This is a genomic window from Cognaticolwellia aestuarii, from assembly GCF_002000025.1.
GTDB classification, from domain to species: Bacteria; Pseudomonadota; Gammaproteobacteria; order Enterobacterales; family Alteromonadaceae; genus Cognaticolwellia; species Cognaticolwellia aestuarii.
Map to the genome: position 1 here is coordinate 1 of NZ_MUZV01000002.1, position 115343 is coordinate 115343.

Annotated in this window: 94 protein-coding genes, 1 other RNA gene and 1 pseudogene (1 of these 96 running past the window's edge); 51 read left to right on the top strand and 45 right to left on the bottom strand. The window is 38.7% G+C overall.

Annotated elements, in window-relative coordinates:
- Nucleotides 1-312: 312 nt before the first annotated feature.
- Both ssrS and B0169_RS03295 read right to left on the bottom strand, forming a co-directional pair.
- Nucleotides 313-493, bottom strand: a non-coding RNA gene (gene ssrS, locus B0169_RS03290) — 6S RNA.
- Between the two features lie 140 nt (nt 494-633).
- Nucleotides 634-939 carry a cell division protein ZapA gene (locus tag B0169_RS03295; protein WP_077284551.1) on the bottom strand — a complete coding sequence of 102 codons (306 nt, stop codon included), beginning with the start codon at nt 937-939 and terminating at the stop codon, nt 634-636.
- A gap of 235 nt (nt 940-1174) precedes the next feature.
- On the opposite strand from B0169_RS03295, the gene B0169_RS03300 reads away from it, so the two are divergent.
- From B0169_RS03300 to gcvP, 7 genes are all read left to right on the top strand, one after another.
- Nucleotides 1175-1744 carry a UPF0149 family protein gene (locus B0169_RS03300; protein ID WP_077284552.1) on the top strand — a complete coding sequence of 190 codons (570 nt, stop codon included), beginning with the start codon at nt 1175-1177 and terminating at the stop codon, nt 1742-1744.
- A 75-nt stretch (nt 1745-1819) separates the two neighbouring features.
- Entirely contained in the window at nt 1820-3160 is a 1341-nt protein-coding gene (gene pepP / locus B0169_RS03305) for a Xaa-Pro aminopeptidase (protein WP_077284553.1), read from the top strand.
- 158 nt (nt 3161-3318) lie between these two features.
- Entirely contained in the window at nt 3319-4575 is a 1257-nt protein-coding gene (gene ubiH, locus B0169_RS03310) for a 2-octaprenyl-6-methoxyphenyl hydroxylase (protein ID WP_077284554.1), read from the top strand.
- A 91-nt stretch (nt 4576-4666) separates the two neighbouring features.
- Nucleotides 4667-5974 carry a UbiH/UbiF/VisC/COQ6 family ubiquinone biosynthesis hydroxylase gene (locus B0169_RS03315; protein ID WP_077284555.1) on the top strand — a complete coding sequence of 436 codons (1308 nt, stop codon included), beginning with the start codon at nt 4667-4669 and terminating at the stop codon, nt 5972-5974.
- Nucleotides 5975-6368: 394 nt separating this feature from the next.
- Nucleotides 6369-7457: a glycine cleavage system aminomethyltransferase GcvT gene (gene gcvT, locus B0169_RS03320; protein ID WP_077284556.1), complete on the top strand. Its 1089-nt coding sequence runs from the start codon at nt 6369-6371 to the stop codon at nt 7455-7457.
- 154 nt (nt 7458-7611) lie between these two features.
- Nucleotides 7612-8001: a glycine cleavage system protein GcvH gene (gcvH, locus tag B0169_RS03325; RefSeq protein WP_077284557.1), complete on the top strand. Its 390-nt coding sequence runs from the start codon at nt 7612-7614 to the stop codon at nt 7999-8001.
- 372 nt (nt 8002-8373) lie between these two features.
- Nucleotides 8374-11280: an aminomethyl-transferring glycine dehydrogenase gene (gene gcvP, locus B0169_RS03330; RefSeq protein WP_077284558.1), complete on the top strand. Its 2907-nt coding sequence runs from the start codon at nt 8374-8376 to the stop codon at nt 11278-11280.
- A gap of 186 nt (nt 11281-11466) precedes the next feature.
- Here gcvP and B0169_RS03335 read toward each other — a convergent pair whose 3' ends face one another.
- The 7 genes from B0169_RS03335 to B0169_RS03365 all read right to left on the bottom strand — a co-directional run bounded on the left by B0169_RS03335 (nt 11467) and on the right by B0169_RS03365 (nt 21559).
- On the bottom strand, nt 11467-12291 hold the full coding sequence (locus B0169_RS03335; RefSeq protein WP_202971803.1) for a hypothetical protein: 825 nt from the start codon (nt 12289-12291) through the stop codon (nt 11467-11469).
- 121 nt (nt 12292-12412) lie between these two features.
- Entirely contained in the window at nt 12413-16087 is a 3675-nt protein-coding gene (locus B0169_RS03340) for a type I restriction endonuclease subunit R (protein WP_077284559.1), read from the bottom strand.
- A 9-nt stretch (nt 16088-16096) separates the two neighbouring features.
- Entirely contained in the window at nt 16097-16696 is a 600-nt protein-coding gene (locus tag B0169_RS03345; RefSeq protein ID WP_077284560.1) for a hypothetical protein, read from the bottom strand.
- A gap of 4 nt (nt 16697-16700) precedes the next feature.
- On the bottom strand, nt 16701-18083 hold the full coding sequence (locus B0169_RS03350; protein WP_077284561.1) for a restriction endonuclease subunit S: 1383 nt from the start codon (nt 18081-18083) through the stop codon (nt 16701-16703).
- Nucleotides 18083-20431 (bottom strand): type I restriction-modification system subunit M, encoded by a 2349-nt coding sequence (locus B0169_RS03355; RefSeq protein WP_077284562.1) that lies wholly within the window; start codon nt 20429-20431, stop codon nt 18083-18085. The genes B0169_RS03350 and B0169_RS03355 overlap by 1 nt, the downstream gene beginning before the upstream one ends.
- Nucleotides 20432-20468: 37 nt before the next feature.
- Nucleotides 20469-21386: a restriction endonuclease gene (locus B0169_RS03360; protein WP_077284563.1), complete on the bottom strand. Its 918-nt coding sequence runs from the start codon at nt 21384-21386 to the stop codon at nt 20469-20471.
- Nucleotides 21383-21559, bottom strand: a complete 177-nt coding sequence (locus tag B0169_RS03365) for a helix-turn-helix domain-containing protein (protein WP_077284564.1) — start codon at nt 21557-21559, stop codon at nt 21383-21385. Before B0169_RS03365 ends, B0169_RS03360 begins: the two co-directional genes overlap by 4 nt.
- Before the next feature lie 274 nt (nt 21560-21833).
- On the opposite strand from B0169_RS03365, the gene B0169_RS03370 reads away from it, so the two are divergent.
- The 3 genes from B0169_RS03370 (at nt 21834) to B0169_RS03380 (ending at nt 24551) form a co-directional block, all read left to right on the top strand.
- Nucleotides 21834-22349 carry a PDDEXK family nuclease gene (locus B0169_RS03370; RefSeq protein ID WP_077284565.1) on the top strand — a complete coding sequence of 172 codons (516 nt, stop codon included), beginning with the start codon at nt 21834-21836 and terminating at the stop codon, nt 22347-22349.
- Nucleotides 22350-22434: 85 nt separating this feature from the next.
- Nucleotides 22435-23493, top strand: a complete 1059-nt coding sequence (locus B0169_RS03375) for a flavin reductase family protein (protein ID WP_077284871.1) — start codon at nt 22435-22437, stop codon at nt 23491-23493.
- Nucleotides 23490-24551 carry a fatty acid desaturase family protein gene (locus tag B0169_RS03380; RefSeq protein WP_077284566.1) on the top strand — a complete coding sequence of 354 codons (1062 nt, stop codon included), beginning with the start codon at nt 23490-23492 and terminating at the stop codon, nt 24549-24551. Before B0169_RS03375 ends, B0169_RS03380 begins: the two co-directional genes overlap by 4 nt.
- A 437-nt stretch (nt 24552-24988) precedes the next feature.
- On the opposite strand, the pseudogene B0169_RS19495 reads toward B0169_RS03380, so the two are convergent.
- Nucleotides 24989-25201: pseudogene (locus B0169_RS19495) on the bottom strand (type II toxin-antitoxin system Phd/YefM family antitoxin); the annotation flags it as partial.
- Nucleotides 25202-25422: 221 nt separating this feature from the next.
- On the opposite strand from B0169_RS19495, the gene B0169_RS03395 reads away from it, so the two are divergent.
- Together B0169_RS03395 and B0169_RS03400 are read left to right on the top strand one after the other, a co-directional pair.
- Nucleotides 25423-25914, top strand: a complete 492-nt coding sequence (locus B0169_RS03395) for a hypothetical protein (RefSeq protein ID WP_077284567.1) — start codon at nt 25423-25425, stop codon at nt 25912-25914.
- A gap of 385 nt (nt 25915-26299) precedes the next feature.
- Entirely contained in the window at nt 26300-26986 is a 687-nt protein-coding gene (locus B0169_RS03400) for a phosphoglycolate phosphatase (protein ID WP_077284568.1), read from the top strand.
- A 3-nt stretch (nt 26987-26989) separates the two neighbouring features.
- On the opposite strand, the gene B0169_RS03405 is transcribed toward B0169_RS03400, so the two are convergent.
- Complete coding sequence (locus tag B0169_RS03405) at nt 26990-28465, bottom strand: FAD-dependent oxidoreductase (RefSeq protein ID WP_077284569.1); 1476 nt, start codon at nt 28463-28465, stop codon at nt 26990-26992.
- Between the two features lie 320 nt (nt 28466-28785).
- On the opposite strand from B0169_RS03405, the gene B0169_RS03410 reads away from it, so the two are divergent.
- Entirely contained in the window at nt 28786-29103 is a 318-nt protein-coding gene (locus tag B0169_RS03410; RefSeq protein ID WP_077284570.1) for a VF530 family protein, read from the top strand.
- A gap of 89 nt (nt 29104-29192) precedes the next feature.
- Here B0169_RS03410 and B0169_RS03415 read toward each other — a convergent pair whose 3' ends face one another.
- The 5 genes from B0169_RS03415 to B0169_RS03435 form a co-directional block, all read right to left on the bottom strand.
- Nucleotides 29193-30257: a tetratricopeptide repeat protein gene (locus B0169_RS03415; RefSeq protein WP_077284571.1), complete on the bottom strand. Its 1065-nt coding sequence runs from the start codon at nt 30255-30257 to the stop codon at nt 29193-29195.
- A gap of 222 nt (nt 30258-30479) precedes the next feature.
- Entirely contained in the window at nt 30480-32108 is a 1629-nt protein-coding gene (locus tag B0169_RS03420) for a diguanylate cyclase domain-containing protein (protein WP_077284572.1), read from the bottom strand.
- On the bottom strand, nt 32098-32550 hold the full coding sequence (locus tag B0169_RS03425; RefSeq protein ID WP_077284573.1) for a type 2 periplasmic-binding domain-containing protein: 453 nt from the start codon (nt 32548-32550) through the stop codon (nt 32098-32100). The genes B0169_RS03420 and B0169_RS03425 overlap by 11 nt, the downstream gene beginning before the upstream one ends.
- A gap of 3 nt (nt 32551-32553) precedes the next feature.
- Nucleotides 32554-33870: a hypothetical protein gene (locus B0169_RS03430; RefSeq protein WP_235838452.1), complete on the bottom strand. Its 1317-nt coding sequence runs from the start codon at nt 33868-33870 to the stop codon at nt 32554-32556.
- A gap of 361 nt (nt 33871-34231) precedes the next feature.
- Nucleotides 34232-35461: a type III PLP-dependent enzyme gene (locus B0169_RS03435; RefSeq protein WP_077284575.1), complete on the bottom strand. Its 1230-nt coding sequence runs from the start codon at nt 35459-35461 to the stop codon at nt 34232-34234.
- Nucleotides 35462-36022: 561 nt separating this feature from the next.
- Here B0169_RS03435 and B0169_RS03440 point away from each other — a divergent pair.
- The 3 genes from B0169_RS03440 (at nt 36023) to B0169_RS03450 (ending at nt 39677) form a co-directional block, all read left to right on the top strand.
- Entirely contained in the window at nt 36023-37162 is a 1140-nt protein-coding gene (locus B0169_RS03440; RefSeq protein ID WP_158077041.1) for an LPP20 family lipoprotein, read from the top strand.
- Nucleotides 37163-37348: 186 nt separating this feature from the next.
- Nucleotides 37349-38491 (top strand): PQQ-dependent sugar dehydrogenase, encoded by a 1143-nt coding sequence (locus B0169_RS03445; RefSeq protein WP_077284872.1) that lies wholly within the window; start codon nt 37349-37351, stop codon nt 38489-38491.
- 370 nt (nt 38492-38861) lie between these two features.
- Nucleotides 38862-39677 (top strand): mechanosensitive ion channel family protein, encoded by an 816-nt coding sequence (locus B0169_RS03450; protein ID WP_077284577.1) that lies wholly within the window; start codon nt 38862-38864, stop codon nt 39675-39677.
- Nucleotides 39678-40029: 352 nt separating this feature from the next.
- Here the strand turns inward: B0169_RS03450 and B0169_RS03455 are convergent, their stop codons facing one another.
- Nucleotides 40030-40938, bottom strand: a complete 909-nt coding sequence (locus B0169_RS03455; protein WP_235838453.1) for a 1-acyl-sn-glycerol-3-phosphate acyltransferase — start codon at nt 40936-40938, stop codon at nt 40030-40032.
- A gap of 152 nt (nt 40939-41090) precedes the next feature.
- A complete protein-coding gene (locus tag B0169_RS03460; protein WP_077284579.1) occupies nt 41091-41879 on the bottom strand; it encodes a tRNA (adenine(22)-N(1))-methyltransferase in 789 nt (262 codons plus the stop codon).
- 223 nt (nt 41880-42102) lie between these two features.
- On the opposite strand from B0169_RS03460, the gene B0169_RS03465 reads away from it, so the two are divergent.
- The gene (locus B0169_RS03465) at nt 42103-42789 is read left to right on the top strand and encodes a flagellar brake protein (RefSeq protein ID WP_077284580.1); all 687 of its coding nucleotides are present in this window, start codon (nt 42103-42105) and stop codon (nt 42787-42789) included.
- 292 nt (nt 42790-43081) lie between these two features.
- Entirely contained in the window at nt 43082-44161 is a 1080-nt protein-coding gene (locus B0169_RS03470) for a hypothetical protein (protein WP_077284581.1), read from the top strand.
- Nucleotides 44162-44393: 232 nt separating this feature from the next.
- Here B0169_RS03470 and B0169_RS03475 read toward each other — a convergent pair whose 3' ends face one another.
- Both B0169_RS03475 and B0169_RS03480 read right to left on the bottom strand, forming a co-directional pair.
- The gene (locus tag B0169_RS03475) at nt 44394-45167 is read right to left on the bottom strand and encodes a sulfite exporter TauE/SafE family protein (RefSeq protein ID WP_077284582.1); all 774 of its coding nucleotides are present in this window, start codon (nt 45165-45167) and stop codon (nt 44394-44396) included.
- A gap of 7 nt (nt 45168-45174) precedes the next feature.
- The gene (locus tag B0169_RS03480; protein WP_077284583.1) at nt 45175-46458 is read right to left on the bottom strand and encodes a lytic murein transglycosylase; all 1284 of its coding nucleotides are present in this window, start codon (nt 46456-46458) and stop codon (nt 45175-45177) included.
- Between the two features lie 449 nt (nt 46459-46907).
- Between B0169_RS03480 and B0169_RS03485 the strand changes: the two genes are divergently transcribed.
- Nucleotides 46908-48443, top strand: a complete 1536-nt coding sequence (locus B0169_RS03485; protein ID WP_077284584.1) for a DEAD/DEAH box helicase — start codon at nt 46908-46910, stop codon at nt 48441-48443.
- 58 nt (nt 48444-48501) lie between these two features.
- Here the strand turns inward: B0169_RS03485 and B0169_RS03490 are convergent, their stop codons facing one another.
- The 3 genes from B0169_RS03490 to B0169_RS03500 form a co-directional block, all read right to left on the bottom strand.
- Nucleotides 48502-49266, bottom strand: a complete 765-nt coding sequence (locus tag B0169_RS03490; protein WP_077284585.1) for a DUF3307 domain-containing protein — start codon at nt 49264-49266, stop codon at nt 48502-48504.
- Nucleotides 49267-49295: 29 nt separating this feature from the next.
- Nucleotides 49296-49943, bottom strand: a complete 648-nt coding sequence (locus B0169_RS03495) for a hypothetical protein (RefSeq protein ID WP_077284586.1) — start codon at nt 49941-49943, stop codon at nt 49296-49298.
- Between the two features lie 136 nt (nt 49944-50079).
- Nucleotides 50080-51171, bottom strand: coding sequence for an endonuclease/exonuclease/phosphatase family protein (locus tag B0169_RS03500; RefSeq protein WP_077284587.1), 1092 nt, complete (start codon nt 51169-51171; stop codon nt 50080-50082).
- A 187-nt stretch (nt 51172-51358) separates the two neighbouring features.
- Here B0169_RS03500 and B0169_RS03505 point away from each other — a divergent pair, with 187 nt between their 5' ends.
- From B0169_RS03505 to B0169_RS03520, 4 genes are all read left to right on the top strand, one after another.
- Complete coding sequence (locus B0169_RS03505; RefSeq protein WP_077284588.1) at nt 51359-51907, top strand: TrmH family RNA methyltransferase; 549 nt, start codon at nt 51359-51361, stop codon at nt 51905-51907.
- Nucleotides 51908-52191: 284 nt separating this feature from the next.
- Nucleotides 52192-52614, top strand: a complete 423-nt coding sequence (locus B0169_RS03510; protein ID WP_077284589.1) for a hypothetical protein — start codon at nt 52192-52194, stop codon at nt 52612-52614.
- A 223-nt stretch (nt 52615-52837) separates the two neighbouring features.
- Entirely contained in the window at nt 52838-53761 is a 924-nt protein-coding gene (locus B0169_RS03515; protein ID WP_077284590.1) for a glycosyltransferase family 2 protein, read from the top strand.
- 362 nt (nt 53762-54123) lie between these two features.
- On the top strand, nt 54124-54903 hold the full coding sequence (locus B0169_RS03520; RefSeq protein WP_077284591.1) for a hypothetical protein: 780 nt from the start codon (nt 54124-54126) through the stop codon (nt 54901-54903).
- A gap of 239 nt (nt 54904-55142) precedes the next feature.
- Here the strand turns inward: B0169_RS03520 and B0169_RS03525 are convergent, their stop codons facing one another.
- Nucleotides 55143-55589 carry a zf-TFIIB domain-containing protein gene (locus tag B0169_RS03525; RefSeq protein ID WP_077284592.1) on the bottom strand — a complete coding sequence of 149 codons (447 nt, stop codon included), beginning with the start codon at nt 55587-55589 and terminating at the stop codon, nt 55143-55145.
- Between the two features lie 254 nt (nt 55590-55843).
- Complete coding sequence (gene hflX / locus B0169_RS03530; RefSeq protein ID WP_077284873.1) at nt 55844-57211, bottom strand: GTPase HflX; 1368 nt, start codon at nt 57209-57211, stop codon at nt 55844-55846.
- A gap of 489 nt (nt 57212-57700) precedes the next feature.
- Between hflX and B0169_RS03535 the strand changes: the two genes are divergently transcribed.
- Nucleotides 57701-58570, top strand: a complete 870-nt coding sequence (locus B0169_RS03535; protein ID WP_077284593.1) for an MYG1 family protein — start codon at nt 57701-57703, stop codon at nt 58568-58570.
- Nucleotides 58571-58703: 133 nt separating this feature from the next.
- On the opposite strand, the gene B0169_RS03540 is transcribed toward B0169_RS03535, so the two are convergent.
- From B0169_RS03540 to dnaK, 7 genes are all read right to left on the bottom strand, one after another.
- Nucleotides 58704-60029 (bottom strand): aspartate aminotransferase family protein, encoded by a 1326-nt coding sequence (locus B0169_RS03540; RefSeq protein WP_077284594.1) that lies wholly within the window; start codon nt 60027-60029, stop codon nt 58704-58706.
- A gap of 249 nt (nt 60030-60278) precedes the next feature.
- On the bottom strand, nt 60279-60983 hold the full coding sequence (locus B0169_RS03545) for a TorF family putative porin (protein ID WP_077284874.1): 705 nt from the start codon (nt 60981-60983) through the stop codon (nt 60279-60281).
- A gap of 19 nt (nt 60984-61002) precedes the next feature.
- Entirely contained in the window at nt 61003-62220 is a 1218-nt protein-coding gene (locus tag B0169_RS03550) for a BCCT family transporter (RefSeq protein ID WP_077284595.1), read from the bottom strand.
- Between the two features lie 275 nt (nt 62221-62495).
- Nucleotides 62496-64181: a choline dehydrogenase gene (gene betA, locus B0169_RS03555; RefSeq protein WP_077284596.1), complete on the bottom strand. Its 1686-nt coding sequence runs from the start codon at nt 64179-64181 to the stop codon at nt 62496-62498.
- 70 nt (nt 64182-64251) lie between these two features.
- Nucleotides 64252-65715, bottom strand: a complete 1464-nt coding sequence (betB, locus tag B0169_RS03560; protein WP_077284597.1) for a betaine-aldehyde dehydrogenase — start codon at nt 65713-65715, stop codon at nt 64252-64254.
- 18 nt (nt 65716-65733) lie between these two features.
- On the bottom strand, nt 65734-66324 hold the full coding sequence (betI, locus tag B0169_RS03565; RefSeq protein ID WP_077284598.1) for a transcriptional regulator BetI: 591 nt from the start codon (nt 66322-66324) through the stop codon (nt 65734-65736).
- A 1047-nt stretch (nt 66325-67371) separates the two neighbouring features.
- Nucleotides 67372-69255, bottom strand: coding sequence for a molecular chaperone DnaK (gene dnaK / locus B0169_RS03570; protein ID WP_077284599.1), 1884 nt, complete (start codon nt 69253-69255; stop codon nt 67372-67374).
- A gap of 346 nt (nt 69256-69601) precedes the next feature.
- Here dnaK and B0169_RS03575 point away from each other — a divergent pair, with 346 nt between their 5' ends.
- The gene (locus B0169_RS03575) at nt 69602-70375 is read left to right on the top strand and encodes a Crp/Fnr family transcriptional regulator (protein WP_077284875.1); all 774 of its coding nucleotides are present in this window, start codon (nt 69602-69604) and stop codon (nt 70373-70375) included.
- A 128-nt stretch (nt 70376-70503) separates the two neighbouring features.
- Here B0169_RS03575 and B0169_RS03580 read toward each other — a convergent pair whose 3' ends face one another.
- Nucleotides 70504-71451, bottom strand: coding sequence for a DnaJ C-terminal domain-containing protein (locus tag B0169_RS03580; protein ID WP_077284600.1), 948 nt, complete (start codon nt 71449-71451; stop codon nt 70504-70506).
- Nucleotides 71452-71810: 359 nt separating this feature from the next.
- On the opposite strand from B0169_RS03580, the gene B0169_RS03585 reads away from it, so the two are divergent.
- Complete coding sequence (locus B0169_RS03585; protein WP_077284601.1) at nt 71811-72086, top strand: GNAT family N-acetyltransferase; 276 nt, start codon at nt 71811-71813, stop codon at nt 72084-72086.
- Nucleotides 72087-72213: 127 nt separating this feature from the next.
- Here B0169_RS03585 and B0169_RS03590 read toward each other — a convergent pair whose 3' ends face one another.
- Nucleotides 72214-73383 carry an MFS transporter gene (locus B0169_RS03590; RefSeq protein WP_077284602.1) on the bottom strand — a complete coding sequence of 390 codons (1170 nt, stop codon included), beginning with the start codon at nt 73381-73383 and terminating at the stop codon, nt 72214-72216.
- 138 nt (nt 73384-73521) lie between these two features.
- On the opposite strand from B0169_RS03590, the gene B0169_RS03595 reads away from it, so the two are divergent.
- Complete coding sequence (locus B0169_RS03595; protein WP_077284603.1) at nt 73522-74418, top strand: LysR family transcriptional regulator; 897 nt, start codon at nt 73522-73524, stop codon at nt 74416-74418.
- Between the two features lie 29 nt (nt 74419-74447).
- Here the strand turns inward: B0169_RS03595 and B0169_RS03600 are convergent, their stop codons facing one another.
- The 3 genes from B0169_RS03600 to B0169_RS03610 all read right to left on the bottom strand — a co-directional run bounded on the left by B0169_RS03600 (nt 74448) and on the right by B0169_RS03610 (nt 77405).
- Nucleotides 74448-75116, bottom strand: a complete 669-nt coding sequence (locus tag B0169_RS03600; RefSeq protein WP_077284604.1) for a substrate-binding periplasmic protein — start codon at nt 75114-75116, stop codon at nt 74448-74450.
- Nucleotides 75117-75750: 634 nt separating this feature from the next.
- A complete protein-coding gene (locus tag B0169_RS03605; protein WP_077284605.1) occupies nt 75751-76200 on the bottom strand; it encodes a hypothetical protein in 450 nt (149 codons plus the stop codon).
- Complete coding sequence (locus B0169_RS03610) at nt 76200-77405, bottom strand: PepSY-associated TM helix domain-containing protein (RefSeq protein ID WP_077284606.1); 1206 nt, start codon at nt 77403-77405, stop codon at nt 76200-76202. Before B0169_RS03610 ends, B0169_RS03605 begins: the two co-directional genes overlap by 1 nt.
- 187 nt (nt 77406-77592) lie before the next feature.
- Between B0169_RS03610 and B0169_RS03615 the strand changes: the two genes are divergently transcribed.
- Nucleotides 77593-79686, top strand: a complete 2094-nt coding sequence (locus B0169_RS03615) for a TonB-dependent siderophore receptor (RefSeq protein ID WP_077284607.1) — start codon at nt 77593-77595, stop codon at nt 79684-79686.
- Nucleotides 79687-80305: 619 nt separating this feature from the next.
- Here B0169_RS03615 and B0169_RS03625 read toward each other — a convergent pair.
- Nucleotides 80306-80974 carry a PEP-CTERM sorting domain-containing protein gene (locus B0169_RS03625; RefSeq protein WP_077284609.1) on the bottom strand — a complete coding sequence of 223 codons (669 nt, stop codon included), beginning with the start codon at nt 80972-80974 and terminating at the stop codon, nt 80306-80308.
- Nucleotides 80975-81482: 508 nt separating this feature from the next.
- On the opposite strand from B0169_RS03625, the gene B0169_RS03630 reads away from it, so the two are divergent.
- The 6 genes from B0169_RS03630 to B0169_RS03655 all read left to right on the top strand — a co-directional run bounded on the left by B0169_RS03630 (nt 81483) and on the right by B0169_RS03655 (nt 87476).
- Nucleotides 81483-83087: an ABC-F family ATPase gene (locus tag B0169_RS03630; RefSeq protein ID WP_077284610.1), complete on the top strand. Its 1605-nt coding sequence runs from the start codon at nt 81483-81485 to the stop codon at nt 83085-83087.
- A 422-nt stretch (nt 83088-83509) separates the two neighbouring features.
- Entirely contained in the window at nt 83510-84343 is an 834-nt protein-coding gene (locus tag B0169_RS03635; protein WP_077284611.1) for a PEP-CTERM sorting domain-containing protein, read from the top strand.
- A gap of 22 nt (nt 84344-84365) precedes the next feature.
- Entirely contained in the window at nt 84366-85073 is a 708-nt protein-coding gene (locus tag B0169_RS03640; protein ID WP_235838454.1) for a phage tail protein, read from the top strand.
- Nucleotides 85074-85098: 25 nt separating this feature from the next.
- Complete coding sequence (locus B0169_RS03645; protein ID WP_077284612.1) at nt 85099-86079, top strand: tetratricopeptide repeat protein; 981 nt, start codon at nt 85099-85101, stop codon at nt 86077-86079.
- 102 nt (nt 86080-86181) lie between these two features.
- On the top strand, nt 86182-86949 hold the full coding sequence (locus tag B0169_RS03650; RefSeq protein WP_077284877.1) for a 2OG-Fe(II) oxygenase: 768 nt from the start codon (nt 86182-86184) through the stop codon (nt 86947-86949).
- 44 nt (nt 86950-86993) lie between these two features.
- Nucleotides 86994-87476, top strand: coding sequence for a hypothetical protein (locus B0169_RS03655; protein WP_235838455.1), 483 nt, complete (start codon nt 86994-86996; stop codon nt 87474-87476).
- Between the two features lie 227 nt (nt 87477-87703).
- On the opposite strand, the gene acuI is transcribed toward B0169_RS03655, so the two are convergent.
- Nucleotides 87704-88690 carry an acrylyl-CoA reductase (NADPH) gene (acuI, locus tag B0169_RS03660; RefSeq protein WP_077284613.1) on the bottom strand — a complete coding sequence of 329 codons (987 nt, stop codon included), beginning with the start codon at nt 88688-88690 and terminating at the stop codon, nt 87704-87706.
- Nucleotides 88691-88736: 46 nt separating this feature from the next.
- Nucleotides 88737-89369 (bottom strand): acrylate utilization transcriptional regulator AcuR, encoded by a 633-nt coding sequence (gene acuR / locus B0169_RS03665; protein WP_077284614.1) that lies wholly within the window; start codon nt 89367-89369, stop codon nt 88737-88739.
- A gap of 311 nt (nt 89370-89680) precedes the next feature.
- Here acuR and B0169_RS03670 point away from each other — a divergent pair, with 311 nt between their 5' ends.
- Nucleotides 89681-91867 carry an OsmC domain/YcaO domain-containing protein gene (locus tag B0169_RS03670; protein ID WP_077284615.1) on the top strand — a complete coding sequence of 729 codons (2187 nt, stop codon included), beginning with the start codon at nt 89681-89683 and terminating at the stop codon, nt 91865-91867.
- Between the two features lie 402 nt (nt 91868-92269).
- Complete coding sequence (locus tag B0169_RS03675; RefSeq protein WP_077284616.1) at nt 92270-93091, top strand: M90 family metallopeptidase; 822 nt, start codon at nt 92270-92272, stop codon at nt 93089-93091.
- A 79-nt stretch (nt 93092-93170) separates the two neighbouring features.
- On the opposite strand, the gene katG is transcribed toward B0169_RS03675, so the two are convergent.
- Nucleotides 93171-95393: a catalase/peroxidase HPI gene (gene katG / locus B0169_RS03680; RefSeq protein ID WP_077284617.1), complete on the bottom strand. Its 2223-nt coding sequence runs from the start codon at nt 95391-95393 to the stop codon at nt 93171-93173.
- A gap of 313 nt (nt 95394-95706) precedes the next feature.
- On the opposite strand from katG, the gene B0169_RS03685 reads away from it, so the two are divergent.
- A complete protein-coding gene (locus tag B0169_RS03685) occupies nt 95707-96609 on the top strand; it encodes a hydrogen peroxide-inducible genes activator (RefSeq protein ID WP_077284618.1) in 903 nt (300 codons plus the stop codon).
- Between the two features lie 134 nt (nt 96610-96743).
- Nucleotides 96744-96917, top strand: a complete 174-nt coding sequence (locus B0169_RS19205; RefSeq protein ID WP_158077042.1) for a hypothetical protein — start codon at nt 96744-96746, stop codon at nt 96915-96917.
- Nucleotides 96918-97186: 269 nt separating this feature from the next.
- On the opposite strand, the gene B0169_RS03695 is transcribed toward B0169_RS19205, so the two are convergent.
- Nucleotides 97187-97519 (bottom strand): GIY-YIG nuclease family protein, encoded by a 333-nt coding sequence (locus tag B0169_RS03695; protein WP_077284620.1) that lies wholly within the window; start codon nt 97517-97519, stop codon nt 97187-97189.
- Nucleotides 97520-97840: 321 nt separating this feature from the next.
- On the opposite strand from B0169_RS03695, the gene B0169_RS03700 reads away from it, so the two are divergent.
- The 4 genes from B0169_RS03700 (at nt 97841) to B0169_RS19210 (ending at nt 100298) form a co-directional block, all read left to right on the top strand.
- Nucleotides 97841-99028, top strand: a complete 1188-nt coding sequence (locus tag B0169_RS03700) for a DEAD/DEAH box helicase (RefSeq protein WP_077284621.1) — start codon at nt 97841-97843, stop codon at nt 99026-99028.
- A 116-nt stretch (nt 99029-99144) separates the two neighbouring features.
- Nucleotides 99145-99396, top strand: coding sequence for a DUF2999 family protein (locus tag B0169_RS03705; RefSeq protein WP_077284622.1), 252 nt, complete (start codon nt 99145-99147; stop codon nt 99394-99396).
- 270 nt (nt 99397-99666) lie between these two features.
- On the top strand, nt 99667-99918 hold the full coding sequence (locus tag B0169_RS03710) for a TIGR03643 family protein (protein WP_077284879.1): 252 nt from the start codon (nt 99667-99669) through the stop codon (nt 99916-99918).
- A 203-nt stretch (nt 99919-100121) separates the two neighbouring features.
- Nucleotides 100122-100298, top strand: a complete 177-nt coding sequence (locus B0169_RS19210) for a hypothetical protein (protein ID WP_158077043.1) — start codon at nt 100122-100124, stop codon at nt 100296-100298.
- Nucleotides 100299-100478: 180 nt separating this feature from the next.
- Here B0169_RS19210 and B0169_RS03715 read toward each other — a convergent pair whose 3' ends face one another.
- Nucleotides 100479-101141: a peptidylprolyl isomerase gene (locus tag B0169_RS03715; protein ID WP_077284623.1), complete on the bottom strand. Its 663-nt coding sequence runs from the start codon at nt 101139-101141 to the stop codon at nt 100479-100481.
- Between the two features lie 515 nt (nt 101142-101656).
- Entirely contained in the window at nt 101657-102733 is a 1077-nt protein-coding gene (locus B0169_RS03720; protein ID WP_085328657.1) for a M61 family metallopeptidase, read from the bottom strand.
- 339 nt (nt 102734-103072) lie between these two features.
- Between B0169_RS03720 and B0169_RS03725 the strand changes: the two genes are divergently transcribed.
- Both B0169_RS03725 and B0169_RS19340 read left to right on the top strand, forming a co-directional pair.
- On the top strand, nt 103073-103900 hold the full coding sequence (locus B0169_RS03725) for an SDR family oxidoreductase (RefSeq protein WP_077284625.1): 828 nt from the start codon (nt 103073-103075) through the stop codon (nt 103898-103900).
- A gap of 137 nt (nt 103901-104037) precedes the next feature.
- Nucleotides 104038-104214, top strand: coding sequence for a hypothetical protein (locus B0169_RS19340; protein ID WP_164474793.1), 177 nt, complete (start codon nt 104038-104040; stop codon nt 104212-104214).
- 54 nt (nt 104215-104268) lie between these two features.
- Here the strand turns inward: B0169_RS19340 and B0169_RS03730 are convergent, their stop codons facing one another.
- Nucleotides 104269-105351, bottom strand: a complete 1083-nt coding sequence (locus B0169_RS03730) for an AraC family transcriptional regulator (RefSeq protein WP_077284626.1) — start codon at nt 105349-105351, stop codon at nt 104269-104271.
- A 188-nt stretch (nt 105352-105539) separates the two neighbouring features.
- On the opposite strand from B0169_RS03730, the gene B0169_RS03735 reads away from it, so the two are divergent.
- From B0169_RS03735 to B0169_RS03765, 7 genes are all read left to right on the top strand, one after another.
- Nucleotides 105540-107132 (top strand): FAD-binding oxidoreductase, encoded by a 1593-nt coding sequence (locus B0169_RS03735; protein ID WP_077284627.1) that lies wholly within the window; start codon nt 105540-105542, stop codon nt 107130-107132.
- A gap of 30 nt (nt 107133-107162) precedes the next feature.
- Entirely contained in the window at nt 107163-108962 is a 1800-nt protein-coding gene (locus tag B0169_RS03740) for a glycerol-3-phosphate dehydrogenase/oxidase (RefSeq protein WP_077284628.1), read from the top strand.
- A complete protein-coding gene (locus B0169_RS03745) occupies nt 108959-110590 on the top strand; it encodes an FGGY-family carbohydrate kinase (protein ID WP_077284629.1) in 1632 nt (543 codons plus the stop codon). Before B0169_RS03740 ends, B0169_RS03745 begins: the two co-directional genes overlap by 4 nt.
- Before the next feature lie 128 nt (nt 110591-110718).
- The gene (locus B0169_RS03750; RefSeq protein ID WP_158077044.1) at nt 110719-113067 is read left to right on the top strand and encodes an alkaline phosphatase D family protein; all 2349 of its coding nucleotides are present in this window, start codon (nt 110719-110721) and stop codon (nt 113065-113067) included.
- Nucleotides 113068-113472: 405 nt separating this feature from the next.
- Entirely contained in the window at nt 113473-114063 is a 591-nt protein-coding gene (locus B0169_RS03755; RefSeq protein ID WP_077284631.1) for a PEP-CTERM sorting domain-containing protein, read from the top strand.
- A gap of 259 nt (nt 114064-114322) precedes the next feature.
- Nucleotides 114323-114796 (top strand): hypothetical protein, encoded by a 474-nt coding sequence (locus B0169_RS03760; RefSeq protein WP_077284632.1) that lies wholly within the window; start codon nt 114323-114325, stop codon nt 114794-114796.
- A gap of 215 nt (nt 114797-115011) precedes the next feature.
- Nucleotides 115012-115343: the 5' portion of an isochorismatase family protein gene (locus B0169_RS03765; RefSeq protein WP_077284633.1), read on the top strand. The gene runs 208 nt beyond the window's last position; only the first 332 of its 540 coding nucleotides appear in the window; the start codon lies at nt 115012-115014; its stop codon lies beyond the right edge, outside the window.

A 115343-nucleotide genomic window follows, 5' to 3' on the forward strand; every position in this document is an offset into this window, starting at 1 on the left:
TTGATATATTTAACGTGGTATTTGAAGTTGAATAATTTGAAGGGGGGGAATTTAAGTGCCTTCCAAGGTGCCGTAGCTCACATAGTCCTGAACACTGGGGGGGGGTTCTAGTGCTGCGCGGAAATATCGTTGATATATTTAACGTGGTATTTGAAGTTGAATAATTTGAAGGGGGGGAATTTAAGTGCCTTCCAAGGTGCCGTAGCTCACATAGTCCTGAACACCGGGGGGGGTTCTAGTGCTGCGCGGAAATATCGTTGATATATTTAATGTGGTATTTGAAGTTGAATAATTTGAAGGGGGGGAATTTAAGTGCCTTCCAAGGTGCCGTAGCTCACATAGTCCTGAACACCGGGTGTTCAGGGCGGAAATATCATGCTAACCGTAGGCTTCCCGATACGAGCCGGGCTTGCACAATAGTTACTAATCAACTTCCTTAGGTAAAACTTATCGGCTCAGGGACATAGTTCACAAACGAACACCCCAGAAGACGAAGGTATTATAGCGAATAATGTCAGCTGAATTAAGTCTTTTATTACTTGTAAGACCTGAATGCTTAATGCTTGAACAAATTGAAGTTTCTTTAAACAAAAAGTTGTTTTTTAGGAAATTGAATAATAGTGAGTTGGGGAGTTATGCGCTTTTGGGCGAGTTTACAGCCAGTTCAATTGTCGCTTGTAGTAGCTCAATTTTACTTTGCATTTTTTCACGTTCTTGCTCTAATTCAGCACGTGCTTTAACCAAGTCATTAGCTAAGTTTAACGACATCATAACTAAGGCTTGTTCAGGCGTTTTTGCAGCAGAGCTTTTTTTAACGTCGAGATCTAAGCGTTTGTTGATTTCATCCGCCGCTTGCAACAAAGCAGATTCATGGCCAGCAGGACAAGCGATTTTTAATCGTTTGTTGGCAACATTTATCGTCACTGTGTGTTGGCTCATGGCGTTGTTATTCTCAATACATTAATTTAGTATTTTCAAGCAATAGTTCAAAATACTACGCTACAGACTGTAATACCAAGAAAAGTAATAATAACCAAAACTTAGTACCCAATAAGGGGGAACTATAACGGTGAGTGTTACACTATGCAAGTGATCTCTATGGTTTTTTTCTGGAATCAATGCTATGCCAATGTTAAGATAGCCAGCAATATACCCTGATTGAATTGATATTTTTATGGCTGATAGCACCACTTTAGATTTTCCCTCTGTACAAGCAATTTTAACTAGCGAAGGAATTGAAGCACACGCTGCTGAAATTCATGGTGTGCTAACCGGCTTAATTGCTGCGGGTTTTGAGTTCGAAAGTAATGATTATGTCGCTATGGTTAATGACATGCTCAATAATGCGGAAGGCTTACCTAGCAAGGTTAAGAGCGTAGTTAAAGACATTTACAGTGACATTTGGCAAAAAATTCTTGATGACTCTTACAGCTTTCAATTAATGCTACCTGATGACGATGACTCAATTGTTGAGCGTGGTCATGCCTTAGGCAAATGGGTACAAGGTTTCAACTTAGGCTTTGGCTTACAACAAAATAAAAGTGCCACATTGTCTGAAGACGTTAAAGAAGTGCTGACTGATTTTGGTGAAATTGCCAATTTATCAGATGAGGTTGAAGAAAACGAAGACACTGAGCAAGCGTATTTTGAAATTGCCGAATATGTCAGAATTTCTGCCTTACTTTGTTTTACTGAATTAGGCTCAGCACCTGAAGCAAAAGATAAATCGGCAACGCTACATTAGTATTCCAACTAAAACATTTTTAGTTATTTACCTTTAAGCTACCCACCAACGATAAAAAACAGTGAGCTGGTAACTATGATCAAAAACACGCTACTACCTGTTGCTGAGTTTTGTCAGCGCAGAAGCAATTTTATAGCGCAAATGCCGGCCAACAGCATAGCGCTTATTTCAGCGGGTAAAGAAATTACCCGCAGCAATGACACCGAATATCCATTTTGCCAAAATAAGCATTTCTACTACTTAACAGGTTTTAATGAACCTGATGCTATTTTGGTATTAGTCAAAACTGAGCAAGCAACGTCTGCACAAAGTATTCTATTTTCTCGAGAGAAAGATCTGCTGCAAGAAATTTGGCATGGACGACGAGTGGGTCAAAAACAAGCCGTGATTGATTATCAAGTGGATAGGTGTTTTAGCTTGGCGGAAGTCGATGAACAACTGTTGCCGTTAATCGCGGGGAAAAACGCAGTATTAACCTGCCAACCTGAACTCGTTGAGTTTCAACAACAAGTGCTAGCTTGGTTGAATCAAGTGCGAAAGTCGGCACGAAGCGGCGTAAAAGCACCCAAGTCATTAATTGACTGTAGCGAGCTGATTGATGAAATGCGTTTGCATAAATCACCAGCAGAGCTTGATATTATGCGACAAGTAAACGTGATCAGTGGTGCTGCTCATCAACGCGCGATGTTACAAACGCAAGCCGGTAAATTTGAATATCAAATTGAAGCTGAATTACTGCATGAGTTTGCGACTAACGGTGCACGCTATCCTGCGTATGGTTCTATTGTTGCCGGCGGTGACAATGCTAATATTTTACATTATACCAATAATGACGATGTACTAAATAATGGCGACTTACTGCTTATTGATGCCGGCGGAGAATTAGCGGGCTATGCCGCGGATATTACGCGAACTTTTCCAGTTAATGGCAAATTTACTGAGCCACAAGCGCTAATTTATCAACTTGTACTCGACAGTCAACAAATTGCCATTAACGCAATAAAACCACAGCAAACTTTTGCTGAATTAAACCGTCTAGTTTGTGACTTTTTAACCCAAGGCTTATACGATTTAGGTATTTTAACCGGTGACTTAACGCAATTGTTGGCACAAAAAGCCTGTAAAAAGTACTTTATTCATGGGTTAGGGCACTGGTTAGGACTCGACGTGCATGATGTGGGCGACTATCACTCAAACCAGCAACGCGAGCAACATCGACCTTTTGCTACAGGCATGGTAATGACCATTGAACCGGGTATTTATATCCCATTAACCGATAAAAGTGTTGACGAAAAGTGGCGTGGCATTGGTGTACGTATTGAAGACAATATTGCGGTAACAGCAACGGGTTTTGAAAACCTGACCGTTAATGCACCGAAAACCATTGTGGAAATAGAAGCACTGATGTCGAAATAACTAGGTGTTACTGTAAACAAATCAGTTGATTAAAAACAAAGTGATAAACCTGATAAAAAGATAAGCTTAGGGTTGATTATGTCTGTTGTTAGTAAAGCTTGTTAATAAGGCTAAAGTAACAAAAAACGCTAAAGCAGTATAAAAATTAAAGGTTAACGATGAACACAAGCGTAAATAAAGACAAGGTTACTGCTAATACGGCGAAGCACTTTGATGTGGTTATTTCGGGCGGCGGTTTATCAGGCGCACTTATGGCGCTGAGCTTGTCCACTTTAGTTACTTCGCAGCAAAAGGCCCTGAAAATAGCGATTATTGAAGCGAACCCGATCTTAACTGATCCATCACGTAGCTTTGATGATCGAGTATTAGCTTTATCACATGGTAGTGCTGCCTATTTGGCTAATGTCGGTGCATGGCCGTATTTGTATCAATACGCTGAGCCAATTAAAAATATTCATATTTCAGACCGCGGCCATTATGGTAAAGCCCGATTATATGCAAAACATCAACAAGTTGATGCGCTAGGCTATGTTGCTGAAATGTCGGTTATTGGTGCGGCTTTATTAAAAGCACTGGCAACAAAAAAACACATTACTTGGTTTACTCCTGACAGCATTGAAGATGTGCAATGGCAAAGCGAGCAAGTCAACATTGCGCTAAGTTCAGGTGCTCAGCTAACCACAGCGCTGTTGTTAGGTTGCGATGGCGTACACTCTCCTTGTCGTAAGTTTGCGAATATTGCGACCACTAGCCGTGACTATCAACAATCGGCATTAATTGCCAATGTTGCTACCGCTCATCAGCATAATAATATTGCTTATGAGCGTTTCACCGAAACTGGTCCAATTGCCATGCTACCGCTATCACCAGCGCCAAATGCCAACCAACAGCATCAAGGACGTTGTTCACTGGTATGGACCTTAACGCCAGCGTTAGCCCAGAAAATGATAAATTTGTCAGATGATGAATTTGCTGAGCAGCTAGGGCAATCTTTTGGTCATTGGTTGGGTAAGATAACGCATGTCGGTAAACGTGTGGTTTATCCGTTAAAATTAGTACAAGCAAGCGAGCAGGTTTATCATCGCATGGCATTAATTGGTAACGCTTCACACACCATACACCCTATTGCCGGACAAGGATTTAACTTAGGTTTACGTGATGTCAGTGACATGACTCAAGTGCTCAAAAATGCGTTAGCACAACAACAAGATATTGGCGCTTTTGCGAATTTAATGCAATATGCCAAGGCTCGACAGCAAGACCAACAACAAGTGATCAACTTAACCGACTCGTTAGTCACTTTGTTTTCCAACCAATTACCGCCATTAGTTGCAGGGCGTAATGTTGGCTTAAAAGTATTGAATTATGTGCCGATGTTGAAAAACGCCTTGGTGAAGAAAACCATGGGTTATTAGCAGCCCGCTTTTAGCAGCGAGTTATCAGCTAAGTGCGACAACTAAAAAGCCCGTCGGGCTATTAGAATTAAACAAATAAATGTGAAATATAATGCAAAAATTTGATCTGTTAATTGTTGGTGGCGGTATGGTGGGCTTAACGCTTGCTTTAGCTGTCCGTCAGCAAAGTGAGCTAAGTGTTGCGATTGTTGACAACTCGCCGGTAACTGAACTCAATGACGAGCCCGAAGTAAGGGTGAGTGCTATTAATGCCGCCAGTGTAGAACTTTTTAATAACCTCGATGTTTGGCAAGATATCATTGCTCAACGCGCTCAGCCTTATCAAAACATGCATATTTGGGACAAAGCCGGTTATGGTCAATTAGACTTTGCTTTAAAAGATGTTAGCCAGAAAACCGTAGGGCATGGCCCCGAACAATTAGGCTTTATTGTTGAAAATAAAGCTATTCGCAATGCGCTATGGCACAAAGCCACACAAGACAGTGGCATTGAGTTTTTTACTGAGCATAAACTACAGCAATTAAACCTGAGTGATAACGAAGTATTCGCCACCTTTGAAGCTAATCGCGAAACTGGCCAGCAAGCAATGCCGCTAGTGGCAAAATTAGTGGTTGGTGCTGACGGAGCAAATTCTTGGGTGCGCCAACAAATGAACGTACCGTTAACCTTTCGTGATTATGATCATCATGCCATTGTGGCTACGGTTAAATGTCAGCAAGGTCATCAGAACACCGCTTGGCAAGTATTTTTAGCTACGGGTCCCTTAGCACTATTACCCTTATATCAAGATGACTTATGCTCTATTGTTTGGTCAACAAGCCCAGAAGAAGCAACAAGGTTAAGTGGGCTATCAGCACAAGACTTTGCCAAAGAGATCACCGCTGCCAGTGATGGTAAGTTGGGGGCGATATCGTTAGTTAGTGAGCGTTACACTTACCCGTTAACCATGCGTTTTGCCCAAGAGTTTGTGAAAAGTCGTATGGTACTGGTTGGCGATGCCGCACATACAATACACCCGTTAGCAGGCCAAGGAGTGAACTTAGGCTTACTTGATGCTGCCGCGTTGGCACAAACCCTTGTTGAACAAGTTAAACTTAAAAGTACGCAAAGCCCAAGTAATGGAAATGATCACGGTTGGTATAGTGATAAATCGCTGCAGCAGTTTGCCCGTTGGCGTAAAAGCGAAGCGGCAGAAATGATTGCCGCTATGGAAGCGATTAAACAAGCTTTTAGTCCGCAACAAAGTGCGGTTAAATTAATTCGTGGTCTTGGTATGTCGTTACTTAATAAAATTAAACCGGCTAAAGCTTTAATGATAAATCAAGCGTTGGGTTTTAAGGGGCAACTACCTGAATTGGCCAAAAAACAGCAACAAGACGCCGTGCGAAAAAAAATATAATAAACCTACCTTTACCTTGTTTTTATTGACCATTAGGTCAAGAAAAAGCAAGGTTTTCTCAATCTGTTGATGCCAAATTGGCAGTTTGAGAACCTCATTTTTAACGTAAATTTCCTGCAAGATAAAATTTTAATTTGCCAATAGCTGCCTTTATCGACAGTTAAGGAATTAAATTTTCAAAAGCTATATTTTAAAAAATTTAATTTGGAATAGTTTCTTTAGTTGGGTTTAAATTTTAAAATAGCCATCTTATCTGTTGAATCAACAGCTGCTGAGGGATATAATCTTGCTCACTTTTTGTAAATCTACCGTCTTTATCCTAGGTTTAGTCAACGTGCTTAGTTTGAGCGCTGAAAAAATTTAGGTAAAACAATTAACGTGAGTGAAACGTACGATGACAAATAAAACAGTATTACACGCTAAGCACATAGAGGCTGGCGCTAAAATGGTTGATTTCCACGGCTGGGAAATGCCAATCAACTACGGTTCTCAAATTGAAGAACATCACGCGGTGCGTAAAGATGCCGGTATGTTCGATGTTTCACACATGACCATCGTTGATGTTAAAGGTACTGATGCACAAGCATTTTTACGCCGTTTAGTGATCAACGATGTTGCCAAGCTAGACGTTGCAGGTAAAGCATTATATACCGGCATGTGTAATCATGAAGGCGGCGTTATCGATGACCTAATCGTTTATTTTTTCACTGATACAGATTACCGTTTAGTGGTAAATTCAGCGACACGTGAAAAAGATCTCGCTTGGATTGCTGAGCAATCAGCTGCTTTTGATGTCACCGTTACTGAACGTCCTGAGTTTGCCATGATCGCTGTGCAAGGCCCACAAGCCAAAGCAAAAGTAGCGACATTGTTAAGTGCACAACAAATTGCCGCTGTTGAAGGAATGAAACCATTTTTCTCAGCACAAGCTGGCGACTTATTTATTGCTACCACAGGTTACACCGGTGAAAACGGCTACGAAATCGCTTTACCTGCTGAGCAAGCCGCTGATTTATGGCAGAAACTGCTTGATGCAGGTGTTAAACCTTGTGGTTTAGGAGCTCGTGATACGCTACGTTTAGAAGCCGGTATGAACCTTTATGGTTTAGACATGGACGAAAGCGTTTCGCCATTAGCCGCTAACATGGCGTGGACCATTAGTTGGGAGCCAGAAGATCGTAACTTTAACGGTCGTGAAGTACTAGCAGCACAACGTGCGGCAGGCGACCAACCTAAGCTAGTTGGTTTAGTACTGGAAGAAAAAGGCGTATTACGCACGGGTCTTAAAGTTGTAACTGAAGAGGGCGAAGGCATTATTACCTCAGGCACCTTCTCTCCAACGCTTGGACACAGTATTGCAATGGCACGTGTACCACGTAGCGTTAAATTAGGCACTACTGTAGAAGTTGAAATGCGTAAAAAATTAGTTAAAGTGCAAGTGATTAAACCAAGCTTTGTACGTAATGGTGAAAAAGTTTTTTAAGCAATGAGTAACAAAATCGCTACAATTAATTGCCAATAAAACACGCTTAAAAATGCTAAAAATTTAAGCTATAGTATGAAGTTATTAGCGTAGGCATAGCTTTATACTATAGTAATTTAAACAAATTTTAAAAATAAAGACTAGGAACAAAACAATGAGCAACATTCCTTCAGAACTAAGATATGCAACATCACACGAATGGGTACGCAACGAAGGTAACGGTATCGTTACTGTTGGTATTACTGAACACGCACAAGATCTTTTAGGTGACATGGTATTTGTTGAATTACCTGAAGTTGGCGACAGTGTAAGTACTGGTGACGACGTTGCCGTAGCAGAATCAGTAAAAGCAGCATCAGACATCTACGCACCCGTAACAGGTGAAGTTGTTGAAGTGAATGAAGACCTAGAAGACTCACCTGAGTTAGTCAACTCAGACGCGTTTGGTGACGGTTGGTTATTCAAGCTAAAAATTGAAGATGAAGGTGAGCTAGACAGCTTACTTGATGCTGAAGGTTATGCAAACTCGATCGACGAAGACTAATTTAGCCTCGTCAATTAAGTTTAGTTCGCATTGTCGGCGTTACTCACCTTGTCACTTATCTCAGTAAGTGACAACGGTTTTTAACTTGACGGCTTTGCCTAAAACATAATTGATATTGCTAATTTTTCGAGCACATTTTGTTTTTATATAATGTTGCTTTTGTTATTCGCCTCAATTGCTTAGTCAACTAAGTTCACAAGACTAATAACTTTAGCGCCTTACTTACATGAATGTAGGTAATAGGTTAAGTCAAAACAATTAACCTGTGTATAAATAACAAACGGTTTACGAAAAAATTTTAAGCCTCGAAGATTCATCCGAATACCGGGGCTTTCTTTTATATTACGTTTAAATACTAAGTGAAGCTGTTTTATGACTACTCAATATAATGACTCTTTATCTTTAGCTGAATTAGAGCAAAGACAAGATTTTATTCGTCGTCACATTGGTCCAAATGACGAGCAAACTCAAGCCATGTTGCACGATATCGGTGCTGAATCTGTTGATGCCCTGATTGATGAAATCGTGCCAAGCGATATTCGTTTAGCAGACTTACTGGCGATTGAAGAAAGCAAAACCGAAGTACAAGCGTTAACCGACTTAAAAGCGGTTGCTAGCTTAAACAAAGTCAACGAGACTTATATTGGTTTAGGTTACTACGGCACACTTACCCCTAATGTTATTTTACGTAACGTTTTAGAAAATCCAGGCTGGTACACGGCTTATACGCCATATCAACCAGAAATTGCTCAAGGTCGTTTAGAGTCATTATTAAACTACCAACAAATGTGTTTAGACCTGACCGGTTTAGACCTAGCATCAGCGTCATTGCTTGATGAAGGTACAGCAGCCGCTGAAGCCATGGCATTAGCAAAACGCGTATCTAAAAACAAAAAATCAAATATCTTTTTCGTTGCAAGTGATGTTTACCCACAAACTATCGACGTAATTAAGCAACGTGCTGACATGTTTGGCTTTGACATTGTTGTAGCGCCATCGGTTGACGTAGTTGAGCACGACGTATTTGGTGCATTATTGCAATACCCAAGTGCTACTGGTGAAGTTACAGATATCAGTGAATTAATTGCTAAAGTTCATGAGAAAAAAGGTATTGTTGCCGTTGCAGCCGATATTATGAGCTTAGTGCTATTAAAATCACCGGGCGAATTAGGTGCTGATGCCGTTATCGGTTCAAGCCAACGTTTTGGTGTGCCTATGGGGTACGGTGGACCACACGCTGCATTCTTCACAACGTCTGATAAGTACAAGCGCTCATTACCGGGTCGTATTATTGGGGTATCAAAAGATACTCGCGGTAACCCAGCACTGCGTATGGCTATGCAAACACGCGAGCAACATATTCGTCGCGAAAAAGCCAACTCAAACATTTGTACAGCACAAGTATTATTGGCGAACATGGCAGCATTTTATGCAGTTTACCATGGTCCTAAAGGCTTAAAAGTTATTGCTGAACGTATTCATCGTTTTGCTGATATTTTAGCGCATGCTGCTAATCTTAAAGGTTTAACGCCTTTACACGGACAGTTTTTTGATACCGTAACCTTTAACTTATCAAGCGAGAAAAAAGCTGAAATCGTAGCGCGAGCACTAGACAAAGGTGTTAACTTGCGTACTGACGTTGAAAACCAAATCAGCATTTCATTTGATGAAACCACTAACCGCGTTAAGTTCTCAGCAATATTAGCTATTTTATTCGGTGACGATCATGACCTTAACATCGAATTACTTGACGCTGAGTTGCGTGTATTAGGCAGTGACTCAATTCCTGCGGCATTAAAACGTGAAACAGCGATTCTAACCCATCCAGTATTTAACTCGTATCACAGTGAAACTGAGATGCTACGTTACATCAAAAAGTTAGAAAACAAAGATTTAGCATTGAATCACTCAATGATTTCATTGGGCTCTTGTACCATGAAACTAAATGCGACAGCGCAAATGATCCCAGTATCATGGCCTGAATTTGCTAACATGCACCCATTTGCACCTGTTGACCAAGCACAAGGTTACAAGCAAATGATTGACGAGTTAGGCGACGCATTAATTGAGCTAACAGGCTACGACAACATTTCAATGCAACCAAACTCTGGTGCACAAGGTGAATATGCCGGCCTTATCGCGATTCATAAATACCATGCAAGCCGTGGTGATGATCACCGTAACATTTGTTTAATTCCTGCTTCTGCACATGGTACTAACCCAGCGTCAGCGCAAATGGTTGGCATGAAAGTGGTTGTGGTTGATTGTGACAAGGAAGGTAACGTTGACATGGACGACTTGCGTAGCAAAGCTAGCGAGTTAGCCGAGAACTTGTCATGTATCATGATCACGTACCCGTCAACACATGGTGTATACGAAACGACAATTGCTGAAATTTGTAGTATTATTCATCAGCATGGTGGCCAAGTTTATCTTGATGGCGCAAACATGAACGCGCAAGTTGGCGTAACATCACCAGGCTTTATCGGTGCTGACGTTTCTCACTTAAACTTACACAAAACTTTTGCTATTCCACACGGCGGCGGTGGTCCAGGTATGGGTCCTATCGGCGTTAAAGCGCATTTAGCCCCGTTTTTACCAGACCATGCGTTAATTAACGTGAGCGAAAGCACTAAAGGCAATGGCGCCGTTTCAGCAGCTCCATACGGTAGTGCCGGTATCTTATGTATATCTTACCTATACATTGCTTTATTAGGCCGTAAAGGTGTTACAGATGCCACTAAATACGCGATTACCAACGCTAACTACTTAGCAACTAAACTTAGCCAACATTACCCAATTTTATATGCAGGGAAAAATGGCCGAGTTGCTCACGAATGTATTATCGACTTACGTCCACTTAAAGCAGAATCAGGTGTGACTGAAGTTGATATGGCAAAACGTTTAATGGATTACGGTTTCCATGCGCCAACCATGTCGTTCCCAGTAGCGGGTACGTTTATGATTGAGCCGACAGAATCGGAATCAAAAGTTGAATTAGATCGTTTCATTGAAGCGATGGTTTGTATTCGTGATGAAGTGCGTAAAGTAGCGTCAGGTGAATGGTCAAGTGAAGACAACCCATTACACAATGCACCGCATACATTAGCAGATATTACTGATACGTGGGATCGTGGTTACACGATTGCTGAAGCGGTATTCCCTGTGCCTGCGGCAGCAGCGAATAAATTCTGGCCAACGGTTAACCGTATTGATGATGTGTACGGGGATCGTAATTTGATTTGTTCATGTCCACCAGTTTCTACTTATCAAGACTAACTGGTTTTGTGCCTGAATATTTAAAATTCAGACAATGTATTAAAAAATAGACAAACTTCGGTTTGTCTATTTTTTTTTGGGGGGGTTATAAGGCTTATGCAACTTAAATATTTACAGAGCTTCACGGAATAGATGGTTAAGATAATTAACTAGAGATATTTTCAATACTTTCTCAAACTTTAAGTATCATTCTTTAATAGAGTTAAGTGTTATTTGATTACCTTCAATTGTTTTAATTACAACTGGAAGACCAATTTCGTATGTTGTGTCGTTTCTTACTGATTGACCTACATATTCAGTAATGTCCTCTTGAAGAGTATTTCCAGTGTTTAATGCGTTTTGAGCTACATGCTTCGCCTTAGGACCATAGGTATTAACCATTCCTAAGACGCCAATATCGTTTGCTTGCACTAAATTCTTTTGGCAATAAGCTACTACTCCACCTCCCGGAATGTTTCTTGTTTGAAATGAATACTTGTAAAGGTGGTCAACCCTACCTATTGGGCAAGTAAGGCCTAGCAAAATTTCCGTACGCATAGCGTCCAAAGACACCTGATCTATTACATGTTGCATCTTTGATTCAAGTGCTTTGTTAATAGCATGCTCAACAACATCAGAAACAAAGTCGGCTGATAAAAGGTTTTGAAAATCCTTTTCTGGAATAAAAGTACCCTTATCGTATATGCTCGATCTACCGTTTTTTATTAGGTTATTTCGATCACAGCTTTTTCTGACGATACATCTAAACTTCTCACCTGACTCATAATCAATTCTTAGCTTTCCTAAATGACCTGTAATACAGTTAATTATGTGTTGAGCCGTTAGAGTGCTGCCCGCAAATGCTATTAAACATTTGTGAGAGTTGAATATTTTTATATAGTCGTGGAAGTTTTCACCAATAAAGTGGGGCTCCCATACATGGATTGGAACTTCTACAATCTTTCGAAATTCAGAAACTAATGGTTTTCTGCCCGTTGAAGTAACTGTGCTAATTATGCTGTCAGCAACCATGAAAATACCTGAACGCCTGTCAGGAACATAAATACTTGGTGTTCCCCACGAAAATTTATTTTGTTTCTATCCGGCTACTACTAATGTCATTGCAATCCCTTGAATAAAAAAATTTACTTAATTATTTATCTCGATTCCTGATTACATCTTGAAAGTTAAACTCAGTAATAATAACTGATGATTTAGATTCTTTATTCTCATCACTTTCATCAATTTCAACTTCAGAATCAAGCATCTTACGACTTAACTTCTCTTTGATAGTTTTATAAGGCTTTTGCAATAACGCTGCTGCTCCGGCTACTGTAAGTCCTGTCTCTGCTACGGATATCGCTCCTGAACCAAGTTCAATAGCTGCTTTACCAAGCTCAATTGCAGGCTGATAATAACTAACTGCAATTTCAAAGATTGAACTTCCTTCACTGACCGATGTTAATGACAATATTAAGCAGCTTTCATCTTCTTCGGCTTCACTGAGCTCTTTTATACCTGACTCACTAAGACATGGTAGAAACTCATTTACTAACTCAAAGTAAGCTTCAAGGTGTTTAGGGGTTGATACACCAATCTCTTTTAGCTCCTGAAAGTTACCTAATACACTTAAGCCTATTACATCATCAACGTAAGGAATATCTGTAGTAATAGTAAGAGAAGCAACTTGAGTTACATTTTGAAGCTCTTCAACTTGTGAAGACCGATACAAGGTTTTATCGCCAAAGATTAAAGGAATAGGTTTAAGCGCTTTAGCTGTATTTGTTTTCAATGAATTATAAACTTTATGCAATAAGTGCTCAGATGCTAGTCCTCTGAAATCTGAATCGCCCATAAGTTTATTAAAGATTTCTTCATTGCCGTCCATTCTATCAATAACAAGACCACTAAATGCTTTATTAAAAACATAACGGAAGTCATCAATATTATTGGCTTGAGCAGCCATTTGTAGCTTTTCGCTTTCTACAGCCTCTTGCTGAATTTGATCAAAGAATAATTGATCGGCTTGAGTGAAATCAGTACCGAAACGATCATTTAGTAAATCTACAAGCTCAGATAAACGAATCATATCTTCACCTTGCTGACCAGTCCCTACATCAGAAGGACCTTTAAGAGGCTTAGCTTCGCCTGTATTAAGGTTTATCTGGCCTTCACTAATCTTTTGAAGTCGGTAATACTGGAGCTCTACATCATCTTCAACATGGTAATCAGGGCCACTCGCTTTTCGAGGAAGCTTGGTTAGCAGGAAGCGGGTATATGTATATAGTTGTTCTAGATCAGAGTCTTGATAAGGGATAACTTGCGACATAAAAGCGTACATGTTTCTAAAATCAACAAGTAAGCCTTTAAATTCAGATTGTTCCTCTTCTTCTAATTCTTTAAAGCGACTGATTGCTTTATCAAGGATACTATTAAACTTCGCATGGTCTGTTTTAGTTTCCTGCCTTTTGGGTTGAAAATAAACATCGCAAAATTGTGCTACTTCATCTTGGAAGATAATACCTTGTTCATTGATTTGATCTTGCAAACGATATAAATGCTGAGGATCAGTCAGTTCATCGGCCTTTACTTCTTCATAAAAGTCTTTGAAAGCTCTAAAAATATCATCTCGTTTGTTCTGGAAATCAAGAACAAAAGTATCTTCTTTACCTGCGCACATTCTATTTAAACGTGATAGCGTTTGAACAGCCTGTATGCCTGAAAGTTTTTTATCAACATACATTGTGTGTAACAACGGTTGGTCAAATCCTGTTTGATATTTCTCTGCTACTAACAAAAGTTGGTATTCATCAGTGTCAAACTGTTCAGGCAATTCACTTTCTTTAATGCCTTCATTTAATCCAACTTCAGTGTATTCCTTTCCTGGTACTTTAGGATCTTCAACAGAGCCAGAAAAAGCCACTAGCGATTTAACATCGGTATAGCCTTTCTCTTGAATATATTGATCAAACATCTTTTTGTATTCAACGGCTTGTAGGCGAGATCCTGTAACAACCATTGCTTTGGCTCTACCACCAATTTTATGTCGAACATGTTGTCTAAAATGCTCAACCATAACTTCGGTTTTTTGATATAAGTTTGTTGGATGGCTATTAAGATTTCGAGCAAGCGTTTTTGCTGCTTTCTTTCGCTCTACATGTGGATCATCTTCAGACGATTTAGCAATACCAAAATATGCGGTATATGTTGTATAGTTTTTCAATACATCGAGAATAAACTTTTCTTCAATCGCTTGGCGCATTGAGTACTTATGAAAAGGTACTTCACCACTTACAGGGCTAGGCTCGTTGAACACATGTTTGGTTTTGTATTTTGGTGTTGCAGTAAAAGCAAAAAAACTAATGTTAGACTGTTTACCACGCTTCATCATTTCGCGGCAAACTTCCTCAAAATTATCAATGTCTTCGTCTTCTATGTCATTTTCAACTACGTATTTAGCTGCTTCTTGCTTAATGCCATCTTTATTTAAAACACCTTTCAACTCCATCGCTGTTTCGCCAGATTGCGAGCTATGGGCTTCATCTACAATTACAGCAAAGTTTTTACCGGCAGTGCTAAATTGCATTGCACCATCAAGTTGATTTTCATCATTTAATTTGTCTATGGTTTCGGTAACAAACGGGAATTTTTGAAGTGTAGTGATAATAATCGGCGTGCTGTTAACTAATGCATTAACCAATTGACGTGTATCTTCATCAATTTTTTCTACAACACCTTGTTTGTGTTCAAATTGATAAATAGTATTTTGTAACTGCTGATCTAAAACGCGTCTATCTGTAACAACAATGACAGAGTCAAAAATGCGATCTTCGCTCTCATTATGTAAGCTACTTAAACGATGTGCTAACCAAGCTATAGAATTTGATTTTCCTGATCCCGCAGAGTGCTCTACAAGATAATTGTGACCTGGACCAGAGTGATAAGCATGGTTAACTAAGCCTCGAACGGCATCAAGTTGATGAAAACGAGGAAAGATCATCGTTTCTTTTGTTACTTTCTTAATGCCTTTATCGGTAAGTACTCGTTTCTCTTCAACTTGTAAGTGCATGAACTTACCTAGTATGTCGAGCATGCTGTCACGGCTAAATGTTTTTTGCCATAAATAAGCTGTTTTGTAATCATATTCATGGTTTTCTGGATTACCAGCACCATGGTTACAGCCCTTATTAAATGGTAAGAAGAAGGTTTTTGTTCCGTTGAGGCGGGTTGCCATAAATACAAGCTGTGTATCTACAGCAAAATGCACTAAAGTACGCTTTTTAAATTCAAAAATGAGTTCTTTGTGATCACGGTCATTTTGATATTGACGTTTAGCATGTTCAACATCTTGACCTGACAGCTCATTTTTAAGCTCCATAGTGACCACAGGAATACCGTTAATAAATAGAACGACATCAAGTGAGTTTCTATGTTGACCAGAGTAATATAACTGGCGGGTAACACTTAATATATTTTTATTATAGAGCTCCCAGGTATCATCATTTTTATGGTTGTTTGGCGCAAAAAATGCCATTTTTACTTTTTTGCCATAGCATTTAAAACCATGACGAAGTACTTTTAATGTTCCTCGGGTATTGAGCTCTTTATGAAGTGTTTCAACTACTAAGTCTTCTGTACCTTCACCATGGATTGCTTTAAGTGCTTTCCACGTTTTTGGTTGAGTACTTTCAACAAACTGAATTACTCGTTTTGGCTCTAATGCTCTTTCGGTATCAAAGTCTTTGCTATTGCCTTGTTGATATTTATGTTGTTCTAATAAACATGCTTCAATAGCATCTTCAAACCTTGCTTCCGTATGTTTTTTCATAATACTCCCTTACCCAACAAGCACAGGGCATTGATTGTCTAATTCTTCTAATTTCATACCGTTAATGTCATCATAATGGTAATGACGAATAGAGTGATCTCTAATGATATAACCTTCTTCATCAACAAAGCGGCTAGGGTCAACCATGGTGGAAAATACAAATTTCTTTAAATGAAGTCGTTTTTTCTCATTGGTATATAAGTTTATAATGGCTTGAATTGCTTTACACCAAGACTCTGTAGAAGAAAGCTGGTCAACTAAGCTTTCAGGCAAAGAGGCTGATTTAAACTCGATGCAATAAACAGAGAGCTTATTACGGTAGAGTTGAAAAATAACAAAGTCACACCGCTTTGACCAAGGCCTAGCATCATCTTCTAAAAAATGAAAAAGCGGGTCTGTACTGCCACGTTGATTTTTTAAATCTAGCTTTAATGCAATGACTTCACCGCTAAAAGCTAATCTCACTTTTTGCTTTCGCTCAGCCCCACCCGCTAGAAATATTTTCTCTTCTAGTACAATTCGACCATTGTCTCGCTTAGTTATTTCATAAGCATTAGTATTTAAGTAAGCTTTCAAACCTCTGAAGTATTTATTTGCATCCACTGCCATTTCTTTAGCCTTCCTCAGGAGTTTCTATATCGCGAAGATCTATTTTTCCTGTTACGGCATCATCTATTAGAGACTTCCTAAGCTCCATCAGCTTCTCTATTGCTTGATTATTCTTGTCTAACGCGTTTTTTATATAATCTGTTTTTTTATCTAAATAAGAAACAATTTCTAATTGTTCTTCTAATGAGGGGTACCAAGCATAACAAGACTTTAAAATTCCTTGAGTGATACTAAACACTTTGACCCCTGAAACACTTTTTCTAATTTGCCATTTGAACATTTCTGAATCGAGTAAATATGCGAAATATCGAGGTAAGTCTTGAGTTCTCAACCTAGCAACTACAGTATGATAACCTGCAAATGTAGGTTTTTTACTGTTCAAGTACGTAAAACTACCCGAGCCGTCAAGGTCCTCAGAAGTGTCGGCGAAAACAAAATCTCCAAAGTCTAATAATGCATTCTTCCCTGTATCGTAATAAGTTTCGTCGACACATTTAAGTAAATCTCGCTCAGGGTCGACTTCAAAACCGTATTTTGAGTGTATTTCACCGTAGTTAATACATGGAATGCCAGAGTCTTTTAAATCAGCTCGTGTAATTCCTAACCCTCTAGAGAAGTTGAAGATAAACTTAAGTCTTCTAATTTTCCAAGTTTTTGGAATTTTTCCTAACCAAGCTATATTTGATTCTTCTAATTCATTGTCTTCTTTAATTCCTAAAGTTACTGCTGAATTAATTAAAGACAAGCGCTTCAATGATAATTTTTTATTAGTTAATTTCTTTTTGTTAATTAGGTCGTCAATCTTGCTTAATCGAAAATCGAGAAGCTCAACAATTTTAGATTGTTCATCAATTGTAGGCAGCCAAACATATGTAGATTTTAATATTGCTTGGGTAATACTAAAAACTTTTACGCCTGTTACACTTTTCCTAACTTGTGTCCTAAACCTTCCAGAATCGAATAAATACGCAATATATCTAGGGTTATCATCAGATTGAAGTCTTGCAACAACTGTGTGGTATCCTGCAAAAGTCGTTTCATCACTATTTAAATAGGTAAAATTACCAGACCCTTCTAAATCTTCTGAAGTATCAGCAAAAACAAAGTCTCCATTTTGAAGCAAGGATTTTTTGCCCGTTTCAAGGTAATCTTCATCTACACATTTCAGAGTGTCTCTCTCGGGTATAACTTCAAAGCCAAATTTTGAATGAATTTCACCGTAATTAACACATGGTATGCCTTCGTCTTTTAAATTTGCTTTAGTAATGCCTAAGCCTCTATCGAAGCTAAATAAATGCCGAAATCTAATTTTTCGCCAATGTGCAGGCAGATCTAGTCCGTTTATAATTTCACTAGTGATCAAGTTATCGTAGCTATTTAACTTCATTAAATGACCTCCGCTAGCATTTTCATAATGTCTGTTTCTAGCGTTTTTATTTCACCTTCGATTTTTGCTAACGGGCGTGGTTCTTGGTAATCATAAAAGTGTCGATTAAACGAAATTTCATAACCCACTTTGATTTTTGTATAGTCAATCCAAGCATCGGTATGATATGGCAGTACTTCTTTAGTTAAGAATTGCTGACAATGGTCTTTCGCTAAAGCTAACAGTTCTTCGGTATCAACTTTCCCTTTAGTTTTCTTTGTTTCGTAATCAAGCGGTAACGGCAGGTCGATAAGTTCATTTTCTTCATCACGTTTACCGTTAATTAATATACCTCCTGGGAAAGGGATATTTTCATAATCTCTCAGGTCTGAATCTGGCTCAGGTTGACTCTTAGCGTTCAAACATGGTTCTGCTGTTGGGTCTTTTTCACCAAATGCCCCGTGTGAGAGCAACGATTTTTTCATTGCAGCATCAAACTTAAGCTCTGATGTTGCAAATAACTTTTTAAATTGCCCTTCAATAACTTTTCTGTCTTTAATTAATTCATTGTCTGCGTAGAGTTTCTTCGCTTCTGAAAATATGCGTAGCAGTTCGTCTTGGTCTGCTTTACCTGCTGCAATTTCATCAGCTATAGCTTCTTTGTTTTTACGCTTTGCAGAGGTTGCCAAATTTTTGAAAAAATCAGAGTTTTTAATACGTTCGATACGCTCATCATTAACAATAAAGTTCAAGCGTAGAGGCCTTTCGACAGTAACTTTAAAGTAACCAAAATCCTGATTGTTAAATATTTTTGAAACAAAGATATCTCTGTCTTTATCACGTTTTTTATCTTTAGGGCTATCTAGGTTAGTCCCAATTTTATTTAAAGTGCTGGTGATATCATTTTCATAATTAGCATAAAGACGGGTAATTTCAGTAATATGATCTGGCTCTTTGGCGTCACCATTTACGGGGCCTTCACCAATTTTTTTACGTTTATCTCCTAAGCTTTTTTTCATTTTCCAGGCAAAGTCAGTGGCATTGATTAATTGAACCTTTCCTTTACGTCTAGCTTCTTTTCGGTTGGTAACAATCCAGATATACGTGTAGATACCTGTGTTGTAGAACATTTGATCAGGTAGACCAACAATGGCCTCTAGCATATCGTTTTCTAAAATGTACCTACGGATATTGCTTTCACCACCTCCAGCATCGCCAGTAAACATTGGAGAACCATTAAAAACCACCGCTATTCGTGAACCTCTACCACCCTCAACACCACCTGGTGCTGGTAATTTGTAGGTTTGTGGTGGTCGTTCCATTTTAGACATCATGTGCATTAAAAATAGTAATGCACCATCACTAATACGTGGCAAGCCTGGGCCAAATCGGCCATTGAAGCCAAATTGGTCATGTTCTTTGGTTACGTTATCTTTTTCTGGTTTCCACTCAACACCAAATGGTGGGTTAGCTGCCATGTAGTGAAACTTTTCAGTTGGGTGGCCATCACCATCAGCGAAGCCCTCTTTAAACTTTCCCGTACCTAAGGTATTGCCGTAAACAACGTTATTTACATCTTCACCTTTAATCATTAAGTCGGAACCACAAATGGCGTATGATTCGGCATTATATTCTTGGCCAAACAGCTCAATATTTGCATCACTATTGAGATCATCCATAATGGTGCGTTCTGCCTCAGATAAAATACCACCGGTTCCACAGGCAGGGTCGTAAATTTTAATTACTTTACCCGCTTTATGAATTTGTTCTTCACCTGTAAATAGGAGATTCACCATCAGCTTAACTACCTCTCTCGGCGTGTAGTGATCTCCTGCCTCTTCATTAGCTTGCTCATTAAATCGGCGAACAAGATCTTCAAAAACATTACCCATTTTATCATTGGGTACTCTATTTGGATGAAGGTCTACTTCAGCCATAGCTTTAACAACTTCAAACAAACGGTTTGCGTCGTCAAGTTTTTCAATTTCTTCAGAAAAGCTAAACTTTTCGATAATATCGCGTGCTCGTTCAGAGAAGCCGGCAATGAATTTGTTTAAGTTTGCTGCTAATTTATCGGGGTCATCGAGTAAAGTTTTAAAGGTGAAATTTGATGTGTTAAAAAACTTTAAATCAAACTTTTGAAGAATTATTTCCTCAATGGTGTCTTCATCTTGATTTGCTTTAACTAGTTTTTCGTATTGTTCTAATACTTGCTGTTTACTTTCAATCAAAACAGAATCTAAACGTTTTAATACCGTTAGGGGAATCATGACTCTACGGTATTGAGGTGGTCTGTATGGTCCACGAAGTAAGTTTGCTATTTCCCATACCTTATTACTGTGTTCTTTAAATTTTCCAAGTTCTATCATTTTTTATTTATCCATTGATTCTGTTGTAGGTAAGGGCCTAGTTTTCAAAAAATTCTTCGTCGATTTTCTTCAGGTGTAATACCTGTTCGTCTCTACTGCCAATGTTATAACGCAGCATGAGTTTTGCTAATTCTGTTCCATTGATAAGTACGATGCGTGTACCTAAATCTTGTGCCGTTTTTTTTGCTGATGCGGTGAATTCAGATGTGGTAATGAAGATACCTTTTTGCGCTTTCTTAAGGTTTAAAGCACCAAAGAAATCACGAATATCGCTAGCACCAACATTGTTGCCCTCAGCGTAACGTTTAGCTTGTATGTATATCTGATCTACGCCTAACGGGTCTTGATCTATAACACCATCAATGCCGTTATCTCCTGTTTTACCCAGAGCATGTGCCGCACCTTCACCAGTACCGCCATAACCCATAGCAACGAGGAGCTCGATTAATAAACCCTCAAAGAATGCTGGTGTGACTTTGCGAGTGCGTTCTAGAATATCTTGAGCTAATGAGTTGTTAATGGTTTTATATGCTGCTCGTAGAGCTTCATCAGGAGTAATTTCTTCGGTATCTATAGATGTTGCTTCTATAACATCAGAGCCTTCGTTTTTTTGCTCTGTGAATGCAATAAACTCATCAAATTGCTTTAAATACTTTTTATCAATAACAGCTTGATTGTCTTTGAGTGCATTAATACCGCGGTCGGTAATTTTAAAGTGAGCACGCCTCGTTACTTCAAGTAAACCAGCTTTAGAAAGGTAGGTACGCGCCCAACCAACTCTGTTATCGAGAATGCTTTGCTTGCCGCTCGGTAATGTTTCTTCACGCTCGTCTTCAGTAAGATTAAACTTATCAGCAAGCTCATTGATAACATCACGAAGTTTTACTTCTTTGTCATTAGCAGCCTGAGCTATCTCAAGAAAAGGGCGCATAAATGCTTGATAGTTAGGGATCATTTATTTTCCTTTTGTTCTTCAATCCATTGTTCAATATCTACACGCTTAAAGCGCCAGCTACCGCCGACTTTAAAGCCGGGAAGTTTACCTTCGCTAGCGAGTCTATAAGCCGTTTTTTCATTGAGTTTTAAATAGATCGCTAACTCTTGAATCGTGAGTATATCGTCAGCCATTCACAATGCCCCCTAACTTAGATTAATCCTATCATATGAGAAAATTGAGGAATTTGAAAGGCAATCAAATTAATAGATCAAAATTATTTTTAAACAATTAATTTAGCCTGGTTTTTTACGTTATTTATATTTAGCTAGTTGATTTATATAAAGTTCAATTTATCGACATTCACATTAATTATTGGTATTGTAACTAATTGATATTTATGGGGTATTTGATCTTTTTTTGTTAGTTCATCTAACATCGTTTTTATATGATTGATTTGGTGTGATGATGAAAAAAAGAAAAGGCATAACGAGAAAAATCAGAGACGGCTGGATTGAGCTATGGGAATTAGACAATAGTCAAAGCCCACTGTATTTTTCGTTTATTAAAACTCAAGATATTAAATCTTATGGCTCTAAGGCTCGTGTTCCTGATTTTTGTGATGATTCACAAGATAGAAACCTATTATCTACAAATGAGCGTTTATTCTTTTATCGTCTGCGCTTTTCAAAGCGTTTTGTGTGGATTAAAGAGCAATATCCTCTGTTGCCGCTAGCCCGAGCTATGGCTGTAGCAAAAGAATTAAAACTTAAGTACCCGACATATCCTTATACCTCCAATATTGAAGTGGTAATGACAAGTGATTTCTACTGCCAAGACTTTACTGGTCAGCAATATGTTTATTCAATTAAAGATGAAAAGCAGTTTGCAAAAGCAATTGGTGCCTTAGTTACGAGTGAGAGAGTCACGAGTGAGTGTCCTGTTAACCTATCTGTTAGCTTATTTTTATATTCAGTTAATTAGGTCTGCTTTAATAACATTTGATTTATTATAATTTGAGCGTACAATTGTGCGCTCAAACTTTAGCGTACAAGTGTACACTCAAATTATGTTATTTACGACTTTAAACAAACTAAGTATATGGTTTTCACACCATAGTGCTTTTTCTGGTTATTTTGAACCAGTAATACAGCGAGTAAAACCTGCATGGCGTCAGGGTTTATATCGCGCTCAAGTGCTTAATGTTACTAAAGCTATTGGTGACTTTGTTCATATTACATTGCAACCTCAGCACCAGTGGAAAGCTCATAAAGCGGGTCAACATATTGAATTGACTGTTGAATTAAATGGCCGTTTGCTGACTCGAATTTTTACAATTGCCTCTAGTCCGCAGCAATATGTTAAAGATAAAACAATTACTTTAGTGATTAAAACTAATGAATTAGGCCGTTTTACACCACAGTTAGCCGATGAACTTATCATTAATAGTTGGGTAAATATTTCAGCAGCACAAGGTGATTTTGTATTTCAGCAGGTAAATAAACCGTTAGAAACTCCGACTGTTATGATTGCAGGTGGTTCCGGTATAACTCCAATGATGTCAATGTTGTCAGAGCATTTATCTACAGCTAACAACCCAGTGTATTTACGTTATATTGCGCCATTAAATGAGCATCAATTTGTAGAGAATTTAGCGTTACTAGCGAAAGAACACCCGTATTTCACATTTGATCTTATGACCCGTAGTGAGCATGAATCACAACCATTAACCTTACTGGCTAAGTCAGATGTTTATTGCTGTGGGCCTCAAGGTTTAATGTTTGACATTGAAGCGTTAAGTAAAGATACGGGGGCTAATTTCTATCAAGAGTATTTCTCATTAGCTCCCACTTTTAATGATGATTCAGCGGCTAAAATAGACATCACCGTTACGTTAAATGGCAAGGTATTCACTGCATCTAATCAACAAAATCTGTTAATACAATTAGAAAGCCAAAATGCGCCAGTTATACGTGGTTGCGGCATTGGTGTGTGTCACCAATGTCACTTTACTAAAAAGAGTGGGCTCGTAAAAAACTTGCTTACTGGCGATGTGTCAGACAGTGGTGAACAAATTATACAGCTGTGTATTTCAAAGCCATTAAGCGACTTGGAGATGTCAATATGACTCAAATGAATTACGAACAATTTGCTCAAGAGCTTGATGCTATAAAGCAAAATACTATGGCAAAAGTAGGTAAAAAAGACGCCGACTATATTCGCCGCGTTATTCGCTGGCAACGTTACTGTGGTTGGACCGGCCGTTTAATGTTATTAACGGGATTAATTCATCCTGCACTATGGGTTGTAGGTATTTTATTACTAGCGACATCAAAAATTTTAGACAATATGGAAATTGGTCATAATGTTATGCATGGTCAATATGATTGGATGAATGATAAACACATTAACTCGCAAAGTTATGAATGGGATATTGCCTGTGATGGTAAAAGCTGGAACCGAGTTCATAACTTTGAACATCACACATACACCAATGTCATAGGTAAAGACCGTGATTTTGGTTACGGACTTTTACGTTTATCAAGTGACTTTAAATGGAGAGTTAAAAACCTTTGGCAGTTTATAACTTACATTAATTTAAGTTTGTTATTTCAGTGGGGCATTGCTTACCACGAACTAGCTGCTGAACGTGTTTTTTTTGGTAAGAAAAAAGACGGGCGAGACCAGCGTGTTCCTCACTCTGAATTAAAGCATCGCTTTTTTAGTAAGGCCTCACGCCAAATAATTAAAGATTATGTGTTTTTCCCATTGATTGCTGGTCCATTATTTTTGTGGGTGTTAGTCGGTAATTTAATTGCCAACTTGTTACGTAATTTATGGACGTCAACCATCATATTTTGTGGTCACTTTACAGAACACGTGCATACCTTTACAGAAGCGTCTATTGAAAATGAGACTCGTGGACAATGGTATTACCGTCAAGCGCTGGGGTCTTCAAATATTCAGGGCGGTAAAGGTTTCCATTTAATGACAGGACATTTGAGCTTTCAAATAGAGCATCATTTATATCCTGACTTACCATCTTCTCGTTACCAAGAAGTTGCACCACAGGTACAGGCTGTCTTTAAAAAATATCAACTGCAGTATAATACGGGGAGTTTTTTGACGCAGTACTCGGGCGTATTAAAACGTATATTTAAATACTCTTTACCAAACGCCGCTTAGTCAAAGTTAAGACTATTTATAGCTGGATAAGCTAAATACTTAAAAGCCGATTAGCGTTAAGTTAATCGGTTTTATTGTTTCTGTGGGGGCGGCCTAGAATAGGTCGCTCTACCACAATTATTTTTCTAATGGTTGGCGTAATGTCCACCAATAGCGAATATATAAAAATACTCTGCATTGAACTTGTAAATGAGTCTGTCTTTTTGGGAAATTCGCTTTGACCATAAACCATAAACCATAAACCATAAACCATAAACCATAAACCATAAACCATAAACCATAAACCATAAACCATAAAGGTTATGTTTTAGTGGCTCGGGTTTCCCTGATCCACTACTGGGATCTGAGCGAAGCACTTCTTTTAATATTTTACATAGCACTTTATTTGATTTTTATCTTTTTCTCTTAACTGCTCATAAGTGAGCCACGTTTTACCTTCAAAGATTAATGATCTCATCTAATTGCTCTTGTGCTGGTTTGTGGCTTTTATTGCTCTTATGCGTACTCATTGATTCAGCTATTTGTTGCATCAAGCTATTACTTTGTAATACGTGTAATGTTTCTTGTTCTCTTTCCCAATCATCTGCACTCATTACAATAAAAGCATCACCAGCACGCCTAGTTACTTTAATAGGTTTATACTCGCTAACTGTTTGTTCAACTTATGTTTTTAGGTTGTCTCTAAACTGATTTACACTTATGCTATCCATAGAAAACTCCAATTTATGTACGGTATTGTCGTACGTTTTAGTCTAAAAAATATAATAAGTCACATAAAAGGACAAAAAACAGTTGGCTTTTTGCTCCTTCGTCGCTAAGTTTAGCTAACCATTTTTTTCCTCTTAGTGAGACGTTTTTTACACATTAAGTCATGATTATCGTACAAAAAATAGAAACACATTGGACTAAAGCCTCAAGAGGGATGCCAAACTCAAAACTAAGAAACTCTGTCCCAAGGGGGCTAGAGTTACCTCATATTGAAAATGATGCAGCCATTTTTGTTCATGAGGTCAAAGCAACCGAAGATAATGGTTTTAACTTGGAAAGTGAAACTTTGGCTATTCCAAACCAAAAGAAATACTGGTCGTTTGAGTTTACAGAGTCCGATAATAGGTTAAATGTATTCTTTAGCTATAGTTACCACGAACATGGTGCGCCAAATAGGGGAGGTTTTCGCCGTAATCTTATAAACCTATCTGAAGGTGAAACCGCTAGCTTTCATATAAATGGTCGTTTTACTTATTATAGTGGTCAGTGGTATCGGCAGTATTTTGTAAATATTGGGTACGGGGTTAGCGAAACTGACGTTTTCCTGTCAAAGCCGTTTAATCGTCATGTTAATAAAATGGTCAATTTATTCTAAAAAACGTATCACAAAGCATTCTAGCTGAAATTCAAAGCTCCGCTCAATTACGGCATGTCGCTGCGCTGGGTAAAGACTCAAAAAATTAGGTGAGTTTCGAACCAATAAAAAGGTTGCTAACATAATGATGTTGTTAGTATTTATATAAAAACACGCCCTGAGATGGACGGCAAGTCCTAAAACTTACTTTTCACTGCATATTTCAACAAGGGAGCCTCTAAAATATAAAGGACACCTATTCTAATATCTAATTGAGTGAACCTCTCGTTAAACTCAGTAGCTTACTGCATCTACTTTTATTTTTTATCAAAAATGCATGAACAACTGCACTAATGCATTGAGTTCAGGTAACATTCCTCACATAACTTAAGGAGCAGAGAACACAGTGGAATTAAAAGATAAAAACGTATTGTTATTTGACTTAGATGGCACCTTAGTCGATAGCGCTCCAGATCTCGCCTTAGCGGTAAATCGCATGTTAGCGGATTTAAACCGAGCTGAATTTGACGAAGACACAATTCGTAGTTGGGTAGGTAATGGTGCTAAAGTACTAACAGAGCGGGCTCTGTCAGGCTCAGCAGAAATTGATGAAACACTTGATAATGCTTATGCTGCAGACGCGCTAACTAAGTTTTTAGCTCATTATAAAGAATGTGTTTGTGTCAACTCTGTTTTGTATGACGGCGTGCGTGATGGCTTAGTTACTTTAAAGCAAGCGGGCTATCGACTAGCTATTATTACCAATAAACCCGAGCAATTTATTCAACCTATTTTAACTGGTTTAGCGCTAGATGATCTATTTGAACTGTTGATCGGCGGTGATACCTATCCAGTACGCAAACCACACCCAGAGCCTTTATTTGGTGCTATGAAAAAGTTAGCGGTGACGGTTGAGCAATGTGTCATGATTGGTGATTCTAAAAACGATATTTTAGCGGCTCAGGCGGCAGATATGGCAAGCGTAGGACTAACCTATGGCTACAACTATGGTGAAGATATCAACCAATATCAACCCAACTGGTGCTTTGATAACTTCAGCCAGTTTGTTGCAGCCTTTAAACTTAAAGCTTGAAACTTAGAAGTTTAGTGCCAGGGCGCTTGGGTATTCACGTTGTTCGGCAAGCGCTATCGCCCGTTTTGTGACGTCGGTGTCGCTGCTTTGCTGACTGACCGGAAAGTAGTGATGCTTATAAGGCGCAGTCAGTGCCGACTTTTCAATCAGCCCACAACAAACAAGGTCGGCTAAAATTGCATCGGCCGCTTCTAATGCTGAAGAGGCTTTGACTATTTCAGCGCGGGCATAGTGTTTACTGTCGAATGACACGTCTGCGGCGCGCAGGTCTGGATCTTGTCCCGGAATTTGTTGTGCGCCAAACAAGGGCTTGGCAGCAACTGTTGCACTGCTAAAGCTTGGCATATATTGCGCTATGTGGCCAATAGAGCCTAAAGTTCGATGATTTACTAACTGAGCCGGCCATTGCTTGTCAATTTTTTCGATAAACTTAGCGGGCAATTTAGGTTGGGCACTATTGGCTGAGCTACTCACTAAACCTTGTTCGAACAAGGTAATATCTTGTGTCATACCGTGTAGTTGGAAATAACCGTTAGGGTAAGGCGTTAATTGTGCCATGCCTTGTGGCGTTCCACGTTCGCCATGAAATACGATTTCGGGCCATGCACCTTGGTATTTTGGCCAGTGCGCAACATAGGCCGCTTTAAACTCGACCATACGTTTGCGCTTGGTGTTGAGCATGTCATCAATTTCACCGCTTTTAAAACCACAGGCATTAACCACATAGTCAAATTCTTGCTGATTTTGTTTGCCGCTATTGTTATCTTTAGTGGTTATCTGCCAGCCTAAATGGTCAGTTTGTGCTGATATGGCAACCACCTTACTATTTGTTTGCAAATGACAATTGTTAAGACGTTCAATGGCTAAGGTTGCTATTGCGGCTAAACGAAAAGCAGACATGCCATATTCTTGTACTAGCACAATAGGGAATTTTATGGCGTCTAAATTAGTATGATTAGCAAAAGCTATTAGCCAGTCGGTTGGGCATTGTGCTTTTTTAGGAATAGGCTTACCAATGAGCGGTTCGATGTCAGCTCGAGTAAAACATTGAAAGTAGTCTGCCGGCTCGCCAATCACTTTATTCGCTGGGTCATTGCTTATTAATCTTTCGTATTCTGCCCGCAGTTTTTCTAACCTAGGTAATAAGTCTTCAGGTTGGCCTTTGTCTGTTTTAGGCAATGCAATGATCGTCGGTCTTACGTTAATACAAGAAGGATAAACTTTAACGGTATCAATCGATTGTTTGAGCAAAATAAGACATTGTTGGTCAGAAATTTCTCGATATAAATTACCACCGGCATGTAAATGACACATTGGCGGACCATTGACCAAACTTGGGCCTTTTTCAATTAAAGTGGTATCAAGACCAAGTTCAGCAAAGCGCAACGCAATGGTAGACCCAGCAACACCACCACCAATAACTGCAATTTTGGCCGGGTTTGATAAGAGAGGTTGATAAGGCATTGGTTTTTTATTCATCAAAATTTTATCGCGCGATTAGATTAGGAGCTTAAAGCTGCAAACGTTGCATGATATACGTTTGAATATCGTATTGCGATCGCTAAACGTGTATTTAATGTGTCATTGATTAATCGTTAACCAATACCGCTTTAAATTAAAAGTAAATTAAAAAATATAAAGGATATTCAAATAGCTAAAAATAAGTACTTAGTTTATCTACTCGTCAATCTAGCGACGGTTAAAGCCCAATTAAAAAATAGTGATGAGTGTGATAAAGCATAAGTCTGTTAATCGTTAGAAAACTTGGTACAATGCCATTTTTTGATTTTAGGTGGCTAATGAATAAAGGTAATGACCCGCTACACGGCGTGAAACTTGAACAAATTCTAATTGAACTTGAGAAAGAAGTTGGTTGGGATAAGATGGGTGAGTTACTGAATATTCGTTGTTTTCTTAATAAACCGCGCCTTAAATCAAGTTTGAAATTTCTTCGTACAACCCCTTGGGCACGTAGTCGAGTTGAAATTTTATACCTGAAAACCTTTTGTAGTAAAAATAAAGGCACAGGTAGCGCAATCAGGGGCATACTTGCTCAAAAAACATCAGTAGCAGAAAAAACCTCTAACAAGCCTACGCCGTTTGTTTGGCCAACGTAGCAAGATAAACAAATACAATAAATAAACGTGCTCCTAGCACTGACGTGATGCAATAATTTGCTGTCAGTGCCATTGATTTAATTGCATGGCTAATTAATTTGATAGCTTGTGCCAGCTTCATTTAATGCTCGATAAAAGTCTTCAATTTCGCATGTTTCTTCTAATTGACAGATCACCCGATATTTTTCTATGGCTGGCTGGTAACCTTGCAAAGCGGCCTGAAATAACCAATGAGCAGCATTTTCAATATCGCGACTGCCTTCAATTCCAGTTAAGTAGAGCTCAGCTAAATTGGTTTGGCCTGGCGCATAGCCTAATTCAGCAGATTGCTGCAATAATACGAAAGCTTGTTCAAATCTATCAGCAATATAATTTGCTTTAAGATAGGCCATTCCTTGCGTGTTTTGTCGTTTTCCGGGGATATAACGCCACGCTTTTTTCGCTTCTGTTGTGCTACTCACCGGGTTACCATCAATCATATAAACGGCTTTATTTCTGCCGATCATATTAAAATCTGGACGTACTACTCGATAAATAAAACCTTGTTGAAATAATTTATCTAATTCAGCGTAAGAAAAATGCTGGCGTTTTTTTTCGAAATAATCAAAATTTGTACTATGGCCAAAACGCAGGCCATTGTTTAAAGCGTTTTTCATCGGATAAAAGTAATTACCATAAGTCAACGAAACTGTACCACCGGTAATATCGACAATTTTAGCTATTCGATAGTTGTTTTGTGGGTGTTTATCTCCTGTTACTTTTCGATAGTCTAAATAATAAAAGTCGTTAACTTTGGGGGCGTCAATATACGCTTGGCTCTGACGATTTTTTTGTTGTTCATCAGAAAAGTAATAGCTCAGCAATATGATGATAAGAACGCTACCAGTAAAGGTGCTAAGCAAGCGTAGCTTGTTGAAAAACGCTAAGCTAAGATCAGAAAAAATGAGCTTTCGATCTGATGCGCTATTTGCAGGGTGTTGACATTGCAAACACTGAACTCTTGTTTCACGCTTTACCGGAAAAATAGGCAAGTATTCAAAAAAATAAAAAGCATAAGTGATCACCGACTTGACACTATGCTGCTGGCTACCGCAACAAGGGCAAAGTAACTTGTCTGTTATGCCTAAATTCATTGTCGACTCGCGATAATCCATTATCTAAACCTTTTATTAAGTAATACTTTTTCAAAACTGTTGTTTTTATAGCACTCGTTTATAAAACAGACAAGCACTTTGTACTAATGGTTTCGTAGTTTGAGAGGGACGGCTAAAGCTGCTTGCTAAATAGTTCTAATAAAACGTTGTAAAAAGTTAGCATCTACTACAAGCCTACAGCTGTTATGAGGTTATTCGTAGTACTAAAACTGAAAATATAATCTATTTATTAGCTTTAAACTCATCATAAAAGGCAATTTTTCCTCGGCCCGTTTCTTTAACATGGTATAACATTTTATCAACATTAAGCATTAATTCGATGAGTTCATCGCCATCGTTAGGCCCAACAGCAATGCCAATACTGGCACCAACGGCACATTTTATATCTTCCGAAATATAAATATCTTGCTTGATTTCATTAAGCATAGCGAGTGCTTGACCATTAGATGTTGCTTTATCGTAGGTTTTAATTTGCTGAGCGACGATAAATTCATCGCCACCTAGGCGAATGCATATGTCGGTTTCTTGATTGAAGTGCTTCTTCAGACGCTGTGCAGTTGTCGTTAGTACTTTATCACCGGCTTCATGGCCATAGGTGTCATTGATTGGTTTAAATTTATCTAAATCAATCATCATAAGCACTAGGTAATGCCGGTGCTTGATACAATCTCGTAAGGCTTTTTTCAAACGCTTTTCGCCGGCACGACGGTTGAGTAAATCAGTGAGAGGGTCATGATCTGCTTCAAAACGTGTCTGAAATTCTCGTTCGGCGCGCTCAGTTACATCATGTAAAATAACTTCAATTAAATGCTCATGAGCATCTCGCTGTATTTTACGTTGATCCGCTAACCTTACGAATAAACAATGCAACCAGATGGTTCGATGGCCCACTTTACACTCTATATCTAATGTGGCTTGTGGTGGGTTTTTCTCTGAACGAATATCAATTAGCAAAGCTTGTAATTCTTCTACGTTATTTAATAGTGAGGGAAAGTGTAAGCTTGATAATTCTTCTTCACCGGGCATAGTGAAGTAATGTTTAAAAGCTGGGTTAAAAGTGGTGATGTTGTTTTTTTCATCCAATAAGCATATACCAGCACTAGCTTGTTCGAAAATAAGCCTAAATTTAGCTTCTAATTCTTGTGTTTTTTTGCGCAGCTCTTGTTCATTGCTAATGGTTAGCTGTAATTCATGCATTAAGGCGTTTATGCCTTGCGTTAATCGGCTTATTTCATCTCGCTTACCTTGCTTAAAAGCAAGCATTTTCATGGTTTCTGGCGCTGTGGGATCAATTGCAGCGAAACTGTCTGTTAAGCTTTGAATCGGTTGTGTTAGCCATTTGCGCACGACCAGTGAAACAAAAAAGGCGATGATGATTGAATGGATCAGCATTAAAAGGAATTCTTTTTCAAGTGAAGACTGCGCTTGCTGTTGAATAAAGTTATCGTCTGGATATATTGATAAAATACCGATAATTGTCTCTTCAATGAAAGGATGAATCAATTTAATTGAAACGGCTTCTTTTTGCTTGTTAATAGAGCCACTCGCGATGAATAGATCGGTTTCACCTTGCGGGTTTACTTCTCCTTCTATGCTTGCACCTTGCACTAAGTCATTACGTAGCAAGCCATTAATAATTTCTTGGCTTAGTTCGTGGTCATTTAAATATGCCGCGATTGCTGCTGTTTTTTCCATGGTTTGTGCTAACTGTTGAACCAGTAAGTGATTAGTGTTTTTCTTCTCTTTAAGAGATGAATAATAGGAAAGAATCGAAAAAAATATAGATACAACGACCGCAACAATCGCTATTGATAGGGCAACACGTATGTATAATTTTTGGCTAATTTTCATCAAACTGATATACCACTTTTACAGCGTCTGTAATCTGCGATTTTGGGATATAGCCAATGGCAAATTTCGATGCTTTTACCTTATTTAGTGCGTCTTCAACTGAGGTTGCTTGTGAAGGGGGCTTTGCACGTCCTGAAAATAATAACCGCGCCCAATAAGCATTAATTTTTTGTTCACTCTTGTTGACCAGTTGTTGGTAGAAGTCATTCTTCAATGTTGATTGAGCAGGTAGATCTAATGGCTGCGACATTTCCCCATCAGGGAAGGTTAAATAGCGTCCCATGTAGATATCAATGACTTCACGTTTCGATAAGGCATTAATGGAATTGCTCTTATTTACCACTACAACAAACTCCGTAGTCGATGCACTAACACTGAATATGAGCATACTCAAAGGTAGATACAGTGACAAATAGCGACGTAAGTTGAGATAGCTCATCATTGCTTAAAATACCATGCTAGCATTTAAGCTAATCATATGGATTTTATGTCCTGTGTCGACATCAGCGGGGTTACTAAGGGCCCATAAACCAGCGCCAACGGGTTGAATATCAAAGCGATCAAGTTGGGCTTTTAGCGCTAGTCGCTCCGAAAATTGCCACTTTACTCCTAAATTAATTGAATGTTGATGAACAATAGGCTGTTTAACCGCAGCTTTTGTTGCAAGTGCAAGCTGTTGTAGTGGCTGAGAAACTTGTTCAGGAGTGCCTAATGGAAATTGAGGATCGGTTACTTGAGTAACATCGTGACGGTTTTTGGCTGATGAAAAACTAGTGTAAAAAATTGCACTGTCGACTCGGTAGCCAATGCTAATGTATGTGTTAAGTACCGATGGCGCTACTAACCAATCAGATTCTGAAATGCCTATTTCAGATTGAATTAGCCAATTGTCATTATCATAAGTAAGCCCAAAAGCGGCATATTCTATAGTATGACCTTCAGTGTTGAATTTGTTAGATAATGCTTTTGCTTGTGGCCATATATTTTGCGGCACAGCATCAAGTAAGCCTAAAAATTCGTCCAACATGGCTAGCTTATAATCGCCAAGATCCGTTTTTGACAGCGAAAATCGCATGGTCCAAGCATCTAGTGAGTAGGTTGCGCTGAAAGTAGCTAAGTTATCAAAATCAATAAAGAAGTCTTGGCTATTTACTTTTAGCTTTGCTGTTGAACTACCCCAAGCTAACTTTAAGCGTAAAAAGCCTTGATCAAGGGCGTTACTGTATTCAACATCAACGCCGTCATAATGCCCTGCGGTGCTAGCAAAAGAGTAGTATTCATGCGGAGGGCGAACCCATAAGTAGGCGTATCCTACATTGGGGTATTCTGAGAGTAGGTAAAGATCACTGTTTAGCCTGCCGGCACGAATAGCCCAATGGCGAGAGGGGCGATAACGAGCAAAAGCCAACTCAATAAAATTATTCAACTCTTTGTGGGCATGATCTTGCAAAACAACTTGAAGGACAGAGTCCCAATTTTTTGCGAGCGTGATATTAGCCTGCCCACCTAAAATTGAATCACGAGTCGCAGAAAAACCCGTATCATTTTCATTTAAATAATTTGAAGCAAAGCCTATATCTGCATCATCAGTGTAGCTAAGGGTTAGCGATGCAAAGCCACTGAATTGCACGTCTAAGTCGTTGGCATAGCTATTACTAATAGCAGAGGTTACCAATATGATTATGGCAATAATACCTCGATACAGCATGTTAACTCTTATTTTGTTGATATAGATAATAACAAGATAGCACATTTTGTTCATTTGCCCACTCAATCAATAATAAGCTTCGGTAAAGGTAGTAGAATGATAAACTTACAAAATTTAATTTATTCTTGGTGAAATATTAGTTGTTAATTCATGCGGTCATGCGGCTTATCATTTGATAGTGCAGAGCTGTTTTAATCGTTAAATTAATTTGATTAAATTGTTTACTGACTCGTGACCTGAGAAGATAAATTTATTGCTCAGTTGATTTTTAATATCCAAAGTTACAACAAACACTCGGAGCAATAGGCCTTTGCTCAGTGGTTAAGTACTCATTATTATAAAAACGCAGTAGTAAACTGCGTTTTTAAATGGATACAAGTCTGACTCTTTAGAAGAGGAAGTTTTGGTTAAGTTTTTAGCCCGTCAATTCTTGGCCATGTACTTGCTCATTTAATACGACAACTTCTGCGCGTTTGAAAAAGTTAAAGTCGGTAGCTGTCGCTAGCGTATAAGCGCCCATCATACGGCTAATAATTAAATCGCCATTGTTCAGCTTCGGTAGCATGATCGATTCGCTTACTACATCAATACTGTCGCATGTTGGGCCTGCAAGTACAGACTCAAAACGCGTGAAGCCTTGCTTAGTGCTATCGATTGGATATACCGCTTCATCAAACACTAATCCGCTGAATGAGCCGTAAATACCGTCATCTAAGTAGTACCATGTTTTACCTTCACGTACGGCTTGCCCCATGATAGATGCTACACTGGTTACACAACTTGCCACAATAAAGCGGCCAGGCTCGGCCAGTATTTGCATGGTTTCTGGTAATTGAGCAAGGGCAACGTTAATTGGCGCGCAAAATACATCAATGGCTAATACTTCAGCACTGTAAGGTACCGGAAAACCGCCACCTATATCTAATGTGCTCAATGCCGGCAGCCCTAGTTCATTTACCTGTAAAATAATTTTAGCGCAGGCATTTATTGCCTCTACATATTTAGTAGGATTTGGCGATTGCGAGCCAACATGAAACGATAAGCCTTTAATTCTAATGCCTAGCTGTTGTGCGTAGCTAATGATTTCGATAGCCGTTTCAGGGCTACAGCCAAACTTTTTAGATAAATCAGCAAATGCTTCTGTGTTGCGAAAACTTAACCGTACTAAAATTTCAGCTTGATCTTTATAAGCAATAAATTTTTCTAGTTCATTTATGTTATCTACCACAAACACCGTACAGCCATAAGCGAGTGCATCACGGATGTCACTATCACGTTTGATCGGGTGCGTGTGAATGGTGCGCTCACTTGGCACACCTTCACTGGCAACTAAATCAATTTCGCCGCTGGTAGCAAGATCAAAACTTGCCCCTTCTGCTAATAACGTGCGAACAACGGCGGCTACTGGCAAAGGTTTTAAGGCAAAGTGCAAGGTAACATTCGGTAATGCATTTTTAAGTGCGTGGTATTGGCGACGAATAGCTTCACAGTCAAGCACCATTAAAGGCGCGCCATACTGCGCTACTAGTTGTTCAATTTCTTGATTGGTTGGTTGCGTATCAGCAAAGCACTCGCTTTGGTTAGCCGCAGCCGAAACTTCAGGTACTTTGATTTGGAAATCTTTAAATTTCGTTGATAAAGCCATGGTATTCTCCGAGTAAAAGAACGTATTGATGACGTTCTAAGTAACCGCTCGGATAACGGGTATCTGCGAGTCAGTTAAGTGATATCAATAGTGCTTACGCACAGTCAAATTCACTCTTGGATAGTTGCTCATTGCCTTGCTACAAACTCAATTTGTAATGTACTCGGATTGGCTATCATCAAGAAGCGGCGAGATAATAATGTCAGTTTTAAATTTGTGCAACATTTATTTTTAAAAAATTAATCGTTGAAAAAACATCTTAATAAAATCAATCTCCGGTTTACTGTATGTTCGTAATTTTTGTTTTTAAGAACTTGTTTTTTATGTGGTAATTTTCTTTTATTTGACTTTTTTAGTTGCTTGATGAGGCGGTATGACAAGGTAACGTATTGCCATCAAGCGAAAACCACGTTTATTACTAACCACTTAGCTACTTGTTTTGGCGCTGTACTGCTCTTTTTCTGGACTTAGCCAAAATTAAAACGTTACACTTTGAATAAGTTAATATTATTAAGAATAATTTTATAAATGAAGTATTTTTACCGCTTAAAAGTTCTGCTTATGTTCTGCGTTTTTTTTAATTTCTCTTTACATGCCAAGCAAGTTGAAAGTTCAAATTCTCATACCGCTAGCTGTGATTTTCTGCCAAGTACGGCAATGCCTGAATGGGTTATGAGCCCCTTGCCAGCTGATGACGAATATTTGTATGGTTATGGTGTGGCTTCTAACCCCAATGACAATATCAGTAAACTACGAAATACGAGTAGAAATGATGCTCGTCGCGATTTGTCAGAATCATTACAAGTTAAGATCAAAAGTGAAGTGAAACTGCAAACCACAGCACACACAAAGAATAAAACTCGTACTATATCTCAAGAGGCAAATAACTTTATTACCTCAGAAAGTGATGCTGTATTGGAGTCATCTGAGGTTGTGCAATTATGGCTTCAACCCAACTCATGTAATTTATGGACAAAAATTAGAATAAAAAAGAAAACAGTTGATACATCCACAAAGGTCATCTCACAATCAGTGGCGGCTTCGATTAATGAAAATCTGCAAGAAATTATAACAAAGCTTGATGATGTCAAAAAAGAAACCTCGACCGATCCTAGAAAAGAATTAGCTAATAGGGGAATAGACTTTTCACCCACATCGTTTGCAGAAAGTCTCTATAGAGGGGATCAAAGTAACATCATGCTATTTCTAAAGGCGGGCATGGAATACGATGAAGCGCGAGATCCATACGGTGAAAGCTTTGAAGAAATGTTTTATCGAACAGATATTGATAAGCTATCGAAAAGTCTAAAAACACTGTCTGATTTTAAGCAAAATACCTTCGATTTATCCTACCCATTGCTGCGAGCCATTACGCACGGCAATGCGGCTAAAACCAAGTTGTTTATCAAACATGGTGCAAAGGTTAACGAAAAGCATTCTCGCATGTTTGATAGTTATGTCTGGCGAAGAATTACTTTTGATCAAGCAACGGCTCTATGTTTTGTTAATTCGAGAATTGCCTATTTTACCCAATACCCAGATAAAGATTTTGCGATCGACGACTTTCAGGCTATTCAAGCACACTTACTTGAGCAACACGCTGAGTCTTATGGAAATATAACCACTAATGCAGGCATAAACGAACCAAGATATAAGAGTTACTTTAATTGTCAAACTAACCAGCAAAGTTCGATAAAGTAGCGAGCAATGTTAAGTCTAGCCAGTAATTTTATCAGGCAATTACTGTATATATTTCAAATGCTGATGGTATTGCGCAACGCATGCGTACGAGGGTTTGAACTATATTAGCCTTTTAAGTGAACTCTTTTGCAGATGTTTATATACTCAACATACGAATATTTAGCGCTTAGTTGCTTTGAGAAAATTATGCCATCACTTGTTTTTAAATATTGCCAGTACCTGTTGTTATTTGTGCTCTCGTTTAATTTGAGTGCTGAATCTGGCCGTCAGCAGAGCTATAGCGGCACTGCTGGGGCAAAGTTGCTCGCTGAAGAGTTTGGCACTTTCGACTCTCCTTGGGCGATGTCTTTTTTGCCTGATGGCAAGCTTGTTGTTACTGAAAAAGCTGGAAAGTTACTTTTAGTTGATGTCAATAAATGCACTAAATTAACAATACAAGGCGTGCCTGAGGTTGTTTACGGAGGGCAAGGTGGCTTAGGGGATGTTATTGTGCATCCGCAATTTAGCGAAAATAATTGGCTTTATTTGTCTTATGTTGAAGCCGGAGCATCGGGAAAAAGAGGTGCGGTTGTGATCCGTGCGCAACTAAAAGTAAACTCAGCAACGCCAACACTTGAAAATATTGAATTTATTTGGCGTCAATTTCCCAAAGTTTCAGGTCATGGACATTACTCACATCGCATGGCATTTAGTCCTAACGGTCAACTTTTTATCACTTCTGGCGATAGACAGAAACAAACGCCCGCACAAGACTGGCATCAAAACTTAGGCAAGGTGATCCGCTTAAATGCCGATGGGTCTGTACCTAAAGATAATCCTTTTCAACTGAAAGGAGAGCTGGCAAAAACGTTTTGGTCGTTAGGTCATCGAAATATGCTAGGTATGGCTTTCGATAAGCAAGGACGTTTATGGACACATGAAATGGGACCTAGAGATGGTGATGAATTAAATCTCACTCTGGCTGGGCGTAACTATGGTTGGCCTATTGTTTCTGAGGGCGAACATTACTCTGGCGCAGCTATTGCCGCACATCATACCCGCCCTGAATTTCAGGCTCCAGCCACGTTTTGGGTGCCAACAATTGCACCGTCTGGGTTGATTATTTATCACGGCGCTATGTTTACACAATGGCAGGGTAACGCTTTTATTGGAGGTCTCAGGTCTCAAGCACTTCTACGGATAGAGCTAGCTGGCGACAGCGCAGTAGAAGCAGAGAGGTTCGCTATGGATAAACGTATACGAGAAGTTGAACAAGGGCCTGATGGCGCGTTATGGATTTTAGAAGATGGCCCAAGTGCTAGGCTTTTAAAGCTAACTTCTGATAAGTAACGTTTATCAGTGGCATTTTTCAATAATGGTTTGTGATTTATCAATATCGCTAAGCGCTTAGTTGAAAAATGCGACATTCTAAATAAATTAAAATTAGCTAAAACAAGCTCAAACTAGCCTTGAAAGCCAGAATAACTGCTGCCTAGTGGGAGTTTTTTAACCTAAGTTCAGCAAAGTCTCTATATTTAGCAAAAATAAGTAATAATTTTGAGAATAATTATCGTTTTTACTCTATATTCATAAAGTGAAATATTAACTTAGTTTATAATTCCAAGTTAATATTGCACAAAATAAATAAGAAAAATTTAATCGAGTGAAAAACAAGCTGTTACATTAATGTTAAGCTCGAAAAATAAACCAGGGAAAAAATATGAATACAGAAGAAGTTGTTGACCAAGTTGTTGGTATGTCGTTACTTTATGGTCCGAAACTGATTGGTGCTATTTTAGTATGGATCATTGGTGGTTGGGTGATAAATGTTATTGGCCGCGTGGTAAAAAGTGGTCTAGACAAAAGCGGAACCGATCCATCGTTGAAGCCTTTCTTAACAGGTATCGTCAATGGCTTACTAAAAGTTATGTTGGTTATCACGGTGCTAGGCATGTTAGGCATCGAAATGACCTCATTTATTGCTATTATCGGTGCGGTAGGTTTAGCCATTGGTATGGCGATGTCAGGTACATTGCAGAATTTTGCTGGCGGTGTAATGATTTTGGTTTTCAAACCGTTCAAAGTCGGTGATGTTATTGAAGCCCAGGGTTATGTTGGTAGTGTTTCTGAGATACAAATTTTCAATACCATTATGAAAACACCTGATAATAAAACTATCATCATTCCAAATGGTGGATTATCAACATCATCAATGATCAACTATTCAACAGAGCCAAAAAGACGTGTTGATTGGACTATTGGTGTTGCTTACGGTGATGACCTAGATAAAGCACGTGAAGTTATTAAGCGTTTATGTGATGCAGATACTCGTATCTTAAAAGATCCTGAAGTATTTATTGCTGTTTCAGCATTAGCTGACAGTTCAGTGAATTTTGCTGTTCGAGCATGGGTAAGTGCACCTGATTACTGGGGTGTTTACTTTGACATGAATGAGAACGTATACAAAACCTTCGCTAATGAAGGCTTAAACATTCCTTTCCCACAAATGGATGTTCACTTACATAAAGACGCATAAAAGCTTTAATGCAAAGCGAAAGTTATAGCGAAGATAGTCAGCAAGAGTGCTAGTGGTATAGGCTATTCTCAACTCAACTCAACGCTATAACGAGCTTTTAATAAAGTAAATATACTTACTGTAAATTAAAAAGAGCTAACCAAGGTATTGGTTAGCTCTTTTTTTATTGGTAATGTTAGTGGCTAATTAGGTGAGAAATTACCCAGTACTGGCACTTGTTAATGCTCATTTTTTATAGCTATTTGGTCATGGCGATTAAGTCATGACCATTAGCAAGTGAAATAAGCGATGAAAGAATATTCACTCAAGAGCCAATCAATTAAGCACTTGTGAAAAAACGTCAAAAAAGGCATTAAATACTGGGTGATAAATGCAAGAAGCAACCTTTACCTGCAAATGTTAGTTGGTAACTAGGTTCACTATTGTTGCCAGTTGAAGGTACTTTTTCCAGCATGCCTTTCTCAATTAAAAAGTCTAACATGGTTGTTGAAAGTTCATCTAGCTTAGTCTTTGCGATGATTTCCATTCTAGTGGCGACGCCTTTACAAGCGTACATAGTCTTGATTATTTTAGCCTCTGCTTCTGATAATTTTGGCATACTGCCGGCGTATGGGGGATATTGGTGTAGTGGGAATTTACCTCGAATAGTTTTATAAGACGCTTGTATTGCTTTGATATCGTCTGCTTTATTTTCAGTTAATGTAAAGGTATGGAAAACACCTGATTCTTTACTTAGATAATCCACCTTAGCCAAAAATATAGGTAAATTACAGCCTTGAGCAACATGATAAAAGCCCGTTTTCCACTTAGATACAGGGCCACGGGTGCCTTCAGGCGTAAATAAGAAAAACACACGCTTTAATTTTTGACTATCAATAAAGTCTTTTATTTGTTGCACTTGACCAACACCTTGCTCTGAACGATCTATCGGAATCGCGCCAAGATACATTAACCAAGTGCCTAGTACAGGTACTCGGCAAATACTGTCTTTAATCGAGAAGTATATTTTAACATCTTGTTGTATCGCTGCGCCGAGGGCATAAAAGAAATCCCAATTTGAAGTGTGTGGTGCGGCTATAGCAACGCCGGCTCCTTCGGGGGCATTTTTGCAAAGCTTCCAGCCTGCAATCTTGAACCAAAGGGTAAAAAGGAATTTTAAAAAATATTTAGTGAAAATGCCGTCAAAGATGGTTTTTTCACGAATGGTGAGTGATGTTTTTGCCATGATAGTAGGAAGTGTTTTTACGATGAATATAGCCAATATTGTAGCATGTTAGCGACAATAAACCTTGATATAGCATAAAATTTTGCCCTAGTTCAATTGACCTTCAATTAATTTCAGGTGAAAAACTGTGCCGTATTCGTTAGCGCTATGCAATAAATATGAGTGCTAGCAGAGCTTTAATGCGCTCATTAAGTTAGCGTTATGTCTCGATAAGCATCAATGATGTGCTGTACGTTGTTGGCTTTATTTTGCTTGGCACCTTGCTGAATTCTTTGATAGTGGCTAAGGCTTTTATGTAAATATTTTTTAGCTATTTCAAACTGTTGGTTTGATGTTGTTTGCCAAATTTTATCACCAACAGGGGAGATTTTATTCGGCTTCTCACTTGCGCTATCAGGCAATGAAGAAACTAATAGTATTTCATAGAAGCGACGGTTTTCTTCGATTAACACTTCGTCTTTCAGGCTAAAATTTAACGTAATTAATTGCTGACGTAAGGCAAATTGATGATGTACAGGGCAAAGTAAAAAATCAATATTAAGGTCTTTATGTTGTTGAACAATCGCCTTAACAAACTCTATCATTAAGTCTGAGCCGACACCGGCAATGATCACTAAATGCCTGCCTTTATACTGCCTTAATGGTAGCTTTGCGACATCTAAACAGTAAGTTTGCCAGTTTGAATGCGGGTAAAAACGTTTAAGTTTGTGCTGAACTGTTGTGATTAGCTCAGGCACAATATCAACAAAGTGAATCGTGTTACTTGCATGGGGTACTATTTGTTGCGGTGCTTTATTGACCAAGTTGCGTGATAAAAGTGCAAAGCCAAGTAATCCATGATCGCAGCAGCAATCCCAGATATGATCGTATTGAAACGTCACCATCGCTGTAAGTTGTTGCAAGCGTTTACTGAGTTTAAAGCCGAGCTTACTGTCTGGCTTGTTGTTTTTGAGCTTGTTCAGCGTTGTGTTTGGCATAGCGTTAGATGGCGTTTTAAGTATCGTGTAAAGTTGTAAACAAAATGCCTGAGTAGCGCAAGCGTGGGTATTGTATCGCTAACTTAATTAATCATTCAAGTGGCTTTAAATGTAAGTTAGTTGATTACGCTTTAAGCAAAATGTTTTAAAAAATAGCCATTGTTTAAAGTTACGTGCTTGTTTATATTGGGATAGATTTCATAAACATAGTTGCAAGGATGTAATGGCTGTATTAACACAACAAGCACCGGCAGTATCATATGGTTTTGACCTTCAACCCGGTAAAATACTTGATTTAGAGATTAGTCACCCCGTGAAAGTGCGTATTAAAGTGCCGCTGATCGGCTATGAAATAGGTAAGTATATAATTTTAAAATACCCGATTTCAGCACGAATAAGTGACTATCAAGATGTTTTAGTGGAAGGGAACGTTGTTATTGCCCGTTATATATTAGAAGGGGAGCGCGGTGAGTGTTACGCCTTTCGCTCAACAATAAAACATATAACTAAATACCCTGAAAACTTTATTATATTGCATTACCCTGAAAATATTGAAAGTCGACAGTTGCGTTTGCAACAACGAATTACCACCCATTTACCGGCAAGTATTATGATAGATACGGAGATCGGTGAAAATAATAGCATTCGTTTAAATGGTATTATCGCTGATATATCGGCAAAAGGTTGTGGCTTTGCTTTTAAAGCCGATAACACGAAAATAACCGTAAATAAGCGTGATATTTTGATCTGTATTCATCACCCTAGTACCGGGGATGTGAAAATTCCTGCTCATGTTTGTAATAGCCGAAATGAACAAGGCAAAGTCAGTGTGGGCATTAAGTTTTTTGATGATGACGAACAAGTGAAAAACTTACTTGAGCATTTGTTTATTGATCAGAATATGCTGTAAAAGCGTTTTTAGCGGGTAGTTAAGTTGTTGGTAATATTGGTTTTGTCAAAGCCAATAGTGTCAAAGCCAATAGTGTTAAAGCGCATGAATATTACAAAACTTACACTTATCATATTTTGTAAATACAAGGTTTATTGTCTGCACACGTCAACTCTTAACTTTTTATCTTACCAGTCATGCAATTAATTCGTGAGTCTAAATGTTGATAGCTGAATCATGTGTGCTTGAAAATAAATTGATGTTAATGCAATAAATTAAATTATAAAACTGACATTAATGATGGAATAGTTAAATGAAAATTGACCAAGCACAACTCGATAAAGTTGAAGTTAAACTCAATAAGCAGAATGCATTTTTAGCTGCTATTGCTGCCGCATTCTGGGCGATACCTTTAATTCTTATGTGGTATTTTGTGCATGTATATTATCCAAGTTTCTCAGCTGTTATGTTATTGATTAATGGCTTGTTAGTTGGCTTTGTTGTACGTATTCATGGCAAAGGCTTAACGGGAGTTTTTTCATTAATTGCTATTTTAGTTCACACGAGCATAGTACTGGCAGCGTTTAGTTTAAATATTGTTTTGGCAGGTACAACTTGGGCGTTTTTATTGTTTGGGCTTTATATCGCCGGTGTTATAGGTGCTAAAAAAATCTCTCGTATCGAAGTGCCATTTGAAGAACATAGAGCTTTTTCATTTTTTACTTCAACAAAGCCTCACGAAAGTAATAAAAAACTCAAAAATAAGTGGTATATAGTTTTACCAACGTTATTGCTTACAATGGCATTATCCCTATATGCCAGCATATTAGGTTTGGCGTTTTTCAATGAATATCAGGTTTTGACCCAGCAAGAACAACAACGTCAGCAGCAACGGCAAAACCGTGAAAATAGAGAGATTGATATTATGCCTGCAGCGTTGGATTCTAAGTCAACTCAAGAGGTATTGCTTTACTCTTACGCTTATCACTCCGGACTATTGTTTAATAAATACGGTAGGCGCAGTGAAGTATTTCCTCAATCAGAATATAAAGCACTGGCATTATTAAGGTACTTGGTTGAGTACCGTAATAATGCCAGAGCGAAATTTATTTTAGGTTTTTTAACTGGAGAAACTAAAGGTAGTGAGATGCTTCAAGCCGCTGCCGATCAAAAAGATCCCTATGCTCGCATTTATTCCACAGTAAGTTTTGGTTGTTATTCAAATGAAGACTTAGCGGTCGAGCTGCTACAAAAACTGCGGAATACCGCAACAGAAGAATATATTCGAGAGGAAATTTCCTCTATTCTATACCTTGGTATTAAAGACGTTTGTCGTGATTTTGAGCAACCTGAATTTATGCTCAGTTATGTGATAAATTATAGTGAAAAGTAACAGGTTTTTACTCTTTAGCTACTATATGTTTAAGAATTTAAGAAACCTGCTTTCGTGATTATAGATGGACGAAGAGATTGATACAGTGCAATGTGTAGAATCATGCGAGTCAATTTTTATAAAGTTTGGTGGATAGTCCATTATCAATGTAACACTGATGCACGCAAAAATGGTCGCATTGACGGAGTTAGCTTAGCCCGGGCTCAGGTTAGGTACATTAGCGTCTGAGTAATTAAACGCTATAGCTATCAAAAAAGAAGTAAAATGTGGTGGCGAGGCTGGCAAATATTACAAAGCGTCTTACCTGCTTTTGAGGTAAGTTACGCGAAATATTTGCTGCTAGATAACCGCCGGCCAGTGTGCCACATAATACAATAGAGCCTTCATACCAAGCTATAACGCCATTATAAATAAACAATACGATAGCAATAAGTGACACGGTTGTTGATATTAGTAATTTTAAACCATTCATGGTGTTGATATTGGTGTGGCCTGCTAAGGCTAAATAGCTCAACACTATAATGCCTAATCCGGCATTGAAAAAACCGCCATAGGCCGATACGGCTAACAGTAAAACCATTAATAAAACGCCGCCAATCACAGAGGCATGTTGATGACTTTTAGCCATAGCTTTTAGTTTACTATTAATTTGTGCGCCGAATATAAATAACACGGTAGCAAACAGTAATAGCCAAGGAATAGCTTCCCTGAAGAGTTCTTCCGGGGTTTTGAGTAATAACCAGGCGCCGCAGATGCCACCGAGTAAACTGATGATAACGATCCGCAATAACTCGCTTTTATGCTCTGCAAGCTCTTTTCGAAAAGCATAAGTACCACTGATATAACCTGCGCAAGAAGCGAAGGTGTTAGTGGCACTAGCCATGATGTGAGGAATACCAACAAAGATAAGTGCCGGAAAGGTTATAAAGCTACCACCACCGGCAATTGAGTTAATTACACCGCCAAAAAAACCAGCGAAAAATAGAAATGCGACTTCAAAAAGCATGGCGTTGTTACGTCTCTTGGTTGTTATCAGTGACTTGAGTTTTATTTACCTTAATTACTGAGTTAACCGCTAAAAACAACGCTTGGTTTGGGTATCCATCGGCAATTAATTGGTGTTGTAATTGAAATAAACGGATAGCTTTTCGACTTTTTGGCCCCCAAATGCCATCAGGCTCGCCAGTGTCAAAACCTAAAGTATTAAGTTGGGTCTGTAGGTTTTTCATCTCGGCAACACTGTATGGTTTCGCTTGGCTTTCTGCTTTTGCAATAAACTCAATGCCTTTAGCGCCAACGAGTTTATTAGCTAATATGCCAACCGACAAGGCATAACTTTTTGATAAATTCCATTTCATAATGACATTGAAATTTGGGTAGAGTAAAAATGCCGGTCCTTGATAGCCAGAAGGAAGGTAAAGCTCAGCTTGAATGTCGTAATCAGGTAATGCTTGACTGTTTGTTTGCTGTACGCCTAGTTTTTTAAAATATTCGAGTGAATAATATTGATCAAAAGCGACTTGTTCAAAGGCAAAATTATCAGGTAGTTTGACTTCTCGCCCCCAACGTTCTTTACTTTGCCAACCAATATTATTCAAATAATGGGCGGCAGTGGTTAATGCATCGACTTCACTTTGCCAAATATCAACTTTACCGTCGTTGTCGCCGTCAACCGCATATTTTAAAAAAGCGCTTGGCATAAATTGCATGTGTCCCATTGCTCCCGCCCAAGAGCCTTGTAGTTGTTCGACAGATACTTGTTCGTTTTCAATTAAGGTAAATAAATTTAATAACTCGACAGTGAAAAATTCACTACGGCGTTGATCACAAGCCAGGGTTGCAAGTGCATTTAACACTGACATTTTACCTTTATGTTTACCAAAAACCGTTTCTAAGCCCCAAAAAGACACTAAGTATTGACGTGGAATACCGTACTGTTCTTCTAAACGGTCGAATAGCGCTTGATGACTTTTTAGCTTTTCTTTTCCTACACGAACATGATATTCAGTTACTCTTGCTTTAATATATTGTTCAAAGGTTTGAGTGAATTCAGGTTGTTTTTTATCTAATGCGATCACCCGTTTAAGTGGTGTAATATTACCGATAACCGTTTGGGTAATATAACTGGAAAATCCTGCATTATCAGCACGTTCAGCTAAGTTTGCTTTACATTGAATAAAGTTTTCATCAGCAATGCTGGCATGTGAAAACATTGGGATAAACGCAGCGATAGCGATAACTTTTCGAATAAGGGGAGCGTTAATTATTTTTTCAAGTGGATGCTTCGATGAGTTCATGAATAAAGTTCCTTGAGGACTAAAACTAAAACTAAAACTAAAAAGAAAATGTCAACGATTCAATATCATGGTGAAATTTTGCTGCGCTAGCAACCCTTAATCATGACAGAATGAAAAATAGCAGTAAATATTTTTCACCCAAGCGAGCGTTTTTAATGCTTTATTTACAAAAGTTACATTGTTTCTACAGCATGTCAGTGCAGAATCCTGCATCTTGTCGTTGATTGAGGGTATAATACTTTTTCGCCCTTAATAAGGGCTGTAACTTTTAGCGACCTACAGTTCGTTATGAGTTAATAAAGCGGTGTAATGTGATGATAAAATATAACCGCACATAATATTTTTTTGTCAAAGCGTATGCGAAAGCAAGCCAAGGCAATAATTAAGCTAATTAAATGAGTTAAAAACATTATTCAAATCAAGCAAGGAAAAAAACTGAGTAGTATGGCATGCGGATATTAGAAAAAGATTATCAGATTAACAGTGTTCGTAAAGCTATAGAAGCAGGTGTTAACTCTATTATCGCGTTGCCGACAGGTGGCGGTAAAAGTATTTGTATACTCAAACTATGCCAAGCTATGCCCGATAAAAAAATTGTCGTGAGTTTGCGCAATGCTGCTTTAGTACCTCAATTGTTACACACGCTTACGGTGAATGGCTTGTCAGTAAGTGTGGTTAAGTCAGGTTATAAGTATGTTGCCGGCGGTGATGTTACTTTAGTGATGGAGCAGTCTTTTAACCGTAGAAGACACCTCAATATTGTCTGCGATGTACTACTGCGTGATGAATACCATGTCGGTTGTATGGGGGGCGTATATATTAATATGCGTGAAGAGTTATCGCCTGATTTAATTATCGGGCTGACTGCCACGCCAATTGATAGATTAGGCGTTTATATTGACCCGTCTATGCAGTTAATTGAAGAAACAACGACTCGTCAGTTAATTGAAGCCGGGGAGCTCGCTAAACCGGTTTATAAAGTACCAAGTTTATCGCAAGAAATAGATTATAGCGCCGTGAAAATGTATCGTGGTGACTTTAGTGTTTCTGGCTTAGACCTAATATTGCTAGAACATTGCTCTCTTGTTGCTCAGCAAACACTCAATGATGCACTTTCTCAAGGTCGTAAAGTGATGTTGTTCGCTAACTCGATCAACCATGTTGAAGCGCTTTCTGACGCTTTTGACGCGCTTGGTGTTAAACATGAACGGGTTCATTCAAAACGTTCTATTAGTGATAATGATGAAAGCATCCGTCGATATAAATCAAATGAGGTACGTTTGATCATTAATATGTCGATGTTGACCATAGGTTTTGACGACCCAACAACTGACTGCGTGGTATTAGCTCGACCCACAAAAATATTAAGATTATATCTACAAATTATTGGCCGATGCTTACGTGCATCCAAAGGTAAAACTGACGCTTTAATACTTGATTTAGCACAATGTATTTCGACTCATGGCTTTGCCGAAGATCATCGCGACTTTACGCGTAAAACGGCTAAATCTGCCGCTATTATGTCTGAACGTTTAAGTGTTACTAATATTGGTCAGTTTGTTGATGGCGAATTTACTTTTGATGATTCAATAGAGCGTAAGGTTATTAAAAGAAAACCTGCACGTAAGCGCATTAAATCTCGCCCTAAATTAGCGGTCAGTAAAGCGCTTCTTGATAAAGCCCCGAGTAAAAGGGCGGAAGCTTTACTTAGGCTTAATCCTAAAATGGAAAAGCTAGTGAGTACCATTGAATTGGTTAACAGCGTTTATGATCAACAAAATGAAAGTTATAAAATGCTTGATGAAGAAGGCATGGTTAAGCTAGTTGCCTTGATAGGCTTTGCTTACAGTGATGCATTAGTTGATAGTTGCACTAACTTAGTTGAGGCTTTACACGATAAAAATCAATCAATTAAAGGTTTGTTACCTAAAATTAGCACTTTGATCACTACCCTGACGAAACAAGACTTACTTAGTAAGGTTTAACCTAAGGGTGTTAAGGCTGATAAGCCATTGAGCTTACTTGGTTAATCACGGTAGCAGATTATAAAACCTTATAAATTTGCAATACATTCCAACCAATGAATAAAGCAATGGCGTAACTTAAGAGTGTACCTAACATCATATACTCGGTTAACTTCATGTCTTTATTCTTGGTTAAATCACCAAATCTAAAGATAGTTTTAGTTGCCACGAGAAAACCGATACCGGCAAACTGTCCCATAAAGATAAATGATATAGCTAAACAACGTTCAATATAACCAATCCAAGCACCCGCAGACACTAAGCCAATGTTTTCGTTCTCCTCTAGGGTGGTGTTTTCGCTAAGCTCCTTGGCATGCTGAGTTAGGCTGTCGGTGTGTTTCTTCAACGCCAATGAAATAATGACCGAGGCAGGCTTGCATACCAGTAAATATGAAATAGCAATTAGCAGGTTTTTGGTACTTAAAAAACTACTAATAAAGTTAATGACTTGTTCGATGGTAAAGTTAGTAAGATATGCCCAAATAATGCTAATCAGCACTAAATGTAGACTTTGTACGATCAAAAAAATACTAAGGTTACTGCGTCGGTGAGATATCCAACGATTAGTTAGAACATGCGCTAAGGATATCAGTACAATAGCAACAACTGCCGGCAAAAATGCTATATCAGAAATAAAAAACACGATTATATTAACTAGGCTATGTGCGGCAACTTGTCGCCAAAGCACTAATGACTTTATAGGGAGGTTAGTGCAGTAACTAGCAGAACGGAGATAAAAATCACCAATAAAATGCGCAGTTAATAACAGCAGTAGCAGTTCCATTATTTTTGCCTCTGAGTATTTAGTTCTTGCTAAGTAGTTAAGTTATTTGTTTGAAATAACATTACTTTTTTGTTTATTGCTTTTACGTAATCTCTTACAAGAAAAGCGCCAATATTGCTTAATCGATTACTGATATTCTGCCGTGTTGTTCCCGTAATTTCAGCAATTTTTTTATGTTCAGCAAAGTCGCTTGCGATATATTGATATAATAATTCAGCTTGGGTTTTCGTTAGCCGATTCAACAAGTGACTTAAAAACTGTGTTAACAGTTGAAGTTCATGGTTGCTATCGTTTTGCGTAAACCATAGTGATAATTCGCCTCGTTGAGATTGCTCTAAGCCTCTTCCTGAGGCGATAAATACCGGTCCTGAGGAAGTGTTTGGTTTGTTATCATAAATATTATGGCGACCGTAAGCTAACGATAATGTGCACTGTATAGGTTTTGCTGAAAAATTGGCTAAGTGCAGAGCAAGCTTAATGAGCAATGTGCTTTTTAAGGCGTGAATAGGATCTGGATACTGGATCTGAAATTCGTCGCCACGATATATTTCACCAACCGCATGGTATTTTGTATTTGCTGTTTTAAAATGACTTTTAATACTCTCAATAGCATGAGTATACGTTTCATCAGTCATTTTTGTTGAGCTGACAAGATCCCCTGTTAATACCGCAATCATAGTAATTAAGCCAATTTAGTAACTATATCTGTAGGCAACTATATTTAATTGCATTGATAAAGGCAACTATATTTAATTGCATTGGTTTGAGCGATGACATTTAATTGCTTTTATTCGCTTGAGTAAAAGCCATTTATTATGATCTCAACGTTAGGCTAACTAACACTATGCCATGATCGGTACTTTCACCATCACGATCAAAAATAGGGTTAATTAAATGACGGTCATAAGTGTGGTAGTCAGTGACTTGATAAATACTATCGTGGTTACTGGCGTCAAATTCAGATGACAGCAAAATGTAATCGAGCACTGAACTGCTCGCGCCAAAATAATGTGTTGGTGTGCGTGCTGATGTTTTTGCTTGCACTGTTCCTTGATTGGCTCGCTGGCTAATTTCTTTGCTTGCTGCATTTTGCACAGCGTTGATATTATGTTGTGCTACTTGAAACAAATCCCAAGCATCGTTTAAACAATATTTAGCGAGATAGGTATCGCGATCAATAGCAGAAACAAAGCGCAGAGTACTGGTTAGTAAATGACTGAGTACACCATCAGTTAAGGTGTTGTTAAAGTCGCCCATTAATATCATCGGGTTATTGCTGGCTTCGCGTCGCTCTATCATTTCTATCATTAATAATGTTGCCTCACTACCACGCTGTATGGTTGACCCCCATCCACCGGCTACTTGTGCTTTTAAGCTCTCAATAATAGTTTTTTCAGCGGTACAGGTTTTATCGAGTTCATCAGCTTCAATCATTGAACGTTTAGATTTAAAGTGCACCACATAACAGTCACAAGGGCCAATATGGGGAATATCTACAGTAGCTCTTAGCACTTTACGGCTGTATGAAAAGCCGCTAGCAAGTCCTAAGCTTTGTGCCAATTCAGTGTTGGGCTGTACTGCCTCTAGTGCAATAATCGGGTAACGAGAGGCAATAGCAACAACCGGACTACGATAAATAAAGTCATCAATAACCTGGGCTTGATCAACTACCGCAAAATGCTCATAACCTTGTGTAGCAACTAATACTTTTAAGGACTCAGGGCTGAAAACTTCTTGAAAGCCAATAATGTCAGGCTGAAATTCTTGTAAGTAGTCAGCGATCCAGTTTTGCTTTTTTTGCCATTGTTCAGCGCTATAAATACGTTCGAAATCATAAAAAGCGTTTGGCGGTTCAAGGTAATTAAATAAGTTGAAAGTGGCAATTTTAAGTTGTGTATTTGTCATTGATACGGATAATGCTGCAGGCGGGAGTTGCTGATTAACTTTTTTGCTATTTTGGTGGTCGATAATATTAACTCTTAAAAATGATGTCGATTAATTATACCTCAATGTTATTAGCAATAAAGATAAAAAAACAAACGATTTTCAGCACAATATAACACTTACATCGGTCGTAAAAAGAGTAAACAGCATGCATTCAGCAATACAACTTAGTAAAGAAGAGCTTAGAACCACCAAGCCTACTCGAGATGAGTACTTAAATAAGCCCAAAGTCCCACTGGTATTGGTATTAGACAATGTTACCAATAGCTACAATATTGGCTCGTTTATTCGTTTGGCTGATGCTTTTGCCATCGAGAAAATAATTGTCTGTGGTGCGCTGACTATTTCAGATAAAAAATTACGTAAAGCTTCAAGAAATGAAGCGAAGTGGGTTTGTGTTGAATATAGCGATAGTACCACTTCAAGCATACAAGGCTTAATTGATAAAGGTTATGCTATATACGGCGTTGAACTTTGTCATCAATCAGTTGATTACAAAGAGGTAAACTATCCATCACCTTGTGCGCTAGTCTTAGGCAATGAGCGTAAAGGTGTTAGTGAAGCGGCACTAAAGTTAACCGATCAACAAATACATATTTCCATGTACGGTATGGGAAATTCGTTAAATGTTTCAACCGCTGGTGCTATCGTATTGGCTGAATGTACTAGCCAAATGCGTAAAAGCATCCAAGGTTAAATGGCATAGCTTTTAATGATGATTTGCTTAATCGAGTAAAGTTAGGTGTAATGGCAACAGTATAAAACATGATATTTGCTAGGATGATGCGAAGAATTATCTGATGCATTAGCATTACAGCGCGTTAGCGTAAAAATAAATCATCAAATATGAAAAATATTAATGCTGACACGAATAGATATATCAGCGCTGAGAGATTGCCGCTCAGCGCTACATCTAAATATGCCAAATAAATAATATGTGCATAAATAGGACTTAGTTATATTTTTAACGGAGACCAGCTCATGGATAGAGTAAAAATTACTGTGCTAGCTACTTTACTCGGTGTTTTATATGCGTACTTATCGGTATACATCATCAGTATTGGTGCTGCTATTGCCGTACCTGCTAATATTTTGGCTCCGATAGCTAAAGTATCGCCAATTTTTGCCTTTGCCTTAGTCGACATTATTACAACGGCTTTACCGTTAATAATGGTTTATTTTCTTTTTGCTTTTATAGTCAAATATTTCAACTCCAATAAACATTACTTACCATTTCTAGTGCTATTGGCGCCTTTTTGTCTTCAGCATATTTTATTTTTTGTCGACATGGGACAGCCACAAAGTTGGTTATATACCCTAGGGACAACACTGCCAAGGTACATTGCGATTATGTTTTTTGCAGTATATGTTGCTAAAAAGGCAACGAATCAAACTAATACTTGATAATAAAAGCGTAAGCTTGGCTTTTAAATTACTACAGCATGATATATGCCTATGACAGTTAAAAATACAGTTTGAAGTATCATGAGTATCGGATTTAAAAAGTGGCTAAATTAATATAATAAAAGCGCTTTGTGAGTGAGTTATAACCATTATTAAAATGGCATTACAGTCATAAAAAAACGTTTTATTGGGCTGGTTGAGCATTAATTATTAAGGATGTTGCATGAAGGCATTAGTTTCTGTTGTTATACCTGTTTTTAATGGAACAGCGTACTTAGAGGCGACCGTTAACAGCATTTTAGCGCAAGATTACCATCACATCGAAATATTGCTGATTAACGACGGCAGTAAGGATAACTCCGCACAGCTGATAAATACCTTAGCTGAAAAATACAGTGTTATTAAAGGGTTTCATAAGAAGAACTCTGGTGTTGCTTCGGCAAGAAACTTTGGTATAGAGGTGGCTAGTGGCGAGTTTATTGCTTTTTGTGATCAAGACGATCATTGGCTGCCTAATAAGCTAATAAAGCAGATCCCCCTGTTTCGAAACCCTAATGTAGGCCTGGTATATTGCGGTGCTATTGCTGAGTACTCACACCTCAACAAACAAGATAAACCGGACTTTGATGGTAAATATCGAGGAGAGGTATTCGATAGGCTAGTTCACGTTAATATGTTTTCATGCTGTACAGTTATTGCGCGCAAGAGTTTATTGCGAGAAACCCAAGCATTTGATGAAGAAAGAAACTTAATGGGAGCAGATGACTGGTTAGCATGGCTAAAGCTTGCTTTAGTTTGCGAGTTTGACTTTATTCCCGAGCATCTGGCTGTTCACGTTTTTCATGGCGAAAATTTTTCATTAAATGAAGAAAAAATGCACTTAGCTGAATTGGTTTGTTTAGATAAAATTGCGCCAATGGCCGCGAAATACCATAAATCGGTTAATTGGGATGAAATAAAGCAGAATCTACATGTTAGATATGCCAATGGCTATATCTATAGTGGTATGTTTAATTTAGCTGGTAACACACTTTTAACTGCATCAAAATTGAAAAATAACCGCCAATTATCGCTAAAAGGCAAGCTACTTAAAATCGTTCCAAACTTTATATGGCAGTTCATGCAAAAAACTAAACGGGTTATTTAGTATGTATTTCGCACACAAACACATCAGTGTAAAAGCAGCTTTGTGTGCGAAAGAAAATCGGGTAAAGCTAGAATATTGAATATGATAACGTATGCAATATCTAGATAACGCGTCAGTGGTTCAAGATAAATCAAGCCCTTAAAAGTAAGCTTTGGCTGAAAAAACACAACACTTTTACCTTTTAAGTTATCGTTCTAAGGTGGAAAAGTCTTGTTTAACTGGGCGAGGAATAGTTAATTACATAAGGCTCTTAAAAACAGCTGGTATTGTTGGGCGTAATATAAGAAAGTAATTGTGACTATATAGTCATCAGTATTTGTGTGTTATTAGCGCTAAAGCATATCAAGGTTAAGGAAAACCAAATGAAAAACGTTGCTGTATTATCATGTTGGTTTGGTTATAAATGTAATAAACCACGCAGAATAAACTCATTCGCGACCTTGAAACAATGGTGTTACGCGACGATAAAAAACCTCCTCCCCTTTAGTATTTTTGACGCTTTAGGCTTAGTGTCTATTATACCCCATGCACCAGATGGCATTGAAAACAGTTACTTTTATTCGAACAATAAAAGGCTAAAAAAAGAAGTGTTACTTAAAGGTTGGCACTTTTGTTTTATTGAAAGCGATCTTGATAACGGTGAGAGTATAACTTCCTCATTATTGGCTAAAAAAGTTAAGTTTTTGCAAATTGACGACACTCATTTTAAGCATGCCGAACACATTGTATACATGGACAGTCGACGAATTTCTGATGACATCGCAGATATCATTAAGCTTAATAGAAAGGGCATCTTACTCAGGTATGAAGCAAGGTTTAAGCCCACTATATGGCACGAGGTTGAAGACGCGAAAGGGCAAGAAAGATATGTCAGGCATATGGATAAAACCATCGATTTTATTAAAACTAAGCTCAAAAATGGTTATTGTGCTAACAACCGGGTGATGAATACCGGCATCATTGCTTATGCAATGCCGAGCAAAAGTAAGCAAATAAAATCGCTTTGTGATGAAGTTTACAATGCTTGTATAACGTTAAAGCAGCCAGAGTGCCAAATTTTTTGGTGTTTGTTATCTCAGCCTTATCAAGATATTCTACATGCGGTTGAAGCTACTGAAATAAAAACTCGTTCAGGGCTTTAATCACGCACAAGACTTTACTTACAAGACTAATGTACTATTCCAACGCAGAATCACTCTACAAGTTTAAAAAGCTTACTGAGAAGTCAGTAATTATAGGCATTTTTTTGTTACTGCCTTTATAGCGAAGCTCTTTAAAGCTGTTGTATTTTTTATAATGTATTCTCTATATTACTTTTACTAGCTGCAGGGCATAAAACAGTGAAAAACAATTTGAATGCTGGCTTTCTATTGTTATGTTTTTATTTTAACAAGGCAGCTAATAAATCAAAGACACCTATTGTTGCACTTGGAATATCAGCAACAACTAAATTCTCTCTTTTAGTTTGATAGTTTTCAAGCATCTTCTTTAGAGCTTTGGGCTCGAACCATACACCTAAACAAGAAGGGCAGTAGCTAATGCCATTAAAGTCAGTGATAGCACTTAAAACACCGCAATTGACTGGGCATCTAGAATTGCTAGTTGCATGAACTGAGTTTGATAAGGTATTGAAGAACTTTTGTGGTTCAAACTCTTTTGTATATTGAATTGAGTCAATATAGCTTTTAGGTAACCACGAACCTTTACATGATTTACAACCATAACCGGTATGAGCTTCGGCTTGATCAGCATGTAAAGTACTGCCATCAACAGGACATTTCAATATCAACTCTTTGATACATAACAACTCATTATAGATATTTCTCATTAATAAGTTATTTTGATTACTTACGCGTTAATATTCCATAATTTACATAAGTTATAAAGATTAATTTCATCAATACCGTTCGTATTTGGATATTCCCGATTCATCTTAAACTGTTTGCTTAGTTGCTTGGACGAAACTTCACATATTGCTGTCTACATCAGTGAGGATGAAAAAGCGCAGCAGGTTTCGAAAGACAAAAAGCGCATCTTGTCGCACTCAATTACCTCACTTTAGCATGTGGTGTGCTTTGGTTTTTATAAATGTTTCATACGTTTTTTTAATCTTTGCAAATCAATCGCGTTTGAACGTACCGTAAGCTTTATGTGCTCATATTCATAGTCTTCTTTGGTTACACTCATGCTAGCTCTAATTTCACCTATAATGCCTTTCGCGGTATAAGGCACGATGATCTCATCTTCAACCATCTCTTCTTGTGCAACGTCAACGATATATTGATGTAACTTTTTGATATCAGCAGGGTGGCGAGTTGAGGTCAACATGGCATCGGGAAACTCTACCATTAAGGCTTGTTGTTGCTCAGGTGTTAGCTGATCTGATTTATTCAACACTAATAACTTTTTACTATCTTCAACACCAACTTCTGCTAACACTTCATGAACAACATCAAGTTGTGTTCGAAAAGAAGGATCAGCGGCATCAACAACATATAACAGCAGTGAAGCGTCATGGGCTTCTGCTAAGGTTGAATGAAATGAAGCAACAAGGTCATGTGGTAATTTTTTAATAAAACCTACGGTATCAGACACTAATATTCTCGGCTGGGTCGCTGGGTATAAAGCGCGTACTGTGGTATCAAGGGTGGCAAACAATTTGTTTTCACCTTCAACATCGCTGCCAGTAATTGCTCGCATCATTGATGATTTTCCGGCATTGGTATAGCCAACTAAAGCAACACAAAATAGTTCAGCTCGTTGTGTTCTGCGCCCTTTCATTTCGTTTTGAACGCTAACCAACTCGCGTTTTAATTCAGCTAATTGGTCACGCACTTTACGACGATCTAGCTCTAGTGTTGTTTCGCCTGCACCTTTGCCCATTTGGCGCTCTTTGTTGCCACTGGTTGATTCGCGTAGTCGTGGCGCAACATAATTGAGTCGTGCTATTTCAACTTGTAATCGTGCTGTGCGAGTGCGGGCATGACGACTAAAAATTTCGATGATAATACCTGTGCGATCAAATACTTCTACACCTAACTGATTTTCAACATTACGTAATTGAGACGGGCTAAGGTCACAGTCAAATACCACGACATCAGCACAGGCAAAAGGCAAGTTTTCTGAAGGAATGTCAGCAAGCGGTTTTTCATTTGTTAAGGTCTTATCCGTAGCATGAGCTTCGTTGATTTCTTCAAAGTCATCTTCTTCAACAGAGCCTTTGTTACCAGTAAGGTGTGCTATTTCAGCCAGTTTACCTAAACCTAAGACATTGAGCTTTTTGGTTGAACTGAGTTTTTGTGATTGGCTGCCAACTACTTTGAAACCTAAGGTGGTAACTAGGCGTGCTAGCTCTGCTAAAGACTCAGTGGCTTCGTCCCCTTTAAATTCAGGTGTGGCAATAGAAATAAGTAAGGCATGATTAAGGGCTGCTTTTGCGGTTAGTTGCATAATGGTTTGATATTGAGCACCTAAGTGCATACCTAATTTTAACAAAGTAGCTTGATCCTACGCTGTTATCGACCAGCATAATAGGTTTAGTGTTGTAGATTTGTATTTATTGCCTACTTAACCTGAACTCTGGATAAGCAGCACTAGCTCAATCCTCCTTTTTAAGCCATTATCTGCGTTAAAACGTCGATAAATAGTTCGCTAATCATCAAGTTTTGCCTTGAAAATGGCATAAAATGAAGCATTGATGGTGTCTATTAATGATGTTGGCCTTGCTATAGCATTTACTTTACCACCTAAGCTTTTGATTCACTTGAATATCAAGCACTCATTATCCAGAGTTCAGGTTACTTACTGTTGTTATTGTTGGTATTCGTATAGAATTCGGCCTTAATTTTTCTTATTTAGTACCTTATTAAATTGGAAAATCATCCTATGACAGCTTCATCCTTCTGTCTCATCTGATATAAGCTAATAAAAAGTATATAAATGACTGATAAAACAATAGTAACGCACGACGGTAATTTTCATGCAGACGATGTATTTAGTATCGCTGCCCTTAAAAGTGTTTTTCCTGGTTTTAACTTGATACGCACACGCGATCTCGATGTGATTGCTAAGGCTGACATTGTGATTGATGTTGGTGGGGAATATAACGCAGATGCTGGTCGTTTTGATCATCACCAACGTGGTGGGGCGGGCGCACGCGAAAATGGCGTTCCTTATTCGTCATTTGGTTTAGTTTGGCAAAAATATGGCTTAGCACTATGCCAAAATAATCAAGAAGTCGCTAATGCGGTCGATGAAGGCTTAGTGTCTACTATTGATGCTATTGATTGCGGTCATGTTGAAGGCGTTGCTCAAGGTATTAGTTTGAGCCAAACCATTTCAATGTTTAACCCAACATGGCAAGAAAATGGTGACTTTGATGGTTGTTTTAATGAAGCGGTTGATTTTGCTGCACGTATTTTAGCGCGTTTTATTGCTGCTGCAGACGGCGGCATTAGCGCGAAAACGATTGTTGCTCAGGCCATTGAACATGCTGAAGACCCGCGAGTTATTGTATTAGAAAAGTACACACCATGGAAAAGAACGGTGCATGCTTTGTCGGCAGAAGCACTATACATGATCTATCCATCTCAAACGGGGCAGTGGCGCATTCAAACTGTGCCTGTTGAACCAGGTTCATTTGAAGACCGCAAACCCTTACCGCAAGCATGGGCAGGTTTATCTGGTAAAGCACTGCAAGACGTTACCGGTATCGATGATGCTATGTTTTGTCATAATGGTTTATTTATTGCGGGCGCAGAGTCGTTTGCTAACACCATGAAAATGGCCGCTATTGCATTAGCAGAATAAGCATCTCATTAGCTATGAGAAGATGCGGAGCTGTAGATATGTTGTTATCTTAGCGTAAGTAAGATTTGAATAAAAAAGCACGAATATAGCTATATTCGTGCTTTTTTATTGATTTATGATGCCTATTTTACGTTTACTTTACTTCAAGCGCTTCTGCCATTGCTTCTTCAGCCACTTGCTCTAACCAAGTAAAGTCGATGGTTTTATGCGCTTCACAAATAAACCATGGTTCACGCGAATCAGGTTCTAACATGAGCCCTTTATCGATTAAATTCAGGGCAAATTGGGTGTATAAATCACTATTAGTTTTTTTCCAGTCACGATAGTTTTGCGGTACGCTAGCGCCAAAATGCACGCCAAACATAGCATTAGGGCCAGCAAAACAATGCTCAATATCAAACTTGCTAAATACACGAGATAACAAACCTTGAATTTCTGCGCCAACACGGTCAATGGTGGCAAGCGCATCAGTTTCTTTTAATATTGTTAAGGTCGCCTTTGCTGCACTTAGCGCCACCATATTTGCGGTGTATGTACCGCCATGGGTTACACCATTTTTATCAAAAGATATCGCACTCATGACATCCGCTCGGCCACCAAATGCTGCAACAGGGTAACCATTACCCATGGCTTTGGCATATGTGGTTAAGTCAGCATGTATGTTATACAAAGCCTGTACGCCACCTTTAGCGACACGGAAACCTGTTTTTACTTCGTCCATGATCAATAATGAACCATTGCTGTCAGATAAGTCACGGAGCTTTTGCATGTAAGCTTGTGTTGAAGCAATTGAGCCACAGTTACCCATAATAGGCTCGATCAAAATTGCTGCAATGTCATTACCATATTCTGCAAAAACAGCGTCGATAGCAGCAAAATCATTTAAAGGCACGCTGACTTGATGCTCGCGAGTGCTTTGCGGAATACCGGCACCAAATGGGATAATTTCAGGCGAGCTTTTATCGTCTACTTGCCAATTATCAACGTCAGACTTCCACATAACCTCATCATGTAAGCCATGAAAACCACCTTCAACCACAACAATTTTATTACGTTTGGTAAAACCGCGTGCCGTTCTTACCGCACCAATAACCGCTTCAGTACCTGAATTAGCAAAACGCATTTTTTCAATGTTAGGACAAAGCGATTTAACCAATTCGACAACGTCAGAATCCAGACCGGTTGAAAACCCTGAAATACTGCCGATGTTAGTGATGGCATTAATCACTTCATTATCAACACGTTCATCGCGGTAGCCTAAAATGATAGGGCCGTAAGCTAAACGAAAATCTACGAATGTTTGCTCGTCGCAATCAGTAATTGTGCAGCCTTTCATGCTACTCAAAAATACTGTGTTGTCTTCTCCCCAATAGCGGTAGCTATCAGCAACGCCTAAAGGCATGTTTTGGTGTGCTCGTTTGAGCATAGCGGCACTATTAGGTTTGTGTGTTTTGGTCATAAGGTGGTCCAATCTAGCGGTTTATTTTTCACAAAAAAATGATGATTTTTAATGACGAGGATAATACAGGTAACGCAGTAAATCAGGAAGTGTTAGCCGGCATTTAACAATAATTTAATGATAAAAAAGCTCTTACACCTGTGATGTAAGAGCTTTTGCAAGCATCATGATTAAAAAATCGATAACTGCTTTATTTTTTGATTTAACTTAACTCAACTAATCTTAGCCCAAATTAATGTGGTCGGGGTGCTATAAATCAAAAGTACGTGAAACAGAGAACACAATCCGTGCGTCAGCCGTATCAATATTCATACTGGTGTCTTCAACAGCTAAGTTCAGATCAAAGCCTTCGTAACTTGTCATATACTCAAGACGTACATGGTTGTATGCATCTCGCTCATTCCATGCCCACTTGTTTTCATCGTTTGAGGTTGAGCGGTCAAAACTGGCTTTAATGCTATGACCTGGTGCAACTTCAATAGTATGAGCAACCATGGCAATGTAGTGACCGACATCAAGACCAAAGTAGTCCCAGCTATACCAAAAGTTTAATTCTGTATCACCCGCTGACGAGTTATATGCAAACTTGGCGTAGGCTTCAGGATAATTATAACTATCAGAGGCTGAATCACCGTGGTACGTGTAATAAGCGATACCAGCGTCAAGACCAATTTTTTCATTTAATTGAAAGTACTTACCCACATAAGCATCCCACTCGAGGTTGGTATCTTCACCGCTACCAAAATCAACATTTGATGCCCAAGTACCAACATAAAAGCCGTCCGCGCCAGCGTAATCTAAACTGGCTTGCAACGCAGGATCATTTCCTGTTTGGCTAACACCATTGAAAGTGTAGTCAGAGGCAAGCTTAATCGTAGTCGATAAATCAGCAAAAGCACCTGAAGATACGGTTAATAAACAACTTGTTGCTAAGGCAATAATACTTTTTTTCATTACTTTCATACTCATTTAATTAAGTTATATGTTCTATTTTTGTAAAATCTATTTTGTTTTCTTTTGGTGAGCTCTCTATTGATGCCACTTCTTTAAACTTGGTTAATAAAATATAACCAAAACATGTAAAGAATAAGCCAATAACGACTGCACCCACCCATTGAATTTGTAGGAAGTCTAGTTTAAATAGCAAGGTAAGCAAGCTCAACGCAGCAAGGTTACCTAAAAAGTATTTAATTTTTCCTATGCGGGCAACACCAACATTCAAGTTATCGGTATATAAACGAATAAGTGAGTCGAGCGAGTTAATCACGAAAGTGATACCGACAACCGCCATGGCAAGGTTATAGAAACCAGCAGTTTCTAAGCCATTTAAATTGTAGTAGTACAAGACACTAAACCAGATTGCGATTGGGATAGAAGGAAACACCATCATAGCAACCAGTACTTGATAAGTTCGTAAACCACCAACAAAACGTGCAGTAAATTGGCCGATCATAATACTCCATGCAAACCACCAATAAAGGTAGAATTCATGATAATCATTCATTGGTAAAACAAATTCATGAATATTGCCAAAATAGCCGCCAAGCAGGGCGAAGGTATTAGCAAACTCGCCAAGGCCTGAGTTTTCACCCATAAAAGCACCACCCCACATCAGGGCAATTAAGGCGATAAATAGCCATGTGGTGGCTAAGCTTAAAATACGGACATAACGGATATTGGTACTTGAATATACTGCAACAGCAATAACCAGCAAGACGATTAAGTAAAAGCTACCAATGATTGATTCGCCGTCGCCAAGCTCGGGTAAATACCAAGGCAGGTTAGACAGCAATAAATAGGCTGTAAAGGCACAGGTACCAATGATCACTATGTTATTGATGAGCTTGACCAGTGGTAGCTCAAAAAAGCGTACGCGTGGTTCGATAACACAAAAATAAAAACAAGTGAGGAAGTAAAAACTCCAAATCAAGAACGCCCAAAAACCGAATTCAATCGCTAAGGGGTTAGTGAAGCCGTATTCAGGGCTAGTAGCTAAATCACCATAACCGGCAAACTCGGTTAATGGAAACATGATCAGCCCCACATCCAAGCCTGAGGTAAACAAAATGGCGATAAAGGTGAAGGTTTTTACAGGGGTGACACCAACACAGCGTACGTTTCCCCAACGATATAAAATAAATGCAATAGTAGCAAAGGTAAATAAAATACCGGCAGATAACCAAGCTGTCATGATTTTCTCCCTGTTGTAAGTTCGATCAATATAAAGATAACTAACTCCTCTTCTTTTTTTATAGTTAGAGTATTCAGTAACACCTAATAAATCAGTTTTAAATTAGGCTTCAAATGTTAATTGTCGCCGTCATACTGTCGTTTTTATAAAACGAGATGACGGCGATAATTAAGCTCTGAAAGATTACTCGCGATTAATATACCAATGAAAATTCAAGTTGCAGCTTCAGCTGAATCCAACATCTTGATGCGACATAAGTACAAAATATTTTAAACTTAGTTTGTTGTTCTTTTTGGCAATGCTGAACGTTGTTGCTGCTGCCAGTTTGGATCTATGGTGACTGATGCCTCTGAGGCACTAAGTAACTTACGACCACGAATAATATCGGCTGCACGTTCTGCAACCATAATGGTTGGTGCATTCAAATTACCATTTGGAATGGTGGGGAAAATTGATGAATCAACCACGCGTAAACTTTCAATACCATGTACACGAGTTTCTGGGTCAACCACAGCCAGTTCATCAGTGCCCATTTTACATGAGCATGACGGATGATAGGCGCTTTCAACAAATTCACGAACAAAGCTGTCTATTTCTTCATCGCTTTGAATATGGGTGCCGGGTTGAATTTCTTCACCGCGATATTCATCAAGTGCTTGTTGGTTAATTATTTCTCGGGTTAAGCGCACACATGCGCGAAAGCCTTCGCGGTCATCTTCATGTTCAAGGTAATTAAATAAAATTTCTGGATGTGCTTTTGGATCTGCACAAAGCGCTTTAATATGGCCACGGCTTTTAGGCTTGTTATGACCAATATGTACTTGAAAGCCATGACCAGCAAAAGCTTCTTTACCGTCGTAACGCATAGCTGCAGGTAAAAAATGATATTGTAAATCAGGCCATTCAACACTCGCTTTTGAGCGGATAAAACCACAAGATTCAAAGTGGTTGGTTGATCCTAGTCCTTGCTTACTTAAGATCCAACGCACGCCTATTTTTAGTTTGCTAAACCAGTCTAACTTGCCATTTAAAGAGATAGGCTTTTTACATTTAAATTGAAAGTAAAACTCAAGGTGGTCTTGTAGGTTTTGTCCTACACCAGGTAAATCATGCTTTACTTCAATATTAGCGGCATTAAGTACTGCTTTAGGGCCTATGCCTGATAACTGTAAAATGTGTGGAGAGCCAACAGAGCCCGCCGATAAAATAACTTCTTTATTTGCTTTTACATCAAATGTTTGTCCCTTGCGCTCATATCTAACACCAACGGCCTTCTTACCTTCAAGCAGAACTTTGTGTACTAATGCATGGGTTATCACGGTTAAATTGTTACGCGTCATAGCAGGGCGTAAGTAGGCATTGGCTGTTGAACTGCGTACGCCATTCTTAACGGTCATGTGCATTGGACCAAAGCCTTCTTGCTGTTCGCCATTGTAGTCCTTAGTGGCAAAATAACCGGCTTCAACACCAGCATTTACGAAAGCTTTGTAAAGTGGGTTTTGCATTTGATTACCGTTGTTGACACCTAAAGGGCCATTTTTGCCGCGATAATCATCCGCATTAAATGCCCAATCTTCTGATTTTTTGAAATAGGGTAAACAGTGAGCATAATCCCAGTTTTGAGCGCCATGCTGTTGCCATTCATCAAAGTCTTTTGCATGACCTCGTACATAAACCATACCGTTAATTGATGAGGAACCGCCTAACACCTTACCCCGTGGGCAATGCATACGGCGATTATTAAGAAATGGCTCAGGTTGGGTTTCAAATTGCCAAGCGTATTTTTTGGTATTCATCGGAATAGATAAGGCAGTGGGCATTTGAATAAAAATGCTTTTATCACTGCCTCCGGTTTCGATCAGTAAAATATTGTTATTACTGTCTTCACTCAGACGGTTTGCTAATACACAGCCCGCAGAGCCAGCACCAACAATAATATAATCAAATTTTTCGCTTTTCATTTAAAACCCATTTCAATAATTTAGTACGTTTACCACTTTACGGCTTTGCTTTGGACACTAATTTATGTCCTTAAAAAGGGCTGTCGAGCTTCTGCAACCCAACATATACCGCTTTAATTTGTGTATAGTGATTCAATGTTGATAGACCATTTTCGCGACCAATACCTGACTGTTTGTAACCACCAACAGGCATTTCTGCCGGCGATACACCGTAGCTGTTAATCCAACAAATACCGGCTTGTATTTGATGAACAACACGGTGAGCACGGGTAATATCTTGGGTAAATACACCGGCTGCTAGCCCTAGCTCTGTATTGTTAGCGCGGCGGATCACTTCGTCTTCATCTTCAAAAGTGAGTACGCTCATCACAGGACCAAAAATTTCTTCACGGCAAATGGTCATTTCATCATGGCAATCGCCAAAAATAGTGGGCGTGGTAAAGTAGCCGTCAGGTGCATTCTCTGGTTGAATTGCTTTGCCGCCATGGAGCAGGGTTGCACCTTCTTTAATGCCAATATCAATGTAGCTTTGTACAAGTTGCTGATGCTTTGCTGAGATAAGTGCACCGAAATTAGTTTTAGGATCCATAGGATCACCAATAATAATATTGTTGCGTGTGCGCTCGACAAGTTTTTTGATAAAAGCAGGGTAAAGTGATTTTTGTACGAATACACGTGTACCATTAGTACATACTTCACCTTGAGTATAAAAATTACCTAACATAGCACCTGAAACGGCATTATCGAGGTCTGCATCATCAAAAATAATCAGTGGCGATTTACCGCCAAGCTCCATGGTGACATCTTTTAATGAACTTGCCGCTGCCGCCATGACTTTTTTGCCAGTACCCACCTCACCAGTAAATGAAATTTTAGCAATTTCAGGGTGATGCGTTAACCAAGCGCCAACCTCTCCAGCACCTTGAACGACATTAAATACCCCATCGGGTAAACCTGCTTCAGTAAATATTTCAGCAAGCTTTAATGCGCCTAAAGGGGTTTCTTCAGAAGGTTTGAAAATCATTACGTTACCGCAAGCCAATGCTGGTGCTGCTTTCCAACAAGCAATTTGTAATGGATAGTTCCAAGCGCCAATACCAGCGCAAATGCCCAGGGGTTCACGACGGGTATAATAAAAATCACCATCAACGCTTTGTTGGTTTCCTTCAATGCTAGGTGCTAAGCCAGCAAAAAATTCAATAGAATCCGCACCAGATAACACATCTACCACAGAGGCTTCTTGCCATGGTTTACCGGTATCGAGTACTTCAATTTTTGCCAGCTCATCATTGCGTTCACGTAATAACGCAACGGCTTTCAGCAAAATTCGGCTACGCTCCATTGCGCTCATTGCTGACCAAGTTGCAAAACCAAGCTTTGCGCTTGCTATCGCCTTAGCTTGTACTTGTTCATCAGCAACTTCAACTTGGTAAATAACTTTACCGTTTGCTGGATTGATAACATCAAAAGTCTCACCGCTGGTGTTTGCCATATAAGCACCATCGACATAATTTTTATAACGTATTAATGACAAGTAATATCTCCACTTTCGTTAATTTAATGAGTTAATTTGCTCGTCTATAAAGCTTTTACATAATTGTTCAGCTTGCTTGAATTCGGCTTCTGGCTTGGTGCTTAATGCACAGCGTAGCCAAAAACCGTCGATCATGGCTGCCGTTTGTTTAGCTGCTACTTGTGCAGCATCATCGGCTAATAGCTGACGAAATGAAAAGAGTAGGTTGCTGTATAGTCGCTTGCTGTTGATATTTTGTAATCTTCTTAGCTTAGGATCATGCATTGACTCTGTCCAAAAGCTTAGCCATGTTTTAATGGCCGGTGTCGAGCGTTGAAAGGGCGTAAAATTAGCCGCTATAATTATTTTTAAGCGCTCGTTCGCATCAATAGGTTTGGCAGAAATCTGAGCAAGTAGTGCTAATCTTAGTTGCTCTAATAGGTGCATAATAGTGGCTTCAATAAGCCCTTGCTTACCACCAAAATAATGACTAATGATCCCCGAGGACAAGCCAGCAATACGGCTAATGGTAACAATGGTTGTGCTTTGTAAACCGAACTCACCAATAGATTCTAAAGTGGCATCGATTAACTGTTGTTTACGTACGGGTTTCATTCCAACTTTCGGCATAAAGAGCTTTTCTTTTTTATTAATTGAACGTTCAATTAGTTTCTATTCTAATGGTTTTTACACTAATGATCAATTCAACGATTAAATGTACTCAAGGAGGTTATAGCCGAGTAATCATGAATAAAGTCAATAAATCAAAACCTTAAGTAGCTTTAGTAACGAAAATATTAGTGGTGAATTTACATCTAAAGGTTAGAGTTCGAAGGATAAGTGATAAAGGTAAAGCTAACTTAAGCACTGAGGGCTCATTCGAGTAATGTTTGATAGTAAAAGTTATAGGCTAATTAAGTGATTATTTATCTTGTTCACTGTTGTTTTTTTGGATATAAAATAAACCCTAATAGCGCAAAGAAACCCTAGCTTTATCACGCTAAGGCTTGAAAAAGACCAAGCTGCTAACGAGTACTTCATTAGTAGCCAATAGGCGCAGAATTGATCATTAAGGTACTGTTAATTTTAAGATGGAGATCAGCTTTATCATTTGGTGAATATGACTCGTATCACTAAAGAAATTCGCCAAAGGCAGCAAATGTTATGGCAACAGGTTATTAGCGTATTCAGTCACTAAACTCGTTATTCTCTTGTCCCAATTCGCTCGTTAATTCAAATCCTGGTAGTAACACTAAAGATTTTATTCGAGTTATCGATAATGGTATGAGTATTAGCAAACTAGACAACTTAATTGTCGATTTTTACAGCACCAGAGAGAAAAAGTTAGGTAATTGGCTTAGCTTTTTGTTGAAATATTATTGAACAACATGACGGCAGCTTAAGTTTGTACATAGAGCCGATAAACAAGGGGCAGAGGCAGTAATTGAACTTTCTAGTGATTATTCATTTTATAAAATGAACGGATTAATTTGTTAACAACAAGCAACTTTGTGGTGCCTTAATTAGCAAACGACTCTGTACGTTTCTTTTTAAAGGTGTCTGCTAGTGTTGTTTTAGTGAATGCCATAGAGCATGTTGGGCATTTAAATACTAATTAGCCAGTACGAGTTTAACAGGTACTGGCTAATTCCTAATGCTAATGCTAATGCTAATTGCTTAGCCGTTACTTACATCTTCAAAGTCAGCATCGATAACGTCATCGTTATTTACTTCGTCGTTAGCTGCACTGGTTTGTTGTGGTGCTTGCTGTGCTTGCATAACTTTACTGTAAGCCTCTTGTAATGCGGTTTGTCGCATTTCAATGGCGGCTTTATCATTACCATTAACAGCCATTTTAAGTTGCTCGATTAAGCTACTAAGTTCAGTTTTTTGTTCATCGGTAAAACTCTCCATTGCCGTTTGTACCGTATGAATCAATTGGTCCGCTTGGTTACGTTGCTCAACCAACTCACGCTTTTGTTTATCTTCATTAGCGTGTAGTTCTGCATCGTTGACCATGCGATTAACTTCATCTTCGCTTAAACCGCTTGAAGCCGAAATGGTAATACTTTGCTCTTTGCCTGTGGCTTTGTCTTTCGCTGAAACATTTAAAATACCATCTGCATCGATGTCAAAAGTGACCTCTACTTGTACTGAGCCTCGAGGGCCTTGAGCAATGTCAGTTAAGTTAAATTGTCCTAACGACTTATTATCCGTTGCCATTTCACGTTGGCCTTGCAGCACATGTACCGTAACTGCTGCTTGATTGTCTTCTGCCGTTGAGAACACTTCAGATGCTCGTGTTGGTATGGTGGTATTTTTTTCAATAAGCTTAGTCATTACACCGCCTAAGGTTTCAATACCTAGTGACAATGGTGTTACATCAAGTAACAGTACATCACCTACTGTGCCAGACAATACACCCGCTTGAATAGCTGCTCCCATGGCAACGGCTTCATCAGGGTTCACATCTTTACGCGGTTCTTTACCAAAAAAGGCTTTTACAGCGTCTTGTACCTTTGGCATACGTGTTTGACCACCCACCAAAATAACTTCGCTGATATCACTTTTGCTTAAACCGGCATCTTTTAACGCTTGTTCACATGGCGCTAGGGTACTTTTAACTAAATCATCGACTAACGATTCTAATTTAGCGCGAGTTACCTGCACGTTTAAATGCTTCGGGCCACTGGCGTCCGCTGTTACATACGGCAAGTTAACGTCAGTTTGTAGTGCTGATGATAGCTCTATTTTCGCTTTTTCAGCAGCTTCTTTAATACGCTGTAAAGCTAATGGGTCTTGCTTAACATCAATGCCACTGTCTTTTTTGAATTCATCAGCAAGGTAATTAATCAGACGTAAATCAAAATCTTCACCGCCTAAAAAGGTATCACCATTGGTGGCTAATACTTCAAATTGTTTCTCACCATCAACGTTAGCTATTTCAATAATTGAGACATCAAAAGTACCACCACCTAAATCGTAAACGGCAACTTTCTGATCTGCTTTACTGCTCTTATCAACACCGTAAGCAAGTGCTGCAGCAGTTGGCTCGTTAATGATTCGTTTAACGTTAAGGCCGGCAATTTTACCTGCATCTTTCGTCGCTTGGCGTTGTGAGTCGTTAAAGTAAGCCGGTACGGTAATAACCGCTTCTGTCACTGTTTCACCTAAGTAAGCTTGGGCATCTTTTTTCAGTTTACGTAACAGCTGTGCTGATACTTCTTGTGGTGATAATTTTTTGCCATTGACTTGCACCCAGGCATCGCCGTTGTCTGCTTTAACAATTTTATAAGGTGCTAGCTTGATGTCTTTTTGCACTTCTTTGTCATCAAATTTACGGCCAATTAGACGCTTAATAGCGAATAAGGTGTTTTCGGAGTTGGTGACCGATTGTCTTTTTGCTGGTTGTCCGGCTAATGTTTCACTGTTTGCATACGCAACAACAGAAGGGGTTGTACGGCTACCTTCAGCATTTTCAATAATTTTTGCTACGCCACCTTCCATTACCGATACACATGAGTTTGTTGTGCCTAAATCAATACCAATAGTCTTAGTCATAATATTTACCTGCTTCTTTTAATTAACTTCATAAAATAGGTCTGATGCTTTAAGGCTATTACCCAGTAAGCAGTTTGACCGTATAAACAGCCTTTGCTGTTTGGTTAGTGGAGCTATAGTACGCAAGGTAAGGAAATGCTTCTGTCACAAATATGACAGTAAAGATAAAAATTATATTTATTTTTGTATTCGTTTTTTTTAAATTAATAAATCAATGGGTTACTGATTGTTTTGACAGTGCAATATAACGAGAAAGTTGTTTAGCTTTTGCTATATGGCGGCAACTAGGTAGAATAAATTACTCGCTTACCTTAACGCTCAAGTTTTGTTAACTATGAATTTAACTATGAACAAAAATGTTAGTCATTTACCACAACAAGCTAATCCGGTATTAGTTAAACAAGCTAATATTTTTGCCGATTTACCGAGCAAGCTTATCGAAGATTTTCAGCAAGAGTTTCAGCTTGATGTATGGCGTAAGGGCGATTATGTTAATTCCGATATTCTCATGCAGCGTTTTTTTGTTGTCATTGATGGTCAGTTAGAAATAAAGCAAAGTAACCCAGATACCGGTAGGGAAGTGACACTCGATATGCTTTATGCTGGTGATTGTTTTGATTTGATGGTGCTATTGGATAACCAACCCCATAATGTGATTATTTCACCGTTAACTTCAGTCAAGTTACTCTCGGTTAAGCTTGATACTATGCGTCATTGGTTATGGACTTACCCTGAATTTAATCAGCAGTTTATGCCTTACTTAGCACAAAAAATGCGTGAAAAAGAACAGCAAGCTAGTAACCTTATTTTACATGATGTACCTACGCGATTAAGCCGTATAATTTTAAATCATATCAATAAAATTAAGTTTTATACTGGTAGTAAAGCCCAAGAGCATCAACACCATTTGGTTAATGGCTTCAATGATGACACCTTAGCGCGTATGACAGGCTCGGTAAGACAGGTGATTAATAAGCAGTTACAGCTATGGAAAAAAGCTGGCACGCTTGATAAAAAGCGTAACCAGCTTATTGTTAAAGATTTAGAGGCATTAGAGGCAGAGGCGAAATTTACTGAAAAGTTACCTAATGCGCCTTTATTACCAACCAAGAAAAGGTAGCTGTTAGTTTCGAACTGTCAGCTTTAAGTCATCAGCTTTAAGCTGTCAGTTTTAAGTAAAAGCCAAGCCAAGCGTTTACCATCAAACTCAGATGAATCTTCAGTTACTGGTGACTGATAGCTGACAGCTTAACACTTTCTTTTCCCTTCAATTTCTTTTAGTTGTTGATACAGTGCTTGCTCTTCTTCCGTTAAGCTTTTTGGCAAAGTAATTTTTAATTTTACAAAAAAGTCACCCGCAACCTTACCAGGTAAGCCTCGGCCTTTTAAACGCATTTTACTGCCGCTACTGGTAAATTTAGGCAAGGTTAAATCTATTATGCCTGTTGGTGTTGGTAGCTTTATTTTATCACCTAAAGCTGCTTGCCATGGGCTAATGGCAAGTTCGGTGGTAACATCTGCGCCTTCAACACTATATAAAGGAGTGGGGTTAAAGCCAACCTCGATATATAAGTCACCATTAGGTCCACCAGCAAAGCCCGCTTCACCTTGCTTTTGTAAGCGAATTTTTTGACCGGCTTTAATACCCTTAGGAATATTAATTTTTAAGGTGCGCTCTTTTGTTTGCATATGTCCTTGCGAACCAGCAACCTGCTCACGCAGGGTAATATTTCGCGTTGCTCCGGTGTAGGAGTCTTGCAAATCAATCATGATCTTTGTTTGGCTATCTTTTCCTTTAGCCTGTCGACGACTGGAATGGTGAGCGCCTGTTGTATGTTGGTTTCCACCAAAGCCGCTACCGAATAAGGATTCAAAAAAATCACTAAAATCACCTTGCCCGGCACTGTTGAAGCTACCACTACCTTGATGAAATTGCTCTTGCCAATTTGGTGGTGGTGTAAAACCTGATTGTCCACCTTGCCAGTTACTGCCAAGTTGGTCGTAGGCTGCGCGTTTTTCTTTGTCACGTAGCACTTCATAAGCTTCATTGATGTCTTTAAAGCGGCTTTCGGCATCTTTTTCTTTACTAACATCAGGGTGATACTTGCGCGCTAACTTTCGATATGATTTTTTAATGTCATCTTGAGACGCGGTTTTATCAACGTCCATAATTTTATAGTAATCTTTGTAATTCACAGTAACCTCCTGTGTAAATAAATTTGCAGTTGACGATTATGACTGCTTTGGCAAATATGGCTTGAAGTAAAAAATTCAACTTTATAGCTAAATAACGTCAGTGCCGCGTAAACTACTGTAGCCAAGAATGCTTTTTAAACGTCTGAATTCTAATATTGCGCCTTTATTTAAGTCACTTAGCTAATGGTTTTATAAATCAATAGCTTGTAAAGTAACCTAGCTTGAGTCGAGGTTAAATAGTCTACATTAATGGTGCTAGTATAAAATAAACAAAAATACATAAATGTCAGTTATGTGACACATGTATGAAAATATGCGATGTTTAACTGTAATAATATTAACTCGATTAAAGAGAAGCTATGTCATATAAACTGATCCATAATGCAGCTGAGTCTAACTATGAATACCATATTGATGGCCATATAGCTTACATTACTTATGATGAACAAAATGGCAATATGCATTTAACTCACACGATAGTTCCTGAAGCATTGGCAGGTAAGGGGCTTGCAAAAACATTGTTAGAAGACGTACTTCAACAAATAAAGAAAGATCATAAAAAAGCCGTGGCACAGTGTTCGTATGTTGTGAAATATTTGGAAAAAAATCCTCAAGCAAGTGAGTTTTTTGTTTAACTTGGACAGCGATAATAGCGGCCTGAATAACTGAAAACTCGCTATTATTGCGTACCATTTAGCGCGAAATGATACGCAATAATAGCCGAGAGTAAGTTTATGCTGTCAAGCGTATGAATACCGCTAATTAGGATGTCATTGCTTTTCGGTCTAATGCGCCACTAAAACGGGTTAATAACAGCGCGATTAACACGACTATTGCGCCAACCCACGGCGTGGTCATTAAGCCTGAACGTTCAACAATGACTCCACCGCCCCATGCCCCTAAAGCAATGCCAATATTGAATGCCGCGATGTTTAGTCCTGATGCGACATCGACAGCGTCAGGCGTGTATTTCTCCGCTAACTTAACGACATAAACTTGCAAGCCAGGCACGTTTCCAAAAGCAAAAGCGCCCCAAAGTAAAATGGTGATTATAGCAGCTAAAGGGTTAACTGCTGTGAGACTAAAGGCCAGTAATATCGCAGCAAGCCCAATGAATATGATTGTTAAAGCTTTGATAGGGCCCATTTTGTCGGCCATTTTACCGCCCCAGATATTGCCGATGGCCACAGATACACCGTATACCAACATAATGAGCCCAATGACACGTGTATCTAGGCCTGTAATTTGGTTAAGGATGGGGGCTAGGTAAGTAAATGCAACGAAAGTTCCACCATAACCGATAGCAGTGATGGCATAAACTAGTAGCAGCCTTGGTTGTGTTAACACTTTTAGTTGTGCTGAAATTTTAGCTGGTTTCGCTTGTTGAAGATTATTTGGTATTAAAAGTGCGCTACCGAACATCGCAACTAAACCTAAAACAGATACGGTTAAAAAAGTAGCTTCCCAACCAAACTGTTGGCCGATAAAGGTGCCTAATGGCACACCAGTGACTAATGCAACGGTTAACCCTGTAAACATGATGGCTATTGCGCTAGCGGCTTTTTCTTTTGAAACTAGGCCTGTAGCGATAGTTGAGCCAATAGAGAAAAATACACCATGGGCCAACCCTGTTAAAATACGGGCAACAATTAGCGCTTGAAAGCTAGGTGCCTGCCATGCAACTAAATTACCCACCACAAATAACGCCATGACAGATAACAACACTTTTTTTCTATTCCATTTACCGGTTAACGCGGTCAGCACTGGCGCACCGATGGCAACTCCTAGTGCGTATAAACTCACCAGTAATCCAGCTGATGGTATAGATACATTAAGATCTTGCGCCATCGTGGGCAATAAACCCACGATAACAAATTCTGTGGTACCGATTGCAAAGGCACTGAGTGCTAATGCAAGTAATGCGAGAGGCATGTTAATCTCCAAGTATTTCAAGTTTCTATTAATGGAAGTGTCTGCTTAAAAGCAGCATCACTTTGAAGTAGGTATTATTAACCGCTATACTGTTGTGATAAATAGCACCTTTAACAATATACTTTTGTAGAAAATGATATGAATGCGGATTTAAAAACTCGTTCGGATGACTTAGAACTTTTACTTTGTGTGATCGATGCTGGGGGATTTTCTGCTGCCGCAGATGTTTTAGATATTCAAGTCGCTCGTGTTTCTCGTGCTGTCAGTCGAATAGAAAAGCAGTTAGGCGTGGCTATTCTCATTAGAACCACGCGAAGAATTGAGTTGACTGATGAAGGTCGGCAATTCGTTAATGCCATCAGAAAGGCTTTGCAAGCGATGCAAAGTGCTGAAAATGACATTATAACCCGAGGTGAACTACCTGCGGGCAAACTACGCATTAATGCCGCTAGTCCTTTTATTTATCATCAATTAATTCCGTTGATTCAACCATTTAAATTAGCTTATCCCGATATAGAGCTTGAACTTAGATCGAATGAAGGCTTTATTGATTTAATTGAAAATAGAACCGATGTGGCTATTCGTATCGGTAAATTGGCCGACTCTACATTGCATGCTCGAGCATTAGGTACTAGCCCGCTCTATGTTGTTGCAGCACCGGAATATCTTGCCAAAAGAGGCGTCCCGAAGCAGCCCTCGGAGCTAAAGCACCATGATGTAATTGGCTTTTCTGATATAAAATCACTGAATAAATGGCCTATTAAAGGTGTAGAATTTGTGCAGCCAGCCATCACTGCGAGTAATGGTGAAGCTATTCGGCAATTAGCATTATCAGGTAATGGTATCGCGTGTTTGTCAGGGTTTATGGTGCATAACGATATTGCTGAAGGCACGTTGATAACCTTGTTAAATTCGTACCGACTACTTAATACTGAACGAGAACAGGTAAATGCGGTATTTTATCAATCATCAAACGTTTCTAGGCGAATATCGGCATTTTTAGATTTTATTAAACCGAGATTAATACTCGATTAAGTTACTTTTTTGTGGAATAAATTGATGAGTTATATGTCCATGTAACGATCGTATATTTTCTGAAATTCACCGCTTTCTTTGAGCTTTGTTAAACCAAAATTAAAATCATCACGAATTTTTTCATCTCTGAATACTGGGCGGTAATCTTCAGGAACTTCGGTAGTGAAATTTTGCTCATCGACGTCAGCCAAGGTAAATACATTTAACGACTGAAGGCGTTTTGCGAAGTATCTGAAAATATAGCGATCACTTAACACCACATCGTAACGCTCTAAGTGTAATAACTTTACTTGGGTAAATTGGTTGCTGATACTGAAAAGGCGTTTTTCTTTTTCGACTTTTTTTAACCAATTTGGATATCTTTTTTCAGCACCTTGAAAAGAAACGACTAGCAGTTTATCTAAGTCACTGGGTTTTTTGATCACATGATTTTTACTTTTTAGACTAATAAAAACATTATCATAGGTGACGGCCGGCGAAGCATAAAAACCGCCATGCATTTTTAGATCAATGCCCATATCTCCCATAATGGCATCGACTTGCTTATTCTTAAAAGCGATAGGAATACGTGCTAAAGGAAAATACAGTGGTTTTAAGGTATGACCCTTGTAAGCCAATGCGGCAGAAATTATATCAATTTCAATGCCTTTATCTTTTTTTTCAAATACATAGGGCGGAATGTTTTGTCCAAATGCCATCAGAATATCTTTTGCGTTTGTAAATGCAGAAAATAAAACTGTTACAAAGAGCAGGCAACACTGAAGTGGTTTGCTTGATATTGTCATATTAATAGTTTACTTCCTAAGATAGTCAAACCCTACTATATGCAAGATATAACAATCAGCAAATTATTGAAATAGTATTTTCAATTTTGTATGGATAATAAATAAATAAAGCAAGCAACTGAATATATTGAGATTAATATCTGAACTCAAGAAGATTTATTGTTTATCAATATTGCTAGACCAGTGATTTAGCTCAGTATGAAGCTAGGTCAGTAAAGTGCAATAGCCGATTAATAGCGGGATATTGTTTTAGGTTGTGATTTTATCATGATCGGAGCTAGTGAGCGCTTATGATCTGTTTATTTCATGAAAAAGTGAAGTAAAGTTAGGTTATTGCTAGGCTAGATAAATACCGGCACTTTTCGCTAACTGGCGACTTATACCACGCGTCTCTCTAGGTTAACGTTTGACTGTGTTTGAATTAATCGACTATCTTGGTTGATATGGGGGAGCTAAAGGTGTTTTTTACAATTATTCTTAGCTGGCTTGCTAGCGATTTGGTAATCGCTAGCAAGCCAGCTAAGATGATAGCAATTTATCACGTTTGTTATAAAGGCCAACTTAGTACCATCTGTTTGCCATTCCAGGTTTCAATTGTTAGCCATAGCTTATCTTGTGTGGTAATTGTCTCGGGCGCAATAGCATGTACTTCTTGGCCATGCTGGCTGCCATGTAATATACCTTCATCGCCAGTTTGCAAAACAGCTAAAGGTAAAGCTTTGGTACCAATGTTTACATATGCTTGACGGATATCTGTAATTTTACCTTGGCTAAAGCTCAGCATAAAATCTTTCGTGTAATGGCCGTCATGAAGATAAGGTGGTTCAAGATCATACGGTGTTGGAGTGATCTCAAATTCAGCCACTTGCTTTGTGCTCAGTGCCTTAGGAAACACAGGGAAAAGTGATTGATATAAAAAATAAAAAGGTAAAATAAGTACTAAGCCATTGATTTTATATTTATGGCGGTGCCAGAAGGAACTTGTTATGCGTGCCATTATCGTATTTCCTGCTTAGTCAGTGTTATATTTTGCTTACCATGTTGTGTTTCGGCAGTAATATCATCAGTTGCTGTTATGGTCGAACTGCGAGCGGCTTTCACGGTTCGACTCCCCCACATTAAAAAGCCTGTAATTGACATACCGGTGAGTAAAACGCCAAAGATAAACCAGATAATTTTGGTCCATATACCGCCAATGGTGCCGTAATGAAGGGGGTCTGCAATATGTGACATGGCTTGTAATGTGGTCATGTCATCTGGCGATCTTTGATCGACAACAGCGCCCGTCCAAGGATCAACGATTACACCGTAAGCGTATTGATCATAAAAAATAAAGTCACCTTCACCATAAATTTTATAAGTGTCGCGATTATGCTCCGGGAGCATGACATAGGTATTTTTCAGATCTGGAAATTTATCTTCGGCAATGGTTAATGCATTCTGTAAGCTAAATGTTGGCAAAGGACTTTTTCCGCCTTCTTGCTGTTGAGGTAGCTGCTCAATTGCTACAATAGGGGAGTGTGGCTCAATATTGTAATCAGCATGCCATAAAATAGCTTGAACTAGATACCATAAGCCGGTAAGGCTCATTAGCATTAAAAACCAGATTGACCAAACGCCCGCTAAACGATGTAAGTCAGCTAATAGTGTTTTCTTTCCTTGCTTTAAGCGAACTTTAGGCTGAGTAAAAGCACGCCAAAATCGTTTATAAATAATTAAACCTGTGATTAAAGCACCTAACATGACTACTGCCATTGCACAGACAAGGTAGTAACCAACGCTGTAGTTATGGTGCCATGGAAATAAAAGCCAGCCATGTAAGGAGCGCATGAAATTAACGAAAGTTATGCTTTGATTAATTTCTTGTATTTCACCTGTGTATTGATTTACGTAAGCAATAGCAAAAGGTTTATCACTATCGGTGAAAATAACAGCATTGATCAAATATGACTCAAAGCTCATCACCGTACTCACTTTTGCACTGGGGTAAGCTTTTTCTACGATTGAAACTAATTCTGATGCAGGTTTTTCATCCAGGTTTTGTGGGTTAGTTGCACGTGATGCTGGGTTAGTTAACCAAGTTAATTCATGGCTTATTACAGATATTGTTCCTGTTAAACAAACGAAACAAAATATTACCCAAATAGGCAGAGAACACCAGCCGTGTAGCTGAAACCAAAAACGGTTACTTAGTTTTGACATTTTATTTCTAACTCATCTCTGTGCATAAAAGCGCATCTTAATACCCTTGCAGAAAGACATCAAGATCTAAATAAGATTAGTTTTTATTTGTATTCATAAATGATAGTAGTTATCATTTGCATTAATGGTTTTGACGATAAGTAAGCCACTTTTTTTTTGATAATATTTATAACATATAAGGGTAGACATGAAGCTTAAGCGTACTTTTGTACTTTCTTCGTTAGTTTTAGCTATGGGGTTTCCAGCCTATGCACAAACAACGCAATCAGAAGTTGTCGTTAAGGAAAATGATAAAGAATTAGAGAGGATCCTAATTATTGGTGTACGTCATGATAGGGTGAGTCAAGGTGCAACCGGATTAACGATGGAAATTGATGAAACACCACAATCAATTAGTGTCGTTACAGCGGATTTGATTAAAAATTATGCCGCTAATAGTCTGAATGATGCACTTAAGCTTGCTCCAGGGATCGGTGTTGAAGAATGGGAAACAAACCGTTCAAACTATACTTCACGCGGTTTTGAAATTAAAAGCACTCAAATTGATGGTGTTGGCCTACCGAATGATTGGGGCATTGTTACCGGCGCAATGGAATCATATGGTTATGAAGAAGTTGAAGTAATACGCGGAGCAAATGGCTTGCTAACAGGGGTCGGTAACTCTTCGGGTACCATTAATTATGTTCGTAAGCGACCAACGAATGAAAATGAAGGCGAAGTGGGAGTATCTCTGGGCTCATTCAACGCTAAACGTATTAATGCGGACTACTCGGCACTGTTAACTGAAAGTGGCAGCTGGGCTGGGCGTGTTGTTGTTGCAATTGATGAAAAGGAGTCTCACCTTGATGCGCTAGAAAATGATCGTAGCTATTTTTATGGGGTTGTTGATGGTCAACTAACAGACAATTCAACACTTACTGCTGGTTTTTCTTATCAAGATGCTAATACCGACAATAATATGTGGGGCGGGTTAGTATTTAACTACAGCGACGGTACGCAAGCAAAGTGGGATACTAGCGCAACAACAAGCCAAGATTGGGCGATGTGGGACACTATTAGTACCTCTGGCTTTATTGAATATGCCTATTTATTTGATAATGATTGGGAGCTAAAACTTACCTATAACAAACAAAACTTTGAAGATAAAAGCAAGTTGTTTTACGCCTCTGGTAGCATCGACAAAGATACGGGGTTAGGTTTATCGGGTTGGCCTGGACGATATGATAGTGAATTTTCTTCTGATATTTTAGATTTAACCACCTTAGGTACTTATAATTTATTTGATCGAGAGCATGAAGTAACCTTTGGTTTAAGTCGAGCTAAAAGTAATCAAAAAAGATACCAATACGGTTATGCTGCAACGCCAGCGTCAGGTCCTACGCCTAGTTTTCCTTATGCACAGGACGCAATACCTGAGCCAGTATGGTCAGATAAAGCCAAATATGCCGACATTGATGTAACGTTAACGCGCTTTTTTGGCTCAACAAAATTTAATATCTCAGATGACTTGTTTGTTATTGCTGGCTTCAATGCGATTAAATATACACGTGAAGGTGTAAATTCTTTAGTTGATATTGATAATGATGAAAGTGAAGCAAGTCCATATGCAGGTATAACTTATTCGTTTACCGACGATGTTAATGCTTACGTAAGTTATTCTGATATATATCAACCACAAGAACAATATAATTTACAAGGTGACTTCCTAGCTCCGACCAAAGGTGTGAATTATGAAATAGGCTTAAAAACACAATGGTTAGATAATAATTTACTAGCTACCTTTGCATTATTCACTGCAGAGCAAGAAAATTTAGCTAGTTATGCAGGGCTTAATCCTGCAGGACAGTTTTATTATCAAGGAATAGATGTTAAATCAAAAGGTTTCGAAGTAGAGATTGTTGGGCAGTTAACAGACAATATTAATGCCTTACTATCATACACATTATTAAGCATAGAAGATTATGCGGGTGAAGAAGCCAATGAATGGGCGCCAAGAAATGCTGTTAGCTTCTCTGTTGATTATACCTTGGAGCAAGTGCCAGAATTTAAGTTTGGTGTTGGTGGTAAATGGCAGTCAAAAACACGTAATGCAACCTATGGTGTAGAGCAAGGGGCTTATTTGCTGCTTAATGCTTTTGCTAGCTGGGATGTAACCGAACAGTTAAATGTTCAAGCTAACGTTAATAACCTTACCGACGAAAAATATATTAACAGTTTAATTAATGTTGGCTATTACGGAGCACCTGTTAACGGAACACTAGCGTTAACATACCGTTTCTAGATCTACCCCCTTAAGGTTGAAATAATACCCTTTGACTAACACAATTAAGTGAATTAAGTGCATGACGAGACTTAATTCACTTTTTTATTTGAACGGCTAATACTTAAGGTTAAATTTTACTGACTGAAATATTCTTCTGCCTTGCGCGAACTTATCACTATTTTTAAAGTTAATTAGCACAGTAAAGCCTGTCTTACCGAAAATATTAGGTACGCTAAGTGCCATTTTATTGTCTTGTATGAGTAGTTTGCCAGGGTGACCGAAGTGTCTATGGCTTGTGTGTTAGTGCGAGTCAACTCATCAAATGTTGCAGAATAAGGCTTCAAGTCGTAAGTTTAATTTACATTTACACTCTCGCGTTGGCTTGCAAGAGAGTCAATAATTACAACCTCAACAGGAATTAAGTCAGTTGGTCGTTGAAAACATAATTGTTGATAAGGGTAGAATTCGAGCCAGTCATTAGGCTGTGATTGACTGTTGTTATTTGAAAAACTGATAGTCAAGAGAGTGGTTAACGCTAACAATAAAACTATCTTGCCAAGTTGCATTAAAAACCCATCAGAACCAACACTTATTAAGAGTATTCAATAACAAGTGTTGGATTACTGAGTTCAATTGTTTACTTTCTATTTATAGCATTCTTAAATATAAATCCGAAAGAGAGTAAAAAAAGCATTAATGTGCTCGGCTCAGGTACAGGAAGAGGTATGCTAGCACTAGCAACAACTAAAACAGGGTTAATATTAATCCAATAGTCTAAGCCATTATCTTGCACTAGACTGCTGCTATGAATGCTGTTTGCTTCTTGCTCTGTTAATGTGGTGAAACCATTGATGCGTGGGTCCATTAAAGTATTGCCTGAATTATGATGTAGCCCTAAATTATGAGCTAACTCATGCGCTAATAACTCAGAACCATTGCTACCCGAAGCATAACCAGATTCGACAACAAAGTTATTCCCTGGCGTTTGACCACAACCAACAATACCTGAGTTTATGGTGCTACCACATGCACTAATCGTGTCGATAAAATAGAAATTAACGATATTAAAAAAACCAACATGCATACTAAACAATTCATTTACCTCGGCATTGGTAGTGATATCTAATAAGTTAGGAAGAACAAGTTCCGTCGTCTCACCAATGCGTATATCAATTGGCCTACTACCAAAGCTTGGTTGAGAGAATATAGCATCGAGCTGAGTTTCATTTATGGTAATAAAGCCTGCTTTAGCTTGGGTGGTGATGAAAAAACCAACAATTAACAGTAACGATTTCAATGCTTTCACATGTATTCCTTTATATTTCAAGATTTTTTATTAATGACTAAAGTTTTATTAACCAGATTAAATGAAAACCATGCAATAAACATACCTTGTCAATTTTTTTATATAAAAACAGCGTACTATAGTTTTTATTGATTAATCTTTATTTAAAAGTGTTAAAAAACATGACGATATACAACGGTGTTATTAAGTTTATCGATGCAGAAAAACAATGCTTTAGCTCTGAGGTATAGGCGAATTAATCGTTTTAACGACATGAGAAGTCTTAGCATTTTTTGGTAAAATCATTACAGGGCTTGCTGTTTATAAAATAATCACTGAAAAGCAAACTTTCGATGGGGGTCTTGGGGATATTGCTGTATAATGCGCGGCTTTATTATGATGACTGGTCAGATGTTTATTATTTATACGCTAGCCAGATCATCGAAAATACAGTTTTACCTCTCATTTAAATTATCCGTTAGCGTTGATTGATTAATGAGTTTAACTAATGGATATATAGGAATACCTTTTGATCACTACATCTAACATTACCATGCAATTTGGCGCAGAGCCGTTATTTGAAAATATTTCGGCTAAATTTGGCAACGGTCACCGTTATGGTTTGATCGGCGCGAATGGCTGTGGCAAATCTACATTCATGAAAATACTGAGCGGCGACTTAGTGCCAAGCTCTGGTAATGTTTCAGTAAGTACTGGCAATAAAGTGAGTACCTTAGGCCAAGATCAATTTGCCTTTGAAGCACACAGTGTTATTGATACGGTGATCATGGGCGATATGCCGCTATGGAAGGTAAAACAAGAAAGAGACGCGATTTACGCCCAAGCTGAAATGAGTGAAGCTGACGGCATGCGTGCTGGTGACTTAGAAAGTCAATTTGCTGAAATGGACGGCTATACCGCAGAAAGTCGTGCCGGTGAAATTCTACTTGAAGCCGGTATTGAAGAATCTTTTCATTTTGGTTCAATGCAGCAAGTTGCGCCAGGTTGGAAGTTACGTGTTTTACTTGCGCAAGCTTTGTTTGCTAATCCAGACATTTTGTTACTTGATGAGCCAACCAACAACTTGGATATACATACCATTAGTTGGTTAGAAGGTGAGTTGAATAAACGTAAGTGCACCATGATTATAATTTCTCATGATAGACATTTCTTAAACTCTGTTTGTACCCATATGGCAGATATTGATTACGGTGAATTACGCATTTACCCAGGTAACTACGAGTTTTTCTTACAGCAATCAGCATTGCTACGTGAGCAACTGTTATCAGGTAATGTAAAAAAAGCCGAAGAAATTGCTGAGTTACAAGACTTTGTTAACCGCTTTGGTGCGAATGCTTCAAAAGCAAAACAAGCCAGCTCTCGTGCTAAAAAAATGGATAAAATTAAACTTGATGATGTTAAATCGTCAAGCCGTATTACGCCAAAAATTGCCTTTGCTCCAGGCAAAAAAATGCATCGCCAAGCCTTAGAGTTGGAAAACTTAGCACATGGCTTTGACAACGAAATATTATTCGAAAACGGTGACTTATTATTAGAGGCCGGCGCTAAATTGGCTATTATTGGTGAGAACGGTGTTGGTAAAACAACATTTTTACGCTGTTTAATGAATGAATTGTCGCCAATGAGCGGTGTAGTTAAATGGTCTGAAAACGCTTCAGTTGGCTATTGCCCGCAAGACAGTGGTCACTTTTTCGATAACGACCTTACTTTAATGGATTGGATGTCACAGTGGCGCAGACCTTGCCATAATGACTTAAGTGTTCGTGGTATGTTAGGGCGTATGTTGTTTACCGATGACGACGCCAATAAAAAAGCGCGTAATTGCTCGGGTGGTGAAAAGAACCGCTTATTATTTGGTATGCTGATGATGGGCGATATCAATGTGTTAATTATGGATGAGCCAACTAACCACATGGATATTGAAGCGATTGATGCATTAAATAATGCCTTAAAAGATTTTGAAGGTACGCTAATATTTGTCAGTCATGACCGTGAGTTTGTCTCAAGCTTAGCCACGCGTATTATCGACATAAAAGATAAAAAAATCATTGATTTTCAAGGCTCATTAGATGAATACCTTGATAATCAAGTACAAGCAAAGAAAATAGCTTAATTATTACAACTTCACCAGTGTTAAGTTCAATAACTCTTGAGCTTAACACTGATTCACACCCGTAAGGTATGGTAAATGTACTTTACTCATTAAATTCATCTTGTTGATAGCCAAACTTAATAGCTTAGCCATAATGTACTTTTGTTCAATTTCTGGGCTGAGGTACTTCGTTTATTTTAATTATCTAAGGTATAGTTTTGCAGTTAATAGACTGCTATTACCTTTCATTTTTTGCCTAAATCAATATATTGTATTCTAAGTCATTATCTAAACTCTCTATAATTTTATATTTGTCAGTATTTCTTACACTTTTTGGTTTGATCATTTTTCAATACCGCATAGGCTGCTGCTTTTATGAGCAATTGTCGGTGTGGCGTAAAGCTTGCGTATTAAGTGCAAATACTTATAAAAGGATAACACGGATGCGTAAAGTTATGAGATTTTGTTCTATTCTATGTGCGTTGATTTTTATTGCACCTACAGTTACAGCAAGTTTAATTACTTCTGATCTGACGATTACAGGTAATGTTGAATTCGATACTGCGATGTCGACTTCCGCTACAGGTAATGCTACTCAAAATGCTGATATGTTACTTGTTATTGGTGGCGCTACATCAGGCACATCAATTGCTAATATGACCCCTACGGGAGTCAACCCTTTAGGTGGAACATTGACTGATTATGGTGATGGTGCAGGGATTAGTGCTACCGCGTCCTCTGAGACTGGCGTTACGAGCGAAGTGCCTGATTTTATCTTTGATTTCGGTTTTTCGTTGAGTAATAGTTCGGCAACAGACAGTTATCAAGTTTTTTTTGAGTTAGCGTTTTCAAGTTTTGTAGATGCGGAAGGTTTAGACGCTTTTATAGATGCTGAAATTAATCTTTTTGATAGCGCATTTGTTGAATCATTTTTTTCAGATTTAACGTCAGATTCGGCTTTTGGTGATAAAAAAAATGGCACGTCTTTGGCTACCAATGGCGCGACATTATCGGATAGTGGCACATTTCTTTTTGATATAACCCTATCAGCAGGCGCGTCAGATAGCTTCACTGCCCTATTAAAAATGGATGGTGGTGCCTATGAAAATTCGTCTTTATTTAATGCCAGCACTTTTGCTTTTATTAGTGTTATTGGTGCTGATAATTTAACGGCAGTACAGCCTCCTTTACCCGTACCTGAACCAAGTACACTAATGCTCTTTCTTGGGGGGCTAGCATTTTGGCAAGTTAACCAACTAAAACGTAAAGCTCAATAATTGACAATTTAAGGATGAAAAAATGAAATCATTTAAAATAATTAAATTAAGCTGTATTTTAGGATTAAGTCTCACTGCTATCACCATGCCTATGAAGGCCATGGCTTGTTCTTCTCAGCCTTTTATTGGTGGTATGTGTGCTTTTGCTGGTAATTTTGCTATTCGAGGTTGGGCAAAAGCTGAAGGGCAGTTACTTGCTATTTCAAGTAATGCAGCGTTATTTTCTATTTTAGGTACAACCTACGGTGGTGATGGCAGAACAACTTTTGCTTTACCCGATTTACGTGGACGTTCGCCAATAGGGCAAGGGCGAGGACCAGGACTTAATGATTATAGATTAGGGCAAAGGGGAGGCGCCGAGGTTCATAGTTTAACATTATTGCAAATGCCTGTGCACAGCCATACTGCAACCACAAGCACCACTAATGTTATTGACACAAGTGCAACTACCATTGCATTAAAGGCACTGGCGTCAAATAGTACAACTAACATACCGACAGGGGCGGTGTTAGCAAATAGTCCAAATCGTGAGAATATATATAGTAGTGGTGCACCTAATGTAGATATGTCTGCTGAGGCGATTACGCTTAATTTAAGTGTTGATGTAACCTCTAGCTCAGCTACAGTTGTTAATCCTAATGGTGGTAGCCAAGCATTTAATATTCGAGGTCCATATTTACCATTGACTTGGTTAATTGCGACAAACGGTGTTTTTCCGCCTCGTAACTAACTATATGCAATATGTTAGGTGATAAATGAACAATAAAAAGAAACAAGGCCGACTCTATATCGGCTTTATTTTTATATTTTTTACAATGTTAGTTAAGCCCTGTTTTTCATCGGGCATAGATGATTGGGCAGCTCCTATTCAGGATGCCCAACAATTGCTAGATAAAAAGCAATATAGCGCGTCTTTAATCGCCTTTAAGCGTCAGGCTGATATAGGTAATGGCATGGCACAATTTAGTATGGCGCTGTTTTATGATTTAGGTTGGGGGATAGCCATAAATCGCGTAATTGCATGTCAGTGGTTTCAAAAAGCGGCGTTAAATAATATTCCGGTTGCTATGCAGGCGTTAGGGCAATGTTATTACGAAGGTTTAAAGGTAAAAAAAGACCAAGCACTTGCTTATCATTGGTTTATGAGAGCATTCGAGCAGGGCGTAGCTGATGCTGGATGCCAAGCAGGAGAGCTACTTTTAAGCGGTAAAGGTGTTAACCTTGATATAAATAGCGGAGAACAGCTTTGTCTTGAAGCTGCTATGCAAGGTTCTATTAAGGCACAAGCTAACTTGGCGCAGTGGTATTTCTCTGGTCAATATTTTGCACGTGACTATCAACAAGCTTTTAATTGGCTGCAACAGGTTTCTAGTGATAAGTCTCCAAGCTCAGCATTTTTGCTTGCGCAGTTTTACGACCAAGGTATTGGTATGAATGTTGACCAAAATAAAGCTTTGCATTGGTATGAAGTGGCGGCTTCTGCACAATATCATCAAGCTTATATACCAACGGCGCTATTGTATTGGCAAGTATTTAGCACGGCAAAGCAACATAAAGACGTGTTACTAGCAAAAAGTTATCTCTGGGCGAAGGTGTCGGCTTCTTCTGCACCATTGAGCAAAGATCGAAAAGTTGCTGAGCAATTATTAACGCAAATTATGCAATATATGCCCGTTACTTGGCAGGATGAATTGAATAAAAAAGTGTTACTACATTTGTCTGAAAATAAGTATTAATATCGACTCTATATATGTCGATGAATAACAGTAGAAAGTTTCTATCAATAAACTGCAGTGATTGTGCGAAAGTATGCCTTGATTTATAAACTTGGTGTTACTATGGCGCACATTCTATTTTGTCTGATTAACTCATCACATGTTAACGTCAACCTTTATTTTTGTACGCCATTGAGTGCACTAAAACATACCTCTAATGATAATACGCCAATACTCTTTGAAACTATAGCGGATGAGCTTATTGAGCAAGGTTATAGTATTCGGCCATATGCATTACCGGCTGACTTAGCTTCATTGTTAGTCAATTGCATTGCAGATTTGCCTGAAGATAATTTTAAGCGAGCGGGTATAGGGCGGGCTAAAGATCATATTATTAATGATTTTGTTCGCACTGATGAAATTTGTTGGATAACGGGTAATAGTGATGCCGGCAGTGCTTGGATAAATTGGGCCACACTACTGCAAAACTATTTAAACAAACGTTTGTTTTTAGGACTTTTCTCTTTTGAAAGTCACTTTTCACATTACGCGAAAGGTGACTTTTATAAAAAGCACAAAGATGCCTTTAAAGGTGAAGGTAATCGTGTATTGTCGGTAGTGGTTTATCTTAACCAATATTGGTCGAATGACGATGGTGGTGAGTTAGTTATTTATCCACCTAAGCAAGATAAGACGGCTAACAAACGGCTCAAATCTACCGTTATTGACCAAAGCAGAATAATAGTAACGCCAAGCCTAGGTACCATTGTTATTTTTCTGAGCGAAGAATTTCCACATGAAGTACTTCCTGCTTTGCGTGACCGCTATGCTATTGCTGGTTGGTTTCGTTTAAATGCCAGTATTGCAAATAATATTGATCCACCACGCTAATGTTGGTTTTTATTTAATAAGCGTTCTATCAAGAGGAAACAGGGTTGGCTAAGTCAATTAAGACACCAAAAAAGCTTCATGTTATGCATGACTTAAGTGAAGTAAATCAGGAGATTTTACCACTAAAGGCACTGGCTGATCGGGAGCTTGCTTCAATATATGGTTTAACGGGTAAGGTTTATACGCCCCATATTGATGAATATATGCAGGTATGTATTAAAAAGGCGGCCATTGTAGATTGTTTAAAAAAACAAGGCTATATACCACGCTCCGATGTTGAGGTTATAAGTGCCGCGCTTGATTTTTTACACCCCAGAGCACGAACTAATGCTGTTTTTGAATATCAAGGCGCACAATACCAGCGTCGTTTTGCACCGTTAAAGCTCAGTAAGTCGGGTAAAAATGTGCAAAAGTGGGCTAAGTTTTGGCTTTTACAATTACCTAATGGCAACATTGACCCTAACTGGGAGCTAGAAGTACGAGAGATTTGGCCAAGTTATTTTCTGATCAGAGCTATTGATATATAGCATGCGCTTTAGCTGTTATTGTTAAGGTTTTTACTCATGCTCTTCATTACGAATAATTGCTAATTTTCTAAATTAAATCAATGCTCTCTACATTAAATCAATGTTCTCTTCATTAATGCGCTTTATTGCTATGGTAAGTAGAGATGTGCAAAGCTTTCATTTATACATATTGCATTTGCACATCTTTGGCTTGGTAACTTTCAAATTTACGTTATCATTTTTCTCATTTAAGCATTTACATCAACCACCACTCGGCCTGTAACATCTCCTGCTAAAAGCTTGTTAGCGGTTGTAATTGCCTCATGTAGGCCAACAGTGCTTGAGATGTCAGAAATTTTATCCGCTAGCTGTGTTTGCGCTAAACGTTGCCAAGCGTCAAGTCGGTCTTGTTGTGAACGCATAACACTGTCGATACCGAGCAGTGCAATGCCTCTTAAAATAAATGGAGCAACAGTGGCTGGAAAATCCATACCTTGTGCTAAACCACAAGCGGCAACACAGCCACCATATTTTATGCTGGCACAAACATTGGCCAGCGTCGTGCTACCAACTGAATCAATTGCAGCTGCCCAACGTTCTTTCATTAATGGCTTCCCGGCAGCTGATAGTTCAGTTCGGTCAATAATGTCATTAGCCCCTAGCTGTTTTAAATAAGCCGCTTGCTCACTACTGCCCGTTGAGGCCGTTATTGAATAACCAAGTTCTGCTAAGATCCTAATAGCAAAACTGCCAACACCGCCTGTTGCGCCAGTGACAAGAATACTACCACTATCAGGTGTTATACCTTGTTTTTCCAAAGCCATAACACACAACATAGCGGTATAACCAGCCGTTCCTATTGCCATCGCATTAAAGGGCGTTATATCTTTAGGTAAGGGAATAAGAAACTCACTGTTGATGCGAGCTTTTTGTGATAAGCCACCAAGATACTTCTCACCAACGCCATAGCCATTGAGCAGTACATGCTCGCCGACATTGAACTTGTTATTATCACATTGTTCAACAACTCCTACTAAATCAATGCCAGGGATCATTGGAAAGCGTCTAACGACCGGTGCTTTGCCTGAAATTGCTAGTGCGTCTTTGTAGTTAATTGTGCTGTACAGCACGTTAATAAGTACATCGCCGTCTTGCAATTCGGTTTCATTAAGTTCTTTAACTTCGGTGTGATAGCCTTGTTTTTCATCTTTATTGATAACTAAACTCTTAAACATAATGCTCTCCAATATAGACCGGTCGTCTATTAATGTGGTTGTAAAATTATTTTACGATTAATTGTAAGAATGAAACCATAAAAGTTTCGATGGGTGTCAAATCTCTAGTTAATTTACTTTTGGCAATGGCGCCTTCCCAGCCCATCCAAAAAAAGTTAGCTAACGTGTTGCAGTCAAGTGAGCCATTAATTGCGTTAGTTCGTTGTGCTAATTGCAAACAACAGGCTATTTTACTTTGCCAGAGTTCAAAGGTATCTAATAAGAGTTGTCGATGGCTTTCTGGTAATAGGGTTACCTCTTGTTCGAGATTACCAATTAAACAGCCGCGTTTAAAATGATGTCGGCTCATACCTGCTTTAGCATCGTCGGCAAAGTTTTCGATACGCTGAAGTGGCTCGATTGCTTCATTAAGCAGGTGTAAGTCTAACTTTTTGGCAAAGTAGCGACTGTATTCTTGAATAACCGCGATACCAAAAGCCTCTTTACTGGCAAAGTAGTGATAAAAAGAACCTTTTGGTACTGATACTTTTTTTAAAATCTTATCAAGACCAGAAGATGCAAAGCCAAACTCAGTAAAATACTCCACGCCACTTTGTACTAGTGCTTGTTTGGTTTGGCTACTATTTCTGCCCGACTTAGCTGGTCGGCCACGTTGTGCTGTTGTTGTATTTTTGTTCATTCTTATATATTAGACCGATCGTCTATTTAAATGCAATATAAATTTTAATCGCCAGTTTAATCAGGCCAAACCTGAAGATTTAAGATGGCTTTGCCGAACTTGGTTAGATCTGCGATTTTTTATTGTCATTTTATTGCCTTGTTTTGGCATTAATCTGAATTTTTCGCTGCTTTGTAAATTAACCCAAGACTATTTAGTTAAAAAACACGATAATTACCCTATTAAGATAAATTTTTTAGTCACTATAGTTTTAAGTCATAATCAAAGCTTTCAACTCGACTAGTACAGCCATAATTCTGGAAGCCAATTCAATGGAAATTAAAGTTAATTTTCTCGACAACGTAAAAGTTGAAGCTAAGTTTGATGACTTTACCGTCATCGCCGATCAACCTATTCGCTATAAGGGAGACGGCTCAGCGCCAGGACCTTTTGATTACTTTCTTGCTTCATCGGCGATGTGTGCGGCTTACTTTGTCAAGGTGTATTGCAACTCTCGTGACATTCCAACAGAAAATATCCGCTTGTCACAAAATAACATTGTTGACCCTGAAGATCGTTATAAGCAAATATTTCAAATTCAAGTGGAATTACCTGAAAGTATTTCAGAAAAAGATCGCTTAGGCATTAGGCGCTCTATTGACCGCTGTACGGTTAAAAAAGTTATACAAACAGGGCCAGAATTCAAGGTAGATCTTGTTGATAGTCTTGAAGAAGACGCGCAAGCTATGTTGATGTCGGGCTCGGCGGAACAAGGCAGTACTTTTATTCTGGGTAAAGATTTACCCCTTGAAGAAACCATTGCCAATATGACTGCCATATTAGCCGGTCTTGGCATGAAAATAGAGATCGCCTCATGGCGTAATATTGTGCCGAATGTTTGGTCATTACATATTCGTGACGCCGCTTCGCCTATGTGCTTTACCAATGGCAAAGGCGCAACGAAAGAAAGCGCGCTTTGTTCAGCTTTAGGCGAATTTATTGAACGTCTTAACTGTAACTTTTTCTATAACGATCAGTTTTTAGGCCAAGATATTGCTGAAAGTGATTTTGTTCATTACCCGAATGAAAAGTGGTTTACGTTAGAGGAAAACGACGATTTACCGAGCGGAATTTTAGATGATTATTGTCTTGAAATTTATAACCCTGATGATGAGTTACGTGGCTCAAACTTAATCGACACCAACTCAGGTAATGCTGAACGTGGTATTTGCGCTATTCCTTATACGCGTCAATCTGATGGAGAAACTGTGTATTTTCCATCAAACTTAATTGAAAATTTATTTTTAAGTAATGGCATGAGCGCGGGTAATAATCTACCTGAAGCACAAGTACAGTGCTTATCAGAAATATTCGAAAGAGCAGTAAAAAGGCAGATCATAGAACAAGAGATCGTACTGCCGGATGTACCTAAAAATGTATTAGAAAAATACCCAAGCATACTTGCAGGTATTGAAGCACTTGAAGCTCAAGGTTTCCCTGTTGTCATCAAAGATGCTTCGTTAGGTGGTCAATTCCCTGTAATGTGCGTCACGCTGATGAACCCTAAAACAGGTGGTGTATTTGCCTCTTTTGGCGCACATCCAAGTTTCGAAGTAGCGCTAGAACGTAGTTTAACTGAACTACTGCAAGGTCGTAGTTTTGAAGGGCTAAATGACGTACCAAAACCAACCTTTAATAGCCTTGCGGTATCAGAGCCGGAAAACTTTGTTGAGCATTTTATTGATTCAACAGGGGTGATCTCGTGGCGCTTCTTTAGTAATAAACATGACTATGAGTTCTGTGAGTGGGATTTCTCAGGCACCAGTGAAGAAGAAAATGATCAGTTATTTGCGATTTTGAAAAATTTAGGCAAAGAAGTTTATGTCGCGGTATTTGATCAACTTGGTGCAACCGCTTGTAGAATATTAGTGCCTGACTATTCAGAGATTTATCCGGTAGAAGACCTGATCTGGGATAATACCAATAAAGCGCTAAATTATCGCGAAGATATCCTGAACTTACACATTTTGGATGATGACGCGCTAGCAAGTTTAGTGACACGTTTAGAAGACAGTCAGCTCGATAATTATATTGATATTCGGACCTTAATCGGTATTGAGTTTGATGAAAACACGGTGTGGGGTCAACTGACGATTCTAGAGCTTAAATTACTTATTTACTTGGCATTAGGTGCTTTGGAAGATGCGCAAGAATTAGTGGAAGAGTTCTTACAATTTAACGATAACACGGTTGAACGACGTTTGTTTTATCAAGCAATGCAGGCGGTACTTGAGATTGCTTTAGATGAAGAAATGGAGCTGGAAGACTTTCTCGTTAATTTCACTCGTATGTTTGGTCAGAGTGTTATGGATAATGTTATCGGCTCTATCAATGGCGACGTTAAGTTCTTCGGTCTTAGCAAAACTAGCATGAACCTTGAAGGCTTAGACAAGCATTTAAGATTAATCGACAGCTATAAAAAGTTACATCAAGCACGAAAAATAGCAGCACAAAGCTAGTGTTAGGCACGCAATAAAGTGCAAAGTAACATAAAGCCAATATCTATTGTAGGTATTGGCTTTTTTATTGAGCTTTGGTTGTGTTTGATATTAGATATAGACTTAAAACTTACCTAGTAAACTTATACGTTAATAGCGGAAACACTAAATTTTAAGCAAAAAAAAGCGTTTACTATAAACAAGTAAACGCATTATAAAAACATAAAACACTAGGGAAATAACTCTCTCGTATAGTAAGAGTGCTTGTTGTCAGTTAAGTTCAAATTGTTTTCTATTTTTTTTTTTTTTTTTTTATTTTTTATGCTCTCATTTTATGTGTTTAGAATATTGATTTATAAAAATAATTTGCTATTTGCTGCCCTTGTCCATATTTACTAATAAACTGGATCTGGTTATTTTATTATGTTGTCATTCTTACTACCTATATTTATTGGTTTAATACTCGTTGCTTATCTAGCTGGAAAGCCATATTGGTTGGAGCATAAGCGTCGCTTGATAAAAGCCAAACCGTTTAAAAAAACGTGGCGAAAAATAATTCAGCAAAGAATCCCTTATTTTAGAAAAATGCCAGCAGACTTGCAGTTACAACTTAAGCAGCACATTCAGGTGTTTTTAGCTGAAAAAGAGTTTGTCGGCTGTAATGGCGTTGAAATTACCGATGAGATAAAGATTACTATTGCTGCACAAGCTTGTTTGTTATTGTTAAACCGAAAAACCAATTACTATCCAAAATTAAAAACAATTCTTGTTTATCCAAGTGCCTTTGTTAAGCAGCAACAAAACCGACATATTGATGGTGTGCAATTTAGTCAAAAAGTCGTGTTAGCAGGTGAGTCGTGGGATTTCGGAAAAATAGTGTTGTCATGGCAAGATACTTTAATTGGTGCACAAATTCCTGATGATGGCCGTAATGTGGTGATACATGAGTTCGCACATCAACTTGATCAAGAGAACGGTAGGGCTAATGGTGCGCCAATACTTGAAGCAGGGCAAAGTTATCAGTGTTGGTCTGATGTTTTTTCAAAGCAGTTTGAAATACTACAGCATCAAGCGAACGCAGGTGCGCCATCGCTATTTGATTATTACGGTGCAACTAACCCTGCCGAGTTTTTTGCGGTAGCTAGTGAAGTGTTCTTTGAGCAATCTCGACAATTTAACCATGAATACCCTCAGCTTTACCGACAGCTTACTCAATATTATAAAGTTAATCCCTTGCAATGGTAATGAGTGCAATAAAAGGCGAGCATTACAACTCAGTAATACTCGCCTGAAATATCATTGATAGTAGCAGGCTAATGGTTTTTTATTTTAAGTCAAAGCGATCAAGCTGCATTACTTTTACCCAAGCCTTAACAAAGTCATTAATAAACTTATCATCAGCATCACTCGACGCATAAACCTCGGCAATAGCACGCAACTCTGAACTTGAACCAAAAATTAAGTCAACTGGGGTTGCTTGCCATTCTAGCTTATCAGATATGCGGTCATAGCCTTGATAAATACCATCTTGGTTGTTGTCTTTACGCCACGTTGTTGACATATCAAGTAAATTAATGAAAAAGTCATTGCTTAACACCCCAGGAGTTTTTGTTAATACACCTAAAGCCGAGCCATCATAATTGGCATTGAGTGCACGCATACCGCCTACAAGTACGGTCATTTCAGGGACATTTAAACCGAGAGTATTAGCTTTATCTACGAGCATTTCTGCTGGAGACATAAAGCTTTCATCACTGTAGTAGTTTCGGAACCCATCTGCATTAGGTTTCAAATAATTAAATGACTTGATTTCTGTTTGTGCTTGGCTAGCATCAGTACGACCAGGCTCGAAAGGTACTTTAATGCTGTGTCCTGCTGCTTTTGCTGCTTGCTCAATAGCTGAAGCACCAGCCAAAACAATGAGATCTGCTAAGGATATTTTTGTGTTTGATGACTGTTGGTTAAAGTCAGCTTGAATCGTTCTCAGTGTCGCTAATACTTTATTTAATTCCGTTGGATTATTGACGGTCCAGTTCTTTTGAGGCTCAAGTTGAATACGTGCCCCGTTTGCGCCGCCGCGCATATCTGTAACACGATGGCTAGCCGCCGATGCCCATGCTGTTCTGACTAAGGCTGAGCTTGCGATATCTGAGTTTAAAATCTGCTGTTTAAGTCTCGCTATATCTGCTGTTGTCACTAAATTATTGCTAACGGCAGGGATTGGATCTTGCCATGATAATATTTCGCTAGGAATATCTGAGCCAACATACCTTGCTCGTGGTCCCATATCGCGGTGAGTTAGTTTAAACCAAGCTTTGGCAAAAGCTTTATCAAACTCTTTAGGGTCTGCTTGAAAGCGCTCAACAATTTTACGAAAACTGGGGTCTTCTTTTAGTGCTAAATCTGTGGTGAACATAATCGGCGCATTACGTTTATTCGCAATATGTGCATCAGGCACTAAGTTAGCTGCTGATTTATCGCTCGGGATCCACTGAATAGCGCCAGCAGGGCTTTTCGTTTGTACCCAGGTAAAATTCATCAGATTATCAAGGTAATTTGATGACCATTGGGTTGGTGTTACGGTCCAAGCGCCTTCTAAGCCACTGCTACTTGTGTCAGCACCAACACCACTGCCACAGCTGTTTTTCCAGCCTAAGCCTTGTTGCTCAATACTTGCAGCAGCAGGTTCAGCTCCCACGCATTTATCTGGTTTTTTTGCGCCATGAGCCTTACCTAAGGTATGTCCGCCGGCAATAAGTGCGACTATTTCTTCATCATTCATTGCCATACGGCCAAAGGACATTCTAATATCGTTGGCAGCAAGAAGTGGATCGGGAACGCCATGTGGTCCTACGGGATTAACATAAATCAAGCCCATTTCGACAGCCGCTAGAGGGCCCTTTAATTTACCTTTTTTATCACGTCGCTTATCGTCAAGCATATTAGTTTCTGGACCCCAGTAAACTAAATCGGGTTCCCAATCGTCACTTCTACCACCAGCAAAGCCAAAGGTTTTAAAGCCCATTGATTCTAGGGCAACATTTCCCGAGAGGACCATTAAATCTGCCCATGAAATTTTACGACCATATTTTTGCTTCACTGGCCATAATAAACGCCGAGCTTTATCTAAGTTAACGTTATCAGGCCAGCTATTTAACGGGTCAAAACGCTGTTGTCCACCAGAAGCACCGCCGCGACCATCATGTACGCGATAAACGCCTGCGCTGTGCCATGACATACGTATCATCAATGGACCATAATGCCCCCAATCTGCTGGCCACCAAGCTTTTGAATCTTTTAACGTCGTTTCTATATCTTGTTTTAGTTGCTTGATATCTATCGTGGCAAATTCTTTTGCATAATTGTATTGCTCGCCATATGGGTTTGATTCTGCACCATGTTGCCTTAGGGGGCTGAGATTTAATTGCTCAGGCCACCAGAATTGATTCGTTTTAGCGGCAGTTGCAGCAAGAGTTGTAGTTGATAAGGTCATTGTTGATATCGCTACCGATATTGCGGCAGCGAGTGATAGTGTATTTTTAAGCATAGTTATTCCCCGTGATACGTTGACTGTTGACATGTTCTGACAAAGCTTAGTGATAAAGCATAGAGTTGCTGGCTAGCTTTTGATAATTGATTACTTGGAAGATAGTGTTCTGTTTTTTCAATGAATATAGTTACTGATTTAAAATCAATGAATTAACTTTCTTTTTTTGAAAGGAGGGTTTTAAGAGGACTTAGTTAAGTTTAACTAAACTGGTATAATATAAAAAATTGATTAAACTGAGCTTTATGTTCAATAACAACTATTAATATAAATCCATATCACAAATATTAAGTGATGTTGATAACGGAAAATTATGATCTCATTAAAACAATTGCACTATGCCTTAGCTGTTGAAAAAACCTTGCACTTTAAAAAAGCTGCTGACGCCTGTAATGTTTCACAATCAGCATTGAGTACTGCGATTATCGAGCTTGAAAAACAGTTAGGTACGACTATTTTCGAGCGTAACAATAAGCAAGTTTTGATCACCAGCAATGGACAATTAATTTTAGATAAAGCCAAAAAAGTAAAATTTGAATTAGATGAATTGCTGCAACTTTCACAAGCCAATAAACCCTTATTTATTAATCCAATGACTATTGGTGTAATTCCAACCATTGGTCCTTATTTATTACCAAAAGTATTACCCGAAGTGAGGCGAAAACAGCCAAACTTTAAATTGAAAATAATTGAAGAACAATCGCAAGTATTAGTCGATATGGTCAGAAGTGGAGATATTGATGCTGCCATTTTGGCGTTACCATTTCCTATTGAAGGTTTAATGCATTTTGATTTTTGGCAGGAAGACTTCTACTGGGTTAGTCATAAAGATGAATGCCCAAGTCAATTAAAAGAAATTACCAGTGAAGAGTTAGAAATTGATAAGTTGATGCTATTAAAAGATGGTCACTGCTTAAAAGATCACGCATTAGCCGCGTGTAGTATGCAAAATAATAAGCAAGATACAGACTTTGATTCAGCCAGTTTACATACCTTGATACAAATGGTGGCAGGTAAGTTAGGTACAACATTAGTGCCGCAAATGGCGCTCGATCAGTTAATTTATGATGAATCAGAAATTAGAGCGATCCATTTAAATGAACCCGGTCCCCACCGCACCATAGCATTAGTGATCAGGCCTAATTATGTCAGAACCAACGAGTTGACCATTTTACGTGACATTTTTAGCGCTGAATTAACTAAAAAATGCAATTAAGCCTGTTGTTTTTAATTATTTAAATAAATCATTTTCAATCAATTTTTTAGAATTACTTTATTAATTTAATTAAATTTACTGGATTGTAAAAATTATCAATAATGACCTTACTGTTAAAAAGCGAGGTAGAAAATATGAAAAGCATTATTGAGAAAATAACTGGAAACCTAACAACGAATATTCAAAGTGTACTTAGCCAGCATAATGCAGCTCATGTTGAGGTTAGCACTGAGGCGAAAATTGAGTGTAATTACGCTGATAACTACTATGGTGATCAGCAATGCCAACTAAAAAAAATTAAATCATAGGCTTAGAAGCTTGAGTGATAAATTGACCGTAAACATAGTTTGTTACTTGGGTAATATATAGGATAATTTTCGATGCTTGGCAATTAAAAGACAATGCAATGTAAAACTATATTTTTAGTAATGTTAGCTTTTTAATAAAGCATGCATCAACTAAAAGTAACGGCTGTGCACAATAAGTATCTGCGCTTTTTTATTTAGTACAGATACTACAGTATCAGCGTTTTTTTGGGCTGGTTATTATCAGTTTAAAAATATAATTTGGTGGTAATTTACGTGGCATTAACTATAGGTATTTTTAAACTTTCACGCTTTAAAAGTTTCTCAGCAACTTCAGCGGGCACTTGATAAAACTCGTTTACGTATTCTTTAGCATTTAAGTATTCACGAATTTGCTTCTTTACTTTACATGGGTTGGCGCACTGTAATGAAAACACGACTTTATAGTTGCCTGGCGTTTTTGCTGATAGCGTTTTTGCATGCTCGTCTGGGTCAGTTGGTGTGCAGCCAATTTTAATCACATCACTAAAAAATGAATGAGTCATCACATAAACATTGCCATAAGCAATGTTATTACTATGATTTTTTTTATCAGTACTTTCCATTACAAAAACAACCTAAATAGAACATTATATTAACTATGGCATTACCCTTTTGCTAACACAACTAAAAAACCTATCAAATGATACCGTATTACCATAGAGCTTGCTAACGGTTTAATTACGGCAAGTTATTATAAATAATGGTAATTACTTCAACTTTAAATCGATGAACTAAGGTTAATTTACGCCGTGTTTGTATGTGTTTTAATCATGATAAAGTTCGCTGCATGCTTGGCAGTATTAATGCTATAATCGCCACTAATATTGAGAGAGCTAGATAGTTCACCTCATGAGCTTGTATGTATAGAACTGAAGAGATTTTTAATGCCATTTTCCAAATTTGGATTGTCAGCCCCAATTATAAACGCGCTAGCTGATTTAAAGTACCTTGAAGCGACTGAAATTCAAAAACAAGCTATACCGGTTATTTTATCAGGTAAAGATGTTATCGCCGCAGCGCAAACTGGCACAGGAAAAACGGCCAGTTTTGTTTTACCTTTGTTAGAGAAATTAAGCGCTGATGAAGAATGTCACTTACGTGGTAAACGTGTTCGTGTGCTGATTTTAACACCGACGCGTGAGTTAGCTGTTCAAGTGGAAGCAAGTATTGCGCAATACGGAAAATACCTGAATATCAGCTCTATGGCGATGTATGGCGGTAAAGAAATAGAGCCGCAGAAGCAACGTCTGATTTGGGGCATTGATATTTTGGTTGCTACGCCAGGTCGCTTACTTGATATGGCACATCAACGCGCTGTAATTTTTGATCAGCTTGAAGCGTTTGTGTTAGACGAAGCAGACCGCATGTTGGATATGGGCTTTATTGACGACATTAATAAGATCATCGAACGGCTACCAGAGCAACGACAAAATTTATTATTTTCTGCCACTATTTCTGATGATATTAGAGCTTTAGCCAAAAGGACTATTCATCATGCGACTGAAATCTCTGTTACTAAAAACCAAGCGTCAAAGCCTAAAATAACGCAATGGCTGGTCACAGTCGACAAAACTAATAAGTCGGCGCTGTTAAGTTATTTAATTAAACAACAGCAATGGCAGCAAGCTTTAATTTTTATTGAGACAAAACATGGCGCAGCAAAACTGGTTAGCCAATTGGAAAAGCGTGGCATTAAAGCAGAATCAATTCATAGTGGTCGTACTCAAGCTGTACGTGAACAAATATTAACTGACTTTAAAGCCGGTAAGATTAAATTTCTTGTCGCTACGGGTATTGCCGCGCGCGGTATTGATATTGGCGAACTAGCGCGTGTGGTTAATTATGATTTACCTGACAAGGTTGATGATTATATTCATCGTATTGGTCGCACCGGGCGTGCAGGTAAAAGTGGTGAAGCGGTTTCTTTTGTTGCTAAAGACAACTTTAGAAATTTATGCGCCATTGAAAGCCGGTTAGGGCATATTATTGAGCGTAGAGAGTTTGACGAATTTCCGGTTAAAAAAATTGTGCCGCTGTCGATTTTAAATTATGTACCAAAAAATAAGCGTTAGTATTTTAATCATGTAAGTTTGAATGTTGGTTTTAAACCTTGGCTTTGAACACAGATGTTAATGATAATAACGTGTAGAAAAATGAGTAAACAAACCCGTAAGAAATAGGAAAACAGATGAATCCAATTATTGCAATTTTGAAAGAACACAACATTAGCGATGAACAAACCAAAGCTGTATTTCAGGCATTAACAGAAAACCCGTTAATGGCAATGGCAACCGTGCAGCAATTAGGTATTCCACAAGAGAAATTACAAGCTATGATGATGTTATTAATGCAAAACCCAGCATTAATTAAAGAAGCTGTTGATGAGTTAGGGCTTGATTTTAGTAAAGTTGAAGCCGCCAAAGCAGCATTGAATAAGTAATTTGTTAAGTAAATACTGTTGAAGGCGTGACAATATTTGGCAGTATTTACTCTTGTTTAGCTGTAGTAAGGCTTTACAAAGGTGGTGTACACTCATTTAATTAGCAAAAAAGTTGAATAATCTACGCCATCCGAAACGTCTAAGTTATCAGTAATCAAAATATCACCATTGCCCCTCTTATTATAAATTAATCGGTATAAATACCGGTTTGTTGATCTAAAAATGTTTCATACGCGTATTTTCAGATTATTCATCGATAAAAATTATGCAATGAGATTATCCCAAGAAAGTGAATCACGAGTTATTGAAATGGCCTGGGAAGATAGAACGCCATTTGAGGCGATAGAGCTACAATTTGGTCTGAATGAGTCTGAAGTTATTCGGTTTATGCGCAGTCGACTGAAATTACGTAGTTTTAAGCTTTGGCGCTCGCGCGTAACAGGGCGTTTAACCAAGCATGTAAAGCTTCGCAGTAAAGATGTCTCAAGAGGTTATTGTCCTTCTCAATACAAACATCGTTAAAAATGCGAGATATTTTTAGCTGACGCTGGCCACAACGCTATTAAATCAACAAAGCGACAAACGGTTGTTAACTGTTTTTTTCGCACGAATATTTCAATAACCTATTTACGTAAAGCATGGAAGCTAGATTTTATCGCTTGTCTCGCTACCAAGTGTTCAGAATTTGATAAAATCGAAAACGCATTAACAAGCGAGTGGCATTGATGAAAATGTTGTCACTGTTGCTACAACATTTATTAGATGATCATAACGCTAATGCGTATTTTGCTCATAGAGAGAAAAATAAAACGGCGAAGCTATTGGCTAACTCAGTTACAGGGCGAGTATTTGCTTTCATATTTATTGGCGCGGGTGGTCTTTTAGCTTCAGTATCAAAGTAAGTTATAGCTAGCTAATCGATAACCTTTAGCAGGGGATTGTAGTTATGCTGTTTAATGGCATGCCTCCTCGTTATATTGAGGAGGCGATAATGTCGACTTGCGGTTTTATTGCTTTGTCACGCTTTGATTGTGCTTACTGTGAACAGCTGCTAGCGAAGTACTCCACCTTGGTAGTTTACGCTATTCAATACGAATAGTGGCCTTGATAATTTTGACTGCTTTTTGTGTGCGACCTGAGCGGCTACCTAAAGCTTCTATTGCAGCTAATGTGGTATCTAAGCCCTCGACCACTTCACCAAAAATAGTATGTTTACCGTCTAACCAAGGTGTTGCTTTAAAGGTGATAAAAAATTGACTACCATCAGTATTCGGACCAGAGTTTGCCATGCTCAATAATCCCGCTTTATCGTGGCTTAATGAGTCATCAAATTCTCCTGCATATTTATAACCAGGGTTACCGGTACCGTTACCTAATGGATCGCCTCCTTGTGCCATAAAATCTTTGATGACACGATGAAAAATTAAGCCATCATAAAAGCCTAACTGTGTTAAATACATTGTGCTTGTTGCATGCATTGGGGCAGTTTCAGGAAGTAGCTTTACGACTAACTTTCCTTCGCTAGTGTCTAAATCCCAGAAATATTGCGCTTGAGGATTAAATTCGACTACCTCTGGTTTTACTAATTGGGTTTTCCAGTTGTCTTGGCTCTTATCTATTTTTTGTTTTTCAACATAAGCATTTACCGCCTTCATTGCGGGGTCTGGATCAGAACAGCCGGTTATTGTCAGTAATAAAGTTGTTACTAAGGTAATGTAAATAGATGATAAGTAGCTTTTGGGCATGGGTATTCCTTCAACGTGGCGAGCAGCGTACTTTTTAGCTGCAATTAAATTTAGCAATAGCCGACAGGGTAGTTAATTATGTGCTGTTGGGCAACAGTAATTTTAAGGCACGGAACTAGAGGCTGTTGATTTTTGACTTCATAGCGCTGTAGCACTTGAAAAGGGTATCTGAGGTGCTCCATATCTTGTTTAACTACTCTAAATATGTATGAAGCAGCAAAGAGTACCGCTTTTTCAAAGTATTTTAAGTCGCATAAGTAATCTAAGTAGCATAAGTAATCCAAGTCGCATAAGTAACAGTAACGAGAGTAGCTTAAGTTATTTAACCTGAAATCTCGATAATGCGTGCTTGATATTCAAGTGAATCAAAAGCATCTATGGCAAACTTTCAATCGAGCATCGTCGAAAATGGTTTAAAAACTAGTTCACATACATCTCGCCTTGTCATCTCAACAATCAGCGAATAGCAGAGGCTGCAATAAAAGCTCTATCGCCATAAAGGAATTTAACAATGCTTAGCGAGCATTTTTACTGCTCAGTTTTGACAAGCCGATAAAAATAGCGCGTCGCTGTGTGTTATATATAGCTTGGTCATTTATGCTGATTTGTCCGTTGATAACTTCCACACCTAATGAACGTAATGGAGTTAAATAATCAGGAATAGCATAACTTGCTGAAAACTCACTGAGTAACGAGGTAAATATTTTGCTTTCAGTTAGTTGGTCTAGCTTGTGAGCTATTTCAGTGGCACTGAGGTAACGATCGAAACAGCATGCTTGTAACTTTGCTAAGGCTAGATCTAATGAGTAGGGGATGGCGTTTTTTTGGGCTAATGCTCGTAGAGCAATATCAGCTTTGAGCCAATACAGGGCTCCACTCCAATAAATTCGCATATAATTACGGTTTTCACCAATGTGATCACTCAGGTAATCAAGCCTTTGATGAGCATAGTTTTGTTGTTTATTACCACGCTCGAAGCCATCATACAGTTTTTGCCATAACGTTTGTTCGTCAAACATACCAACTCTAGCTTGAGTAATATTTTGGTAGTAACTGGCTAATCCCTCAGAGAACCATCTTGCATCACCTGCATCGTAAGGTATCAGTAAATGGCTAAATTCATGGTAAATTGTCCAATCTGCTTTTAAAGCCTCAAGACTACTATCAAGATTAACAACTAACGTTACTTCAGGTGGTGAATATCTATTAACTTCCCCCCAAGGCACGGCACCTTTACCGCCCTTACTGGCTTTTATAATGGTGACGAAGTCTTCAACAGGTAATTTGCCATATACCAGCCGTAAGGCTTTACGTGCGTGGTTAGCCCAAGTGTAAAGTTTAGCTTTTTTATCTTCAGGAATGTTGGCTGCAAAGTTAATCGTATAAGATTGATTAAGACTATTTTTTATTGTTGATTTTGACTCACTTTGTAAGAGCCTATCATCTTTGAAGCCAACCACTTCAAGCTCATCACCTATGTGATTTAAGTCAATGTTATGTGAGTGAGCACTCATGGCTGTAAGGCCAATAGAAAGTAAAACAAGCAAGATAAGGTAAGAAGAAACACCAAGGTAAGGCTTGAGTATATTCATGAGCGAGTGGCTTTTGTTAGCGTTATTCATTAACTTATTTATAACCTTATTTTTAGCAAGAAGGCAGTAAGCTTTGCATTTAATATGTAACAACGGGTTGCACATGCCAAAAATACTCACTCTATCAGCTTGTTAATATTGACCGCATGTTGTAATTCAAGGGGGAAATGAACGCTAGGCTGCAGCGCTCAAGTCAATTGTGTGCTGATATGATTACGGCTTATTTTTTGGCAGTTTTACTCTTACAACAATAATGTAATTAAGTTTGTCTGTTAGTTCTCAAGGCCAAGATTATCAAGTAAGCTACGGGTTATCTGTTTTTCATTTTGTCTTCACTTTATGTCAACTCAATCTATTTTAATTACCGGCTGCTCATCAGGTATAGGTTTACATGCTGCGCTTACGTTGTCGGCACGTGGCTATCAAGTATTTGCGACAGCTCGCAATCCGCAAGATGTTGCTGAGCTGCAAGCTAAAGGCTTAACTGCTTATCTACTTGACTTAACTAGCACTGAAAGCATTGCACAAACGCTTGCAAAAATACTTGAAGAAACGGGAGGAAAGTTAGATTTTTTATTTAATAATGGCGCTTATGGGCAACCTGGCGCGCTAGAAGACTTACCTACACAGGCACTAAAAGCGCAGTTTGACACTAATGTTTTTGGTTGGCATGAATTGACTCGGCAAGTTATTCCGGTGATGCGCCAACAAGGTCATGGCAGGATCATTCAATGTAGCTCTGTATTAGGCTTTGTTTCTATGGCCTATCGTGGCGCTTACAACGCCTCAAAATATGCAATAGAAGGGCTAACGGATACTTTAAGGTTAGAATTGAAGGCGGCTAATATTGCGGTGGTATTATTACAGCCAGGTCCTATCAATACACAGTTTCGTGCTAATGCCTTAACGGCATTTCAAAGTAATGTTGATATAAATAACAGTGTCCATAATGCACAATATCAACAGCAAATCGAGCGTTTAACCAGTGAAAAATCAAATGCAGCGTTCACCCTAGAGGCAATTGATGTGACTAAAGCATTGATACATGCCTTAGAAAGCAAGCGCCCTAAAGTACGTTACCGCATAACGACACCAACCAAAATTTTTGCTGTGCTTAAGCGTTTATTGCCATCGCGTTGGTTAGATCAGTTATTAGCAAAAGGCTAACGGTTAATTAAGGTGACTTTTGAAGGCTATTAGCGCAATAAACATCACTTTAGCGAGTGCTATTGAGTTGTTAAGCAGTCACTTAAGCAGCCAGTTATGCAGTCAGACATGTGGTTAGTTATGGAAGGAATATTGTTATGAAAGAATCAGTGGATGAGCTTAAGAGAGAAGCTAAAGCTAAATTATTGTATTGGAATAATATAAAAAGCAGTCGAGTCAAAGTGTTACTCATTGTGCTGTTTTTAGGGGTGATCGGATTAAAAATTTTCACCACCGTATTAACTTTTGACTGGCTAGCTAGCTTATTCAGTTAAACAGATGCTTTATATCTTAACAAATGTCTTTGTGTAAAATATGTAAGTAGCATGCTAGCACTGATTATTTATAAGAGTTTTCCTATAGTCGCCTGGGGTTTGCTGAGTGAGTTTATTAAACCAACGATAAAAAGATCTTGGTTCGGTAAAGCCCAGTTCAATACTGATTTCATTCAGGTTCAATTTACTTGCGGCTAAATGTGTTTTTGCTAACTGAAGTCGCGTTTCATCGAGTACGGCTTGAAATGTTATCCCTGACGCTGCTAAGCGCCGTTGTAAGGTTTTAGCGCTCATAGCAAATTGCTCGGCAATGTCTTGTTGATGAAAATTACCGCTTTTAAGCGACTTCGCTATGCTATTTTTTAGTTGAGTCGCCATATCGATTTCTGTTGTTAGATCAGAAATTAACGCTTGAGCATGACTCTCCAGTGTTGATAGCAGTTGTTGGTCACCTTTATTTAAAGGTAACGATAATAAAGTTTTGTCAAAAATAATGGCATTTTCTGCTTGCCCGAAACGGACAGGGCATTTAAATACGGCTTGGTATTCATTTTGTTGACTCAACGCTGGTTTATGTCGACTAAGTAGTATTTCACTTGGGTTACTGGCTTGGTTGACTAAATAACGTGCAAAGGTTAGCCAAGAGCCTAGACAATTGTCGATCATGTGGCGCTTAACATTTGGCTCAGTAAATTGGCAATGCCAGCTAATTTTTACCTTATCACCTAAATCGGCAAAGTTGGTAGTCCCCATATCACCAACCAATTTTTCAAACGGTTGAATTTTGGTGATAGCTTGCCCTAAGTTTTCACAATTCATTGAGATATAGCCCAACACACTATAAGAGCCAGGTTGTACATGTTTTGCCGTGTGTAAGCCAAATAAGTCATCAGAAGATTGCTCAATTAATAAAGCAATTAACTGCTGAAAGTGTAGCCCGGAAATATGCTGGCTATTATCAGAAAGTAGGGCTAGATCTAAGCCAACACGTTGACAAATATCATCTATATCAAGCTTTTGCTCAGCGGCTAATTGCAAATATTGTTTAACTGCGGGTACAGAGGCTTGTCCTAGGTTTTCATCTAAGTCAGTTAATGAGCTGTTTTCGGCTGTTTTTACTTTGATCATATTGGTCATGAACTATGTTTTAGCTATTTTTCAGTGTTTTAGGTTTAGGTCTAGGTCTAGGTCTAGACAATTTAAGGCTGTTTAGCTTTGTCCTAAAATGTCACCTTGACTGTCTTTTTAGGACATTTCACCCTTACATGCTTCGTTTTATCATAACTAATAGATAACTAACAGTGAATTAATCGCAAGGTAGTAACATGAGACGTTGGAATGGCTGGGGTGATGAAAGCACCTCAATGGATTTACCACAGTCGGCAGGGGCATTTCTAAAGCAATTAGTAGGGCAAGGTAAGCCTCTTAACGATGTTGGCTTAGCTGAGGTCATTAACACTGTGCCTCAATCACGTTTAACAGCACATCGATTAATATCGACGGATGCCGAGCAGCGCGTGCGACATGCCAAAGGGCAGTCTTTACCTGACTGGTTAGCGATGCACAGTGGTGAAATAAATTGCTTTCCTGACGGGGTTTGTTTTCCAGAGAACTGCCAAGATGTTAAAGATATTTTGGGTTACGCAAAAGCGCACAATGTTGAATTAATTCCTTATGGTGGTGGCACTAGCGTTGCTGGCCATATTAATCCTAAAGTGTCTGAACGAGCGGTGTTAACCGTTAACATGAGCCACATGAATCAACTGCTAGATTTAGATGAGCAAAGTCAAATAGCAACTTTTGGCGCGGGTACACCCGGCCCGATGGTTGAAGCTCAATTATTAGCGCGTGGTTATACTTTGGGACATTTTCCGCAATCATTTGAGCTTTCTACTATTGGTGGCTGGGTTGCTAGTCGCTCAAGCGGGCAGCAGTCATTACGATATGGCCGTATTGAGCAGTTATTTGCTGGCGGGAATATTGAAACCTTTACTGGTTCACTTGATGTACCTACGTTTCCAGCCTCATCTGCCGGCCCAGATTTACGTGAACTACTGTTAGGGTCAGAAGGGCGCTTTGGAATTTTAACGCAAGTAAAGGTGCGGGTAAGTAAAATACCCGACGTGGAAAAATTTTCTGTAATTTTCTTTCCTAATTGGCGTGCTGCAAGTCAGTTTTGTCAACAAAGTGTTCAACAGCGTATTGCCTTATCTATGTTAAGAGTCAGTAATAGTGTTGAAACCCAAACTCAGCTTAAACTTGCGGGTCATGAAAATGCAATAAAATGGCTTGAACGTTATTTGTCATTGCGCGGTTGTGGCGATGAAAAGTGTATGTTGACCTTCGGTTTAACGGGTACCAAGCAGCAAATAGCAGCCAGTAAAAAACAGTTAAACCGCTTTGTAAAACAATTTAACGGGGTTAGCACCGGCGAGCTATTAGGCAAAAAATGGCAAGCCAACCGTTTTCGCTCACCTTACCTGCGAGATGCGTTATGGCAACAAGGTTATGTTGTTGACACTTTTGAAACGGCAACTGACTGGGGTAATGTTGATAATTTAATGACTAAAGTTGAAACCGCAATACGTGATGGTTTAACGGATGAGGGCGAAAAGGTTCATGTTTTTACTCATTTATCGCATGTTTATAGTCAAGGTTGCAGCTTATACACCACTTACCTTTATCGAAATGCTGACTCTTACCAAGCGACACTTGCTCGTTGGCAAAAGCTAAAGCATCAAGCTAGCGATATTATTGTTAATAACGGCGGCACAATTAGCCATCAGCATGGTGTCGGTAAAGATCACGCACCTTATCTTGCAGTAGAAAAGGGTGAATTAGGTATGAAAGTACTTGAAAACCTAGCGGCGCATTTTGATGCCAACCAACAGTTAAATCCAGGTACATTACTTGAGTAGTTTGCTGCCATTGTTTGAGGATTGGCTAATATGAACAGCGCAGATAACCTTGCACAACCCTTAGCTCATGAAAATAATACTGAAGTTGTTTCGTTAACTGTTGGCGAGCTTGGGCATAATGTTTTAATGACGCGCGAGCAACGTATTAATGATATCAATGCTTCGTCTTGTTGGGACATGGTGATTATTGGCGGCGGTATTACCGGCGCAGGTATCTTGAAAATTGCCTGTCAAATGGGCTTAAAAGTGTTATTACTTGAGCAAAAAGACTTTGCTTGGGGGAGCTCAAGCCGCTCTTCAAAAATGGTTCATGGTGGTTTACGTTATATGGCGCAAGGTCAGCTAGCGCTGACACGAGAGTCAGTGACTGAACGTCAACGTTTACTTGCACAGGGTGAGCCTTTAATTAGTCGGCAAAGCTTTGTTATGAGTCATTATAAGAAAGTTTTCCCGGGTCCTTGGGTGTTTAATAGCTTGTTGTCTTGTTATGACTTTATCGCTGGTGCCAAACAACATAAATTTTGGCCTAAGTTGCCCTATCAGCTACTAGCACCTAACGTGGCAGAGCATAGTTTACTTGGTGGTACCCAGTTTTTTGACGCTTTAACGGAAGATGCACGATTGGTGCAAAGGTTGATTCAAGAGTCTTTACATTTAAAAGGCCAAGCGCTTAACTATGCCAAAGTGACTAACCTTGCTGTCGGTGCTAAAAATAATCAAATTACCGTCCAGATGCAAGAGAATGAACAAGCGATAACACTTAATGCCAAAGTAGTGGTAAATGCTTGCGGGGCTTGGTCTAAACTACTACAAAGCACAGCTTTAAAAACAGATGTGTTAGGTTCTGATATATTGCCACCTGAGCAAAAAGAAAATAATGACACTGGTCAACAAGCTAAAAAAACAGCTTTTAGCATGCGACCGCTGCGAGGCAGTCACTTAGTGATTGCTAATTGGCGTTTACCTGTGGCCAGTGTTATTTCTATTCAGCATCCGGTCGATAAAAGGCCGGTGCAAATATACCCTTGGCAGAATGTCACCTTGGTCGGCACCACGGATGTTGAGCATCATCAAGATATGTCGTTTGAAGCCAAAATTAGTCAAGATGAGTTTGACTATTTACTTGCAACAGTTAAGCAGCAATTTCCGGCTGCTAACATTACTCAAAACGATATTATTTCCACTTTTGCAGGTGTAAGGCCCGTTATCAGCACAGGTGGATCGCTTGAGCCGTCAAAAGAAAAGCGTGAGCATCACATTGAACAGCATCAAGGCGTAATTAGCGTAACCGGCGGTAAGCTAACCACCTTCAGATTGATTGCTGAGCAAGTATTAAATAAGGCCTGCCAGTATTTGGCAATGAACAATCTTAAGCAAAAAGCCATACTGACTAAGGCACTTGAGAATGCTTGTCAGCAACCAATATTGTCGCAGGATTCTTCAAACTTATCGTCATCAATTCAACAACATGTGCAGCAGCAAATACAAGCCTGTTATGGCGAGTTTAGCCATGTATTTGTTAATGCCAGTGCAAAAGCCCATCTTAGCCCGATCCGCTATAGCCGACACTTATGGGCTGAGCTGATTTGGGCTGTGCGTTTTGAGCAAGTACAACACCTTGACGATTTATTACTACGACGCACTCGACTTGGCAATGTGCTACCAGCTGGTGCACGTGAGTTATTGCCAGACATTAAAGCACTTTGTGCTCCTTATTTGTCTTGGAATGAAGCTAAGTGGCAAGCCGAAATAGCCCGATACTTATCTTTATGGCAACAGTCTTATAGTTTGCCTGATGATGAAATTACCACAGAGCAAGGCAGTTTATGATAAATACTAGCTCATCAAAAAACGCTTCAAAAAAAAATGCAGTAAATAAAAATCAGAATAGCGATTCTCGTGATGATTTGATCTTAACCATAGATAACGGCACACAAAGTGTGCGTGCCTTGTTATTTGATTTACATGGCAATTTAGTCGCTAAAAATCGTATTGAACTTGAAGCCTATTTTTCTGCAAATCCGGGATGGGCCGAACAAAGTGCTGATTACTTTTGGCAGATGCTAGGTGAGTGTTGCCAACAACTTTGGCAGCAAAATGAAGTCATTAACAAAGGTTATCGTGAAAAAGTTAGCGCGGTTACCATTACCACACAACGTGGCACTGTGATTAATTTAGATAAAAATGCTAAACCGTTGCGTCCGGCTATTCTTTGGTTGGATCAACGTTTATCTAAACCCACTCAAGTTATGCCGTGGTACTGGCGATTAGCATTTTCATTAATCGGCCAAAGTAACGTTATTGATTATTTTCGTCGCAAGGCACAAGCCAATTGGCTAGCACAATACCAACCTGAAGTTTGGCAAAAAACCGATAAGTTTTTATTACTGTCAGGTTTTTTTACACATAAATTAACTGGCCAGTTTAAAGATTCGATCGGCAGTATTGTGGGTTATCTGCCGTTTGATTACAAAAAGCAGGCCTGGGCAAAAGCTTGGGATTGGAAATGGCATGCTTTGCCCGTAAAAAGATCTATGTTGCCTACGTTAGTTAAGCCAGGTGAAAAGCTTGGGCATATCACTGCGGCGGCGGCTAAACATACCGGTATACCTGTCGGCACAAGTCTAATCGCCTCGGCCTCGGATAAAGCTTGTGAAGTGTTGGGCTCAGGTTGTATTAGCCCAGAGACTGCTAGTTTAAGTTATGGCACTACCGCAACCATTAATACTAACAATGTTAATTATGTCGAGCCACAAGCGTTTATTCCACCTTATCCTTCAGCTATACCAGATAATTTCAATAGTGAGGTGATGATCTATCGCGGCTTTTGGATGGTCAATTGGTTTAAACAAGAGTTTGGTCAAAATGAGATAGATAAAGCGCAAGTGTTAGGGGTCAGCGCTGAGAGTTTATTTGATCAACTCGTTGCCCAAGTGCCGCCAGGCTCAATGGGGCTGATGCTCCAACCTTATTGGTCACCGGGTTTAAAAAACTTAGAAGCAAAAGGCGCAATTATTGGTTTTGGTGATGTGCATACTCGCGCCCATATTTATCGCTCTATTTTAGAAGGGTTAGCGTACGCGTTACGAGAAGGTAAAGAAAGCTTAGAGAAGCGACAAAAGTGTAAAATTACCCGTTTAATTGTTTCTGGTGGCGGCTCACAATCGGATGCCGCTTTACAATTAACGGCTGACATTTTTAATTTACCGGCTCATCGTCCACATACCTTTGAAACTTCAGGCTTAGGTGCTGCTATTAATGCCGCAGTTGGGCAGGGCTATTTTGATAGTTATCAACAAGCAACCGCGGCAATGACTCGTATTGAGCAGAGCTTTTTACCTAATCAAACTAATGTGCAGTTGTATAACAAATTGTATCAGCAAGTGTATCGAAAAATGTATCGACAATTAAAACCTATTTACCAAAGTATTAAAAAAATAACCGGTTATCCAGAATAATACAAATAAATTATTTTATTGGTAAGGTATTGATAAATTGTCATAAATAAAACTTATCATGCCATAAGCATTAAAGTGAGTCGTAAAAATGATAACAACAATTAAATATGAGTAGGAAGGACCTTAATATGAGTTATACCCGTCGTAAATTTATTAAAACCATAGCCGTTAGTGCCGGCGTAGTCGTGACCTCAAGCTTAGTTGGTTGTGGTGGCTCAGATAAGAAAGCTGCTGTGGTTACGCCTGAGCCAACAGAGCCGAGTATTTTAGATGGTAGTCAATATTTTCCTCAATCTGTGGTATCCGGCGACCCTAAAGCTGACTCGGTTATATTATGGACCCGTGTTGATGATGGCTCAGGTGCTGATACTTCACTTATGCTGCAAGTGGCAAATGACGAAGCGTTTGCCAATTTAGTGGTTGAAGAAAGCTTTGATGCACTAGCTGCCTCCGATCATTGTTTAAAAATTCGGGTCACTGCACTCGAAGCTGGGCAACACTACTACTATCGTTTTATTTATCAAAGTGGTGGTAAAAATTATACTAGCCGAACTGGGCGAACCAAAACGGCTGCTGCTATAGATAGTGATAGTAAAGTAAAATTTGCTTATGTTTCATGCCAAGATTATATCGGCCGTTATTTTAATAACTATTTATCACTGCTTGATAATGACGATTTAGATTTTGTCGTACATTTAGGTGACTATATTTATGAAACTACCGGTGATGCATTATTTCAATCAGTAGGTGGTGCTCGTACTATCGAGTTTACCGACCAAGCAGGGGCGCTTACTTTAGGGGTCGGTGATAACAAAAGCCAAGCAGCGAACAGCTTAGATAATTATCGTCAACTTTATAAAACCTATCGCACAGATGAATTATTACAACGGGTGCACGAACGTTTTCCAATGATAGCTATATGGGATGATCATGAGTTTTCCGATGATAGTTGGGGGGACCGAGCTACTTACTTAGATGGTGCTGGCGATGAGCAGCAGACTCAACGCAAGAAAAATTCAGAAATGGCTTATTTTGAATATATGCCTATTGATCATGAACAAGTACATAGCGCTGCCGAATTAGCAGCAGGTACGTTGGCTATTACTGATGAACACTTGTTCCCTAATACCCGTATTTATCGAGACTTTCAATTTGGTCAGCATTTGCATTTAGCCATGACAGATTTTCGTACCAATCGTCCAGATCATATTCTGCCTGAAGATGCTTTTCCGGCAACTGTTGCGATGGACCAAGCAACATTAACTGGATTTTTATTGGGCACAGGCATGGCACAGGCTCAGGTTGAGGGTATTGTTAGCCAAATGTCACCTTATATTGATATTGATAATGCAGCGTTTGCGCCGTACAAAGCGACGTTTTTAGAAATTTTTACTGGTCTTTATATGCAAGAGTTACTTGCACGAGTTGAAATAACACAAACTGAAGCACTTGCACAAGCACAGCAACGTGCGGTGGCCGCAATACAAGGTAATTTAACCACAAGTTACTTGAATCAAGTGTTGAGTAGCGCAAAAGCAAGTTTGCCTAGCGAGCATCCGATCCAAATGCTACCGGCATTACCCGAGGTTGGAGTTGCACAAGGCCTCGCTTTTTATACCATGGGGAAAACTTCATTATTTAATTTTATTGGTAGCCGTTATCTTGTGGTTAAAGATACCTATGATCTATATGCGGGGTATTTAGAGTATGTGGCTAACTTACAAGGGACTTCAGTGCAAAGTGGCTTTGACGCAGCGCAAACCGAATGGCTTGGACAAACCTTCGCCACCTCAACTAGCACATGGAAAATGCTAGGTAGTTCTGTGTCGTTTTCACCGTTGATTTTTGATTTATCAGCAAATCGAGCTGATACCGGCATAAGCTTGCTCGAAGAAGTATTGAACTCTGATGCACTTCCTGCAACTTTAAAACAACGGTTTTATCTAGAAGCCGATCAATGGGATGGTTTTCCGCAATTTAAATCCTCGTTTGTTGATAACGTTATGAGCCAGTTTGGTGTGATCAGCTTAGGCGGTGACATTCACAGTAGTTATGTCACTGAGCATAAAGCCAATAATGTTACTGGTAAAAAGTCGTTTAACTTTACTACGTCATCGGTATCGTCAGGAACTTTTGGCTCATTTTTAGAAAATGGTATGCAGCAAATATTCTCACAATTGGGCGAGGTACCTGAAGCACTTAGCGGTTTACCGTTCTACTTTGATCCGTTAGTGCGCAGTGCAACCAAACGTGATGATATAACTGATGACATGGTTTTTTCTCGGATGTGGGAACATGGCGTTGCTATTGTTGAAGTTGATGCTGAACAGGTATTAGTTAGCTTTCATAACACGGGTAGTGAATTTCATAACATGGATACGGTGACTCGTAACTACTACCATGATGCTGATAACTTTCTCTCAAAAGTTCGCCTATATCAATTTAAAATCAACGACGGGGTATTAACACAGCTATAGCCTTTTAACTTTTGATATAATAAATAAAAAGTTCGCATCTGCGAACTTTTTTTGATCTAACTAATTAAAAAATATCAGCAAGAAGTTAAGCTAGCAAATAGTGTATAAATTAACGCAATAAATAGCGTAATGATTTTAGTACTTAGTAATTTAAATTCAAAAAAAAGTGTTTAAAAATCAATCTGTTGGTTGTTTTTTGAGCGTCTGTATGTTTAACACATTATGAGGCGTTAGTTATTGCTACTTTCCTTTTCTTTTTATAAACAACGACTTGTGGTTTTGGCCTTTTTTTTGCATACTGCGTGGCAGGTGTTATAGGTTACTAATTTATAGGTAATATATTTTAAGCCTTCGAACACAATTTTAGTTAATTTATGCCTTTGTAATAAGAATTAAGGATGTATCATGTTAAAGAAAGCATTTACTACAGCAATACTACTGTGCGTTAGTTTATCAATGACGTTATCTATGTCGGCCAACGCAACATTAATAAATGGAATTAATGGTAGTTTTGATGTGTTTGGAATAGGAAATACCACTTTAAACGCTTCTGGGGAAGTTGTTGAAATCGACTTTTCGTTGAACAATTTTGGTTTACGACCTTTCATTATTACAGGTGATTACCTGAATTATTTTGATATTAATACCATTTTTACGGTTAAAACCCCTCTACTTTTAAATGATATTGTTGGTAACGTCTTATGGACAGTAGAAGGTTTTAATTTTACCGGCTCTTCAATTCGCGGTAACGCTACAGTTGGTGGTTCAACAGGGGTATACATTATTGGTAATGTTTCGCACCCTGATTTTTTAACCACAGAAACTGAGTGGTTTTTTTCTACTCAAGGGCTCGTAAATAATGCAAAAACTGTGAAAAGCTTCTCTTCAACTATAACTTCTCCTGCACCAAGTCAAGTACCTGAACCAGGCACTTTGGCTTTACTTGGCCTAGGGTTAATTTCTTTTGGTTTTAGCCGTAATAAAAAAGCTGCATAATATATTGTAGATTTATTTACCTGCGGTGATTAATACCGCTGTTATCAAGAGCACTATATTTTTTATAGTGCTTTTTTTATATCTATGTTCTATCCAGATATGTGGTTACACATTTAGGACTTTAAAATGAAAAACTTAATTCTTTAATGGTTCAAAATAAACCGTTCAGTGCGTTATCATTCTTGCTTGCATTTATCATGGGTGGCATAGTTAATAGCTGATTTTAGCCAGCACATTATTTTAGCTATAGAAGGAAGTTATGAGTCGTTTTTTATTTCTATTATTAAATATTCTAGCTTTTAAAGCTGCTGCATGTTCATTTGCTCCAGCGTTTGATGAGTTTGTAATATCGGAAAACTCATCTGGTAAAGTTACTACACCAACTTTTAGAGTTGATTCAATTCACAGAGGAACAGATGATGGAAATCATGGTTCATGCTCTGATGTGGGCTTTATCAATTTAACACTTGAGGCTTTACCTTCACATGAACAAGGTTATATTTTTAAAATTGTTGAAGGTAAATTTGAGGATCAACTCTTTTACGAATCTCCTGTCGTTCCATCGAAGTTTATGGAAAATGAAAAGCTATTTAGCTTTCTTTGGTTAGATGGGAGTAATAAAGAACAAGAGCCTATAAATATCACTGTTCAGATTATAGCTGTATCTCGTTCTGGTAATAAAAGTGAACCTCAACGATTAAAAATAACTCACCCAGGTATACAAAAACCTTGATGGAAGGTTTGGCAGCAAAGCATAACCAACAAGTGACTATGGTAATTTTCCATATAAAACCTAATTTAGAGCATGTGTTACTACATTGAAACTAACATCGGCTTTGTGGCATATATGTCATTATCAGGCAATCTCATTTAGTGATTGGTACCTTAAACATTATGTGTAACTAGCTAAATTAAATAGGGTGTTTATTCAATTTCAGGAGCTATAACATGTTAGATAAAGTTAATACGGGTCTTATTGTTGTTGATATTCAGGGAAAGCTCGCTAGCTTAGTTTATGATAGCGAGGTTTTAATTGCGAATTGTGAAAAGCTGATTAAGGGAGCGCAAGCACTAAAGTTACCCATTATTTGTCTTGAGCAAAACCCTGAAAAGCTTGGCGGTACTGTTAATAAAATAAGCTCGCTGTTAAGCAGTATTAACCCAATTACTAAATTTACATTTAATGGCTGCGATGAGGCTAATTTTATCGCTGCGGTTAAAGCTGAAAATGTTGATACCTGGCTAGTTTGTGGTATTGAGGCGCATATTTGTGCATATCA

Coding starts and splice junctions, on each gene's coding strand:
- B0169_RS03295 (WP_077284551.1), bottom strand. CDS start 939: ATGAGCCAACACACAGTGACGATAAATGTTGCCAACAAACGATTAAAA.
- B0169_RS03300 (WP_077284552.1), top strand. CDS start 1,175: ATGGCTGATAGCACCACTTTAGATTTTCCCTCTGTACAAGCAATTTTA.
- pepP (WP_077284553.1), top strand. CDS start 1,820: ATGATCAAAAACACGCTACTACCTGTTGCTGAGTTTTGTCAGCGCAGA.
- ubiH (WP_077284554.1), top strand. CDS start 3,319: ATGAACACAAGCGTAAATAAAGACAAGGTTACTGCTAATACGGCGAAG.
- B0169_RS03315 (WP_077284555.1), top strand. CDS start 4,667: ATGCAAAAATTTGATCTGTTAATTGTTGGTGGCGGTATGGTGGGCTTA.
- gcvT (WP_077284556.1), top strand. CDS start 6,369: ATGACAAATAAAACAGTATTACACGCTAAGCACATAGAGGCTGGCGCT.
- gcvH (WP_077284557.1), top strand. CDS start 7,612: ATGAGCAACATTCCTTCAGAACTAAGATATGCAACATCACACGAATGG.
- gcvP (WP_077284558.1), top strand. CDS start 8,374: ATGACTACTCAATATAATGACTCTTTATCTTTAGCTGAATTAGAGCAA.
- B0169_RS03335 (WP_202971803.1), bottom strand. CDS start 12,291: ATGGTTGCTGACAGCATAATTAGCACAGTTACTTCAACGGGCAGAAAA.
- B0169_RS03340 (WP_077284559.1), bottom strand. CDS start 16,087: ATGAAAAAACATACGGAAGCAAGGTTTGAAGATGCTATTGAAGCATGT.
- B0169_RS03345 (WP_077284560.1), bottom strand. CDS start 16,696: ATGGCAGTGGATGCAAATAAATACTTCAGAGGTTTGAAAGCTTACTTA.
- B0169_RS03350 (WP_077284561.1), bottom strand. CDS start 18,083: ATGAAGTTAAATAGCTACGATAACTTGATCACTAGTGAAATTATAAAC.
- B0169_RS03355 (WP_077284562.1), bottom strand. CDS start 20,431: ATGATAGAACTTGGAAAATTTAAAGAACACAGTAATAAGGTATGGGAA.
- B0169_RS03360 (WP_077284563.1), bottom strand. CDS start 21,386: ATGATCCCTAACTATCAAGCATTTATGCGCCCTTTTCTTGAGATAGCT.
- B0169_RS03365 (WP_077284564.1), bottom strand. CDS start 21,559: ATGGCTGACGATATACTCACGATTCAAGAGTTAGCGATCTATTTAAAA.
- B0169_RS03370 (WP_077284565.1), top strand. CDS start 21,834: ATGAAAAAAAGAAAAGGCATAACGAGAAAAATCAGAGACGGCTGGATT.
- B0169_RS03375 (WP_077284871.1), top strand. CDS start 22,435: ATGTTATTTACGACTTTAAACAAACTAAGTATATGGTTTTCACACCAT.
- B0169_RS03380 (WP_077284566.1), top strand. CDS start 23,490: ATGACTCAAATGAATTACGAACAATTTGCTCAAGAGCTTGATGCTATA.
- B0169_RS03395 (WP_077284567.1), top strand. CDS start 25,423: ATGATTATCGTACAAAAAATAGAAACACATTGGACTAAAGCCTCAAGA.
- B0169_RS03405 (WP_077284569.1), bottom strand. CDS start 28,465: ATGAATAAAAAACCAATGCCTTATCAACCTCTCTTATCAAACCCGGCC.
- B0169_RS03410 (WP_077284570.1), top strand. CDS start 28,786: ATGAATAAAGGTAATGACCCGCTACACGGCGTGAAACTTGAACAAATT.
- B0169_RS03415 (WP_077284571.1), bottom strand. CDS start 30,257: ATGGATTATCGCGAGTCGACAATGAATTTAGGCATAACAGACAAGTTA.
- B0169_RS03420 (WP_077284572.1), bottom strand. CDS start 32,108: ATGAAAATTAGCCAAAAATTATACATACGTGTTGCCCTATCAATAGCG.
- B0169_RS03425 (WP_077284573.1), bottom strand. CDS start 32,550: ATGATGAGCTATCTCAACTTACGTCGCTATTTGTCACTGTATCTACCT.
- B0169_RS03430 (WP_235838452.1), bottom strand. CDS start 33,870: ATGAACAAAATGTGCTATCTTGTTATTATCTATATCAACAAAATAAGA.
- B0169_RS03435 (WP_077284575.1), bottom strand. CDS start 35,461: ATGGCTTTATCAACGAAATTTAAAGATTTCCAAATCAAAGTACCTGAA.
- B0169_RS03440 (WP_158077041.1), top strand. CDS start 36,023: ATGTTCTGCGTTTTTTTTAATTTCTCTTTACATGCCAAGCAAGTTGAA.
- B0169_RS03445 (WP_077284872.1), top strand. CDS start 37,349: ATGCCATCACTTGTTTTTAAATATTGCCAGTACCTGTTGTTATTTGTG.
- B0169_RS03450 (WP_077284577.1), top strand. CDS start 38,862: ATGAATACAGAAGAAGTTGTTGACCAAGTTGTTGGTATGTCGTTACTT.
- B0169_RS03460 (WP_077284579.1), bottom strand. CDS start 41,879: ATGCCAAACACAACGCTGAACAAGCTCAAAAACAACAAGCCAGACAGT.
- B0169_RS03465 (WP_077284580.1), top strand. CDS start 42,103: ATGGCTGTATTAACACAACAAGCACCGGCAGTATCATATGGTTTTGAC.
- B0169_RS03470 (WP_077284581.1), top strand. CDS start 43,082: ATGAAAATTGACCAAGCACAACTCGATAAAGTTGAAGTTAAACTCAAT.
- B0169_RS03475 (WP_077284582.1), bottom strand. CDS start 45,167: ATGCTTTTTGAAGTCGCATTTCTATTTTTCGCTGGTTTTTTTGGCGGT.
- B0169_RS03480 (WP_077284583.1), bottom strand. CDS start 46,458: ATGAACTCATCGAAGCATCCACTTGAAAAAATAATTAACGCTCCCCTT.
- B0169_RS03485 (WP_077284584.1), top strand. CDS start 46,908: ATGCGGATATTAGAAAAAGATTATCAGATTAACAGTGTTCGTAAAGCT.
- B0169_RS03490 (WP_077284585.1), bottom strand. CDS start 49,266: ATGGAACTGCTACTGCTGTTATTAACTGCGCATTTTATTGGTGATTTT.
- B0169_RS03495 (WP_077284586.1), bottom strand. CDS start 49,943: ATGATTGCGGTATTAACAGGGGATCTTGTCAGCTCAACAAAAATGACT.
- B0169_RS03500 (WP_077284587.1), bottom strand. CDS start 51,171: ATGACAAATACACAACTTAAAATTGCCACTTTCAACTTATTTAATTAC.
- B0169_RS03505 (WP_077284588.1), top strand. CDS start 51,359: ATGCATTCAGCAATACAACTTAGTAAAGAAGAGCTTAGAACCACCAAG.
- B0169_RS03510 (WP_077284589.1), top strand. CDS start 52,192: ATGGATAGAGTAAAAATTACTGTGCTAGCTACTTTACTCGGTGTTTTA.
- B0169_RS03515 (WP_077284590.1), top strand. CDS start 52,838: ATGAAGGCATTAGTTTCTGTTGTTATACCTGTTTTTAATGGAACAGCG.
- B0169_RS03520 (WP_077284591.1), top strand. CDS start 54,124: ATGAAAAACGTTGCTGTATTATCATGTTGGTTTGGTTATAAATGTAAT.
- B0169_RS03525 (WP_077284592.1), bottom strand. CDS start 55,589: ATGAGAAATATCTATAATGAGTTGTTATGTATCAAAGAGTTGATATTG.
- hflX (WP_077284873.1), bottom strand. CDS start 57,211: ATGCAACTAACCGCAAAAGCAGCCCTTAATCATGCCTTACTTATTTCT.
- B0169_RS03535 (WP_077284593.1), top strand. CDS start 57,701: ATGACTGATAAAACAATAGTAACGCACGACGGTAATTTTCATGCAGAC.
- B0169_RS03540 (WP_077284594.1), bottom strand. CDS start 60,029: ATGACCAAAACACACAAACCTAATAGTGCCGCTATGCTCAAACGAGCA.
- B0169_RS03545 (WP_077284874.1), bottom strand. CDS start 60,983: ATGAAAAAAAGTATTATTGCCTTAGCAACAAGTTGTTTATTAACCGTA.
- B0169_RS03550 (WP_077284595.1), bottom strand. CDS start 62,220: ATGACAGCTTGGTTATCTGCCGGTATTTTATTTACCTTTGCTACTATT.
- betA (WP_077284596.1), bottom strand. CDS start 64,181: ATGAAAAGCGAAAAATTTGATTATATTATTGTTGGTGCTGGCTCTGCG.
- betI (WP_077284598.1), bottom strand. CDS start 66,324: ATGCCGAAAGTTGGAATGAAACCCGTACGTAAACAACAGTTAATCGAT.
- dnaK (WP_077284599.1), bottom strand. CDS start 69,255: ATGACTAAGACTATTGGTATTGATTTAGGCACAACAAACTCATGTGTA.
- B0169_RS03575 (WP_077284875.1), top strand. CDS start 69,602: ATGAACAAAAATGTTAGTCATTTACCACAACAAGCTAATCCGGTATTA.
- B0169_RS03585 (WP_077284601.1), top strand. CDS start 71,811: ATGTCATATAAACTGATCCATAATGCAGCTGAGTCTAACTATGAATAC.
- B0169_RS03590 (WP_077284602.1), bottom strand. CDS start 73,383: ATGCCTCTCGCATTACTTGCATTAGCACTCAGTGCCTTTGCAATCGGT.
- B0169_RS03595 (WP_077284603.1), top strand. CDS start 73,522: ATGAATGCGGATTTAAAAACTCGTTCGGATGACTTAGAACTTTTACTT.
- B0169_RS03600 (WP_077284604.1), bottom strand. CDS start 75,116: ATGGCATTTGGACAAAACATTCCGCCCTATGTATTTGAAAAAAAAGAT.
- B0169_RS03605 (WP_077284605.1), bottom strand. CDS start 76,200: ATGGCACGCATAACAAGTTCCTTCTGGCACCGCCATAAATATAAAATC.
- B0169_RS03610 (WP_077284606.1), bottom strand. CDS start 77,405: ATGTCAAAACTAAGTAACCGTTTTTGGTTTCAGCTACACGGCTGGTGT.
- B0169_RS03615 (WP_077284607.1), top strand. CDS start 77,593: ATGAAGCTTAAGCGTACTTTTGTACTTTCTTCGTTAGTTTTAGCTATG.
- B0169_RS03635 (WP_077284611.1), top strand. CDS start 83,510: ATGCGTAAAGTTATGAGATTTTGTTCTATTCTATGTGCGTTGATTTTT.
- B0169_RS03640 (WP_235838454.1), top strand. CDS start 84,366: ATGAAATCATTTAAAATAATTAAATTAAGCTGTATTTTAGGATTAAGT.
- B0169_RS03645 (WP_077284612.1), top strand. CDS start 85,099: ATGAACAATAAAAAGAAACAAGGCCGACTCTATATCGGCTTTATTTTT.
- B0169_RS03650 (WP_077284877.1), top strand. CDS start 86,182: ATGGCGCACATTCTATTTTGTCTGATTAACTCATCACATGTTAACGTC.
- acuI (WP_077284613.1), bottom strand. CDS start 88,690: ATGTTTAAGAGTTTAGTTATCAATAAAGATGAAAAACAAGGCTATCAC.
- acuR (WP_077284614.1), bottom strand. CDS start 89,369: ATGAACAAAAATACAACAACAGCACAACGTGGCCGACCAGCTAAGTCG.
- B0169_RS03670 (WP_077284615.1), top strand. CDS start 89,681: ATGGAAATTAAAGTTAATTTTCTCGACAACGTAAAAGTTGAAGCTAAG.
- B0169_RS03675 (WP_077284616.1), top strand. CDS start 92,270: ATGTTGTCATTCTTACTACCTATATTTATTGGTTTAATACTCGTTGCT.
- katG (WP_077284617.1), bottom strand. CDS start 95,393: ATGCTTAAAAATACACTATCACTCGCTGCCGCAATATCGGTAGCGATA.
- B0169_RS03685 (WP_077284618.1), top strand. CDS start 95,707: ATGATCTCATTAAAACAATTGCACTATGCCTTAGCTGTTGAAAAAACC.
- B0169_RS19205 (WP_158077042.1), top strand. CDS start 96,744: ATGAAAAGCATTATTGAGAAAATAACTGGAAACCTAACAACGAATATT.
- B0169_RS03695 (WP_077284620.1), bottom strand. CDS start 97,519: ATGGAAAGTACTGATAAAAAAAATCATAGTAATAACATTGCTTATGGC.
- B0169_RS03700 (WP_077284621.1), top strand. CDS start 97,841: ATGCCATTTTCCAAATTTGGATTGTCAGCCCCAATTATAAACGCGCTA.
- B0169_RS03705 (WP_077284622.1), top strand. CDS start 99,145: ATGAATCCAATTATTGCAATTTTGAAAGAACACAACATTAGCGATGAA.
- B0169_RS03710 (WP_077284879.1), top strand. CDS start 99,667: ATGAGATTATCCCAAGAAAGTGAATCACGAGTTATTGAAATGGCCTGG.
- B0169_RS19210 (WP_158077043.1), top strand. CDS start 100,122: ATGAAAATGTTGTCACTGTTGCTACAACATTTATTAGATGATCATAAC.
- B0169_RS03715 (WP_077284623.1), bottom strand. CDS start 101,141: ATGCCCAAAAGCTACTTATCATCTATTTACATTACCTTAGTAACAACT.
- B0169_RS03720 (WP_085328657.1), bottom strand. CDS start 102,733: ATGAATATACTCAAGCCTTACCTTGGTGTTTCTTCTTACCTTATCTTG.
- B0169_RS03725 (WP_077284625.1), top strand. CDS start 103,073: ATGTCAACTCAATCTATTTTAATTACCGGCTGCTCATCAGGTATAGGT.
- B0169_RS19340 (WP_164474793.1), top strand. CDS start 104,038: ATGAAAGAATCAGTGGATGAGCTTAAGAGAGAAGCTAAAGCTAAATTA.
- B0169_RS03730 (WP_077284626.1), bottom strand. CDS start 105,351: ATGACCAATATGATCAAAGTAAAAACAGCCGAAAACAGCTCATTAACT.
- B0169_RS03735 (WP_077284627.1), top strand. CDS start 105,540: ATGAGACGTTGGAATGGCTGGGGTGATGAAAGCACCTCAATGGATTTA.
- B0169_RS03740 (WP_077284628.1), top strand. CDS start 107,163: ATGAACAGCGCAGATAACCTTGCACAACCCTTAGCTCATGAAAATAAT.
- B0169_RS03745 (WP_077284629.1), top strand. CDS start 108,959: ATGATAAATACTAGCTCATCAAAAAACGCTTCAAAAAAAAATGCAGTA.
- B0169_RS03750 (WP_158077044.1), top strand. CDS start 110,719: ATGAGTTATACCCGTCGTAAATTTATTAAAACCATAGCCGTTAGTGCC.
- B0169_RS03755 (WP_077284631.1), top strand. CDS start 113,473: ATGTTAAAGAAAGCATTTACTACAGCAATACTACTGTGCGTTAGTTTA.
- B0169_RS03760 (WP_077284632.1), top strand. CDS start 114,323: ATGAGTCGTTTTTTATTTCTATTATTAAATATTCTAGCTTTTAAAGCT.